Source organism: Vulcanisaeta moutnovskia 768-28 (genome assembly GCF_000190315.1).
GTDB classification, from domain to species: domain Archaea; phylum Thermoproteota; class Thermoprotei; order Thermoproteales; family Thermocladiaceae; genus Vulcanisaeta; species Vulcanisaeta moutnovskia.
In genome coordinates this window covers 115,343-228,684 of sequence record NC_015151.1, presented here as the reverse complement: position 1 = coordinate 228,684, position 113,342 = coordinate 115,343, and the positions used below count along the sequence as shown (strand labels likewise).

The following is a 113,342-nucleotide window of genomic DNA, read 5'->3' as shown; positions in this document are numbered from 1 at the left end:
GGCCCTAAATTATCCACTATCCACCTGACAAGCTTATGGGCATACTCCAGGTTATCACCTATCTCAGGAACTACGAGATCCGTAATCTCAACGAATATTCCCTTTCTCTTCATCTCAAGGATTGTCTGGAATATGGGCTCTGGATCGGGAACTAATGAGAACTTCCTCAGGAACTTAGGCTCAGCGTTACCCTTAAAATCCACAGTAGCCGCATCGAGGAATTTAGATATGTAATCAATGGCTTCATCAGTCATGTAACCATTCGTAACGAACGTATTAAATAATCCCTTCTTCTTTGCGAGGATTCCGACGTCATGCGCGAATTCTGCGAAGATTGATGGTTCATTATACGTATATGTAATGCCTTGGGTTCCGTAGGTCTCCGCTAACTCGATTATCTTCTCTGGAGTTACCTCAAATCCCTCAAGAATCCTTCTCTGGCTTATGTCAAAGTTTTGGCAGTATTGGCATGCCCAGCTACAGCCATACGTGGAGAAGGAAAGCACCATTGAACCTGGGTTAAAGTGATAAAGGGGTTTCTTCTCTATTGGGTCCACGGCTATTGCCGAGATCTTCCCATAAACCATCAGGTAAAGTTTACCACCTAAATTCCACCTAACACCACAAAACCCATATTGCCCATCAGAAAGCTTACACCTCCTTGCGCATGCCGTACACTCAACCCTGCCATCAGGTAATGCCTTATACAATGTTGCTTCCTTCATTATTCTCATAGGTAATCATTAATTAATGATTAAAAACCTTATGAGGTAGATAAAACCGTTTTGTTCGGTACGTAATTACGAAGGGGGTATGTTTTTTAAGAGGCTTAATGTATGGCTTCAGGAATATGCCGAAGAAGAGGAAGAATAGGGGACGCCATAAGGGCGATAAGGGTAAGGAACCAATGGTTTACTGCGATAATTGTGGTAAGCTAGTGCCTAGGTCTAAGGCGGTTAGGGTTACTGTACCGTACTCACCCGTGCCGGCTGACCTCGCAAGAGAGCTTGAGAAGCAGGGGGCGATTGTGCCTAGGTATTACGTAACTAAGACATATTGCATAAACTGTGCCATTTACCTAGGCATACTAAAGGTTAGGTCTGAGGATGAGAGGAAGAGGAAGATGGCGATGGCTAAGGCACCAATACGTAAAGAGACAGTAACGGCACCACCAGCTACTAAGCCAGCTCAAACGCAGTCTTCAACACCACCGGCTTCGCAGGGCAGTCAAGAAACGCCGACTAAATCCTAAAAATTAGTATAGAAGTAACTCTTATAAGTTGTTTCGAATTCTGAGTTAATACATAATGGGGTCTAATGAGGAGACTAAGAGAATGGAACTACTTGGTACGGAGACCGTAAGGAGCAATTTAGGCAGACTCGAATTGACATTTATTGAAAGTCCTAGGGATTTCATGAAGGACTTTAAGGTGGTATTTGATTTATCAATAATTAAGGAAATAACCCTTGGCAGAAGTCCTGAGAACATGGTCATAATACCCGATCCTACAGTTTCAAGAAAACACGCTGTAATAACAATGGTTGGTAATGAATTATTAATTAAGGATTTAAATAGTACAAATGGTACTTACGTTCTCGATAGTGGTTCCTTTAGGAGAATAAATGAGTATAGGTTTAGTAATGATATAGTTGTTAGGCTTGGTTACTATACCGTAATTAAACTATCTGTTATTGCTGAGGGGAAATCACAATAGTTAGGTGGCATTATTTAGAAACTTGCTAAGAATTGCCAAGATCTCCTCAGTACTTGTCGGCCTCAGTGATGGATTTAATTCAAGACCTCTCATTATTAATGACGCCAATTCTGGCGGTATGTCAGGCCTATAACTATTTATTAAGGGTACAGCGGCTTGTCCACTACTTAATCTATGAATGTGTGGATTCATGCCCGTTAGCATTTCGTAGAATATACATGAAAGTGAGTAAATATCAGTTCTAATATCGGCAATTCCTCTACTAACCTCGGGCGCTGCGTATGCTATTGAGAATTGTGATACGTAGGATTTACCGCCAACCATTATCTTAGCCGCGCCTAAATCGCCTATTTTCACGATACTTCTATTTCTATCCTTAAACAGTATATTCTCCGGTTTAAGGTCTAGGTGTATTATGTTCGCTTTATGAAGTTCTGATAATGCCAGGGTTATTAAGTACGCAAGCCTTACGAACTCATTAAGTTCCAAAGGTCCTTTCTCCCTCATTAGATCTCTTAGTGATCCTCCCTCCATGTACTCCATAACTACGTATGGTGGTTCATTCAAATAATCCTCAAGTGATTTATAGGGTATTTTCTCATCCGGCGGTATGTGAACCTCAAATACCCTAACAATATAAGGGCTCTCAATGAGTAAATACTCACTCATCTCCTTCTTAAACGATGAAAGTACTTTAGGATCGCTGGCCAGGGGATTGCCTCTCGAGTCCTTGTCCTTAAGTACCTTTATAGCATAGATCCTGCCCCATTCATCTCTACCCCTAAGTACGTAACTAAAACCACCCGTTGCTACTATGTCATCGATTAAATACTTACCACCTAACCATGCGCCTAACCATGATATTGGTGGTTTCAATTCCTTAACAAATCTTAACCTAGTCGGTCTTAAGTACATTATTATAAATATGAGTATTAAGGCTGCAACGCCTAACCAATAAGGCTTAATTACTGGGTAAACGCCATAAATCAATGTTAATAATATCAATGCCGCGGAAATATAGCCAGTGAATCTCCTCATCATTGGAACCGCAGATACTATTGATGGTACTAACACCATGTACGTATAGGTTTGATTTAGAATAAAGAGTATTACAGCCGCTGGTATTATTAGTAATATACCTAGGTACGTTATTACCCTATCAATAATATCCTCAGAAAAATCTATCCTATACATTAGGATTGAGTTTCTTATTGTGATTATGAAAGATGTCATGAAAATAAGCAGGGAATTAACCAATAGATAAAATGCAGGTGGTGCAGGATTCACATATCCCCTATAAAATAGATATAAAACATACAGTAGCGTTAAGGCTGCCGTAGCTCTAGAATCAGCAATCCTTAGTGATAGTACCATCGCAATAACTCCAATAAATACTGCTAACTCATCATAGAAATAGGTATTTGTTATTATGAACATTATTGATAATGCAAGGATAATCTCCGAAGTTAATGGAATTAGGAACCAATTATTCCGTAGTGGATACTTCCTAAACAATTCATAAAATAATATAAATAATGCGATAGTGATCAATATACGTATAGCATTAACGCCCACTAAAATTAATAAGCTTATGAATAGTACTATTCCTGGCAATGCCTTAATTATTTTATTAACATCGGTAATCAACACGTTAGTTACCCTTTAAAGCCCTAATTTAAAACGTTATTTTAGACAATAATGAAGAGAATTCACGTGTTAGTTAAAGGTATTGTTCAGGGAGTCGGGTTTAGGGCATTTGTAAGAAGAAACGCTAAAAGGCTGGGTATTAAGGGTTTTGTTAGGAATTTACCTGATGGATTCACTGTAGAGATCGTTGCTGAAGGCCCCGATGATTCCATTGAGCAATTAGTGAGTATAGTTAACAAAGGACCGCCTGGTGCTATTATTGAGGATGTTGAGGTTGAGTATGAGGAGCCTAAGAACGAATTCGATGATTTTGAAATTAGATACTAATGAGTGAGCTTAATTAAGCCACCACCACATGGTCTTGGTCCAGAAGCCAATAAATCCATTAATAACTGCTTTGCTGTGTCCGTTAGATCCAAATTCAATGCTTCCCTTAATCCAATAAACCTTAATTCTATAGCATCACTGGATGCCTTAGGTGTTCCGCCTATTGGTTCGACCAAGTAATCAAGAAGTAGAAAGTGGTACTTAATCCTACCTTCAGAATCACGTTCTAAATATTGATAAATACCAAAGAGTCCAATTACCTTACCAATAATGCCGGTTTCCTCCCTTAGTTCCCTTAAGGCAGCGTAATCAGGATCTTCGCCGGGCTCGACCATACCGCCAGGTATTGACCACTTACCTCTATTAGGTTCTGCACCTCTCCTTATCAGTAAAATCTTTCCGTCCTTAATAACTATAGAGCCAACACCAACCAGCGGATATCGTGGATATTCCCTGCTCATTCCCTATAACGATAATACCCTAGGCTAATTAAGTATTAGCATTACACTTAAAAGGCGGTAATCTGCACATATTTAGTGGAGTGCAATAATGACAGGGTGAGGAGCATAATAGATAGTTTATCCAATAAAGAGCCTATCGAGGCTTATCAGACACTACTTGAGGAGAATTGCTTTGGTAGGGGTATGATATATGACGTGGGTGGTAAATACATAGTCTATATGAAGGATGAGGAGAACGCATGTATCGAAGAAACGAATTCAATAGACCGAGCCAGGGAATTAGCAAAAGCATTTGTTGATTCGGTTTGCTCCTGATGAATTATGAATTTGAGAGTAGTATTATCTGCGCAATTACATGAGCTTGTTAATGCCATAAGCCTAACCATTCAAGTACCGAATGGATATACAGTCAAGGATCTAATAATGAAGCTTGGCGAGTTAAATCCAGAAATTCCGAGGATGCTGCTCAGGTGTGATGAACTTAATGAGAATTATATAGTGATTGTGAACGGCAGAGACATACACTGGCTAAGGGGATTATCTACTAATCTTAACGATGGCGATGAGGTATTAATTGCGCCTAAGGCATTCATATCATAAAACTTAATACCCTTATTAATTACTAGTATTACTGTATGGCTAAAAATAAGTTGATGAGTATCGAGGAGGCCCTGGACTTAATTAATAACGGTGATGAAATAGCTATTGGCGGCATGTCCTTTCATCGTAATCCTATGGCAATGGCTATAGCCATAGCTAGGTCAAATAAGAGGGACTTGGCGTTGGTAGATAGGGAGCCTGGTCTGGCCTTTGACTTATTAACGATATCGGGTAGGGTTAGGAGGATTAGGGCTGCGATGGTTACCTTCGAACACTTTGGCATTGCGCCTGGATTTAGGAGGATGGTGGAGAGCGGCGAGGTGGAGTTCATTGAGGATGTTTGTGAAGGCGTAATGGCAGGACTCCGCGCTGGATCGTATGGGTTTCCCTTCATGCCATCAGCAATTGCTTTAGATAGTGATTTAGTTCCATTAAATGTTAAGAGAGGTATTTGGAAAATAATTAAGGATCCATTTAATGACCAGGAGTTAATTGCCGTTAAGGCCATAAGGCCTGATGTAGCTTTAGTACATGCGCATAGGGCTGATGAGAAAGGCGATATTGAAATATACGGTCCTAAATACGAGGATTTACTTAAAATTCAAGCTGCTAAGAGAGTTATAGTTACGGCCGAGGAAATAGTAAGTGAGGATTATTTCAGAGAGCACCCAGAGCTATTAACAATACCAGGCTTCATGGTGACTGCGGTGGTACATTCACCAAAGGGCGCGTGGCCAACATCAATGTACGGTTATTATAGAGCTGATTATGATGTTATTAAGAAGTACTTTGATAGTGTTAAGGCGGGATTAAGCATTGAGAAGGTGCTTGGGGTGTTCGTACATGGCTGATATGGATAACATCATTAAGTGCATGGCAAAGCAATTAAGGGATGGCGATATTGCATATACGGGCTTAACATCCGTCCCTGCAGTATTAGCTATTGCATTAGCCAGGTATTGGGGATTGAGTATTTGGTTCATAAATGTAGCCGAGGTGTATGAACCTAGAGACATTACAGTGATGCCTTCATCAGGGGATCCATACTCGTTCATTAATGGTAGGGGCTTCATAACAAGCCTAGATGCATTTGACTTGGCTAGGCGTGGTCAACTTGACGTTATGTTCTTCTCCGCAGCGCAGGTTGATCGACATGGAAACATGAACCTATCAGTAATTGGTAATTATGAGAGGCCAAGGGTTAGGTTACCAGGTGGTGCAGCTGCAGCCTATCTATATAGGAGAGCCCGTAGAATAATAATGTGGCTTAGTGAGCATTCAAGGAGGACATTAGTGGATAGGGTTGACTTCATTACAGCGCCGGGACCTACAAGGCAAGGACCAAGTTTAACAATATGCACGCCAAAGGCTATGTTTGAGTTTGATCACGACGCGGGGGAATTGGTATTGACGGGCTTGTTCCCAAGGGTTAGCTTTGATGATGTAATTAATAATATGGCCTTTAAGCCAAGGGTTAGGGAGCCATTAAATATGCTCGAGACGGTGAACACCGAAGAGCTGCAATTCCTAAATAAACTAGATCCAAATGGTGTTAGGTATACGTGATTTTAATGTCCACTTAAATTAAAATCATAGCATTTTATTCTCTATTTTATAGGCACCAAGTATTATAGCTCCAGCCGATTTTGATGCTTCAACGAGCTTCTTACCCATTTCATCACTATTACCTGCTGGATATACCAGTAAGGCATAGCCTATTGCTTCACCAGGCCATCCATAGGCATAGGCTAGTAATAGGTTAAGTCCCGTAGCTGCCTCTATTGTAGTTAAGACCCTACCCAAAGTACCTGGTTCATTAGGAATTGCCACATGTATTATAAATACACCACCTTGTATTGTCATTGCTAAATCATAGAGCTTAGTAAACAACCTCTGCATGTCCTCAATCATCCTAAGGAAATTGGCTCCAGTGCTCACGCAAAAATTATTGGATGTATCATTATTTCAATTAATCATTCAAGATAAAGAGACTAAGCGAATATAAAAACCATTAAATGGCGAGGAATATGTGAGCCCTGAACTAATGATAAATTCGCGAAAAGCTTAAATTCCCAGGGTTGTTCCATATCGAGGGCCGGTAGTCTAGCCTGGAAGGATGCCCGCTCGGCGCGCGGGAGATCCCGGGTTCAAATCCCGGCCGGTCCACCACTTAATGGTTCCTTTTGCTTAATACGTTGAGTTAGTTTTTTGTTTACCTGTTGTTTTTTGTATTGATGTTTTTGTGGTTGTTGGGTGTTGGTTTTGGCTTGTTGGGTGTTTCCTGGTTTATTTTAGAGTATGCCTCCGCATTTAGGTTTAGTATTGATTATAGGTTATCGTATATTAAGGAAAGATTGAACTATCTAGTGCCTTTATATTTAATTGGTGCTACTGCGGTGATTTTAACATTAATTTCATGGGTTGAGCCTTGGTATAGGATTTACGTGTCTTATGTTACGGCACTTGGATTAACCGTTAGTGGCAGGGTGTTTCTCAATAGAGTGAGGAGGGGTTTTATTAGGGTTATTGATGTTTATGATCTTGACCTCGATTTACCCATGGTTTCTACTGCCGTTTCATTAATACCAGAGAGTTCCATATTTAATGTTCTTATTATTAATTTAATATCAAGTATAGCGTTATTCTTGGAGTCAATCATTATATATTCTAGGGCTAGTAGGAAATTATTTGATGTTGGTCGTATGAACGCCCTAATCTATTCATTACCCTTACTAACCATTGCCTTATACTCTTTATATGATTCCACTAGTATGATGATAATATTCATAATAGCATTTTTTATCCTGGTGCTATTTATTGGTGACTTAATTTACCTATCAATCAAGGGTTCTTAACGCATAAGCCTTATTTCTTAGAGTTACTACGTATTTACAGTGATGAGTACTAGACCAGTGTGATTTTAAATGATCGAGAGGACCCGGGCTGACGTTCTGCTGGGTATGGTTTTTATATGGTTTAGTATTAATTAATGAGGTGTATGGATAATAAGAAATTGAAAAATTACGTATTAATCCAGAACCTCGCTAATGGACTTGTATCACCTTTCATGAGTTTCTTGGCGGCCGTTATTGGCGTACCAAGTATTGGTATTAGTCTTGTGTCATCAGCTTCATCTTTCTTCAGTGGTGTTGTTCAAGTACCATTAAGGAGGACTAGTCGTATTGAACAATTGCTGAAATTATCGACATTATTACTTGCTATTTTGTGGTTTACAATGGCGTTTATTGCCTATGGGAATCCAACACTATACTTAATTACGTATATTGCCATAGCCATTGTCGGTGGTGCTAATTCCTTTGCATGGGCCTTAATCATGGAGAGAATGAGTAGAGGAAGTAGGGGTCAGGTATTAGCTACTTATGCATTTTATGGTTCCATAGGTGGTTTATTGGCAACGTTAATGACAGGCCTAATCGTTGGTAGTAACTACGCATTAATGCATTACGTATTCATCACTAGCGCATTTCTCATTCTTATGAATGTAATTAATATATGGAACATGGAACCAATGGATCCTGAATGCCAGGTCACTGATAGATTGCTGTCTACGATTAGGAATAACAGGAAGTTGATAAGGTTTCTAGGGAGATTCTTACTCATAACATTCCCATTGTCCTATGCCCTGGCCAATAATGTATACGTGATTTACGTGGCGAATACCATAGCGGGCTTCACGAATTCCGCATCAAATGTTGCATATATATCATTCGTCTATGATAATTCTGAGGATAGAAGAACAGCCGTCAGCCTATACAACCTATTTTATGGTATTGGGACACTAATTGGGTCATTAATGAGTGGTGCATTAGTAACGGTGGTATCTAATTATTTGGGTTTAAGAAATGGTGTTAGGTATATGCTTCTTAGTGATGCCACGGCCAGGGCTTTAATCGCCACATTATACATGAGTGTTTAGTGGTGGTTCGGAAGTTTTTTATTAAGGTAATTTATTTACCATACGTAATGTTCACAGTATTTATAGTTGGCACGGCTGGTTCAGGAAAAACAACACTTGTTAGTACATTTGCTGAATGGCTTGAGAATAATCAATATGACGTCGCTATTGTTAATCTCGATCCTGCTGTGGAGTACGTGCCCTACGTCCCTGATATAGACATCAGGGATGTGATCTCGGCTAGGGAGTTAATGAGGAAGTACAAGCTTGGCCCCAATGGTTCAATAATAGCTGCAATAGACATGCTGGCTGTCAGGGCCCAGGAGATAAAGAACCAAGTAATGGATATTGGTGCTAATTACGTGCTCATAGACACGCCAGGTCAGATGGAGCTCTTCGCCTTTAGGAGTGTTGGTTCCGTATTAATTAATAGGCTTAGTATGGATAGGTCTGCCGTAGTATTCGTAATCGATGCAACACAGGCCCAGACACCAAGTGGTTACGTATCATCAATGCTATTATCATTATCAACCCAGTTTAGGTTTAATATGTCTCAGGTAAACGTGCTCAATAAGATTGACTTGCTTGATAAATCCGTGGTTGATGAAATACTTGAATGGAGCGAGGAGACGGATTTACTCAGGGAAGCATTATTGTCAAACCAGGTTAATAAGTTGGAGACTGACCTAAGTGTTAGGTTAACGGATATCCTGACTGCCATTGGTACTATGTCAAAGCCAATACCAATAAGCGCGAAAACTGGTGAGGGCCTTGATGCTCTTTATAGGGTTCTTCATAATGTGTATGTTGGCGGTAGCGATTATGATTACCTAGAGTAGAGCTCGCCAGTGTTCCTTAGAATCACATAACCTGGTCTTAAATTAACCTTGTTTATCCTACGTATGAACTCCTTAACGGTTGGTTTATCAATACTTGTCTTAGATATTATAATATCGAACTCCTCAAGGGCTATGGGCTTGACGGAGAGACCCATCGCAAGTGCCTGCCCTGTTATTGCCACTCCGTAATCAGCAAGGCCTCTAGCTACCTTCTCAGTAACCTCCACATGGGTTTTCACCACATCATTGTAACCCTTTATTGTCCTCCTTAATTCCTCCACATCATATCCCGTGTGCCTAGCAATACCACTAAGTAAAAGCTCTGTTGCCAGCCTAGTGCCTGAACCTGGGTTCCTATTAACCATTCTGAGTCCCAGTATGTCTGTTAAATCACCAATGCTTAAGTATGGCCTATGCACAATACCCAATAATCTTAGGTAGCCCCTCATTAAAACAGCATTGTCCCAAGCACCCAGTGAGTCCATGTATGATACATTATACTCACCACTCATTGGATCAACCAAGTGAATACCAGCAATGTCAGCTAGACCATTCATTACCATGCTTAAACCATTCATTGAACCAACCCAATAAGCATCAATGCAGTAGCCCTCACTCCTCATCTCGCTGATTATATCCCTAACTATACAATCATCACTTCCAGCATATACGGTGTCGCATACAGATCCATCAGGATTCCATACATACCTCCTCGTCATTGTCCTATACGTATTCAATACCTCCCTTCCCTCGATAGTGAGTAACATGCCTCCCTTTATAGCCTCTCCTTGAATTAACGACCTTAATCTCCAATCCACTTTCTAACCTATTAATTAATTCCCAGGCCTTTGAATATGGTAAACCGAGATCCTTCACGACAGATAATAAGGAACCTTTTCTTTCAAGGATCTCAAGAAGCCTTGCCGTTATGCTATCCATTAATACCTTACCATCCCTCTCAAGGACTACTTCTATTCTATACCTAGGCTTACCCACTATTTAATCAGTACTAAATAGGTTCTTAAAGTATTTTATTTTAATGGTGGATTTAATGGAATGGTTTATTAATGAGTTAAAGCCATAACATATTCCCCACTATGGTCGTTAAGGCCATTATACTAGACCTTGATATGACTCTCGTTAATACACTACCTAAGTTCCTAGCTGTATTGAGGGAGTGCGCGGCAAAATATGGTAAGGAGATAAATGGGGATATTAGCTACTTGCTCAGTGTTTATTATAGGGATCCATCTCTAAGTGAGGTGCTTGGTGATTTATCGAGGAATTTCTGGTTTTGGCATGAGTGCTGGCTATTGTATTCACAGAGGAGGGATTATGGTGAGGTATTTCCAGGGGTTTTGGACTCCATGAAGGTATTACGTAGTATGAATAAGAGACTGGTCATAGCCACAGGAAGGGAATTAGAATGCTCACGCATGGTAGATGAGTTAAGGTATTATGGATTTACTGAATTTATTGAGGGTTGTGTGTCTCTTGGTGATTTAGGTCCTGGTCATGATAAGCTTGATCTGGTTAAGAGGACGCTCGACATGCTTGGATTACCATCGACTGTTGTTGTCTACGTAACTGATCATCCAAGGGATATAATCATGGTTAATGGATTAGGCACGATAAACATAGGGGTTTCTACCTGGGCTAGGGAGTTTCCGACGAAGTTCGTGATAGGTAGTGTGGCCGAGTTGCCAAGGCTAATTGCTATGCTTGACGGAACTTATGATTAATAATAATTCCAATTAATGATCCAAGTACTATTGGCGTTAGGTAAGCAAGTAGCATATACCAGGGTATTCCTAGGAAACCCGGTAGTACTGTTATGTAGTAGGGTCCGTATATGCTTGAATTAACATAATCATTACCTGGATAAAGTATTAGGATTTCGTAATTGCCAGGTTTGGGAAAAGGTATTGAGCTCTTCATGTAATTACCCGTAATCGGCTCTTCATAAATACTCACAGTCTTGTTCCCATTCTTAATAACTATGGTTAAGTTCCCATTAACATAGCTAATTGGGATGTTCGTCATAATATTTATACTAAAGGTTTCATAACCGCCTGCGGCAATTAAGTCGCTACTTCCATTCATGTAAAGACTTAATGGGGCCTTCATTATATCCAGGAAATAAGTGGTGCCGCATCCCTTGTAATTGATGTTTCCAGACCATGATACTGCTATTGAGTAATTACCAGGTAATTTAGGTATGAAGATATACTCACCAACACCGCTAGCGTTTATGTAGGTCGTGCCGCTTACTGATGTATTATTGCCTGTAATTAATACATTCAATTTTGCATTAACGATAACAGGTTCCATATGACTTATTATTATAACTTCATGCAGTACCTCTGGAGTTCCATTAATTGTTATTGATAGGGTACAGGGTGCTCTATGGGCAATTATCGTTAGATTAGTAGAGCTTGGTAAATAATTTGGCGGGTTTGTGTAATAGATTGTTATTAAGTACGTTCCAGCCTGTGGTGGTATCCACGTAACCTGAACGCTACCGTTTATGGGAGTATAACTGCCTATTGTTGATGATAATCCATTAATCACATAACTAATTGTTAATACGCCACCTGATATTGGTGGTGATAGTTTTACATAAATATTTACTGAGCTTCCATACGTTATATTAGTATTATTTACATAGGCCATTATGTATACTGTGCCCGGCAATACTATGAAGGTATAATTAATCATTGCCTCCTGGAAGTATGTGGTGTTTGTGAAGGTAATCGTTAACACGTGATATCCTACGCCATAATTCACTAACAACGAGTACTGGGCTGTACCGTAATTATTCGTTGTTATTGATACTACGTAATTATTATCAACATAAATACTTAATTGCTGATCTTGTAGAGGGCCTACGGGTGTTGTTGCATTTATTGTTATTGGTAGGTAATTGCCATAATTAATAGTGCTATATTGCGTGCTTAGGGCTAGGTATACAGGCGTTGGTACTATTGTAAATGTAAGTGTCTCATTAGTATTCCAGGCATAACCCCCGACATCAGTGTAGCTAATCTTTAGGGTTAATATTGCCGTGCCCAATGAATACGGGCCTGGCACCACCGTTATGCTTTCATTTAATGGGGGCTTTACCGTAATAATACTCTTGCTTACTGCGATGTTTGTTCCGGTTATTGTTATTAATGTGGAGTTTATGGGTATGGGTGTGCTGTTCATTATTTTAAGCAACACTACCTGAGGTACGCCGCTGTATAATTTCGTTACTGTTGTGTTTATTATTATTCCCGGTGTTACTGAGGATACTGTGAAGTAGTAATTCATGGTATAGCCCATTGTATATATCGATAGGGATGCGTTGTAGTTACCCTGGTTTAGGGCTGGTACTGTTATATTTAATGTATTGCTTCCTGGTTGTAATTCCCATAAACCCTGAGTTGCGTGGTTCCCTATACTCAATGTGTAGGAGACGTTGACAGGTGTTGATAAGTTGCTATTTATGTTAATCACCATGGTAGCGTTTATACCAGTGCCTGTGTATATATGCGTATAATTACTCACTGGTTCTGAATATGATCCGTAGTACCAAGTGATTCCCGTTACCGTGAATGATGCCGGCGGGTCTATACCAAGGGCCATTAATACTGCGTGGATTATTAAAATGGTTATCATAATCCTTAGGCTATTAATGGATTGCCCATTTAAAAACACTGCTTACGCGCATCTAGTTTTTTAAGTGCCTAGGGATCCTTGTTATTAACGGTAGTATGGCCAATAAATTCACTGTGATAACATTTGGTTGTTGGTTGAATAAGGCGGATAGTGACATAGTGATTACTAGGCTTAGGTCATTGGGCTGGGAGTACACTGAGGACATTAAATCGGCTGATACAATTATTATCAATACATGCGCCGTTAGGGAAGAGGCTGAGAGAAATGAGTTGAAGCTTCTAAGGAAGTTAAGTGAGGAGTATCTAAACAAGAGATTAATTGTAACTGGATGCCTAACTAGGGTTAGACCAGCAATGATAAAGGATGCGGCGCCCAATGCCGTGCTTGTCACATCCCATGGTGCTGAGTTCATAGATGAGGTCGTAAATGGGCGCAACGATATTTATGTATATGAGGATAGACCCATGAAGTACTTACCTAGTTATTACCCTGAATTTCATGGGCACAGATACGTCGTGCCAATACAAGTTGGTTGTCTCGGTAATTGCAGCTTTTGCGTTACTAAGGTTGGTAGGATGGGCTTTGGTAAAGTGAGGAGTTATGAAATGAGCGATATTACTAATGCCGTTGCTAATGCCGTTAGTAGGGGTGCACGGGAGATCTATCTAACGGGTCAAGAGATTAGTGCATATGGTCGTGATAGGGGTTATGACTTAGCTGATTTACTTGAGAATATATTAGGTAAGGTTGATGGTAGGTTTATGATTAGATTGGGAATGATGGAGCCCCTTGAACTTAGCCGAGTAATTGATAGGCTACTCGATATTGTAAAATCCGATTGGCGTGTGTATAGGTTCTTCCACATCCCTGTACAAAGTGGTAGTGACCGTATATTAACCCTCATGAAAAGAAAATACTCAGTTAGTCTCTTTAAGGACATTGTAACGAGGATTAGGAGGGTTTTCCCCGATGCCACAATAGTCACTGACATCATTGTTGGCTTTCCTGGGGAAACCGATGAAGATTTTTGGGCCAGTGTTAGACTAATCGAGGAGTTAAGCATAGATAAGGTTAATCTTGCTAGGTATAGTAGAAGGCCGTTTACTGAGGCCGCCTACATGGAGCAAGTACCTGAACAGATTAAGAAGGAGAGGAGTAAGGTAGCTACGGAGATCTTTAACAAAGTGGCCTTGGAAAGGAATAAACCATTCATTGGTAAGGAAATGTGGGGTATTACCAGTGAGATAGACTTTAGGGGTGAGAATTACATCGTTCGTTCATATAACTATAAGCCTATAGCCGTGAAGAAAGCAGATATTGGCGCATTCGTGAAGGTTAAGGTCATGGATGCAACATCGCATAGACTCCTTGGTCAATTACTTGAGTCAGAGAGTTTGGGGGTTAAGTATAGGGTTGATTTTAGGATTACGGAGGGTTTAGATATATTTTCCTAGTTTCTTTCTATCACTCAATCCTTAATACCTCCATAGGTCTGATTCTCGTTATTGATATTAATGATGGTATTGAGGCAACAATTGATGTTGCTATGGCTATTATTAGTGAGTATCCATATAATGCGGGCAGTAGTATTACGGGTATTATTATTGGTAGGTTTAGTTTAATTATTACATACCTGGCTAAGTAAGCGCCTGCTATTCCCAGCACTATACCCACTACTGAACCGATTATGCTCATGATTAATATCTCAAGAAGGAATATAGTGATTACTTGCCCATTGGATGCACCTAACGCCTTAAGTATGCCTATTTCCCTGGTTCTCTCCCTAACGTTCATGATGGCAGTATTCGCAACACTAAGCCCAGTAACTATTAGGCTCAGTGCTATTATTACTATGAAGAATAAATTAACCATTGATAATGCATTAGAGATTGAACTAAGTACTGAGCTCTGCTCATAAACATCAGCATTTGGAAAATACTCACTCAATGCCGTAGCTAATTGATTAAGATATGCAGGATTTTCCTGAGACAACTTTATAAATATTGCATTAACAAAGCCATCATCATCTAAGTCATTCTGCAATGTACCTATCGGTGTTACAATCATGTTTAACTGAAAGCCGAGAAAACCACCAAGTATGCTACTGAATGTTCCCGTAACCTTTAGGGGTATTATATTGGTGCCTCCCTGAATTCCCGTTAGTACTTGAACATAAATCGTATCGCCAATACTTATGTTATCCTTCTGGACCAGGGTATCCTGCACTATTGCTTCACCATTGCTCATAGGCAATGATCCACTCTCCATGTGAACCTCAAAGTATGAGAAGTACTGACTGGGTATACCAATCAGGGTGACGGCCTTGCCATTAACCTGTGCCGTACTTATTATTATTGCAGGAACAACGTATGATACATGAGGGAGTTTCGCAATTACCTGGGCCACCTCCTCAGGTATTGAGACACTTTGTGAGTAAACCATTAAATCGATGGGCAGTATGTTTTCAACCTCATTGGTTATTGCAACCTTAAATCCATAAGTCATTGTTTCTAATGTTATCATTAATGCTACACTATAGACTATAGCAAGCATAGTCAGTATGACCCTTGTTCTTCTACCTCCAAGGTTTCTTACCGACATTGTAAATAATGTCCTTAGACTCATGAGACTAATTAATGCGTCCTCACGTACTTAAAAACACTTCTAACAGAATAATCAGTCTTCACCTCCATCCTCATTACCTAACATCGGACTGTTGGTCCATCATCACTATGACAATTACAACAATATATATTAAATCCCTATCTTCATTCTAATTTTCATATTCTAGGATATTCAAAGCAATTTATTTATTCACATATACAATCTAATTCATATTTTAATTGATAATAATACTTAAATAGTAACATAAATCTTAAGTCTAACGTGCCAAAGAAAATTCTAGTGTTGGGAGGTGGTGTTGGTGGTGTCGTTGCTGCCAAGAGAATGGCCGAAAGGTTGAGAGGTAGGGTTGATGCAGAAATAACAATAATAAATGATACGGATTACTACTTATTACCACCACTTCTCGTTAACATAGCGCTTGGTGACATAGAACCTAAGCAAGCCCAATTACCCTTATCATTGCTTGAAAGGAGGGGTGTTAAGTACGTTAAGGCCAAGGTGACGAAGATAGATCCCGATAATAGAGTCGTGGAGACAGATCAAGGTAAGTTTGATTACGATTACTTATTAGCGAGTCTAGGCGTTGAGAATGACTTCCAGTCCTATAACTTAGGCGTTGGTTACCATAACTATACCCTTGATGGCGCATTAAAACTTAAGGAGGCATTAAGATCTTTCACTGGTGGTAAGGTCGTTTTAGTAGCCCCTGAACCCATATATAGGTGCGGTGTTTATCCCTTCGAATTCGCTTGTCAATTAGATACATTGTTTAGGAAGAGGGGTATTAGAGATAGAACAAGCATAACATTGCTCTATCCATTTAACAAACCCCTAGAGCCACTAGGTCCAGAGGCCGTTAAAATATCTGAAAATATTGCCACTAAAAAAGGAGTTGAATGCGTAAGTGGTATTAAACCGCCAATTACTATTGATGATAAGGAAAAGGTAGTTACGCTTTCTAACGGTGAAAAGTATAAGTATGACCTGTTAATTGTGACGCCACCAGCAAGATTGCCAAAGCCCTTTGAAGGTACACCATTAGTTGCTGATACTCCTACTGGAAAATGGACTGCAATAAATGTCTATACAGGTAGGAGCTTAAAGTATGACGATGTATACTTACCCGGTGAGCACTCAATGCCATATGTAGGTCTCCCAACAGCAGGTGTTCCTGTGCATTTTACGGCATTAGCTAGTGCGGCAGCTATTACCGGTGATTTACTTGGCCAACCAGTTGATCCTGCTCAAATAAATGCAATGACGTGCGCCTTGGATTATGGTGATGTTGGAATGATGTTTAACTGCGACATAAAGTTAGACTTAACTAGCAATAAGGCTGCATGGATGGGTAGTTGTTATAGTATATTGACGTCACCGTTAGGTAGGTTGATTAAGGATCTATTTTATAAAACCTGGTTAGCAACAACTATGTGAGGTGGTGATCATGGCACAAGTCCAACAAACACAGGTTGAGAAGAGCCCGGATGAGCAGATTGCTGAAGCCCTTAATGTACTTGTACAAAACATTGATGAGATTAGGGGCTTGCTTGATCAGATAATTGAGCTTAAACGCAGTGGTGTTATTGATGCATTAATGTTAATAGTTAATAGATTTGAGGAAGTTATACAGTATCTTTTCCAAGATCCTGCGGTATTTAGGTTATTATCAATACTCGTTGATGGTAGTTTACAGGCAATGAATAAATTAGATACTCAGGATGTTCTTAGGCTGAAGGGCTTGGTTCAGGATTTAGGTGGATGCATGGGTAAGAATCTTGATTTAGCTAATGCTAAGCCTGTAGGTGGTTTAATGGGACTTTGGAGAGCGTTGGGAGATAAGGATGTGCAGAGAGGCCTTGGAGTCGCAATGACCCTTTTGAAGGCGTTGGGTAAGTGTTCATCACAGCAATGATTACCATTATTTAAAAATTTAAAATAGACCTACTAAATAAAAATAGAGAAAAGATTTTTATTTAAAGACTTTTATGGCATACCTAATGAGAGTACAAGTCAATTTTTTGACTTTACTATATGAAATGACTAAGACCTTAAGGGCCGAGATTGAGTTGCCAGAGGGTGCGACATTGCTTGACTTAATAAGGAAGATTGATAATGCCATATACCCAGGTTTTTCTAGGGTTATTCTTGACTGCAACAATAGGATTAAGGATAAGTTCCTAGTACTAATTAATGGTAGGTCCCCAGACTTTCTTAATGGCATTACCACTAAATTATCTGATGGTGATGAGGTAACATTTCTACCACATTGCGGTGTTGCATAGTGACCACTTTTAGGAATTAAGTTTTTAAATTAATGATGAGCTTAGTGGTTTAATGAAAGTGCAAGTTAAGTTCTTAGCATCCCTCTACGATATAACCAAGGTACTTAAGACGGAGATTAACGTATCTGATAGTACTACAATTAAGGATTTAATACAGGTTATTGACAAATCAATTAGTCCCAATTTCTCGAAAGTAATACTTGATGATAATGGTAAACTTAAGGATCAGTACGTAATCCTAGTCAATGGTAGATCCATAGACTTCCTAAATGGACTAAGCACCAAGTTATCCAACGGTGATGAAGTCGTATTTCTCCCACCTGCTGGCGGCGGTTAGAAAAACAAAATAATTTTTAAGGAAATTTCCCTCTTATAAATCACTTTGAACTTGGTTTTCCTCATAATTCTCGATTAACCATGATGGTGTTGATAATATGGCTACGTAGCCACCGAATGTTTGCGTTAATGTTAGATTTTCCTCAACGGACTTGGGCATTACGAATAATTCAATGCCCTTTCTTCCTCTTAACATAAGTGTTAGGTTCATGATCTCGTCTTCACCGACATCCTCACTAACAACGATCATCTTAGCAATACCCTTCTTAATGGCATCCATCACAGAGTCCTTACCGTAGATTAAATACTCAGGCTTTTTAACGGCTAAGTACATGATCTCTTCCATCAGTTTCTTGGCCTTAACGTACTCGGTCTCCTTAAGTTTATCCTCAGCATTCCTAATAGCCTCAAGAACACCACTAATGTCGGCACAGCACGCCGATACTATGGCAATGACCTTATCCCTGATTCTATGGTCAAGTTCACCCTCCTCAAGAAACTCCTCCTTGGTTGGACCTGGCCCAGCGACAACAATGCCCTTTAGGTTGGGTATTTCAGTGAGTATCTTGTTGGTTCTCTCGGCGACTAGCTTGTAGAATGTCTCGGCTAGGTGCTCTGTCTGTCGTTTATATCTTAGGGCTGATTGACCACCTGCGGCGTGTTTATTTGGTACGAAGAATTGAACCTTATCCACAATCTCCCAGTAGTTACCCCTTAGTAGTGCGATCACGGCCTCGCCCCTTTCAATGACTATTATTCCATAAGTATCACTGCTCTTTACCATACCCTCCAGGATCTCTGTATGGAATGATGTATCGCATATATACTTAAAGGTTGATATTGGTATTGGAGGAATTAGGGCATGGAAAATCCACTCATAATTACCTGGATTTATCATGTGAAAACCTGCGAATATTGCAAGGCCATTCTCCGGGGCTTTTGAAATACCCTTTATTGAGTTTATTATTCTCTCGAGAGCATCCTGAACATGCGTCCTAGTGGTCTTATCCTTAATGTTGCTCGCTAAGGCCCACTCCTGTCTAAGCATTGATACGACATCCGGTATTGGCCTATTACTATTAATGTATAGACTAATGAGTGTAGTTGCGTATCCCCTATACTTCTTTAGCAGGTTTATTATGACCTTAAGTTCTCCGAAATCCTTTATTCCAGGACGTCCACGAAGTACCAAAGGACCTACTTCATTTAAAAGCCTTTTGCTTTATTTAGAGCATCTCGATAGCCACAGCCGTGGCGCCGCCTGTCCCATGGCACAGCGCAGCCACACCTCTTTTACCACCAACGTGCATTAATGCCGATATTAATGTCGTAACGATTCTAGCACCACTCGCACCAAGTGGATGCCCTAGGGCTATTGCGCCGCCGAATATATTCATCTTCTCGTATGGTATACCCAACTCCTTATTCACTAGTACGTTAACAACAGCAAAGGCTTCATTAACCTCAAAAACATCGACATCATTCACGCTCCAGCCAACCTTACTTAGCAACTTCCTAATTACGTAAATTGGCGCCTCCGGAAACCTCCAGGGTTCTAGCATATGCCATGCATAACCAACTATCTTTGCAACGGGCTTTAACCCCAGCTCCTTGGCCTTATCCATGGTAGTTAATAATAGTGATGCAGCTCCATCAGATAGTTGAGAAGAATTACCAGCCGTGTGTAGTCCATTTGGTCCGAAGGCAGGTTTTAATTTAGCTAGTTTCTCTAGGCTTGTGTCTGGTCTGATACCCTCATCTTTATCTAGGTAGATCTTCTCGCCATTTATTACAGTATCGACAGGCTCCAGCTCAAGGTAGTACTTATTCTCCGTAGCCCTTAAAGCTCTCATGTGACTTTCATAGGCGACCCTATCAAGTTCCTCCCTAGTTATTTCATGTTCCATGGCAACTTTATCGGCCTCCTGACCCATTAACATCATGTTTGTAGGATCCATTAATCCATCATAAATCATTAAATCAATGAATTTCAAATCCCTACCAATCAAATGCTTAACTCCCCACCTAGCCTCATGTGGTAACGCAAGTGGTTGCGTACTCATTGATTCAGCGCCACCGGCTATTACTACATTAACATCACCAACCTTAAGGGCCCTAATGGCCTCAATAATTGCCTGCATTCCTGATGAACAAACCCTATTAACGGTAAACGCACTAATACTACTGGGTAATCCAGCGAGCAGGGCCGCGAATCTGCTAAGGTTCTGTCCCATACCACCCTGGAGTGTTGAACCAAAGACAACCTCGTCAATAAGCTTACCATCAATACCCGTCCTCCTAATTAATGCCTTTATTGCCTCAGCAGCTAAATAGGGTGTCTTCACATTCTTAAATGCGCTACCGAATTTACCAATTGGTGTCCTTACAAAGCCCGTAATAACCACATCTTGACTCATATACGTTTTTCATCATATAAGCAATATTAAGCTTTGTCCATAATTAATGATTAATAATGGCTTTAGACATTAACTAATTTATATTCAACAGTTAAAAATATCGTAAGGATACAACTTAATTACTTAATATTAACCATAAATTCAATGGACATACTAGAGAAGCTTCATAATCTATATGGACATGAGATTGACGAGCAATTGATCAAGTACCTAAATAGGGAGGTGAGTGAGGATTTTAAGGATACGGTGATTTACCAAGTATCCACTGGTGGTAAGAGGTTGAGGCCGTTAATAACGTTAACTGCAACAAGGGCTTGCGGTAGTGATTATAAAGTTGCGCTACCCGCCGCAGCAATTGTGGAGTTAATACATAATTACTCCCTGATTTATGATGATATTATTGACGAGGCGTTATTAAGGAGAAATAAGCTAACCGTTAGGGCTAAGTACGGCGATAACGCGGCCATACTAATCGGCATATGGTATAGGGAAGCAATTGAGGAGGCAATACTTGAAACTAGGGACCCAGTATCCTTTGCTAGGGAGACTGCAAGAACAATACGCGCGATAGATGAGGGTGAGCGATTAGACATACTCCTAGAGTATTCGGGCCGTAAAGATCCATATTTTGTTGAAAATAGGCTAGGGCCTAGGTTATTGAGTAATTGGGAATCCCTGTATAATACTTATATAAAGATGATAAGCCTTAAGACGGCTGCCTTGATAAGGGCATCATCTGTTTTTGGAGCGATGTCGGCAAACACACCACATTGCGTTAAGGCGCTTTCTGACTATGGTACATACCTGGGGCTTGCTTTTCAAGTGCTTGACGATATATTGGACATATTTGGCGATGTTAAGAAGTTTGGTAAGGAAATTGGTAAGGACATTAAGGAGCATAAGTTGGGAAATGCTGTTATTGTTATGGCTTTAAAAGAACTGAATGATAAAGACAAGGAGGACTTATTGAGTATTCTTGGTAAGGCTGCAATTACTAATGATGACGTTAAGAAAGCTGTAGAAATAATATCAAAGACAAATGCTAGGGAAAACGCATCGAAAATGGCTATGGAGTTTGCTGAGAAATCTGAGAAGTCACTGAATGAGTTAAGTAATAATGAGTTTGTTGAGGATCTTAGGGAAATCCTAAGATTTACAGTAACAAGAGAGTTTTAGGATTTGGCGAATTATCCTCATTTTTTAACTACATTAAAAAGATAGCCCTACTTCATGCTTATAAATTAGATTTACGGAACTGGCCTTGGAGGATTTTAATGAGACTGTTCATAATGAAGTTGGGGGGTAGCGCAATAAGTGATAAGTCGAGGCCATTAAGCTATAGGGAGGATTGGGTGCGGAATTTAGGTAATTTGCTTGCTACAAGTATTAAGGCAGGTGATAAATTCGTACTTATTCATGGAGGCGGTAGTTTTGCGCATCCTATGGCTCTAGCCTACGGTTTAAGTAGATATAGGGATTATGATCAATTAACAGGTGTTTCTTTCACATCAGCGATACTCCATTATTTAAGCATGAAGTTGACGATTACCTTGGCATCAATGGGATTGCCTATTTATCCATTAAGGACGGGATCAGTCTACGTTATTAATGATGGTAAGCCTCAATTATTGATAGAACCAATTCACATAATGGAATTACTTGAGAGAGGGGTAATACCCATGTTGTATGGCGATGTTGTGCTAAGTGATGAAGGTTTCTCAATAATTAGTGGTGATGATATAATGCTTGATCTCGGCTTAAGGTTAAGGCCAACGGCATCCATATTCCTAACGGATGTGCCTGGAATACTTGATGCCAATGGTAATGTGATTAAGGAATTAACTAGGACATCAATAATTAGTGAGAGGTTTACACGGCATATTGATGTAACAGGGGGTCTCATAAAGAAGATTCAGTCAGCAGTGGAGTTGGCTAAGTATACAAGGACTTACTTATGCGCAATCTGGGATTTAGGGTCGATAAATAGGATCCTTAATAATGAGGAGCCCATTAACTGCACAAGGTTTTTACCTTACTAATTATTTGACGATCCAAATAAGGTTTCATTTAAGTACGTACTATTTATGAGTTGTTGCCCATAGATTACTCCCGATGTATTTACAGTATTGTGCGGCTTAACCAATATTAGTAGTGGGAAGTAAGCACTACTTGCATTAATACCAAGCTTAGTAAGTAGTTGTGGTAGTAATGTTCCATAGCCAATAATGAGTACCTGGGATCCAGATGTATAATTGCTCCAGAATGCTGTTGTTATGATGAACTTCGTAGTCTCTGGGTTAAAGTTACAGAGTTCATATACGTAATTATTGAATTGCTGGATCACAGACAGGGTTGCGGGGGCCTGTGTTGGGGGATTAGGGAATACTATAACTACCACGTTATAACCGTGATAATACGTGGCGTTATAAAGTATTGGCCAAACACCGCATGATTCATCCACCAGGTATGGATCGTTAACCGTTAGGTACATTAGTATGGGTTTCGTATTATTTACTAGTCCTAATGCCGTTGCATTTATGAGTGAATTATTGTATGGATTTATTAATGTTGAGAGCATGTAATCAGTAATTACCGTGGCATTAAGCTCAGCCTGTGCTTGCGAGGTCATTGTAAGCTTAGATACTATGCCAGGTAGGAATAAAACAATTATAAATGCGGCTTCTCCAAGTATTACTAACGCTAATGCAAAGTAGAAGAGTTTTCCTTTGCGTTTTTGCGATCTTCTCGTCTTCCTTGATTTAGACATGACTGATGTTAAAACCCTAGTAAATTTATTAGGTTAACTCTCCTAACCTAACTCTACAACAAACTTTATAATTAACGCATTACACGTACTTTAATAATGAAGGCCTTGGTGATTCATGGCTTTGGTTCAAGTCCTGAAAAAATAAATTGGCTTACCGGTCCATTAAAATCCCTAAATTTGGAGATAATAACGCCAACATATAGGGACTTCGAAGACGGGCTTCATAAAATTAATGAATTAATACAAAGCGCTAATGATAATTTCATAGTTGCTGGTCACTCGATGGGTGGCACAATAGCGCTACTTGCAGCATCGACATTAAATAAAGTTGCTTGTGCTATTTCGGTTTCTGGACCAACTGACAGGTTAGCCCAAATTAGGTGGTTACTTGCAGGTGAACCTGGTAGTATTAGGAGGAGGACTTATGAGGAGTTAATGAAAATCGATAGTAAGCAAGTTACTGAGGAATTTCTTATGAGGACCTCTCCCATCAACTACTTAAGGCCTAGTTTACCACCAATACTCTTGATACATGGTACGAATGATGAATTAGTAAATATTCAACAGGTAGAGAGTTATTATGAAAAAGCCAGGTCTCTTGGTAATGTTATTGAGTTAATACGAATTGAGGGAATGTCTCACACACCTAGAGGTAAGGATATCAGAGTTATAGCAAGGGCTATTGAGGATTTCATACATAAGTATTGCATAAATTTTTTAATTAAGTCGTTCTGAAGGCATGCAACGGCTTAATCTGCAACGTAGGTTTCTAAGTGTGATTCCTCATCAATGTACGGTATCTTAACCAATTTGTGTCCCTTATGAAGTGGTAATAATGACTTATGTATCATTGTCTTGCAATCTGAGCACCAATAAAATTCATCTTCATCCTTCTCCTCATTAAATTCCATGAAGAAGGGACATTGCCACTCGGTCATGACCATCCTCATGTAGTACGGGCTATCCTTATTCGTGCAAATACCTATATCATCATGTAACTCATGAAGTCTAAAGTACTTGCAATTAATGCATTTAATCTCCATAATTTCACCCACTATTTTACTTATAACTAGAATTAATAAATCTGTCGCAAAATGCATAGACGATATTCTCCTATTCATATCTATAGAGAATAATGCTTAAATTTTTCATCATAGTTCAAATGTAATATGAGACTGTTAATAATAAGTGGAAGGGAGGTTGATGAGGTCCTAGATAGTAAGGACGGCGTTAACGGATTAGTAAATGCCATAGCCACGGCTTTTAAGGACTATAGCTCTGGCATTGTCAAGATGCCTCAAAGAACGGTTATTTACCTTGATAATGACTGGTGGGGCGTCATGCCCTGCGGTACACGAAACCTTGGTTTTTCCGTTAAAATAGTCAATGTTATTGAGAGTAATAAATTACGTGGCTTACCAACGACCCAGGGAGTAGTCGTACTTATGAATGATGTTACGGGACAACCAATGGCGGTTATTAATGGCACGGCATTAACGGCATGGAGAACCGCAGCCGCGACCGCCGTATCGATCAAGTATATGGCACGAGGTATGGATAAAATGGCAATTATTGGCGCTGGATTACAGGCGAAGTATCATTTAATATTATTATCTAGGGCTTTTACCATCAAGAGAGTATTCATACATTCAAGGACGAGAGAAAGGGCCCTTGAATTAGCGAAAATAGCTCAGGATAGAGGTATTGATGCCATGGTAGTTAATTCAGGTTATGTTGCTGTTAAGCAAGCCGATATCGTAATAACAGCAACAACAAGTAGAGAACCTGTTATTCATGGTTCATGGCTCCATGAGGGAATGCACGTAGTGTCAATCGGCGCCCCTGAGATTAATACCAGGGAATTAGATGACGATGTTATTCGTAAAGTATCCGTGATAGCTGTCGACTCACGCACTGCAGTTATGAATGAGACTGGCGATATAATAATTCCAATTAAGAATGGTTTAATATCTGAAAAGAATTTAATCGAAATAGGTGAAATAGTAAGTGGCTTGAGACAGGGTAGATTAGGGAATGGTGATATTACGTTGTTTAAATCCGTTGGTATTGCGGTTGAGGATCTCGCGGCTGCATCATACATATATAGCATAGTGAAAAGTAGGAATATGGGTACCACTGTAGAGCTATAAAGCCTTATTATATATAAATAATGTAATAATTAATGCATTTCTATGGTGGAAAATGTTGGAGAAAAAGATTTATAAAGACACTATGTGACACTGATGTTGGTGATTAACGTGGTGTCTCTCATAACAATTAAGGAGAAAAGTACCGAAGAGATCCTTGAGGATGTGGATATAAAATACATTCTGAGGTGCATACTTAGGCTCTCACCAACTGAGGTGGAGATCTATTATTTACTGCAGAATAAGGCGAAGGAGCCGCTGACCGTGGCCGAAATAGCTAAGGAAATGAATAAATCAAGAAGCACTATTGAGAGGTCCTTAGTAAAGCTGGTTCAACTTGGCCTAATTGCTAGGAGACCCGTGCTTGCTAAGAATGGAGGTTATACCTATGTTTACTACACAAAGCCAATAGATTACGTTAAGCAGAAGTTATTGCAGTTAATTAATGCATATTATGAGAGGTCGAAGCAATTAATTGAGAATTTGACATCAGCCGCGTTAATAGAGTCATTAAATAGTATGGCGGTTGAGGAAAATGTTGAATAATGCGTAAAATCTATCTCCTTTCTAAGCCTAGATCCATTATTAAATCCCTTAATCCCTCCTCTAACTCGTACATTACGAAATTAATATCCAGTGATCTATCAACAATCATTATCAGCGATAATTTACCGATGGATTTCACGATCAATAGATCCTGACCTATGGATATAACGAGCTCGGATAGATTTGCTTCATTCAATGCCTTTTTTAGGTTAAGTTCAAGGTTCTTAATTGATGATACTATTAGGGCGCCTAACCATTTAGGATTAACATTAATATTGCCCTTCATTCCTGAGGCTATGGTAAATCCATCCATTGTAACTAAAGCAACAAATTTTATCAAATCACTTGACTCTAGAATCTCACTTAGTTTTTGTTGTACTCGTTCATTTAATGTTCTTCTCGATGGAATGCTATCCATTGATGATAACACATTTTCTATTCTAAATACACCTTTTAAATCTTTTATTCAGAATATAAAATGCAGTTATTTAGAAATAGATAATGAAAACAAGGACAATTATGCGTTTTCACTATTCTCCTGATTGTTCGTTTGAGTGCTTTGTTCATTTTGCGACTTTAGCCATTGTTCAACAATATCATATCCATAAATTGCCTTAAACATCTCACGTCCTAACCTCGTCATTTTTAATGGCGTCCATGGTGGGTCAAATACTACATCAATTTCTATATCCTTTGCATCAGGTATTGCCTGTTGAATAGCCGCACCGACTTGATAACCTAAGTTCTCTGACAATGGACAGCCTACGGCTGTCAGAGTCATTTTTACATGAACAACTTTATCATTATCCAACATTACCTCGTAAATAAGTCCCAGATCGTACACGTCTATCGGTATTTCAGGGTCGTAAACATTACGTAGTATCTCTATTAATTCCTTGGTCTTATCACTGGGCAAGTTTGTTTTGAATATTGGTTCTTCATCATTCTCATTATTCGTACTATTTGTTATTTCTTCATTAGACACTGCCATTATTAACCACCAACAGTGTCACGGAAACATGCTTATAAACCTATCTAGCTTATTGATAATAGTTATCCGTGTATAGCGATGACACGTAGATGGATTTATAAGCACCAGGTATTGATAAACGTGATGCTTAAGGTGCGTAAGGTAGACCCTTTAAATCCTGATAACTCCATAATCAAGGAGGCAAGTAATTACATAAGGAATGGGTACTTAGTGGCATTCCCCACGGAAACCGTTTATGGGCTTGGCGCAGATACATTTAATGGCGAGGCATGCCTAAAGATCTTTAGAGCTAAGGGTAGACCACCAGATAACCCACTTATAGTACATATATCGGATATAAATGAGCTCGATAAGGTCGCCATTGACATACCCGAAATCATATTTCCAGTAATTAGGAAAGCATGGCCAGGACCTCTCACCTTAATCTTACCCAAGTCGCCTGACATACCTAAGGAGGTCACTGGTGGTCGTAATACGGTGGCTGTGAGGTCGCCTGCACACCCCGTGGCACTTGCATTAATTAAGTCGTCTGGAACGCCCATAGCTGCACCAAGCGCTAATAAGTCAGGTAGACCAAGCCCTACATTGGCTGAACATATAATTGAGGATTACGCCAATGACGATATTGAGATGATTCTACTTGATGCAGGGCCTACGTTTTTCGGTGTTGAGTCAACAATAATTGATGTAACGAGGAATCCCCCCGTGCTTTTAAGGCCTGGTCCCTTTACTATTGAGGAATTAAAATCATTATTTAACGTCGACATAGTAGTGCCGGAATTCGCAAGAGGTTTAGGCGAAGCTGATACAGCTCTAGCTCCAGGTATGAGGTATAGGCATTATGCGCCACACACACGGTTGATCATCGTGGAATGCAATGATCATGATTCATTAATTAAGTTATTGCATGATACCTTAATTGATTATTTAAATAAGAAATTGAAAGTGGCATTACTAATTACGAAAGAAACTGCTAATCAATTAATGAAATATCCTGAAATTAATGAATTACCAATAATAATCCTAGGTTATAGAGAAAATACATACACAATAGCAGCATCGCTCTTTGACTCCTTAAGGAATCTTGATAAGATAAATGTGGATATAGGCATCGCAGAGGGCATTGAGGAGAGGGGTATTGGACTAGCCATAATGAATAGGTTAAGGAAGGCCTCTGGATTTTCCATAGTTAAATGTAAAGTATAAGCAATGAGTGACTAAATATTATTTTTCATAAATAAACAACGTCAATTCAATAATGCATATTGTTAATGATACATTGTGAGTGGATTAAAGTTAAAAACTCGTCATTAATATCAGGTAATGGGTGAACTAGGTGATCACGATAATAGGTAGTGGGCGTGTCGGCGCAACCACGGCCGCCTTCCTAATGTTCTTCGAGTTAGACAATGAAATCACGCTAATAGATGTAATAAAGAATCTGCCCCAAGGTGAAGCTGTTGACCTAAACCATGCCGCTGCCATACTCGGTAAGTCCGTTAGGTATAAGGGCAGTAATGACTATAAGGATATGGAGGGTAGTGACATAGTAATAGTTACTGCAGGACTTGCTAGAAAACCTGGAATGACTAGGGAAGAATTGGCGGCTAAGAATGCCGAGATCGTGGCATCAGTGGCTGATCAAATTAAGAAATATGCTCCAAACTCAATAGTAATAATAACCACAAACCCACTTGACGCAATGGTCTATGTTCTTTATAAGAAGTTAGGCTTTCCAAGGAATAGGGTCATTGGTTTCAGCGGCGTCTTAGACTCAAATAGAATGGCCTATTACGCATCTTTACTTATTGGCATAGCGCCTGAATCAATAATACCCGTCGTCCTTGGCCAACATGGTGAGAATATGTATCCAGTACCCGAGGCATCCTTCGTGTATGGTAAACCACTTACTGAGTTCATAACCAAGGATCAATACGACGACATTGTTAAGAAGACAATACAAGCTGGTGCAGAGATAACAAATCTGAGAGGCTTCAGTAGTAACTGGGGTCCAGCTGCCGGTCTATCATTAATGGTTGATTCAATTAAGAAAGATAGAAAGAGAATATTCGAAGCCTCTGTATACCTTGATGGCGAGTATGGTGTGAGAGACGTTTTTGCGGAGGTGCCTGTCGTACTTGGTAAGAATGGCGTTGAGAAAATAATTGAATTGAAACTTAATGACGAGCAAAGAAAGAAGTTCCTAGCCAGTATCGACGCGATAAAGAAGAACCTAACTCAAGTACCTCCGCAGTACCTATCGTGAAGTAACATGGCTTTATAAAAATCAGGTTAAACTTCTCATGTACCTTCGAATATTTTCTTGTAATTCATTAATAATCCTTGACATGAGCTCTTCATGATGTAACATGTACTTAGTAAGGGCTTTTACGGCAATTGTAAAATCGTTGATGTAATTACTTATGAACTCAGGGTCATTAACTAAGGTAATTCCATCTTGAATGTTTTTTATGAGTTCATTAAGTAAGGATGCAACATTACCATTCACACACTCCTTTAATCTTAACGTGTTATTTAATATTCTATCCTCCTTATCTAGGTGATCTCTTACTGCGTTTAATAACTGGTCGTAAACACCCTCAGTACTTCTGGACTTACTTATTAATAGGAATATCATGTAATGCTCAATAACTGCTACGGAGTAAAAAGTCATTACAGCATTCATCAAATCCTCAATGCATTCTGTATTACTCATTATGAAACGCCGTTAAATTGACACAAAATTTAAACATCACTTTTTAGCGCCTTTCTTAGCCTCGCCAATAACCTCGCCATACATACTTATTGAAAACTGCTTACCGCATTTTGGGCAGGTAACTGAAATGCCCATGTTATACCAAGACTCGCCCATCTCAATCTCAAAGGTATGACCGCAGTATGGACACTTAGCCCTGATCCTTAGCAATCTCTCAGGTACACCACCTGAATACTCCCAATCTTCAGGAAATTGCCACTCCTCTCCACCCTCGCTACTCATCAGGTTGGGCACTACTTAGTAAATTAAAAACATTACTATTTACGAGTTGCGGATTTTTATCCTTACAATAATCTTTCCTAATTTATTCATGCTTTTGCCAAATTCACTGGTTCTTAATATTTAAACACGGTTCTGATACTAATTAGTATTTTAAATTATGAGTTTAGGGTTTTATTGGTAATGAGGGTTTGTTCATTATTTTCAGGTGGTAAGGACTCAACATACGCCCTACACTGGGCTGTACTCAAGGGCTTTAGCGTCACTTGCCTACTTACATTAAGGCCTCGTCGTGCTGATTCCTGGATGTTTCATTACCCAAATATTGAATGGACGAGTTATCAAGCTAAGGCATTAGGCGTTTTCCAGGTTATTTATGAGACCAGTGGTGTTAAGGATCTTGAGCTTGAGGATTTAAGGAAAGCTTTTAATGAGGTTAAGAAGAAGTTTGGAATTAGTGGTATAGTGACTGGCGCTTTACTCTCTGATTATCAAAGGATGATGATAAACATCATTGCCCATGAATTAGGTTTAAGGGTTTATTCACCATTGTGGAGGAAGAACCAAGTTAACTATTTAAGGGATCTATACAGGCATGGTTTTAAGTTTGTATTAACATCAATAAGCACGATGGGTATAAATCCTAAATTGTTAGGCAAGGTATTAACACCTAGTGATATTGAGGAATTGATAAGCGCCGCATTAAAGTTTGGTTTCAACCCGGCATTGGAGGGTGGTGAGGGGGAGACATTTGTTGTTGATGCGCCATTATTTAGAGAGAGGATCGTCATTGATGATGGTGAGGTTAATAGGTTAGATCAGTACTCATGGGTTTATATAATTAAGTCTATACACCTAGAGCCAAAGGTTTTAGTTGAGTGATAGTGTGCGTTAAATGACTTGGCATGGGGTATTTACTTAAAAATTGTGACTTTGTATTAACGTGGATTAATGACGAATTAAGGATACTTAGGGATGTGGATATAGCCATTGATAATGGGTTAATAATAAGTGTTGGTAAAGCCATTGAGGGTCATCTCGAGGAAATTAATTGTTCAAATCATGTGGTGATACCTGGGCTTGTTAATGCACATACTCACACACCAATGTCCTTATTGAGGGGTTTTTATGATGACGCGGAATTAATGACATGGCTTAATAAGATGTGGATCGTGGAGAATGAATTAACTAGAGATATCGTGTCCCTCAGCAGTGAGTTATCTATAATCGAAATGATTATGAGTGGCACAACAGCATTCATAGACATGTATCATTATCCAGACGTGGTTGCGGACATCGCCTCAAGGTATGGATTAAGGGCAGCTTTAGGTCCTACATTCATTGACATACTTAAGAGTCCTACGCTTGTTGAGAATGAGTTGAGGAATTTCATGAGTAGGTATGGGAATTCATCATTGGTGAGACCGATAATTAACGTACATAGTATCTACACCGTGGGTAAGGACACATTATTGAGAATTAGGGATTTGAGTCATGAACTTGATCTACCAATACAGATACACGTGTCTGAAACTAGGGATGAGGTTTATGAAGCAAAGAGAAAGTACGGTGTATTTCCCGTGGAATACCTCAATTCACTAGGTCTCATCTCCAGTAAATCTCAACTTATTCATTTGGGTTGGGTTACTAGTTGGGAGTTGAGTATCATAGCCAAGGCCAATGCCCGTGTGACTCATGCACCAACATCAAACATGAAATTAGCTACTGCGGGTCATTTCCCAATGAGAGAGTTAATGGAAATGGGTGTTATAGTCACGTTAGGCACTGATGGACCTGCCAGCAATAATTCTCTTGATATGTTTAGAGAAATGAAGATGGCAGTACTGCTTCAGAGGCATTCTTATTGGGATGTCAGTATTAAGGCCATGCATGCATTTAGGGCGGCTACTGTGAATGGCTACAGGTTGTTAGGTCCTAGAGGTGGTTGTTTAGGTAATGGTTGCGTGGCAGATTTGGTATTACTTGATCTAGGTAGCCCAAGGCTTCAGCCAATTAGAGATGATAATATCCTATCGAATATTGTTTATTCAGCGGATGGTTCAGACGTGGATATTGTGATTGTTAACGGTAGAATAATATACGATAAATCCAGGGATTACCAAGTATTGAGAGAACGAGCAAGAAGAATTGGGGAAAGACTTAATGATTTTACCAGGAAGTTTCTATGATTAGTAATCTAGGAAGCAAGTAAGTTCATGGTATTCATGGAAATGGGTCATTTGGATAATGAGCAACAGTTACCTTGTTCATGCCTTCTCTACCCCATGCCCTGCCCATGACTTCGGTATTAAATGCCGATGCTACGTTACCAGAACTATCTATCGCTATTAACCCTATATTATCTGAACCAAATAACTTGGTAACATAATCAACAACCTGCCTAACAGCATCACCAATACTAACACCACTTTTAATAAGTGTTGATACTCTAAATGAAGCCATTGCCCTAATAATGAATTCACCAATACCTGTAACGGATACGGCACATACGCCATTCTCAGCCCAATAACCAGCACCGGGAAGCGGCGAGTCACCCACCCTGCCAGGCCACTTAAGTATTGTTCCTCCTGTAGAGGTTGCTGCGGCCAGGTTACCATCCCTATCAAGCGCGACTGCACCTACCGTACCCAATAAGCCCAATTTCCTGGCGAGTTCCACGTTTTTCTCATAACGTGAACGTAAATTCTTAATTAAGGAGTTATACCTATTTATCTTAAATTCATTAATTAATTCCGTTGATGGAACCCAAAGATTAAATTGCTTAGCCAGTTCTTCGGCGCCATCCCCCATAATTAATACGTGATCCGTTCTTTCCATAACAAGCCTGGCGAGTCTTATTGTATTTATTACGTGCTTAACAGAAGCCACAGCCCCAACACTTAGATCCTTACCCCACATAACGCCTGCGTCTTGTTCAACCTCGCCGTATAAGTTCAATACGGACCCCTTGCCGGCGTCGTAGGAACCGTCAAACTCCATAACAGTAACAGCCTCAACAACCATGTCCAGGGCATTACCCCTCTTAACTGCCTCTAAACCGGCACTTACGGCATTTACTAAGCCATTTAAGTATCTTCGTCTATGTTCCTCATTAACAAAATAACCAGCACTACCTGCGCCTCCATGTACTGCTATCGTAGCCTTAAAATTCATCGAGATTGTGCAGTAATAAGTGTTTATATTATTTACCGTTAATTGACGTATATTAATGAGTAATACATGAATAATTTATTAATTTAGGTACATAAACTGATTTTTATTGTGATCGATAAATTAATTATGTATGTCGAGTAAATTAACGAAGACTGAGGAGTTTGCCGCCAAGCTTTATTTTAATGAGGGGCTGAAGCCTAAGGAAATAGCGCAGAAGCTCGGTATATCTGTGAACACCGTGTATAAGGCGATCTCTAAGTATAGGGCATTTGCCAAGAGCTTAGATCAAGCATCTGCGCAATTGAATGATGACAAACAAATTAATACCCAAGTGGACAATAATGCATATGCATTGAATAATTACAGTAGTGTTTTCAATGTAAGTCTTTCAATCATTACTGGTTCGCCCATTCAGCCACTTAAAAATGATTATTCGTATGAAAGCGCCTATCAGGGTGAATTAATAAAGGAGTTGAAGTCTCTTAGAGAATTGATAGGTAAATTAATTGAGAAGGTTGAGGAATTAGAGAAGAGAGGCGTAAATAATTGCTCCTCTAATTCTGTAAGGGATCAGGGCTCCATCACTAATAATGCCAATAATGGGCAATTAAATACCGATTCACTGCCTGAATTTATACGTGATAATCCGTGGATCGACGTTATTAAGTCAATACATAATACTTCATAGTTTCTACCAGTTTCTACTGGTTTCACATTTGTTTTTCTCTTTCAATTATTAAGAAACAAACGGTTTATAAGTTATTTCGCAGTTTTCACTATGTGAAACAGAATGTATTAAAGAACACGGTTTACTCATTAATGGATATAAGCACAGTGTTGGTTCTCTACTTGGTCTTTCCAATAATGCCACTCTACGTATTCCTGGTACTATTAGCTATGGTAACCGCATCATCGATACTTAAAAGATATGGACTGGCGACTGCCATAATAATAACATACGTAATAATAACATTCATAACCACCCTAGGGCATGCATCATTATTAATAATGCCATTCCTCCTACTCACTTACCTAATAACTGAGGCTGGTATTATTAACGATATAGCCATAATATCATGGGCCTTACTTTTTACACCACTTTACTGGTTATCAATACCACTGTCAATAATACCATCAACTAAGGGATATAGCATTAGGTCGGTGGTTGTTTTTTCATTACTATCGTTATTATACGCGATTGCCGCAGCATATCAAGGTATTATGTGGATTCCAATAACAGTAATGCATACGGCGAATCTAAGTATCACGTATGGAATAAGGTCCCTTCTCTTCGGTAATTCAGGTAACCCGTTTATGATGTATAATGAACTAAATAATTTATCACTTTATTTAGCCTTCATAATAATTATTGCAACACCATCATTAGTAAGTAGGTATTTATCAAGGCTAGTCATGTTACAACCATTAAATAACAATGTAGCTCAGGTAATCATGAATATATCACCACAATTAATAACCACATCCCTACTTTATGCGCCCTTAGTCAGCAATGCATGGAATTACGAAGTGACCCCCCTATTTATTGTTGGGTCATTAATTATTGGGTCTCTTATGTATATACTTGATATTTTACAATCCAACGCTAAAATAAGGACTCCATTACTACACGTAAGAAGGAAAATATCGTCTGTGATACCAATAACGGATCCATTAATGATTACTGAGTATAGTTATTGGGCTAAGAAATTGCCTAAGGATGATGTGGATTTCGTAAATACAGTAATAAACACATTATCTAAAACTGGAATTACTGCATTAAGCGCATCCCTGTCTCAAGACAAAATGGAGATTATTAGTAAGGTATTATTCGGATTAACCAGGACTAAGGGCTTCATAATTAAGGGCGATGTTGATGAACTACCTGATGACGTTAACTGGTTCATTAGGACACATGAAAAATCATTACTCATAATAATCCCAAATGAAATAAATAAGAATTTAATATCTAAGCTAATTGATTATAATAAACGTACTAAGTTACATACATTAATAATAAATAATAATTATAGTGCCCTTAATAGATTGAGAAAATATGGTATTGAGATCGTGAACTACACTACGGCTCAAGGGAATGAAACAGAGCATGTACAAACAAAGTATATTAATGAGGAGCAGAATAAACAAGACAAGGCCGTTGAGAGTAACATAAGCATCACTTCTATTAATAATAATGTAAGTAAGGAAGTGGCTCCTCAGGTAAATACCAATGTTACAATAAGTACTGTAAATACTAATAACGTGACTAAGGCAATTAGTGAGGATAATGTAAAGGAGAGCATTGAATCTGCAATTAGCTCGCCGAAGGAGAGTACTACTAGTGAGGAAAGGCCCTTAGAACTACCTAAACCGCAAGTGACTGAATCGAAATCTGAGACCACGAGAGAAAGGCCTAAGGCAAAGAGTAAGAATGTAAGTAGTAATATGGTGATTACGTTGGATCCCGTGGATTTAATAGATATGAATACTAGGTCTAAGTTAATTGATTATATTGACTCGTCTGTTAGATTAAGGGATATGATGGATAATCTTGGGCTTAAGTACATAGTATCAATATTAGTGATAGGTCCATCTAGATCGGGGAAGACAGCGTTAATAAATCACGTGGCTAAGCACCTTAATATACCAATCATTGATTATAAGGATCCCAGTATCTCCATTGTTGATAACGCAATAATTCATGTGCCTAATCTTGAGAAAGTAATTAATGAGGATATGAATCATATACTTAAGTTACTAAATATAGCCAAGTCTAAGCATTTAGTTATTGTGTTTGAGAGTATTAATCCATGGTCCATAGATATTGACTTCATTAGGAAGAACATTGACGTAGTAATACCTATACTACCTGTTTATGAGGATTACGCTGATGAGATTGTTCAAAGTAAGCTTAAGGTCGGTGGTAAAGATCAGGAAATAATTAAGGGTATCATCAAGTCATGCCCAGCCGTAGAAGCCATTGACAAGATAAGGCTTTACTTATCCTCTAGGGATGGTACGAGTATAATATGTGAAGACACGTTTAAGAAGTACCAAGACTTCGCGCAGTCATTAGCATTTAAATAATGTATTATTTATCACTATGTAATGAAAATTAGGATAGCGACAAGAGGAAGTAGGTTATCATTGATTCAGTCAGATATTGTTATGAGGATGTTGAGGAGAGTTGAACCCAATATTCAATTTGAGGTAATAATAATAAGAACCACCGGAGATTTGGTTCAGGATAAGCCATTATATGCAATCGGTACCAAAGGGATTTTTGAGAAGGAGGTTAACCTGGCATTACTAAAGGATGAGGCAGATATAGCTGTGCATAGCCTTAAGGATTTACCAAGCGAGATTAGTCCAGGCCTTGTAATAGCTGGGTTTTCACCTAGGGATCCACCATTTGATGTCTTAGTCGTTAGGAATGATTACCCAAGTGACTTAATGGCACTACCCAGCGGTGCTAAGGTAGGTACGTCAAGCGTTAGGCGTAGGGCATTCCTCCTCAGTGTTAGGAAGGATATTTCAATAAATGTAATTAGGGGTAATGTTGATACACGTATTAATAAATTGATTCGAGGTGATTACGATGCCGTGGTAATCGCCGAGGCTGGACTAGTAAGACTAATCAATGACATGAAGTCTCTCCATATAAGGTATGCACGCATACCCCTTGATTTATTACCACCAGCACCAGGGCAGGGAATAATAGCTGTTGTCACGCGTGAAAAGGACACTAATTTAATTGATCTCCTTAGGAAGGCAAGTGATCCTAAGGCAATGGTTGAGGCATTGGCCGAGAGGGCATTTCTAAGGACTGTTGGCGGTGGTTGTCACGTACCAGTTGGTGGTATCGCTATATATGATGGAAATTACATGGAATTCATTGCGGGTATTGCCGATATAAATGGTAATAGAAAGGTCATTGTAAAAATAAGAGACTCATCCATAGACCCTGAAAGACTTGGAATTAATGCTGCGCATGAATTACTGAGGCAATGGAACGAAAGAACCTAAAAACCAGATCTAACGCTTTATTATGAATATTTATATTTAAGGCCATTACTTGCTTAATTATGGCGAGGCTTTATTTCGATGGAAATGCCGAATTAATAAGAGATAGGACAATAGCAATGATAGGGTTTGGAAATCAAGGAAGCGCACAAGCGCTTAATCTCAGGGATGGTGGCTTTAAAGTTGTAATTGGTAATATAGAGGATGAGTACGCAGGTAGGGCTAGGGATCAGGGCTTCACGGTATACTCAATCCCTGAAGTGGTTAAACATGGCGATATCATAGTTATGGCAATACCTGATGAAGTGCAGCCAGAGGTTTGGGTAAGGGATATAGCACCTAACTTATTGCCAGGCAAGATCGTGATCTTCCTCAGTGGTTATAATGTGTATTACGGCTTCATAAAACCACCTAAGGATGTTGACGTGGTGATGGTCGCCCCACGAATGATTGGTGAGGGTGTCAGGGATAACTTCGTGAATGGTAAGGGCTTTCCCGTACTAATCGGTGTTGCGAATGACCATAGCGGTAAAGCATGGGATTACACATTAGCTTACTCAAAGGCTATTGGAGCCATCGGGAGACCAGGCGGTGTTGCTGTTGAGTCTAGTTGTGAGGAGGAGACTGTAACGGACCTATTCAGTGAGCATACGTGGGCTGGAGCATTCCTCTTTCTACTTGCTGAGGGTTATAATGTACTTATTGAGAATGGAGTATCACCCGAAGCAGCAATGCTAGAACTCTGGGCCTCTGGTGAGTTAATTGCCATAACCAAGGCGATTGCCGAGAAGGGATTATTCGCGCAGCTTAAGGGTCATTCTACGACGAGTCAATACGGTCATTTAACCTGGGGTCCTCGATACGTAACTGATGATGTTAAGAGGTTAATGAGGGATGCAATTAGGCAGATTAAGGATGGTACATTCGCCAGGGAATGGGCACTTGAGAAGATGCTTGGTTATCCAGTATTTAATAGGCTTTGGGATGAGGTCATGAAAAGTAGGGTTTGGCAGGATGAGGATAAACTATACAGGGTCTTGGAAAGGCGTAAGTAAGTCCTTTGTTTACAAGTTGTGTTGTTAAAACATTAATTACGCAATTATAGGTAGTTTAAGGACCATGGCTATTAAGGAGGTGGTCACAGGTATGGCTAGGTTATCCTCCATGCCATATGCCTCAGATAATGCGGCCACTACTGTTATTGTTAGGGAACCAATTAATTGGTTTGTGAGTAGAAATAAGACTGTAACTAACGATGCCATGCCGACAAGAGTTCCTTCCATTGTGGCGTTACTGAAGGGTAGCTTAACTCTTCCAAGGAGTACACCACCAAGTGCGCTCATCGTATCGTAAACTATTACCGATATTATTCCGTAAATAACATAGTTATTCGTCAATAGCAGGCTAATCAATACACCAATAGCCCCCATTAAGATTCCTAAGTACCCGCCTCTCCTCTCATAGTCCCTCTCAACACTCTCAAGTAATTCCTTAACTGTTTTCTCAAGCCTCATTAATCCATCATTCAGGGTATCTATCGGTATTGCTGAGCCTATTGGTGACTTAATGACCTGCTGCAATATTGATCTCCTGGCACTTGTTAGGGCATCTAGCAGGATTACGGTAATTATTGGTCTTTTAACCTGGATAACATATATTACGGAAACACCAAGGGCTATTAACGCGAAGTATAGGGTCATTGATATGCCGTAGACTCCTAAATTCACTATGAATGGTATTATTAGGAATACGGATAGCACAACATGGATTAACTTTCTAAGCGCCATTGCCTTTAGTTGTTCTATCCTGCTCAAGGTCAACACCTACAATATAAACTGTCAAGAGACTCTCCTTCTTTAACCTATCTATGAGTCTTCTATCGAGGTCAATAGCCGCCTTGTTCGCTTTAATCATTAGCGTTGCATCATCAATGTAATTACTCCTTCTAATAATTAGCTTGCTGCTATTGCTTAGGGTTAACTTTGATGAGCCTGTACCAATCACATAATCAAAATAATCATCAACAATGAATATCACTATTACAATTGATTCATCCTTCCTTATTATCTCCTTTAATTCAGGACTTATATTGGATAAACCCTTATCAGCTCTAATACCAATTATGCAATCGCCCCTAGGCGTTAAGTGATCATCCCTCGTAACCTCAATCGTTGTCCTATGCCTAGCCCTAACATTGACATGCCCCCAAGCCCTTATCCTATCAATAACTACCCTGACCACGTAAATTTTAAATCAATAAAGCTTAATTATCTTAATTTTAACGGTAATAATAATGGATGTTGAGGAGAAATTATCATTAATAACCAGGTATCCAACGGAGGAGGTACTCACGGTTGATGAGTTAAGGCAGTACTTGGAGACGGGGGCTAGGCTAAAGCATTACATAGGCTTTGAGATAAGTGGTTATATACACATCGGTACAGGTATTGTAAGCCTATCAAAGGTTGTTGATCTACAAAAGGCTGGTGTTGAGGTGTCAATATTGCTTGCAGACATACACTCATGGCTTAATAATAAGCTTGGTGGCGACCTTGAATTAATTAGGAGGGTTGCGAATAGATATTATGTTGAGACATTTAGAAAGGTGATAGAAGTGCTTGGTGGTGATCCTGACAATGTGAGGTTCTACATGGCGAGTGATCTTTATCATAATAATGATGATTATTGGTACTTAATACTCGACCTAGCTAGAATGACTAACATGGCTGACATTAGGCACAGTCTAACAATACTTGGTAGGAAAATGGGTGAATCAGTACCAATGTCATGGCTCGTATACCCACTGCTTCAAGTGGCTGATGTCTTTGTCATTGGCTCGCACATCGCGCATGGCGGTATCGACCAGAGGAAGGCTTACGTACTTGCAAGGGAGGTTGCCCTAAAGGTTAGGTTTTACCCATTAATGCTCAATAATGAGAAGGTAAAGCCAATAGCCTTATTCCACAGCCTAATACCGGCGTTAAACATTACGGGTAAGGAGTCCAGGGAAGAGTTGAGCGAGATGAAGATGAGTAAGTCATTACCGGATACTGCCATATTCCTTCATGATAGTGTAGAGGCAGTTCGCCAGAAAATACTCAAGGCCTATTGCCCGCCTAGGGAGGTTCAAATGAATCCTGTGATTGAGTTGGCGCACTTATTCTCATTTAGAGAACGTAGAGATAAACCATTCATAATAAAGAGACCGCAACAATACGGTGGTGGACAACTAGAGTTTTGGTCCTTTAATGAATTAACTAAGGCATATACTGAGGGTAAGATACATCCGCTGGATTTGAAGAATGCTGTTGCTGATGAAGTTATTGAGCGCCTAGAGCCAATAATTAGGTGGTTCCAGGAGGGTCAGGGGGCTCACTTAATAGAAGAAATGGGCAATATAATGAAGATAACTAGGTAAAGCTATTCCATATTTTCCTTAATTAATTCGCTAATTGTACCAGGTTCTATTAGCGATAGTTCGTTCATAACAGTAAAAATCGCCCTAATGAATGACCAAGGTCTTTTTGAAGCAGCCCTTAATATTGCGTCAATATGATTATCGTAATCATAAACATCAACATTCACATTATTCATTAAGCGCATAGCATCATCTAGGCTATTGTTTATCATCATATGAAGGATACGTGATGCTGAACCTAATGCCTTTATTTTTCCCCTAATGTATTTTCTGAATAATGTATCGTATATTACCAATGCATCATTTATAGATAAGCCCTCCTTGATCACATTATGTATGCTTTCGGCCAGAATCTTTGCACTAAGCATTCCCATTATAATCCCACCACCTGTCATTGGTTTAACGAAACCCGCGGCATCACCTATTACCGCAGTATTGCCCGCAACTACATGATCAGGTGATCCACCAATTATTACTTTGCCTCCGAACGGCTTTAAATATTCAGCCTTTATTATTTTTAGCAATTCAGTAAATTTTGTCCACGTGTTGATATCATCAGCTAACCCAACCCTGAATTCATGAAAATCCCTCGGTACTATCCAGGCAAAATAATGCTCACTTAGTTTTCTATCAAATATAACCACTATCTCATCATCACCCCTAGGCATTAACTCGCTCGAAATAAATGATTTAGTATCCGTCTGTACGCCGTAAACATAGGTAGGCTTCCAAGGAATAATCTCCTTTGTTAATGCCATATTAGCGCCCTCGGCAATCACAGCTAAATTAAACGTCTCCTCTCTCGACCTGGTTCTAATAAAGTCATTACTCAACTCGGTAACTCTCTCGCCCAATATTAACGTTGCACTACCTAATCCATCGGCAAGGTAATGCTCAAGACCTGGTCTATCAAGCATTGCTATTGCTCTTCTTTTGAAATCAAAGGTTATGCTATTGCCACTTAGGTCTATTAACCTTATATAACGGTACGTATTCACGATCGGCGATGCAACGTTAAGTGCCTTCAATGAATCAAGATTAACAAGTCCAGTGCAGTGAGGTGGCACACCAAGCACTTTATCTTCCTCAACTATCCTTACATTCATTACCTTACTTAATTCACGGGCTAAGTAAAGCCCACTTGGTCCTGCTCCAATCACTATAATATCGCTTTTGCTCATTCTAAGTGTTCTATGGAGGAATTAACAATTTAATATATGTTTTAGTCTCTTCATATTAAATGGTGCTAAGCTTTACTAAGGTTATTGCTGATCCAGCACTTGGTTGGATTAGACTTACGAATGAGGAAGCGAGGTTTATTGATTCCTGTAAGTACGTGCAAAGGTTACGACATATACGTCAACTCGGCTTAACATACATGGTTTATCCCTCAGCTCGTCATAGTAGGTTTGAGCATTCCTTGGGTATGCTTCAAATAGTGACCTTAATGCTTGAGAGAATACTTAGATTAAATGACATTAAAGATCTATTGCTGAGTCTTGGGAGATCCATAGGTCTTGATACAGAAGATGAATTAATAATGCACATGAGAGTAGCGGCATTATTGCATGACCTAGGTCATTTGCCGTTTTCTCATGTATTTGAGGGAGTTTTCGGTCAGAGTATTGATCCATTAATAAGAAATTGCAGTAAGGACGTTAATGAGGAAATAATAGGTAGGGTCTTTAAGGGGTCTTTTAAGGAGCATGAGTTAATAACGTACTTCATACTTACAAATAATGATGAATTCAAAGGCGTGCTTAAAGAGACGTTGCCAGGTATTGATCTACGCATAATAAAGGCGCTGTTACATAGTGATATAATAGGTAAGATTATAGAATTGTCACCACAGCACGCAGACATTATTGACTATGAAGATAGGAAGTTCCTTGATTCACTTGGTGAGGAATTGAATTTCTTCAACCTTTTGAGGAACTTAATATCAGGAGATCTTGATGCTGATAGGGTGGAGTACGTACTTAGGGATTCCTACCTAACAGGGGCGAGTATTGGCTCTACGATCAGTATTGGTGATATTGAGAGGATTCTTGATAATATGAAGATTGTTAAAAACGATAAGAACTATGTGTTGGCATTTGATGAGAAGGCTAGGGCTAATTTAGAGGGTTTCGTAATTGCGCGTTTCAATATCTACAAGCTGGTTTATCTTCATCATAAAGTTGTTTTATTCAATACATTAGCAAAGAATCTATTAAGTGAGTTGTTAAGGCATTATGATGAGCTTAATGAGGACATTAAGGATTATCTGTGTCGTTTATACCGTTTCTCAATTGGGTATCTGAAGGGTTATGATATTATGTACATAATAGATGATTATTTACTATCTGTATTATTGAGAAATAGGCAGTATTTATTGGATAGGATCCATGGTATTTCTAAGTACTTAGATCCACTTATAACAAGGAGCACTGCGTATAAGGCATTATGGAAGAGGGATTTCGAGTTCCTAGATCTTATTAACAAACAAGGTATTGACCTAGCACTAATAAATGATTCATTCCCATACCTACTAAGTAAGGGTGAGATTAGGAGTGAAGTGTTGCGAACATTTTATGGAAGGTTAAGAGGAGAGCTTCGTGGCTCGTCAATTACCTGCTTAAGTAAATTAGCCGATGATGATCTAGAGTCATCAATAATAATAGGATTTAGGGTATTTGAGCCTGAGACAAGGCTCAATATAATTCATGGAAATACCCTAGCTAATATTAATGATTTATCTCCATTGGTAGTATCAGTGACAGATGCATGGAAGAGGTCACCGCATGTGTTTGTTTTTGTAGATATTGCAAAGTTAAGTAGTGCTTGTTGGGGTATTGACGTAAATAGTATGATGGATTACCTTAAGAGCTTGGTCATAAAGGCTATGTATAACGTGTTAAGAGACTTCGGTAGTGCTATTAGTAAGTATCTCAAGGATCTTTAAATAATGAATTCCTTCGTCACTTAATGCTACTTTACCTTCATTGATCTTTATGATATCAAACAAATAAATTACATCATTAGGATCAATGGAGTATCCCACACTATTTAAGTACTGAGTTATTTTAGAAATAAAGTTCGGGAATTCCTCAATGTTTATACCTCCTAATTTATGGAGCTCTTTCATAAGTATCAGCTTAAGAACTAATATTGGCATACCTTGCGAGTTCATCATCAAAATAACGATTAGCTTACTTATTAAGCTAATGATTAAAACATTACTTCTGTGTATGTTAAAACTTTTGATTTTCAATATATCAAAATAGATTTATGGGATATTTACTTATTGGTCTTGCGCCCGTTTCCGTAATTAATATTGTATCTTCAATCCTAATACCGCCGACGCCCTTAATGTAAACGCCCGGTTCCACTGTTATAACCTCGTTAGATCTTAGTTCCTCATCACTTAAGGGACTTATTGCAGGCTTCTCATGGACTTCAATACCAACACCATGCCCTGTACTATGTATGTAGTATGTGTCAAAACCGTACTCAGAAAGTACGTTTCTTGCAACTAGGTCAATATCCATAGCTTTTATGCCTGGTTTAACGGAGTTAGATGCCTTCCTAAAGGCTTCAAGTACTGCTAATGCAGCGTCCTTCAGTCTACCGCTTACTGATCCAATAGCAACAGTCCTTGTCATATCAGTACAATAGAGATTATATCTAGCACCAATATCTATCGTCACCAAATCGCCTCTTTTTATTACCCTATCTGTAAATACATGATGAGGGTATGCGCCATTCGATCCAGAGGCAACAATGGGCTTAAACGCAACATCCTCAGCCCCCCTACTAATCATTCCTTGATACAGCATTGCAGCTACATCCCTCTCCCTCTTACCCTCAAGTCCGCTTTTTAGGGCATCGTCAAGGGCTTCTTCAGTTATTCTCGTAGCCTCCTCAATCATTTTGACTTCATAATCATCCTTAACCTCTCTAATCCTTAGTATGGAGTCATTAATGTTTATTACCCTCACACCCACGGAATTAAGCTCCTTAGCTATGGAGGAGTCTGTATTATCAATGCCAATAATATTACTAGGCTTAAGACCGACCTCCCTAAGTAAGTAATCACCCAGGTTTTTAGATACAAATAATCTTTCTTCAGGTGTTCGTTGTGGTACCTCAACCGTGGAGTATCCAATGAGTGTTGTATCACCGTTAACCAAGTCCCGTATCCTATGGAAATCCAGCCTTGGAACTATTAATGTGGTATCCATTGATCTATTAATAATAAACATTAAACCACTATCAATACCTGTAAAATACTCAAGGTTTGGTTCATTGACTATAACAATTACGTCCAGGCTTAATTCGTCAAAAAGATTTGATACTTTCTTAATGCGATTCTTAATTATACTCACGCTGTGATTAAAAAGTTATACATTTTTAAATTACTTCTCTCTATTCAATATTAATGATTAGCTGGAGTATAGAGTCTGAGGATGCATTAATGGCTACGTATGTACGTAGATACTCAGTGCTTGGTAAGACAATAGAAATCAGGGTAGTATTTGATAAGGCAATTAATAAGTATAAACTGAGATTTATCTCGGTAAAGCCAGCAAACGAAATTGAAGTATCCCTACTCACAATATTAACACCTCATTTTAAGTTCTCAATAGATTACGTTCAGGATAATAAGGTTGCAATGCTATATCCAAGTCCAGAGGTTGAGTTATATGATGATCTACAAACAGTGAGTACTTACGTTGATTCACTAATCACATTAATAATTGAATTATTAAGTTATTCAAGCAATCCCCTGTTAAGGTCTGAGATAAATTATGAACTAGTGTCAAAGGGTTGGATACTTGATCTAAGCGATACCTTAATTAGTATGTTTAAGGTCTATGATACGAAGGTCGGTATAATCAGGGTATCGGTCGAACTCGAGCATCGGCAACTTGAACTAGGTAGGATAAGGGTTGATGTATTGGCCAGGGCAATAACCGCGTTGAAGTGCGTAGTTGATACCCTAGTTAATAAGGGATTCAATGCGCAAATAGTTTATGAGGATTTAGGTATAGCACATTTAGTTGGTGAGTTTCCCAGCCTTGGAATACTGACATTGGTAGCTTCGAAGATTGATGATATGATTAATGAAACCGAAAAAACATGTTCATAACTCTCCCTTAATCGATGTTATTATTTTCTATTTTATTTATATGGCTTATTAGGAACCAGAGTAATTTATAAATAAGTATGATATTTCTTATGCTTTGTATGACATTAATGAGCATATACAATTATTACCTTATTATTTCCATAGCTCTCATTCAATTTGCAGTACTATCATCACTCATCTATCAAGTATTCAAGGAATCAAAAAAGCCAATAGATAAGGAATCGGACAATTCTAGGATTAATAAATCATCCTCTACGATAAGTCAGTTAGAATTTGATACAGTAAATAGGAATAAGCAGGGCACTGTGGGTATCACCGAGTTAATTAATAATATAAATGAAGATGAAGTAAAGGTTTTATCCTTTCTATTAAATAAGGGCGGTGATGCCTATCAAGCCGAAATAGCCAGGGAATTGGAATTACCCAAGAGCACTGTTTCTAGAATAATCAGAAGACTACATGATAAGGGGTTAATAACGGTTAGAAGAGTTGGTAGGTTCAGTTATGTACAGGTAACGGATATTGATTATGTAAGCGACATAATCAGTAAACTAGGTTCTAATAAGTCGCATTGATAATTCGCTAGCAATTTTCCTAACGATCTCACTACTTATGAGACCATACGGTCCCTCACCCATTGTTTTGGCAACGGCAACTGCATTTGAGAAAATGAATGACCACTCAAGATCCTCACCTCTACTGAGCATGTAAGTCAATGTGCACGTTAATACATCACCCGCCCCGGTAGGATCCTTAACATTAACAATGCCGTTTGTTAAGATACGGAATTTATGATTATTACGCAATAGTACTGATCCATGAGCGCCCATTGTCAGTACTATAACCTTGCTTGGATACTTATTAACTATGTTGTCAAATACGTTCATTGGCGCATCATCAATACTGACCTTAACTAGGTCAGCACTTTCAATTATTCTTACTATATCATCAACATTAATCATCGAATTCACATAATTATTTTTGTCAAATACCCTGGAGAATCCCTGCAAGTCAACACCAACAAAGCCAACCTGGCTTCTTATGTACTGAAGAAGATCTAGACTTATCTCTCTAGCTATTGGATTTACCACAACTACATCAGGTAAGTCATGAAGGTCATCTATAGAAAAGTCCCTACATTTCGACAATAACCTTAATCTCCTTGTATCATCATAATAAGTTATTTCATACGATGTACTATTACAACTATCCAAGACACAAATCCTCTCTATGGGTATATTCCTTATTTTATAATCAATTATGTATTCATTGAAATCCCTACCAACTAATGTAATTGGTATTAAATCAATGCCTATCTGCTTTAGGTAGAATGAGCAGTATGTTGGTGCGCCACCTGGTGATTTTTTGCTTATTGATCCTCTTCTTATTATGTCAATGGCAGCATGGCCGAGGACTCCGAACATTACGTGCTCCTATTAACTGGAGTTAATAAATTATTAGGAATGAAGACATCGAGTATCATCTTAACAGAATGACCAATCCTACCCAATCTAACATCATTTATTACCCTAGAGGACTTTATTAACGTCATTATAACGTTTGTGAATTTATTAATTCCTTCTATTGTGGACACTAATGATACCCTAACCTCATTACCGCTGCTCTCCTTTACTATTATTAATCCATCATTACTATAGATCCTAACCTTACCTCTAATGTATTCTTTATAACCAGGGAACTTAATGCTGCTATTCGTTATTAGTCTTAGGTAAGCCGTGTATATCATAAAGCTGGACTTTATGTAGTTCATCAGTATAGCATCGGTAACACTTAATAGTTCGTTCATGGCATTACCTAAGAAACTAATGCCTCTCAGGAATTCCTCATTAATGCGATATCTAACGTATGACGCCTTACCATCCTTAATACTTAACTCATAAAGCGCTAACTCATCTCTTAATAGGGTGTAGACCTCAATGCCTGATAAATCACTCCAAGTAATGGGTTCTATAGGCTTACTATTTACGTAGGAGCCTTGATAAGGTATAATCATTATATAATTACCAGCTTCATTACATGATGTGATGAAATCAAGGTACTTATCCCTATGTGCAATACATAAAGTATCATTACTTAATCTCAGTGGTAATATGGGGTGCTTCCTCGTGATTAAAAACTTAGGCAACACGATTATTTACCGCCAACGGTATTTAATAGCCTAAAACTCAATTTTAACGATATTACTTAACTCTCTTAAGGAAGACTAATGGTCCGTACTTCTCAAGAATACCTGCTATTAAGCCTAATACGCCCTCGCTTTTGCTTGAGAAACCCACCACTCTTACGTCCTTATCACTTAGTCTAACGTAATGATCAAGGTCGAACCTGATAATGACCTCCTTAGGTCCAAAAACCACCTTAAACTTCACCTTATTCTCTGCAAGTCTTCTCACAGCATCCGCTGTTACTGATACTTGCTTAGGCGTTGGTTTACCTCTCGGACTTCTTTTCCGTAACTCACTGAATTCCTTCTTCGCTTCCTCATCCTTTATCTTAACAATCCCCTTAACATCATCAATAACTATAGAGTTGCCTTGATAATCAATGACCTCAAAGTTTTCAGCACTATTAACAATACTTACTAATTCATCCAGTGATACCTGCCTTGCCATATTTTACCTTGATAAGGTATAGGGAATTTAAATGCATTACGTATTAATGTAAGATAAAAACCTCCTATACTTACCATCATGCGTAATCAAATGCCTTATTGCATCACCTAAGTTGAAAAATAAGGCTCCGCATTCTTTGCCATCCCTTCCCCTGTACTTACACCTTATATGTGGTGCATTACCTTCATACACAATTTCCAGCAAGGGTCTTAACTCGGCCGGTATTTCAGGTAATTTCGCGTTATTACTCATTAATTTACCTGGATTACTAAGGAATATTTTAGTGCTTCGCTTATCGCTTGATCTTATTAATTGTTAAACATTTATTAATTAGTTATTTATTGATAAAACGACCTGAATGATACCGCAAAAGGATATCAAGAGTATGTTATCATCAGTACCATATTACAGTCTAAATCCTTACGTAAATAAATGCCCAAGTTGTGGATTTATAATGATTGTTGATGGTGAATGGGCCAGGGAGGATAATAGGCATAGGGTTAAATTAATTGAAAGGTCGCTCACATGCCCCAATTGCAAGGTCAAGATAAGGCAATATATATACCTCCAATAATTAGGGTGTTTAAGCCATGTATTCAGATGAAATACAGAGGTTAATTGAGAGGTCGTCGGTCTTCATGTTCGTCTCGGCAATCGCATCATTACTTTCAGTCATAATGGTCGTCATAGCGGCTGATTTTTTATCTAATGAGTTACCACCATCAATAGCAGTGAAGTATTTCCAAGTGCTTACGTTTCCTGGCTTAAATGCAGCGTCAGGTCTTATAGCATTATCCTCAGTAATGGCTGTAATTGGTGGTTTCATGGTATATATGGCTAGGTCTAGCTTGAATAGGAGAGAGTTTCTAGGATTGCCATCCATAATCACGACAAGTCTAGCTCTGCTCTTAATAGCATTAGTATCGGCGATTGGCATATACATTATTTATCAATACTATGTCGGGTTTACTGGCATGATTGGTCCTTTATTCCCTGGCACATTATCATTAATAATATCAATAATACTCCTAGCGATCTCAATCGTACTTACATTTTTATCTCTTATGATGATTAATGAATTAAGGAGAAGGTATTCACCACGTAGAGTAAGGAAGCGTCAACCTCCACCGCCTCCTTCACATCAAGTTTAGCTATGTAAAATGTAGTTTAGTAAAATTCTTCGTACATATTTTATGTTAAAAGATTTATAAATTAATTTAAATTGGGCACGGTGTATGCCTAATTCGGTCGTTATAATAGGCGATTCGCCAATACCAGATAGACCAAGCAGGGACTTAGTTATTTATGCAAGGGATTCAGGTCTAAATGCCACTTATGTACCTATTTCAAGAATATCAGTTAAGGTTGATAAGGACGGTCCTCTTACGGTCATTAGGGATAGACCATTTAAAGTTGATGGTGTTTTCCTAAGAAGCCTTGGCGTACTTATTGATGTGGAAACCTTCCTTAGAAGGATTATAACGATGAAGCTAATTGAGGAGAGTGGCACTGTGGTTATTAATCCACTTGATGGATTAATAAGAACCAGAAATAAACTTGAAACAACAGTCATACTAAAGAGTAAGGGTTTACCCGTACCTGATACAATAGGTACTGAGGACATATTATATGCATACGAAATGGCTAAAAGTATGAAGGACGTTGTAATAAAGCCGTTACAAGGATCAAGAGGCTATGGGGCTGTAAAGATTAGTGATGCGGATATAGCATTTCAGATTATGAAGACCCTGCTTACGTTTAAGAAACCGATATATCTACAAAAATATGTAGAAAAGCCTAACCGTGATATTAGGGTTATGGTAATTGATGGGGAGGTCTTTGGTTGCATGATTAGGGTTGCCCCAATTGGTCAATGGAAAACAAATGTTGCCCAGGGAGCTATTGGCAAGCCATGCATTAATACTGATAAAACGATTATGGAACTAGCAATAAAGTCTGTGGAGGTTCTTGACCTGATTTATGGCGGTGTCGATATCGGCGAGGGTAAGGATGGTTATGTAATCTTTGAGGTTAATGGTTCACCTGATTGGGCAGAACTAACAGCAGTTACTGGTAAAAATCCGGCAAAGGCCCTTGTGCTCTCTATGTTAAGGAGATTAAAGGCTTAATGCGTTATTCTGCATAAGGTTTATTTCTTCACTAATTAAACAATTTTCGTAGAGCCTTATGACCAGGTGGTTAATTAAATGTGATAGATGTGGCACGGAATCAATATTTAATGCTGGTTATGATCTAACGAATCTAGGGGGCAAACTATACATGTACTGCGAGAAGTGTAGAAGAAATACTGAGCATACGGTTCTTGGTTATTACGATGATGACACAAATGAATTCATACCTTTCGAGAAAGCATTATCATTTAAGTATAAATCACTGTGAATAAAGACCTTAATAGCACTCTTTCTCAAGGTCCATCCTTAATGAAAGCAATTCAGACCTGGTCTTCCTTAACTGGTTAAGTAATTCATCGAGACCTGTTAACTCATTCTTCTCATCATCACCTAAATCACCAACGACCTGTTTAATCATTAACTCGCTCTTCCTCTTCTCTGCATCACTTATTTTCCTATCTATTTCAGATAATGTATCATTTATTGCACTAATCTTATCATTACACTGCCTAATCCACTTAACCCTCTCCTTCTCAAGCCTATCTCTAATATCCCTATACAAGTCCTCCTTAATACCACCCTGAAGAAGTAGGTCGCTGAGTTTATTCAATTTATCCATGATATCCCTAAGCCTCTCCTTAATACTATTCACTTCATTCCTAAAAGTATTAACTAAACCCGTATATTCATCATTCAGCTTCTGAAAGACCACCTTATCCGTAGTAAACACAGCATTAACGTCATTAATATCAAATTCCCTAGTGCTTCCATCATTCATTTTAACGGTGATAGAGATGGGCTTTAAATCACCCTTATTCAATTTTATACTCACAACAGTGCCAATTACCTTACCATCACCAGTAACTACAGGCCTACCAACATACTTCCTAAATTTTTTCTCTACAGTCTTTGTCGAACTAAAGAATTTAAATACCATCGCTAGGATGAGTAGGTCTCAATATAAATAGGTATTATTCGGTAAAGCCCACGTATTCGAATAAGTATTACAGTGATTTTGAAACAGTAAAGATACTAAGTAAGTAGTGATAAACACATACCTTGCAAACATAAACGCATCATTTACTTTTAATATATACTCTTGTTTTTGTTTTTCGTTTCTTTTTCGTTTTATTCTTATGATTCTTTCTAAAGCGATATATTTATAAACCCGCGTTACAGACTAGACAACGTATGGTATCTCTAGAGGATCTGGCGAGGAAGGAGTATGAGGTTGAGGGTAGGAGGTTGAAGCCTAGTAAGGTTTGGAAGGTGCAGCCTAAGGGTAGGAAGGGCTTCGTAATGGCACTGTTCAAGACGCCCGATGGCAAGACAGTAAGAAAAGTCATAGCCAAGGTAGACGAACAAGGAAACATAATAACCTAGCGGAATAACTTCTCATAAATTAAAATAAAACTTCTTTTTATTTTTCAATTTCTTTCATTTCCTATAATAATTAAGAACACGCTTTATCGCTCTTGCAGTATCAACAGCATCCTCTGCTGTATACAACGGTCCAATAAGGATCGTCACCACACGCTCAGCCGCCCACTCAGCATTAGGTAATGGATTATAGGTTACCTTCCTACCGTAGAATGGGCAAGTCCAAGGGCAGCCCTTTCCATGACCCATCATATTAATTATTACTGGTTCCTTATGAAGAGGTATTGGATATGCTACGGTGGTTGCTTCAATACCCTCAGCCCTTAATGCCTCAACAATCCTATCCCTATTAGCCCTGAGTCTTTCAAGGCTTAACAGCACCTGGAATAAGTGCCATGCATGTCTAATGTATGGTCTTGGGTGTGGAAATTGAATAATGTCATTCTCAATGTCCTGCAGTTCCTCCATAAGAACCTTCGCAAAGTTCTCCTTACGCTTAATAATCTCCTCAATCCTCCTTAATTGCGAATAACCAAGTGCGGCTTGGAACTCAGTCATCCTATAGTTATAACCCAGCAACTCATAGTAATACTTTCCCGTTTCACCATGACTTCTTATTAACCGGGCTTTACTGGCAATTTCATCATCACTTGTAACCACCGCACCACCTTCACCTGTCGTTATGGTCTTCGTAGGATAAAAACTCAATGTACCAACATGGCCTATTGAGCCAACCATTTTACCCCTATAGATCGCGCCTAGGGCTTGAGCCGTGTCTTCAATAACGTATAATCCCCTTTCTCGTGCTATCTTCATAATTTCATCCATTTCAGCAGGATATCCAGCGAGATGAACAACAACAATTGCCTTAGTCCTGTCAGTAATGGCCCTCTCTATGGATGCTGGGTCTATGTTTAGTGTTTCTCTATCAATATCAGCAAATGTTGGTATTGCATTTGAATGTAGGATTGTTGTTGCTGATGCAGCAAATGTAAATGGTGTTGTGATTACCTCGTCACCCGGACCAATACCTATTGCTTTAAGAGCAACGTGAAGTGCCGCTGTACCATTAGAAACCGTTGCAGCATACTTAGTACCAAGGTACTTAGTCAATTCCTGCTCAAGCAATGTGTTCCATTTACCACCTATAGCGGATAATTGACCTGACCTAAGTACATCAATAACAAGATTAATATCCTCATCCGTTATCCAGGGTTTAAAACGAAGAGGTGTGAGCCTGGTTGGTTTTCCACCTTCAATTGCAGGTAAATCACTCATTTAATGAAAAGCAAGACCTAAGCTAATATAAACATTTACTGCCCATGGATCCTAACCTTAATCTTATATAATCTTGATAATGCTTCCTCAAGTGCCTTTGTTTCCTCAGGAAAGCTATCAAGCCCAATACTTTCATCAGAATTCATCGCATCACTAACCCACCTGCACTCCTTCGATATTAATACCTCACCTGTACTTGGATTATACAGTAATGGATACATCTTACAGACAAGAGGTTTCATCAGGTGTATCGTACATGCCTTATTCTCCCTATCATAGAACGGGCAATAACCCCTTATTAACCACCTATATACCTTTACACCATTAATTAATAACTCACGATACTTAATATCGAAGCCCCTAGCCCCAGCCAAGGCCTTTATTCTAACTAATTCATCCTCAAATAATATGGGTCCTCTCTCCTCATTATCAAAATAACAACAATCATCACACCTAAGACATTGGAAAACCCGCATCTCACTCACTTGGATTAAGAATATTATTAATAAAAAGCTCTCTCAAATTCTCAATATCCTCAGGCTTCGGTTTCTTAATAATACCATAATCCGTTACTAAATAATCAATTAAATCAAGAGGTACCTTATCAAATAATGGAGTACGTGTACTCAAACCAGCAATATTAACGTCTATCGAGTACACATCACCAACGCCACCAGCAGCGGCTTTATATGACTCAGAAATAACTACCGTATTCACATCAAACCTATGCGCAATGATAAATAGGGTTTCCGTACCAATCTTATTAAGGAAGTAACCGTCACTGTATAGTCCATCTGCTCCTGAAATAACGTAATTAGCATTCCTCATAAAAAATGCAATTGCTGAGTCAGGTATTGGTATTACATTACCTACGTGGCTTGAGTAATCCTTAACGGCCTGGGAAACCTCATCACCAGGTTTAGACTCCATTACATACAGGATCTCGAAGCACTTACCCCACCTAGAGAGGGCTGTCCTAACTGCAGAGCTATAACTAATGGTTATGGCCCTTGACCCACACATGACGGGGAACTTGTCCAGCTGCTTTTTCAAGCGTTCAAGGGTGGAGTCATACCAAGTCCTTAATTTACTAATGACATTACCTAGGTCTAAACCAGTGTTCAGTGCATGCTCAATAATATCAGCAAGATTTAGTATAGAAGCCATGCCAGGTCTAACGATCCTCAACTCATTAAGCAATACCCTAATGTCATTAGTACTAAGCCCATTCTCTAATGCGGTCCTAACGATATCAATACCCTCAAGGAAGTACCAAGACGCCCCATGGATCTTATCCTCCCTTAACTCTCTCAATAGCTCATTGATGCTCATACCCCCAGCTCTAATTAGCATAGACCTGGAATTAAAAACTGTGTCCCTATGCCATTAAATGCATTATTGATTAAGAATATAAAATAATTACTAAACAAACACTTATTAATCCAATACTTACTAGATATCGATGCTATATATAGAAACTCCCGAATGCATACTTTGTGCCCTGGAATCTAGGATACAGGAGGCAAAGAAATACGGAGTTAATGATTTAAATACGTACACGCACATAACGGTACACACATCAAGCCTGATACCAAGGGGTAGAACTCCACTCTTTATAGAGTCCTTCGAGTTAATAACGAGAATTCTGAATAATGATGATCCACATGCTGATGAAAAGAAGGAGCTTGAGGATACGGCATCGCTAATACTCCCTAGGATAATTAATGATGTTGGTAATGATATAGTAAGGTACCTTGAGGTTGCTGCCGCTGCAAATTCTGTTGATGTACCGATGAGGGATTACCAATTTGATATTGATGATTTTGTAAATAAAATTCTCGAGGAAGCCGTATGGATAAATACCTCTAAGGATGTGTTAAGGGAGTTATTAAGTGGCTTAAGGGATGTTGGTTATGTTGTTGATAATTCTGGGGAGTTTCAGGTAGATGCACTATTGATTAGAAGGTTATTGGATATGGGTGTTAGGGTTACGGTTTATGCCAGGGGACTGCCCTACGAGGTTGATGTAACCGCGGATTACGTGAGTAAGGTATTAGGGGATAGGGTGAGGGTTGTATCCACGGGTAATAGATACCCAGTATTTTACAATAGGGGTTTATGGCATGACTTAGGTGCTCATGATTTAATTATTTCTAAGGGTGTTGGTAATTTCGAGGCTTACCTAGAGAGTGAACTGAAACTGAGGGTCTTATTCCTGCTTAGGGCTAAGTGCGGACCGATGATTAGATTGCTTAAGGTTCCTAAGAATAGCCCTGTCGTTTATCTACGGGATGATAAATAGGTCCTTCATGACTAATATGTAACTATAGATCTATTATCATATACTATATATTTATAGATTATTCTTTTATAATGATAATATTGAAAAAGATCTTCATATTAATTATCATAATATTTTCATAATTACTATATATTTTAAATCGATTTATAGTAAAATTACGGTTGAATTAAGCATTAGGAAAGGCTTATATAAAGGGTCTCCTTCAGGCTTTCGTGAAGTTCGCACTTAAGTGTTCTCCAGGACAGAAGATTGAGAGGCGTAGTGAGAGGATTGCCATAATTGGCGCTGGTCCAGCGGGTCTTGGCGCTGCTGGTTACTTAATATGTAAGGGTTTTCAGGTTGATGTTTATGATAAGTTGCCAGAGCCTGGTGGATTAATGATATTTGGAATACCCGAGTACAGGGTTCCCAAGAAGAATGTGAGGGCTGGTGTTAAGGAGTTGATTGAGTTAGGCGTTAACTTCATATTGAGGACTAAGATTGTTGCTGATGAGGAGGAGCATGCTGATGGAGATGAGTTCGCAGAGAATAAGGTTCACTTTGAGCAGCTTATTAATAATTATAATGCCGTATTGATAGCTACTGGGACATGGAGATCAAGAAACCTTGGAGTACCTGGTGAGAACCTAAAGGGTGTTTACCTAGCCCTTGATTACCTTTACAGAATATACACGAGTGAATTGGGTTACTTACCTAAGTCCGTGATTTACCCAACTGGTGATAAAGTAGCTGTTATTGGTGCTGGCTTAACGGCTGTTGACGCTGCAATAGAGGCTCAGAGACAGGGTGCTAAGGAGGTTTATGTGCTCTATAGAAGGACAATAAATGAAGCACCAGCCGGCAAGGCGGAGATCCAGGGGTTGATAAAGAGGGGGATAAATTTCGTGGAACTCGTTGGCATAATGGAGGTACTGGGTAAGGAACACGTTGAAGCTGTTAAGCTAATCAAAATGAGGCTTGGTAAACCCGATAGGAGTGGTAGACCAGCACCAGAACCAGTACCAGGTAGTGAGTACACCATGGACGTGGACACAGTAATAGCCGCCGTTGGTGAAGTACCAACACCACCATTTAAGGATGGTTGCTGCGGCATCAAGGTAACACCACATAATACAATAGATATTGACCAGAAGCATAGAACAACGAGGAAGGGTGTATTCGCAGCCGGTGACGTAGCCACAGGACCAAGCCTAATAGGTAAGGCACTGAAGAACGGCATTGATGCAGCAATGGCAATTGAGGAATACTTGCTAAAAGGCGGGTGGAGAGAAAAATAAAACTAGTTAATAGTGATATTTAAATTATTGATTAAGTACGCAATAATCGTGAAGCTCCTTTCCTTTCTGTGGAATGGCACTGTCAGGGTTGGCGTATACACAGACAAGGGTATTTTGGATCTCCCAAGTGCCTACGTGAGTATTTATGAAGCAGCCGAAGCGCCGAGCTTTCTCTATGACATGAAGGCATTAATAAGTGGGGGTGAACCTGCCCTAAACATTATCAAGGACTTATTGGATAAGTCGTTAAGGAGTGGAGATACGGACCTATTCAGAGATCCTAATACAATTACCTGGTTACCGCCGGTGATTAACCCTGAGAAGATTCTGTGCGTTGCTGTTAATTACAGGGCTCATGGTGAAGAAAGCAGCGCTAAACCCCTCGATAGACCGTACTTCTTTCCAAAATTCCCCAACGCACTCGTTGGTCATAATCAACCAATACTCAAGCCGAGAGTCTCGAAACAAGTTGATTGGGAGGCCGAGCTAGCCCTGATCATTAGCAGGAGAGGTAAGTACATAGACATTAATAAGGCATTTGACTATGTCTTCGGCTACCTAATCCTTAATGATGTGTCAATGCGTGACTGGCAATTCCCAAGTAAGGAACCCTACGGGATGGACTGGATATACGGTAAGAGCATGGACTCATCAACACCGGTGGGTCCATATATCGTGACTAAGGACGAGATACCAGACCCACACAACCTCAGGCTTACGCTTAGAGTTAACGGCAATGTGGAGCAGGACGATAATACGAGGAACCTAATATTCAAGATACCCGAGTTGATCCATTGGGCATCCCAGGGAGTAACGCTAAAGCCTGGCGATTACATAAGCACGGGAACACCATCAGGCGTGGGCTTCCCGAAGGGGAAATTCCTAAAGAATGGTGATATTGTTGAGGCGGAAATCGAGAAAGTAGGCACCCTAAGAAACACAGTCATTGAGGAGTGAATTGCCTAGAAGGATTTATTAAATAACGACGTTAAATGATTAATAATGAGTAATGAACGTAGTTTATTGCGTAATGTATTGATTATAATAGGTATTATAATATTGGGGGTAAGCGCGTACCTGCTTTATGGCGCAATTATCATGGTTAATTATATGGCCTATTACCACTGCATGGGTATGATGTGTGGAATGATGATGTACTACCCGTTATTCCTACCTGTGGCATTATTAACGGTGGGTGTGATGATGATAATAACGCCAATCATACTAATAAAACCCGATGGGTTTTCCCAGGGATTAAGTTATGAGATAGGGCAGAGAGATGCTGTGGAAAGTGGTTCCATGACCGGCAATTCTGATGATTACTATGGTAGAGTTCTAAAATTACTGCCTAAGGCTGAGCGTGAGGTCCTTGAGTACGTGATTAGGTCAGGCGGTGAGATCTTTCAATACCAAATAATGAGAGATTTAGGGCTATCAAAGGTTCAGGCATGGAGGATCGTTCATAGGCTTGAGGAGAAGGGCCTGCTCGAGGTTGTTAAGGTTAAGGGTAGAAATATAGTAAGATTGAAAGATTTTAATAAAACCAACTAGGTAAAGTCTTATTGATTAGCTACTGCACGAACCATGCTCATGCCCTGGTGCTGATGATAATCACCCGAGATCCTCATTAAGCTTCTAACAACCCAAACTATCACAAGTACTATGAGTATCAGGAACAAGAGAGCTATTATGGCGCCAATTATCCAGCCAAACCATCCAAAGCTGAACCACGGACCAAAACCCCAACCCCACATGCATGGACAGGGCATTACCACCACCCCATCATACCACCCATCCAACTAGGTCCGTAATACGAACCTGGATATTGAGTAACTGGGTATGTAGGTGCCGGTGCAGTAGTGCTCACGCTATTACCCATTATAATTATTTCACCATACATGCCCTCCTCAGCATGGCCTGGATATGTGCATAGGTACCAGTACGTGCCTGGTTCAGTGATGGTGAATGCATATTCATAACCATAGGCATAACCAGCATTGTAATTGGCCGGCGGCAACCACTCCATATAAAGCATCATCTGCGGACCCATACCACCACTCATGCCTATATAGTGCATCACGTAGTATGGGTATGGCGGTGGTACCCTGGTTACTACGAAATTGTGGTACATATCATCATCAAGATTTATAAAAGTGACATGAACAACAGCACCAGCAGGTATAACTAGTGTTGGGTTTATTAGTCCGTAAATAACGAAGACATCACCATGCACGTAGGGTGGAGATGTTGCATTAAACATTTTCTCCGCATCATCACCCATCATAGCCACAACCAATAGATTAACATCCTTACTGGTAAATACTATGGTATTGTTACCAGGGTAAACGTGAGCATAACTCGGTACTTCCATAATCTCCTTAATGACCTTACTTATTGAGTATGTACTATAGGCATAACCAACATAGTAATTACCCACACCAGGGCCGATAGGTGAGGTGCTGGGATAATTACCATAATAGTAATTATAGTAGTAATAATAATAAGGCATCACCGCATAGACCAAACCCAAACTAACCACTAAGCCAATCACAACACCAACCACAACCCAAATCCAGGTCTTACCCATACCAATCACGAAGCACCAACCAGTTTCCTGCATAAAAACTCTCCGTGCAACCAACCGTGAAACCACCACGTGATACCATTGCAATCAATCATGTAATCCACCAATTAATGATGAATACCCTAATGAGCCATTGTTACTAAAATGCCTTGGTGCCGGGGCCGGGATTTGAACCCGGGCCCCCTTGCGGGGACAGGATCTCAAGTTTCGCACCGCGGAATCCACGGACCTGCGCCTTGGACCTGGCTCGGCCACCCCGGCGGGTCAGTAAGCCATTAACTGCGATTTAAAGCTTTTCTTCATGGATCACGGCTTCACTATAGCTTTTTCAGACTCCAGTTCCTTCTTGAATATTGATAATGCGTAGTTTATGTCGTTAAGTGGTATTCCTAACAACTCAACCGCTTTCCTGTTGTTTAGGCTACTGTCTCTGGGTCTTCTAGCCCTGTAATTTACGTCAATGAGCCTTATTGGCTTTATCAATTCCTCACTAAACCCAAAGTACCTAGCTATGGCTCTTGCGAATTCGTACCTGCTCAGTCTTGGCCCAACCACGTGTATCACACCATTGAATTTAATATCAAGCAGCTTTGCGAAGGCCTCACCAATTATCGTATTCAATGTGGGTGATGACCATTGATCAGTTATTGCCGTGACCACCTCACCTCTCATTAACTTCTCAACTACGGTCTTGCCGAAGTTCGGCCTTCCAGGCCCAGTGCCGTAGATCCAGGCAACCCTGACTATGGAGCCGCCTAGGGCTCTCGTGATTTCCTCCGCGAGGAGCTTCGTTAATCCGTAGTAATTAACGGGCCTTGGCGCATCATCCTCCGAGTACATGCCCCTCTCACCATCGAATACGTAGTCCGTGGATAGGTAATAAATGGCGGCGCCAACCCTATAGGCAGCCGTGAGCAATTCCCTACTTGCCGCCACATTAACTCTGTAGCAAAGTTCCAATTGTTCCTCGCACTGATCAACATTGCCTATTGCAGCCATGTGGATAACCACGTCAGGTTTATAATCATTAATTACCCTCACAGAATCTCTCGTTAGGTCCGCCTTAACCATGGTGATGCCAGGTACATTAATTGAATGCTCATTATAAGTACCAACAACCTCATACTTATTGACTAGGCTAATGGCAGTCTTATAACCCGGTGACGAACTAACACCAGTAATTAACGCAATCATCAAGAATAGTCCAGGTTAATGATTTATAAAGAATTCCAGGAAAGACATGTGGACATCGCATCATGGTTAAATTAGAGTGAGTTGAGTAAGGTTAATTAAGGCATGAATTATTAAAGAGGCGGAGGGAGGATTCGAGCAAGGCCGTTAGGCTCGCCAGGGACTGGCTGGCGATGCCGGACATCAAGGAGTTAATCGAGCTTGGCGCTTTTTTGCCAGGCAGCGAGAAGCTTAAGCGAATAATTGAGTTAGCTAACATAGAGGTTAGGGAAAAGGGCAGTAGGTCAATCAATATCCCTGGGACGAACATAAGCATGACCGTACATATTAGGTATGATGGCAGGGTTGAGCTTAGGGCGTATAGAAAGGATAAGGATGAGACTTTGAGACTAATCGAGGTGCTTAATAAAGTCGGTCTCCGCCCATCAATATGCGTTTGTGGCAAAAGACACGTAGTCTCGATAACCCACACCAACGTGAGGGACAGCCCACTCAAGCCAGTGATATGCCAAAAACTGAGCGGGTAGCTTAACGAAACGAAGGATGAGAGAAAGAAAAAGAGGATAGCAAAGGCAATACAGAACCTAAAGTGTCCAGAATACCCATGCGATGCATAACCTACCCAAACCCACGGGCCTTAATCACCTTTTTAACCAGCTTTTCAACATTCAATCGCTCCTCCGGAGCGGCCACATCTTATTATTTTTATTACTGCTATACTATCATCACTATAAAGTGATATTAATGAGGGAATTCTCTAGGGTGATTGTAGTCCTCACGGTATTACCTATATTCATGGCGCTCGTGGCAGTATTAACGGCATCAAGGTGGTACGTGTTATCAATACTATTCCCATTAATAATAATAGTAATTGCCTTAGCCCTAAGCGGTAAACCCACCATAAATATAACACTGAGTTTAGATAATGATGTTATGTATGTTGGTGATGAATTGAACATAAAACTCAAGAAGCGTTCTTAGGCTGTGAGGAAGGAATTAAAGCTGTCCGTGATGGTCATTTGATCGTGGTCCTGGAAACGCTAGATACGTATAGGTTAGGGTTACGTAAGTTGGGCATCAAGCTAAATAATGATGCGGTAACCGCAATAGTTGGTTTAATAGTGACGATAGGGTTCATGGCATTCATAAGGTTCATTAGGTCAATAAACCTATCACTCCATAGGGACGTGGCTGGTATGGCACTCTTCCTAATAACCGCCCTATTCTTCCTATGGCTATTAATATCCTCAATCAGAGAACAGAGGTAGGATTATATATTCTTCAGGGTAACAAAGCAATAGGTTCAAGTTAAAAAGAAAACTGCTGGTAGGTTAAGAAAGACGATATAGGGATCCTCCTGGTCACAGTTCACGACCACTTAATATTACCATCTTGTCTTAATATAATGTCGTCGTTACTCATTCGCTAATTTTGATACCCCAGGAATTGCTGAAAATAAATTTATTAGCAGTACTCCAAATTATTTGGGGTTCCCCAAATGTTGTTTAGCATTGAGCCTAAAAGTAGAAGGGAGGATCTCTATGATTTTAATCATGAATTAGAGGTGCTCGTAAAATTCCTGAGAGGATCAAGATTAACGCTAGTCACGGGCCTTAGGAGGACCGGTAAGACCTCGTTGATGAGGGTTGCGCTTAATGAGGCTGATATTGACTACATATACCTTGATGTTAGGTTTAGTGTGTATACGAGCTATCGTGACGTGCTTGACCTATTCGTGAAGGCCCTTAACGATCTTCTACGTAGGGAATCCTCAATTATTGATAAGATAATCAATGCCCTTAAGGGCATTGAGGGTTTGAAGATATCCCTTAATCCGCCTGAAATAGCCGTCAAATTTAGAGGTAAGCCGCGAGTTAGTATTACCGATCTGCTCACTAGGCTAAATGATGTTGGTGAGCTCGTGGTAATCGCGGTTGACGAGGCGCAGGAGTTGAGGAAGGTTAATTGGCTTAGGTTCGATAGGCTGTTTGCCTACGTCTTCGACAACCTAACGAATATAAGGCTCGTCCTATCAGGTTCGCAGGTCGGTCTTCTTTATAGCTTTCTCGGGCTTCACGACCCTAAGGCACCACTTTTTGGTAGGGCCTACATGGAGGTTAAGACGAGAAAATTAAGTCCGGATGAGTCGATGGACTTCCTCGAACGCGGTTTCAACCAATTAGGCATCAACTGTCCTAAGGATGCCTTAGAGAGGGCTGTGGAAACGTTTGATGGGATTATCGGCTGGTTAACGTATTTCGGCTACACATACGCAATGAGAGGCTCTGCAGACTTTGACGAGATAATGAAGGACGCTGTTCAACTGGCGCTAAGTGAGTTACGGAACTTAGTAACCTTACTCAGGAGTAGTAGGTACTCGGTAATACTAAGGGCACTGGCTAGGGAGTCGATGCCATGGAGATTGATTAAGCGTAGGCTTGAGGATTATGAGGGTAAAGAAATAAATGCTGCAACGATCTCCGAATTGCTAAACAACCTAGTGAACCTAGGCATTATTGAGAAGGTGGATGATTACTACAGGATTTCCGACCCAGTATACAGACTCGCTGCCGAGTACCTGTAAGGATTTAATACAGAGATTATGATTGGTACCCGGCCGTAAATGGACCTAATTAAGCGCCTGGAATTTAAGGAAAAACTAAGGAATAAACTAGAGAACGAATTAAGCCCTGAATCAATCGAGAGGGCTAGGAAGGATCCACATGCGAGGAGATACCCGAGGCCGTGCGGTATGACGATACACACGGGGATTGGATGCGCATACTCATGTACCTATTGTTATATCTACAATATGGGATTTCCACATAAAGCACAGCCATACCCACTAAGTGGCAAAGAGCTGCTCTATGCATTGACGCTTAATCCGTACGTGGTTCTTGGACCTGGCGGTACAATGTTTGCCATGGGTTCGGTAACCGAGCCTTTCCTACCCGAGACTAGGGATAGGGCTCTCGAGTATATCGAGGTTCTCGGTTCACTCGGTAATCCGCTGCAGGTTAGTAGCAAGTCCGTACTTAATGATGAGTATATAACCAAGATTAAGGAGTACGCACCGCACATCAGCTTCCTCGAGACCGTGGTGTGCATAAGGGATTGCAGGAAGATAGAGCCACTGGCTCCAGACCCAATGAACAGGCTTGAATTCATGGGTAGGCTCGTCAAGGCTGGTATTAACGTGGGCCTATTTATGAGGCCTATAATACCTGGGATTACTGATAGGGACGCTAAGGAGATCCTTGAGTTAGCGAGGGAGGTTGGTGTTAAGACTGTGGTACTAGGTACTTTAAGGATCACTAAAAATATATACACTAGGCTTAGGAGCATCGGCATTAATCTCGATGATAGGCTGCCAACGAGTAGGTTGGGTAGGGAGCAGGTTCCGATAAGGGCTAGGGATCTTAAGGATTGGATAGCCGGGAAAGCCCGTGAAATGGGGTTTAGGGTTTACGAGGCGGCTTGTGGGGCTAATATCGAGGCTGCTGGCCTTGGTTGTTGGGCCTGTAGGTGGGGTCCGTGTGGTGATTTAAGTAAGTTACCTAATGTTGATGCTAGAGATGTTAATGAGTTCCTGAAGTACCTTGGTTATTCAGGTAGTGTTGAGCAATTGGGTGATAGGAGGATTGTTGTTAGGCTCGATAGTGGTGATGGACGTAGGGTTGAGGCATTACTTAGGGAGCTGCTTAGGCGTGAGGTAATTATCAAGGGTCGCTCAAGGCCTCATTGTGCGTCTACTAGTGCGTGCGGCGATTATGACTAATTGAGGTGAAGGTTTACTATGTGCAAATCTATTAATGATCATTTAGTACTATTTGATGCCATGAGTTTATCTAATGCCGTGTCTAGCGTGATTGAATTGTTTAGGATGAATGTTGGGTCGGCATAATTATTCAGTCGGCCAAATACTGATTGTTATATTTGCGCCGTATATTAGGCAGGTCTTATGTTGTTGATCTCGTTTACCTCGTTTCTTGGCATTAATTCTATGTGCATTGTTGCCACGTCATTGGTTGTGCAGACGTACACGTGGATTACGCCTATCCTGGTCCCGTTTGGTGCGAGGACTTCGAAGTCATAATAGTAATAAACCCTGCCCGAGACCATGTGAGTTCCATTGGCATTTCAAGAGGCCTCAATGTCGTAGTCGTAGAGGACGAGTTTGCCCATCTGCGTAATTTACGATTGAGGATTATGAATTTGGTGGAGTGAGCGCCAACCTTGGTGCAGTGGTGCGTGTTTTTGTTGTAACATGTTCAATATTGAAGACTTAAATAGTTACTGGCCGTTGAATTGGTGTGTCTTCGTTTAAGTATTCCGATATCTATAAAGTGGTTTATCCGAGGAGGCATGAGGGTATTTATAAGAACCGTGGTGATAATCCCTGGGTCTCGATAAGGATTAGGCAGGGTGTTGGTCGTGACCCAAGTAAGTGGTTTTCAAACCAATTAAGGGTTGTTGCTGAGGTTAGCAAGGCGTATAGTGATGGTAGGGCGATGCTTGGAACGAGGGGTGATATTGAGATTTTCAAGGTCGACTTTAGGCTCTTTGATGAGGTTGTGACTAGGCTTAAGGAGGCTGGTCTCGATCCCAGGGATTCCTGCGGTAACTCTGTTAGGAATCCAATACCATGCACGTCGCAGTTCTGCCCATATGCTCATGTTAATGCTGAGGTTTTGTCGACATTCATAGGTGATTACTTTAGGTATAAAAGTGAGTATGAGCAACCATCGCTTCCGCACAGGATTAAGATATCAATATCAGCATGCGAGAGGGCGTGCGCGGTGCCCGTGGCTCAGGATATTGGTATTGTGGCTAAGTCCAATGGTAAGTTCGACATTTACCTGGGTGGTGGTATTGGTGAGCATGCATTCAGTGCCAAGTTGGCTTTTACTGACGTCGATGCTGAGGATTTACTTCCAATCTGCATGGGCGTCGCCGAGGTCTTTAGGAGGTCTGGCGAGAGGAGGGGGTTTAAGTGGGTTGTTAAGTTGCGTGGTCTTGATAAGGCTAAGGAGGAGGTATTGGCAATAGCCAGGGAGGTAAAGCCTAAACTACCCAAGCCACCTGATCCAACGCCCAGGTTCATTAAATCAAGGATTGTAAAGATTCCATACCCAACCGGCTGGGTTGCCGCCGATGAATTAATTAGGTTGGCCAATGTGGCTGATAGGTATGGGTTTGGCTATGTATTGCTATTCAATAATCAAAGCATATACATACCAATCCGTGAGGAGGTTGATAGGATTGAGGAATTGAGCAATTACGAGGTCAGGGATCCAGGGCCCATGTACCCTGATGGACCAACAACAGTTGCATGCCTAGGTAATGAATTATGCCCACCAGGCCTAATAGACACCACCGGGCTCGGCCACAAAATACATATTCACTTAAGTAAGTTGAATGAGCCAATTAGGGTTGGAATTAGCGGTTGTACCCACGACTGCGGTATGTCGTGGATCGCGGATATAGGCCTTGAACCATTCGGTTCAAAGACGAGGATATTAATAACGATGGGTGGTTCACCGACCGCGTTGGGCTTCGTCATCGGCACTGTCGATCCAGGCGATGCAGAGCTCGCAGTACAAGTACTTCTTGACATGTATAGGAGGTCTGGTGTTCGTGGGGTTAGGAATTTCGTGGTCAAGGTCGGTGTTGATGCCATAAGGAGTGAGTTAACTAGGCTTGTGTCCTCGTTCAGGTCGCCGGATAAGGACATAAACATAGTCTTTGGGCCCGACTGACTTGAGAGGGAATAATCTTTAAAGCGCGATATTACCTAGTTACCCTGGCCTTATGATTATTGAGGACTTACCAGCCATATCAACGGCCATTATCTGGGCCTGGGCGTCAATCATGTATGGTGACTTCATGAAGAGAATGCATCCGTTGGTCGTAAACTTCCTCAGGATGTTCTACGCCTCAGTAATACTCCTAATCCCAGCAATAGTTTTAGGGCTTAATTACGGAGTCATATGGGGCTCCCTGAGTGGTTTATTATCCTTAGTCATTGGTGACTCACTATACCTATTCTCAATCAATTACTCAGGGGTCTCAATCGCAGCCCCCGTGTCCTACACCTACATACCACTGACGGTGTTATTCGCAGTGTTCCTGGGGGAATCACTGACTATCACGAAGCTACTTGCGAGCATACTACTGATACCCGGCGTTTACCTGCTATCCCGTAGCGGTAGCTCAAGGAGGGAGATTAAGGGTCTGTTCTTTGGTCTTGGTGCAGCCCTTGCATGGGCTGCTGGTCAATCAATGATTAAGGTAGCCGATGTTGCAGGGCTTAACCCAGTCTCCATAGCTTTTACGAGGGTCGCCGCCGCGGGTGTTGTACTGTTTGTGATTAGTTATTTCATGGGAAACAACATTGCAGGAGCCATTAAAGGGACGGTACGTAGTTACCTGCCCATTATTGCCGTACTCGACCTGGGTCTCGGTGTTGCCCTATTCGCCTTCTCAATGGATTTAATAGGTCTTGGGCTTACCGTGATATTGACGGGCACCATGCCATTAATAGCCCAGTTGATGTCAAGTGCCATGGGTAGGGAGAAATTTAGCGTTGTTAAGTTCTTGGGCGCATTAATAATAGTGGTGGCAATAATTTTAGTGGTTCTTTAACAATGAATTCTTCATTATAATTAATGAGTATTATTTATAATTCTTCAATACTTATTGTTATATTTGGAAACTTAGTCATTAATTCTTTATCCTCGGTTACCAGTTTTGCATTGAGTTTTAACGTTAGATACACGTAGGTTGCATCATAATACGTTATATTCATTCTCCTAGCTAAATTAATGGCATCACTGTTTAGGCCTATTGATATGACGTTCATCAGGCTGATGACGCTATTAAATGCCTTAAGTAAAGATTCTATATTTATGGATGTTAATTTACTAATTTTCCATAAGTAATTACCAATCTCATGGTATGCTAGGTCAACAGTATATTGATTCCTTAAGGCATTAACTGCCTTATCTGGTTTAAGCTCTACCAACCTTATAATGGCGCTTGCATCAAACACTAGGCTCATCTTGAGTCACGGTCTGTGCGTATGCTTCTTACGACGAAGTCATCACCATAAATCTCACTAATTTTCCTAAGCTCCTTAGAAGCCTCCTTAAGTAATTTAATTAGTTCCTCATTTTCCCTACGCATTACTTCCTCCTCGAGAGCTTTACGTAAAACCTCGGAAACGTTAATACCATACCTCCTAGCCTTCTCAAGAACCTCTCTCCTGACCTTAGTTGATACTGTAACCCAATTACTCACGTTACTACATTATAAATTCCTACCTATAAACATTACTCCATTATTGGTAATACATTTTTCCCAACCACCAGTTTGTTATTAATGAATGAGTCAATCATATGCATCAACCCTACTTACCTAACCTATGATAGACCCTGAAAGGAACACTAAAGAATATGAGAGAGTTGCCTAATTATCTCTTGAAATTAAATGCAATGGCCAATAACCTATACATCTCAAGCACGTTCTGCCCCGTCAAGCTAACATCCCTGTACATACTTATTGAAATGGTTTAGCCTAATAACGATCTTCTTAGCCACGACCCTAAAAAATCTCATTATAAGTCAAGCGGCACATGACGGTTTACTTCGATTTTAAAAGCCAAAAGTACCCGTTAAATATTATGTTAAATTACATTCCTTGCTTTAAATACTAACAGTTTCACTTAGTTACTCCAAATTTTGACAGAGTCAATTTAATTAATGTACCCTATGATATTAATCCATACCCTATGGATGGACTCACGAATAAGGACATTGCCGTACTCATGCACCTGAAGAGGGCCAATGTGGATTACGGTAAGTCAATAGCCATAAACACGGGCATCCCGCTCGAGGAGGTTCTGCAGATACTGGATAGGCTTGAGGCTATGGGCCTTATTGAGAGGGTCAGGGGAGGTAAGACACTGAAGAGGAGTGTTGCCCGTTTTAAGCTCAGTAATGAGGTTCGTAAGCACCACGTTTATTACAGGCTCTCAAGGCGTGGAGAATTACTCGTTAGGAGCATTAAGAGAAGCAATAACGCGTGATGGTTCGACTTCAGCACTAGATGATTGCCTGACCTCTTAACTAGCCCTTAATTACTTATTAATCATTGGGTAACTCTACGTAAAACCTACGAGTTTAAGATGGAAGTTAGAGATTAGAAAATAATAGAAGTACTTCAACAAGGATATTCATGGACCTTGATGATCTTAATGCCTTGCAATGATAGAGGAGTTGAGCCCAAGCCTTAATAATAGGTCAACAAAGCCGATTCGTGATCTCGTATAAATTTAATTTTGATGAAGATAAAGGAGAGACTGACGTAACGCTCCTAGCAATAGTTATTACATTACCAATAGTGTTTTCATGTTAGAGGGTCTTCCCTGTTCAATGCTTCATTTATAGATCAAGCGCTTAAATGGTTATGAAATTATAATGATTACGCAATTAAAGTACAGAAAAATCATTAATGTTGTCCTTAACAAGGCATTGCCTGGGTTGGATGGTGTTGAGGCTGGGGGTTAAGGGTTTCGCACACAATGGGATGTGTTCACGGTCCCAATGAGCCCAATAGCCCAATACTTAACGGCCACGATGAAGCCGGCAATCCTATTCGAACCAAAAGGCTCACTCACAAGCTTCAAGAAGGCAATCGAGGCTATGACCAATGCGTTAACAAGGCAGGTAAAAGCCCTACTGACGGGTTCGATAGGCACGGCCTAGGCATCTTCAACCCTGCTCGATTCACTTTTTATGAATAGGCGAAGTAAAAAAATCTGGTGAATTATGTAAAACCGATGGTTATGGGCTTAAAGGTGAGGTGGTTAATTTTGGTTGTTTCGGTTATTGCTGCGGTGGTGGTTGTTTCCTTGTTTATTATTAAGTTTGCCTTTATTAAGCGTGGTCATGAGGTGGTTGTTGGTGTGGGTGGTAATTCCTCGAGGCATTTACCTCCGCTTCCCGTTCCGCAATTCATTTATTATGGGAGTTTAGCATGTAATGGTGGTGTTGTTATCCCAGGTAACTCCCTCATAGTGCTTGTTTATCATGTTCATGGAACCACGCTTATCAATTACGTGAGCATATCCATTGATGTGCCGCTCACGGTAATTAACTACTCACTGCCAGGCCCATCACAGCCGGGTATGGTTATGGGCATGGGCGTTTACCTAAACGGCACATTAATAGCCACAAGCATAGCCTCACCAACAACGGCAATAGCCACAATCGTAAACACCACATACCCACTTGGCAATAAGACGGTATCCTTCTGGCAGTATGCAAGGGCGGCGAATTGGTCAGTAATACACACAGGCTTTGTCGCCGAGTTCCCGCCAATCAATGCGACGCCGGATGACGTGATAGCCGTTGCCATATATTCCTCAATACCCTACATCCTACCATCATGCAACGTGAGTAGCGAGGCTGAGGAGGTCCAGTTAATGGTTAGTAATGACTGGATTGGATTCATACCCCACTACCCAAACGCAACACCAACCACGATGCAGCTTTACATAGAGGGTACGTACATAACTGAGGAGCCCATAATCTACATAGCCACTGCCCAGGGGCTACCCAGGGTCATAGGCATGAACAACCTAACAATATTCATGAAAAACACAGCACCAGACTACGTAATAGCACGCTACTGGTGACCAGCATGGTGAAGAAATCGAAGGTGACGATTATAATCTCATTAACGTTTTTAATCGTATTAACGGTAATGCTGGTATTACCAAGAATCCCCATCCCAAGCACTATTGAGAGATCCATTAATCAAAGAATAACGACAACCATGGGTAATAACCTAACTCTGACCAGCATAGACGTGCCGATCTACGTAGTCGGACTGGCAACGCTTGTTCAGAAACTCATCAACGCCGGCATAAACCAATCACTAATCAAGCCAGTAACAATCAATGAATTACCGAGTCTACCAAGCAATAGCTTAGTAATCATTGATTGGTCTGTTCTTGGTCCGAGTCTCGTTGTTAATAAGAGCGGTGGTGTTTTTGTCAATACCAACTCGACGGTGTTTGGTTTGATTGTGTTGTTGATTGAGCGTGGTGATTTCCTGATAATCCACGGAAACGCCAGTGATGTCTTGCTTATTGAGCGTGCCCTAGCCCTGGCATGGTCTAGGGCATACAACACCAGCATAATAGCCACACCAATACCGAAATACCTAAACGGCTTGAATTACGTTATCGCATTCGGCAACAGCAGAGTCCTAATCATAGGACCGCACACAATAACCTCAGCCCTAGAAACAGCGAGCAACCTATGGATACCGATAATAACGAAACAGCCAATAAATCCAGAGGATCCATGCGAAACACTAGCGTCAGAGTATAGTGTTCCTCCAAACACGCCCACGCAGATAACCAGCACGGCCTACGCAATAGTGTACGGGCAACAAAGCTATAGCGATTCCTTCGGCACTACAAACGTTGACTTCTGCCTGACCTGGTCCACAACCATCGATGAGAATGTGAATGGTGCAGCCGTCAGTTGGGCTGAGCTCTACAACTACATAACATATGCGCCGGGCTCCGGTGTCGAGATTAATTACCTCAAGTCCTTCCAGGACGCCTACACGTCATACGAGACGTATAAGTACTACATAAGCCAGGGCGAGAACTGGATCCCAATAATAAACGCCCAGCCAGGCTACTGGACGGATAGTTATGGTCAAGAGCCTGGGTCTCAACCGTGCACCACGAGCTACAGCATAGGAATAACCGTAGGCATTGCAACGGGCGGACTCTCAATGACGATCACGTGCCTAGGGGACCAAATAATCCTAGACCCAAGTGGGACCGCGGCTACCAGCACCCAGATAGGTGCGGCAATAAACAATACCTGGATCATGGAGCCTACCTCACAAACGGCGGCCACGGTAAAAAACACCCTAGCCACAGATAGCTGGGGCGCGGCATACATGGGCCCTGCCAATGAGCCTGCACCAACTTACTACTACATACCCGCTGGCGTCTCCGCCCTCGTTGAGGAGCCCAACAGCGGATGCCCGGCTTATCCTATTCCTGTTCCTGGTAATGAGTATGAGCATGTGATTTACGACATAGCCTGGGAGGTTATTAACAACGTTGGTCCGCTGCGTTCAAGCTCGGGTGCTGTGGTAATGACGCCGCCAGGCTATAACCCGAACCAACCCGGCTGGAGCTCCACAAACAATGGCTTCTACATATATCAATACTGTACGCCAACGTGGTAGTGCCAAAACCGTTTGATGGCACTTCGCGCTTAATCAAAAATTAAACCTCTCCACCTTTTTCTTCCTAATTTTCATTACTATGATGAAGCCTCGATGAGTGTGTAGTAAGCCAGGGTGCGTATAAGCTCGCACCATCAATGATAAAGCCATGGTCTCCGCAGTATGGCAGACCCCCAAGTCTATTAGGAGTAGGTTTAACTTGAACGACTGACTCATTGCTATGGCTAAGTTAGCCGCCAAGGCGCTCTTCCCAGTCCCTTGAACCGCTAAGTAATGCCGAGGCAACAAGATGGTGAGCTAATCATCGATAAGCCATACACAATCACGCCATCAAGCCTGCAGCACCGACCAAGCACAAAACCAATGGCAGTATACAGACTCACTAATAGCCAGGGGGCATGAGGTTTACCTAAAATTAACCAACGGCCCAAATTCCCCTTCGTCATTGGTTTTAAGTTAGCCCTTAATAGGTCGGAGCTTATTAGGGCGGCGGTGAAGGCGACCCAGGTCTTGAGCCATATATTAAGCTTAGCAATTTCCTGCCTCCCTCAATAATCGCCGTTATGTCCTGCCTAACCATGTCGAGGTCTAAATAACGGCTGAGAATGCCCTCCCTATCTAATCCGTTGTATTGAAATTTCATGAATATCAAGCGCCAACTCTGTCAGTAGTACCACATCATTGCCATACTTAGACCTTAGCAGTGCGGCAGCTGAATCACTGAGTAATGTGGCTTTGTGCTTCTCGACCCTGCTAATGAACTCATTGATTAGCCTATTAACCTCATCAACAACCCTTAGATCATCAACAGACTCACCACACCTAAGCCTCGCCGAGCCCCTAACCTTAACACCCCAGCAAATCCCTAGAGCCATGAAGCATCCATTGAATTAATACACAACAAGACTAATAAATCACTGCCAGAGAAGTACTGAACGGACTTAAGCAAGCAATTGAAAGGAGAACCGGCAAGCCACGGTCAGGGTAAGCAACCTAAACTTATCCAGGTAATAAATCCAAAGCGGCATTACGCTGTTAGGATAGTTAAATAATGTTAAAAATAAAAATTATTTATTTAGGGATATGGACTACATAGTGAATAGGGTTAACCACCGCCAAGCGGTCTCCATATAAACCACAGCCATTAAGCATGAGAAGACCACTCCATAGCATCACCACCCACGTAATCCACAGCTGCCGTAGATTACGCACAGCTGACAGCTATTATGCGTGGACTGGCACTCCCGTAATCGATATTAAGCCGTATGATTATTACGATATCGTTAAAAAACCAAAAGTTCCGAGGGAGTTTGAGGATGAATGGGTGAGAAACTATGCTGAGAAGGGGTATGGTGATAAGGTTCCGTGGCTTGGCCCCTGTTTTTAAGGCCTTAAGGGTTATTAATCTCATGATGTATTACCTTATTGATAAATCACGTATGGATTAATGCCAGGATTGACAGTGTTGATTTGAGTAGGGTTGTTGAGGTTAGGGCCTTGGTTGATACTGAGACAGGAGTTAAGTAACGTGTGTAAGGTTTCTCAGGATTGATTTTTAATTGAATTTTAATACAGAATCCTTCCTAACTAACCATTGGCGTTTCCTCGGGTGCGACTTCGTCAGGCATGAATCTATTAGTTAATACGTGACCCTTTCTTAAATGTTCAAGCGCCTCATTTAGGTCAAAGATTGGGTGTTTACAGTCTATGCAGTAAACCCAGCCAAATGTTGATAGTGTCTCCTTTAGCCGATGCTCGGCATCCTTTGAGAAATGACTATACTTAGCCCCATCATCCTTCGTGACTATGTGATCCTTAAAGTAACCAAACCACGTGTGAATAGCGTGGGGTATGAACTCCTCGCTCTCGCCCATTAATTATTTACAAAGTAAAGAAGTGTTTAAGCTTTTATTAAGAAATTTTTCAATATTTACAGAATTTCTCCATAAGATATTTAGTATTATTACCTAATTTAAAAGAATATTATTCATTAAATAGCGGATATTTTTATTAATTATTTTTAAATTATCTATGTCAATTTAAAATAATTAATAATTAACAAATCTATTCTAACTGATAATTAAAGGATTCTTTTTATACTAGGTATTGACGAGCTCTTGATAAGTATGGCGTGCATAGTGGGTGATACAATATGAATGAGTTAAAGTACGTTATCGGGGGTCCTCAGGGAGGTGGACTGGAGACCACATCTGAGATACTTTCGTGGGCCTTTGCGAGGTCTGGTTATGGCATTATTTCTGACAGGGAGTACTTCTCGAATATTAAGGGTAGGCATAGTTATGTTCATGCTACGGTATCAGCCATTGAATTACCTAAACACCTTAGTTATCCCGTTGATATTGTAGCTGCCATGGATGCGGAGACCGTGTTCACGCATCTTAGTGATCTTAGGGATGGCGGTTACTTGATCTATAATAGTGATGATGACTCCATAAACTACACCAACATACCAAGTATGGAAAGGGATTTGAGGGATAGATTGAGTGTTCAATTTAAGGAGCTTGGTCTTGATGGTACCGTGAAATCCATTGTTAAGTACCTACAGAATAGTAGGAAGGTTCGTATCGTCGCCCTCAGTTTTAAGGAGCTCCTCATGGAGATACAGAAACGCGAGGGCATAGTACCATCACAAGCCTCTAGGTACATAAGTACGATACTTGTTGGTGCCGTTGCCGCAATAACGGATATCAGTGAGGAGAGCCTTGACTACAGTCTCAGGAGAAGATTCACTAGGGAGGATGTCTATAGGCATAATAGGGCGATGGCACGGATAGTAATAGACCTAGTCAAGGGTCAATTCGGTTCTGAGTTAAGGCTTGAACAACCAAGAATGGGCATTAAGGAGATCCTAATTGCCAGTGGTAATGATGCAATAGCCATGGCTAAGATAGTGACTGGGGTCAGGTTTCAGGCATATTACCCAATCACGCCTGCAGCCGATGAGAGCTTCACACTTGAGGAATACGAAACATTAGGTGGTGAGGGTTCCGTAGTAGTATTTCAGACGGAGGATGAGTTAGCCGCAATAAACGCCGCAATAGGCGCTGCCCTGACTGGTACAAGGAGTTCAGTAGCTACGAGTGGCCCTGGTTTCGATTTAATGGTTGAAGGACTTGGTTGGGCCGGGCAAAATGAGGTTCCTGTGGTAGTCACTTACTATCAAAGGGGTGGACCATCAACTGGTCAACCTACGAGGGGTGGCCAAAGTGATCTATTATCATCAGTATTTGCATCACATGGTGAGTATCCAAGGATTGTACTTGCATCTGGTGATCATGAGGAGGCCTTTTATGATGCAATAGATGCATTTAATTATGCCGAGACTTACCAAGTACCTGTTATACACCTGGTCGATAAGTTCCTAGCCAACACAATAGCAACAATACCAATGCCCAACCTGGACAATGTGAGAATAACAAGGGGCGTATTGGCACCAAGAGGGCTCAAGGAATATAAGAGGTTTGACTTATCTAACGCGGTATCACCAAGGGCATTCCTAGGTGATTATGTAATGTGGTATGCGGGTGATGAGCATGATGAGTATGGACACATTGATGAAGATCCAATTAATAGGATTAGGATGTTTGATAAAAGAATGAAGAAGCTCGACATTATAGAGAGGGATATATCTGAGGAAAGGAGGTATGCGTACTTCGGGCCTGAAAAACCTGACCTACTATTGATTGGTTGGGGCTTTGTTAAGGGCGTGGCTACTAAGGCTGTTTATGAATTAAATGAGGAGGGAATAAAGGCTGGTTACTACCATATTAGGACGTTCATACCATTCCCAAGGAATTCACTTATTAAGTTCGCCAATGAAATCGGTACAAATAATCTAATTGCTGTGGAGCATAATTACATGGCGCAAGCATCAAAGCTAGTCACTATGAATACGGGAATAATAATCAACAAGTCAATTGTTAAGTACACGGGGAGACCCATGTATGTCCATGAATTAATTAATGCAGTGAGGAACGTATTAAAGGGTAGTACAAGGGAGGTGGTGAGTTATGGAGCGTAAGATAAAGCTAACAATGAATGATTACAAGACCAACGTTTGGGTTGATTGGTGCCCTGGATGCGGCAACTTCGGAATACTCTCAGCCATGTATCAAGCCTTTACCGACCTACAGCTTGAACCTGAGAAGACCGTGGTTGTCTCCGGAATAGGTTGTTCAGGGAAGACGCCGCATTTCATAAATGTGACGGGTGTCCATACACTACATGGCAGGGCATTACCCTATGCCGAGGGCATTAAACTGGCTAATCCTGACTTGACTGTGGTGGTTAATGTGGGTGATGGTGATTTACTGGGTATTGGTGCAGCACACTTTGTGGCGCTGGGTAGGAGGAATGCGGATTTAGTTGTTATAATGCATGATAATACGGTTTATGGCCTAACAAAGGGGCAAGCGAGTCCAACATTGACGAGGAATTTACAACCAAAGGCACTACCCAAGCCTAATATTCAGGATGCTGTTAATCCAATAGGCCTTGCCATCGCCTCTGGTTATACGTTCATAGCCAGGAGTTATGCAGCTAGGGTTCAACACCTTAAGGAGATTATCAAGAAGGCAATACTCCATAAGGGTTCTGCGTTCATTGATGTTTTACAACCCTGTGTGACTTATGACAACATACACACGTACGATTACTATAACAAGAGGGTTTATGACCTGCAGGAGGAGGGTTGGGACCCAGTGGTGAAGACTCCAGAGGAGTTACCGCAGAAGGCTGCCCAGGCCTTGGTTAAGTCATATGAGGGTGATGGTAGGATACCCATCGGCATATTCCTAATAAACCCTAATGTACCAACATTCGAGGAGAGATATTCACAGAGGTTGCCCAATTACCTAAAGATACCGCCTTCCAGAGAGTCCATTGAGGCTGATGGCAAGCCCGTAATAACTACCGAGAAGTTTAAGGAGTTGTTTAGGAAGTACGTAATAGAGCTTAAATAATGGAGGTGTCAATTTTAATGTGAATTTAAAATAGTGTCCGCAATCTTTATAACTCTGGACAATGTTATTGACCCAATGTCATTATATTATGATTTAATTCCAACAGGAATTCCAGGGCTTGATGAAGCACTTGGCGGTGGATTGATTAGAGGTAGGACGTACTTAATAAGTGGTGAGACGGGTACTGGCAAGACTCTATTGTCACTGTCCTTCCTAATCGATGGCATTTATAAGTATGGTGAACCTGGTATTTATGTCTCCGTTGATGAGACTTACGATCAGTTAATGAACGGCGTTAAGAGGTTCGGTTGGGATCTTGAGGCACTTAGGGAACAGGGTTACCTAGAGGTCTTGATACCCGAGATGGACATCATTGAGAAGATTAGGGAGAAGGACCCAATAACGATTGCTAAGTCCCTTGTCTACACAATAGCTGATTATGCAAAATCCCTTGATGCCCAGAGACTTGTTATTGACCCAATAGCTCCATTGGTTACCCTTGAGAAGGATGTCCAGGTACTTAGGGAGTACATTAGGGCCTTGGTTATGGGTATTGAGAGAGAGGTTGGCGTTACGACGATAATAACCACGGAAATACCCACGGGAGCTAGGGTTATTTCTAGGTATGGAGTTGAGGAATTCCTGGCGGCTGGTGTGTTTGTAATGGGATTGGCTCAAACAACAGAGGGTGATTTCAAGAGGTACCTATTCATTAGGAAGATGAGGTGGCAGGCAGTGCAACCAACAATACTCGAAGTTGATATACAACCAAAGGTGGGTGTTATCGTCAAGGGCCCACTCAAGGATGTTCATATACCATTTTACGCATTAATGATTTAATAGGGGTTTTAGTCGGTATTTGATTTTTATCTATTACGCTTACCTTCGAGAAACTCCACGAGCCATTGATAAGCAACGTCTGGTGGCGCATGAACTGGCGGGTTCTTGAAGGCCCAGGCTGATAGGCTAATTAATGGCCCACCTACTTCTCTATCCATTGCTACCTTCACGGTCCTAACAATATCAATCATGACACCTGCATTGTTGAATGGGTCGTAAACTTCCAGATCAACTCTTATCCTGATTGGTACATTGGCAAACCCACGGGCTTCAATGAACATATGCGCTATTTTCCTACTACCAAGGAACTTTATGTAGGCCACTGGCGATATATACGCATCGAAGTCTTCACCCTCAGCCATTCTCTTTACAGCCTCCGTCTTAGTCTTCTCCTTCTGGCCTTTCCTATACATTAAATTCAGGAAGTCTGGTGTACCACCAACGTTCAATTGATACGTACCCTCAATCCTAACACCTCTCAATGCAAGTAGTCTAATTATGGTCTTATGAAGCACCGTAGCACCTACCTGATTCTGAACATCATCACCAGCAAGTGGTAGTTTAGCCTTTTCGAATTTTTCCTGCCAATCTCTAGACGTTGCTATTACGGAGGGCATTGCATTCACAAATGCGGTTCTACTCCTTAGGGCCGCCTCCGCATAGGCCTCACTGGCTCTTTGGGCACCAGTGGGTAAGTAGTTAATGAGAACATGGGCATTGGTACTTTCTAACTCTCTAATAATATCTTCAATGGAACCCTCCGTAATCGGTATGAAGGAATTCCTTAATTGCTCAGCAATGCCATCAAGTAATGGACCAGCTCTAACAATCACACCTAACTTACCAACCTCAATGACCTTAAGTGCATTATTTGGCTCCGCGAATATGGCCTCACCGAGGTCCTTACCGACTTTACGTGAGTCGACGTCAAAGGCCGCAACAACCTTTATGTCTCTTGGTTCATATGGCCCAATGCGTGAAAACGCAAGCCCCACGGGTTCTACCTCCACCTCGCAATACTTAAGTCCTTGAACGAAGGCTGAGGCCGTATTGCCCACACCGGCTATTGCGACGTTGATATTAGATTTCATTGCTCACGTAATATTAACAGCTATTAATAAAGGTTTCTCCCGATCAATTACTTACTCTTTAATACTGCACCCAATATCAAGAGAATTATACCAACAATGATAAGGCCTATACTAATAATTGTGGATAGGGCAAGGGGCATCAGTGTATTGATGTTAATGGCACCATACGTGTAATAAACCATGGCATTCTCACTATAATTATTCACTAATGATAATGTACTAGGGCTTGCCTCCGGCACATAAATAACCACGTACTGACCCTCAACACTCTCAACCTCCAGTTGTCCGGGCCCTGAGGTAATTACCTGTAATGGCTTTCCTAAAGTATCATTATAAACAACCGTTACTGCAGCGCCAGTCTCATTAGTATTCACTACTATTGATGAACCAGGTGAAATCATGGTTTCATTATGAATCCCAGTAACCAGGGACGCAATACCACTTGTTATGCCCGAACTTAGGTAAATGCCTATGAAGAATATCACTACCCCAAGTATGATGATTACGGCACCCGTTATTAATAATCCCTTCCTCATTAACTTCACAACTTAGATGAATTATTTAAGTAATTCTCACTCTAATGGTTCTTGGCGTTAGTAATGTTCGTAGCTGTTGAGGGGATAGACGGCGTTGGAAAATCAACAGTGATCTCCATGCTAAGGAAAAAACTGGAAAGCAATGGGTATAGGGTATATACTACGGCTGAGCCCAGTCAATCACCCATTGGCAGGTTAATAAGGGATTGGCTCCTTAAGCCAAGTTCAAATGCGGCTCATCCATCAATCTTCGCCCTACTCTTCACGGCTGATAGGGTTCAGCATTACTATGGTGAGGTGAAGCCAAAGCTTGATAGTGGTTATTTAGTCATTACTGAGCGCTACATGGAATCCACACTAGCCTACCAAGGTGCAATGGGGCTACCGCAGGAGTGGTTGATGGAGCTTCACAGGTTCGTACCTAGGCCCGACTTAACAATAATCCTCGACGCGCCCATTGAGACCGTAATAGGTAGGTTGAGTAATAGGCGTGAGCTTGAGGTTTTTGAGGTTAATAAGGAATTCCTCAGTAAGGTTAGGGAATTCCTCCTAAGGCGAGCGTCTACAAATAATTACCCAGTCATTAACGCTGATAGAGACCTGGAGTCCATTGTTAATGATATTTATGAATTAATAATTGATGCATTGAGGAGGGTTATTTAAATAGGCGTAAATGCAGTAAAGCCTTGTTATGACTGTTAGGATGATTGACATCACAAGTAAGGAACCTGTTTATAGGGAGGCCATTGCCACGGGTTTTCTAAGGGTTGATGAGGATACCATGAGCGATTTGATGAAGGTTGGGATTAGCGGCCTTGGTAACGCAGCAGCTATAGCTAAGGTAACGGCTATTAATGCTACGAAGACCGCTTGGAAGTACATACCCCTTCTTCACCCAGTTCCTATTACCTATATAGAGACCAGGGTGCATTATGAGAAGAACGGCATTAGAATGGCTGTACTAGCCAGGACTAGGGCACAAACAGGCGTTGAGATGGATGCATTGTTTGGCTTATTCACGGGCTTACTCGCCGCGTGGAATACCATTAAGGGATGCAGCAGGACCTGCACACCTGAGTGGGTCACGAATTTCATGGGTAAGCAAGTACAGACTTGTGGTTCTAGTCGTGTTGATGGTATGTTCGACATTAGAGTTGTTAGTAAGGTAAAGTCTGAAGAGGGTGTAAATCTATCACTAAGCGACTTCGAAGATAATACAGGTGGCGAACCAGTAGTTACCATGTTCGATGTAACTACTGAACCGACCTATTACGGTGAAGCATCGGCCAAGGGCTTCATAAGACTTAGAGATAGCACTGTGGAGCTTATCAGGCAGGGTAGGGTGGAGAAGGGTGATGTAATAACTGTTGCCAAGGCAGCGTCAATAATGGCCACTAAAAAGGCCTGGGAGATACTACCCCTCGTGCACCTTAATTACATAACTTATGTTAATGCTGATGTTAAGGTTGTTGAGGATGGTGCTGAGGTTTCCGTCGATACACGTAATGTATCAAACACAGGCTCTGCCATGGAGGCCGTATTCGCCGTTGGCGTGGGCTTATTGACTATCTGGGATATGATTAAGAAATATGAGAAGGATGAAAATGGTCAATACCCATACACAATGATTAAGGAGATTAAGGTACTAAAGGCACTAAAGACACCTGCTGTTTAGGCATAAACCTCCGTTATTATCTTCTCAACCTCCTCCACGTCCTTAACAGTATCAACGGACTTCCAATAAACATCCCTATAAATAACTCCCCTAATCCTCTTTTCGCCCGCTAATTTTGGGAATGCCGTTACCTCAATATCGCCCTTATCAGGCAAGTACTTAAATATGTCCTTAGTGAAGGCATAAACACCAGCATTGATTAAATAATCAAGTAGTGGCTTCTCTCTAAACTCTGTTATGAATCCCTCATGATCAACGTGGACAATGCCGTAGGGGCTTCTCATTGGTACTAGGGCTATTGTTGAAATAATATTACCATTTAACTGCTCTATTAAGGGCCTGATTGAGAGATTCGTTATTATGTCACCATTAAGCACTATAAATGTCTCATCTTCAAGGAACTTCATTGCATTCTTAATGGCGCCACCCGTGCCTAATGGTTCCTCCTCAACACTATAAAAGAGTCTGACACTATACTTTGATCCATCACCCATTACCTCAAAGACCTTAGTTCTCAGGTAGCCAACGGCAAGGACTACATCCTTAATTCCCTGTCTACTAAGCCACTCAATCTGCCATTGAAGTATTGGCTTACCACCAATCTCAATTAAGGGTTTAGGTCTATCCAACGTTAGAGGTTGAAGCCTTTTACCAAAGCCTCCGGCCAAGATTAATGCCCTAACCATCAATTGAATTGCCAGGTAACCCTATTAATGCATTAAGTGCCATAAACCCGGAATTAAAGTTAAATTTATTAACTTAAACTCTAGGTTTATGGAGCGTATGATCGAGAAAGCCTTGGAATTGTTTAGGCAAGGTAAAATAATATTCATACATGATTCGGACAATAGGGAGAATGAGGTCGATGCAGTAATAAGGGCTGATTATATTACGCCATCAGTAATTACCTGGATGAGAAAGAATGCAGGTGGTTTAATATGCTTTGTAACTGAAGACTCGGTAGGTAAGCAATTAGGCCTTGATTTCATGAGTGATGTTCTTCGCAAAATAGGCTTTGATGGTTTAGTAAAAAGGCCTGGTTATGGTGATGACCCAGCCTTCTCAATATATGTGAACCATGTGGAGACGGTGACGGGTATTAGGGATAGGGACAGGGCATTAACAATTGCGAGACTTGCTGATGTCATTAAAATGATTGAAGAAGGTAGAGTTGCTGATGCTCGTAAGGTATTTTATGGGGAGTTTTATGCGCCGGGGCATGTACCAATACTACTCGGTAGAGTTGGACGTAGATTTGGACATACGGAATTATCTTTAATGTTATCAAAAATGGCTAATACACTACCGGCATTAGTGATTGTTGAGATGCTTAGTGATGATGGTGGTGCATTAAGTAAGGACACGGCTCTTAAGATAGCAAATGCGTTCAATACAGTGCTCGTAAGTGGTGATGAAATAATTAATGAGGCTAAGAAACGTGGGATTATCAACGAGACCTAAGGAAATTATTATTAAGGTTAATGTGAAGTGAGTGATTTATTATGCAATTGAATATATAAGAATAATCGTATTTCTTCACGTATTATTAATACGCCTCTAGCTTGATATTGTTTAATTTCGACTTGTCATAATTATCATAATATTTGATATTAGTAAAGAAACTATGTTAGATTTAGCGTATTGAGGCCGATATATTCGTCCGTTGCATTTCCAAGCGATGTTTTTAAATACTCCCGAATCAGTGAACTCATTGACCAATATGGTATCTCTAGAGGATCTGGCGAGGAAGGAGTATGAGGTTGAGGGTAGGAGGTTGAAGCCTAGTAAGGTTTGGAAGGTGCAGCCTAAGGGTAGGAAGGGCTTCGTAATGGCACTGTTCAAGACGCCCGATGGCAAGACAGTAAGAAAAGTCATAGCCAAGGTAGACGAACAAGGAAACATAATAACCTAAGCATACAGTTTTGCATGCTACGGCTCTTAAAAATTTAAAATTAACGTCTTTTCTTTTATTTCTGCCATATTAATATTATGGATTGCTGGTTAGTTTTCGTCAGGGATTGCTCAAGGCCATGCAATTGTTTAAGTGAGCATCCATTAGCATTAAGTTCAAACCCTGGTATTGCAGAGAATGATAACGTAATAATTATTGATGAGGAGATAGTAATACCATGCTGTATAGCTACGGTTAATAAAATCAAGACTTCTCAAATTAATAATACATCAAGGGTATATATTTATTTAAAGAATTGCAGTGCTCTTAATGAATATAATATGAACAAGGTTATGAGGGTTATAAGGTCTATGAATCCTGTAATCACCGTAATAAACATAGATCAAAGTTTATGTGCGATGTATTAATTAAATTGAATATAGAAATGATGATAAAAGTTAAAAATAAAGAAATTGAAGACGTATTCTTATGACGGAATCTAAGGAACAGAAGCAAGCGATTAAGAGGAGCAATGTTAGATGGCTTCTCGTGGCTTTGATGTTTATTGCAATAACGTTTAATTATGCCGATAGAGAGATATGGGTTTTAACCGAGCCTGCTTTCTCGGTATCCTTCGGTTGGTCAAAGTCAGGCGCTCCGTTATCTCATTATGCATTGATGAATATAAGCTTGATACTATTTATATGGTCCTTGGCATACGCAATCTTCAATTTCCCTGGTGGTTGGATTACAGATAAGTTAGGCATAAGGAAGGCCATGGCAACTTTCTTCGGCCTATGGTCAGCATTTACCGCCCTCACAGCATCAACCTTCAACTTCATTTCAATGGCGGTGGTGAGAGGCTTAATGGGTGCATCGGAGGGGCCTGTATGGCCAATAAATTCCAAGGTTAGTAAAAACTGGGCCAGTATAAGAGACCCATCAAAGGCCTTTACATGGGCTGGGTCAGGGCAGGCATTAGGGCCTATAATCGGCTTAGCGGGTGGTGCAGCGTTATATGCATTATGGGGTTGGAGAGGCGTGTTTCTATTCTTCGGTATACTAGGTATATTATTAGCAATTGCTTGGTATGCACTTTCTAGGGATAAGCCTGAGGAGCATCCTTGGGTCAATAAAGCTGAGCTTGATTACATTAGGGAGGGTAAGGCCATGGCTACAGAACCAACGCTTAGATCCAGTGATACATGGAAAATAGCACTCCGTATAGTATTTACGACGCAGGCAGGCATTGGTGTCCTATTAACATTTATATCATTTGGATATATACTTTATACATTCCTATATTGGTTACCCCCGTTAATGTATGGTGAATTCGCTCACTCAGTGACCGCATCAGGTTATTACTCAGCGGCGATAGATATGGCGCTCTTTATTGGTTTCATAGCATCTGGTCCATTTAATGATTGGTTGGTTTCTCGTTATGGTAAAGTAATGGGTAGGAGGCTCGGTTCGATAGTGCCCATGTCGTTAATGATAGCAGCGGTTGCATTATCATACTTTACGGGGACTGCCCATGAATTATTGCCAACGGCGTTATTGCTTGCGACGGCAGCGGGATTAATGAACTTAACCGTGGGCTCTTATGCCGTTAATGGCTTTGATATAGCACCACCCGGTGTCACGGCTACGGTGTATGGTATATATAACGGAATACTGAATTTAATGGGCGCATTCAACTCAATAATAATAGGATACCTCTTCATTAAATACGGACCATTCGTAGGCTTCACAAGCGCCGTATTCTTTATGGTACTATTCCTAGCAGGCTACCTAGTATTCATTAGAGAAAGCACATGGAAAAGAGCGGTAGATTACGGCTATAAACTAGTACAAACAGCAATAAATAGGGCATGACTTTCAATAAAATTATAAAATTAAAGTGTGAGATTTTCTAAAATTCAACCTTGAATCCCTCAGTTATTAGCCATATGCAGGACATGGTTATGCGAGATTTTGTTATGGTTTATTTCTACTAATTCAATTATTCATAATTAACTAAACTAAATAAAATAAGAAGAAAGGCAAAATTAGTTTTTAAGGTTGCATAAGGCATGTTGATTATGAACGATCAAATGAGACCAGGAATTTAACTTGCTAGCAACAATAAACCATTTAAGCTCTCTCGACGATTTGGCTCATTTCACACATTAATTCGAGCACTTCAATGAATTGATTATCTTGAACGGACTCAACTATGTGTCTAGCCATGCACTCCATGTCACGATACCTGGTATTCCATTCATCACACATGCCTATACAGGGAGGTTCTTCTAAGACAAGGTCTACTATATACAGACCATCATTCTTAAGTATTCTATGCACCTCTGAAATATGCTGAAGGTAATCGTTAGGTCCCGGGACGCCCTTTTACTACCAAGGACGAGATCCTTTATCGATAAGGCGTTAGACTCTGGTTTTAAGCAGGTTATATTCCTTAAACCATTTACACTAAAAACCATGAACAAACCACAGGGCAGAGTCTTCGCAGTTTTAATAAAATAGAGGATTTATTCCAGGTTTTCGGTCCAGTGTTGTTAATGTAAACGGCTCGGCCACGGTATATTTAGGGATAGAACATAAATTTGGCGGCCCCGGTGGGATTCGAACCCACGACCTACGGCTCCGAAGGCCGCCGCTCTTCCTGGCTGAGCTACGGGGCCTGTTTTATTCCTTCACTCGTGTATTTAGGTTTTTAGTTCGTGTTTTGGGCCTTTTGTTTTTTGGTTTCTTGGTGTTTTGGTGTTTATGTTTCTTTACTTACTTCTCGCTTAGCTTCGGCTGTGCTTGCTCTGTGGCCTGTGCGCAGTCACAGGTCTAGCGTGGTATTGCCCTATTAAGGTGGAGTTAACGAAGGAGTTAAAAGGGGGACGTTCACCTTAACGGTGTGAGCTGTCCAGGGGTTTGGGCGTTTGGGTTGTGTGGGGTATTGTGTGGGGCTATTCAACTTCACTGATCGTGGGTCTACCTACCCAATTTGCAAGGTAGTCTCCTGATGCTCTTCACGTAATCTACGGACGGCATCTCCGTAGGGTCACCAATTGTCGTATCCACAACCAGCCAACCAACAATCATGCGAATGAGAGCCTCAATTACACAATCGATTATTTGCCAGTAAGAGGGCAAGCCGAAACTTTCGCCGAACTCTCTACTTATTCTCCCCATCATACTTAGAAAGTTTTTTAAAGAACTCATGCATTAATTCGTTTAATTGGCTATGGCTCAAGCAGATAAGCCGAGGATTTGTTGGGGTGTTAAACGCGGTAGGAGGCTCGTTTGCAAGGAGCTGGTGACGGATGAGGAGACAATTAAGGAGGTTCTGGAGTTGGTTGAAGAGCTGAAGAGAAGGGTTGAGAAACATAGGGGCAAGCTCGAGACGGCAGCCTTCATAGACGAGCTCATTGATTTACTCGAGCAGTGGCTTGAGGAGCATAAGGAGGACAAGGGTAAGAAGGTGAAGGAAGCCAGGAAGATCGTTAGGAAGATGGTTGAGCTCCTCGAGGAGCTCAGGGAGAAGTGGGTTAAGGTGTACTGGAGACAATTGCTCGAGTTGGTGGAGCTGCTCGAGAGGAATGCAATAGACATAGTAGTGACTGGCAAAGGCAATGAAAAATCGCTCGTGGTTCACATATACAGTACGGACGTGACTGTCAAGGTGACTAGGGTTGCTAAAAACGGGGGTATCACAATGCACCTAGTACTATCTGAGCTCGAGGGTGACGACGTTAGGGTAGCCAATATGTTCAGCGATGAGGAGTTACTAAAGGCCATCCAACACGGCTGGGAAATGACTGATGGAAGCGTTATAAATGACCACCCAGCCATGGGCACGAACCAGCCTTGGCAAGCGATCCTATGGACACTGTGCTACCCAGGCAAAATCCACGTGCTCATATACGGCATAAACATTAATGAGAATGATGTCTCAGTTAAGTGGTACTTAGTCGCTAAGGACCATGAGGCGAGGTCGAAAGAGGAGGCTGCTAAGGAAGTCAAGAACTTTGACGAGGAGAGGATCAAGATCTTTCTGGCTTCGGCAATTTGGGGTGATGGTGAGGTTAATGTTGGTGAGAGGTACGTGAGGTTGATAATGGGCTTAGCTAAGTACGATTTGTGGCTTGGAATTATCGAGAGGTTGATAAACGAGCTAGGCTTCACGATAAAAGTGAGGGATTACAAGGCCGAGGTTGGGATTAATTCGAGTAAAGCCGTCAAGCTAGCCAGGGATTGGTTGGCGATGCCAGACATTAGGGAGTTGATTGAGCTTGGTGCCTCTCTGTCCGGTGGTGAGAAGCTTAGGAGGATAATCGAGCTTGCCAACATGGAGATTAAGGAGTTGGGCAGCAGATCGATTTTAATACTAGGGACGAACATAAGCATGAGCATTGATGTGAATGGTGATTGTAGGGTTGAGCTTAGGACACATAGAAAGGACAATAACGAGGCTTTGAAATTGATCGAGGAGCTCAGGAAGGCTGGCTATAAACCATCTATGTACGTTAGTCGTGGAAACTACATAATCTCAATAACCCACGCAAACGTGAGGGACAGCCCACTAAAGCCGATAGTCTGCAGAAAGCTGGGTGAGTGGCTTAACGAAACGAAGGATGAGAGGAAGGAAAGGATAGCAAAAGCAATGCAAAACCTAAAGTGCTTCGATGATACCTAACCCCACCCAAACCCACGGGCCAACAAAACCTCTTTTCCTCTTTCTCTTTCCTTACTCAAATTACAAAGAAAAACACGAAGGATTGCGAGTCCGCGGGATTCGAACTCGGAACCTACGAGTTAACAGCCCGCCGCTCTACCTGGCTGAGCTACCGAGGTCGGATTATTGTCTTGCTCGTTATTTTAAGCTTTTGTGGTGTCTTTGGGTTTAAATAATGATGGAATTAATGTTCATTAATTTTGCTTTTTAATGCATTGTACATTATGGTGATGTCTTTGCTTAGCGGCTTTATTGTTCTCATTAATGTCTCTACTTCAGTTAATATTTTCCTTGCCTCCAGATACTCGCCCTTTTGTAGGAGTAGGTTTGCCAGGATTAATTTCAGGCGTAGCAGTTCTTCATTCCCTTGGTCCTTATTTTCTATCTCATTGATTTTATCCTTAAGCCTGTTTATGGCTGTGTCTTCGTTGGCACCTATTGCATACGTTTCAAAGTGATGACTGTGGTGAGCAGTACCTATATGAAATGATCTGTATATTACATATGCTATTATCAGTATTGTCACTGTGGGTATTACTGCATAGTATATGTAATTTAGGAGGTTCAGTTGAAAGAACGCTATCACGTCATAAATACCCAGTGCTATCAATGTTACTTTTAATAATGGCTCTAATTTTGACTTATTCACAGATGTGGTATTCACCATGGCAGGTGTTATCCTGCGAGCATCCTTATAAACCCTGCCTCATTTATGGAATAACCTCTGTTGAGTCTAGTATTGGGTCATAAGCAATGTCCTCAGTTTTAATAACGCCATTATTAATCAGTTCCTTAATTCTCGGGGCTATGGAGAGCACGGCCTTTATGGTCTCCCTTGTTACGTAATCCACGGCTAAGACCCCATCCCTACCCCAATACTTCTCGCCCTCCATTATTGCGTATAAGCACCGACCGCCGCAGTAGGGTTTATACTCGCATTTCATGCACATTTCTGGTAATTGAATATTCATTAGTTTAAAGCCAGTATTAATATGGCCAAGCACTGACCAATCTTCCCTAACGGCTATTGGGCATGCAAGTACTCTACCGTCTGTTGATACGGCGACTGCCCTATAACCAGCGCCGCAGGGTGGCCCCTCATATGGCTTAAATAGATATGCATTTAGTATGCCTAGTATTGGCACGATGCCAAATACCTTACCTTCCTCAGCCCTCCTTAAGAATAAATCCACTAACTTCCTAATGCCTGGCAGGTAATTACCATCTGCCCAGGTCTTAATATTCCACTTATCTGTCCATACAACGTTTAATTGCCAATGAACATAGTTAAAGCCAATATTAAGTAGGTGTGTTACGTCTTCATATATATCTGTTAATTCTGTAACGGTCATCCTGGCAATAATCCTCTTAACGCCTATACTCCTTAGGTAATTGAATGCATTAAAAACAGCCCTATAAACACCCCTACCTCTATTGGTGTCAGTCACCTTTTCCCTGCCATCAATTGATAACAGGACGACATCCATCCTCCTCCAATAATCCCTAGGCAATAAACTAACGAGGGTGCCATTAGTTTGAATACCAAACCTCCTCGCCTTAACATTATTCATAGTCCATATGATGAAGCCTGGATTAAGCAGTGGTTCACCGCCGTAGAATATTACGGTGGCATCCTCATCCCTTTCTATTAATTGCTTTAGCTTATTATTTTCGTAGGTTATTCTCCAGGGTACTACGTGTGGTTCGAATGATCCTCCGCAGTACGAACACCTTAAATTGCATGCACCTGTTGTGAAGAGGAGCCACAGCATCACCCAACACCAGGTTGCTAACCTTAATCGCCATACTCAGAATGTTTTTAAAACTGGTGTCTGTCATTGCTAATTGATGGTAATACTCACATTATTACACCAAGTGGTATTGCAGATCGGGCTTGGAAGTAATCAGAGTAATGTATGGATTGCTCTAATCTCAAATATTGTATGGATTGCATTACTAGTGCTATTCTTCTTCCAGGACTATGCAATGATATGGAGGTACTCATATACAGTGGGTAGTTTCCTAACGGGACTTAGTAAATTAATTACCAACAACGTTAATTTAGTGATTGGTCATGTTGATCAACTATTGAAATCAAATGGATCGTACCAAACCGTTAATAAGAGTTTGGTTGAGAAAACAATACAGGAGCTCATGGAATTTGTGGTTATAGAGCCCGTGAATACGGAGCCTACTGGATTAATGAGGACGCTTAAGTTATTGGTAACGGCATATAATGAGAAGCTTGAGAGTTCGATAAGGGCATTATTACCAAATGTTGATAGGCCCTTGGTTCAGAATGTTGTTGATGCTGTTGATGGTTTAAGGGAGTTAAACTACATATACAAAGTAATAATGCATTACTATAAATTGAGTAATAAGTACAAGAATCCCTATCTAATGATGCAGGTCTATATGTTATTGCCAATACTTAAGGAGTACGTTAATGCATTAAATGGTGCAATATCTACGTTCCTTAAGGGGCAACCGGTTGGTGATGCTGCGGGTCCCTTAACGGCCTATAGATTCGTAAGGAGCTGCTCTGATGTTAACGAGCTTACGCATAATATTAAGGATACGTACATAGGACTTTGTAATTTTGAGGGTAGGAAAGTATATGTCATTAAGGCTAGAGGTCCTGGGGGTACGGTTGGTAGTCTTGATGATGGGATAACATACCTAATAGAGAGGGTTGGTGTTAAGCCGAAGATAATAATTACCGTGGATGCGGCTTTAAAACTTGAGGGGGAAAAGACGGGTTCTATTTCTGAGGGTATAGGTGTTGCCATGGGTGGTATCGGCGTTGAGAGGTTTAATATTGAGAGAACAGCCAGTAAGTACGACATACCACTTTATGCAATACTAATTAAGATGAGCCTACCCGAGGCTTTATCGGCAATGCCTAAGGACGTTGAGAGTGCTGTTAATGATGCCGTAGAGAGGATTAAGAGGGTTATTAGGGAGAGCATTAGGGAAGGTGAGGAGGTAATACTAATAGGTGTTGGCAATACTGGCGGTGTTGCCCAGTAAGTTAGTAATTTATTTAAATACTCAGAACCTAACATTACAGTGAGCTTTGAGTATTACTACATAACCTTAATGAGTCTAGTAATTTTCGTAGTGGCATTATTAATTGGATTAATAATGAACAATAGGTACTATAGGGTAATTAAAGAATCACTTACGCAGGCTAGGGAGGCTGAATCAAAGGGACCACTAGCAATTAGCGGTGAGGTTGAGGTTCTAATGTGTCCTCGTTGCGGTTATTCAAAAACAATATCATATAGGTTAGGTGACTATGTTGGTAAGGTTGTCGATGATAAGTGCCCCAATGATGACGAGAGACTTATTGTTCATGCAATATATTCCTCAAGACCCGCTGAGCAATCATCATAAAGATAAGCTTTATAACTGGTTCTTTATTACCAAACCCGTGACCTATTTTAATAAGTAATAAGGTAATGAGTATAAAAGATGTTTTTAGCCTAAACGAGGGTATTGAGGTCACAATAAGGGGCTGGGTTTACAGGAAGAGGGAGTTAAAGGATAAAGTATTCCTTGTGGTGAGGGATGGTAGTGGGATAATACAGACAGTTATTAGTAAGTCAGATCCGAACCTATTGGATATTGTGTCTAAGTTGAATATGGAGTCGTCATTAGTATTAACGGGTGTTGTTAAGAAGGAGCAGAGAGCTCCTGGTGGCGCTGAAATACATGTTAAGAGCATTAATTGGTACTATGTTGGTTATTCATTCCCTATAAATGAGGATGCCGCTAAGGCCGATAGTGAGTACTTGCTTGATGTTAGGCATTTATGGGTTAGGAGTAGGAGAATGTGGGCTGTTCTCAGGGTTAGGCATACGGTATTTGGTGCAATACATGAATTCTTCAGGTCCAGGGATTATTATGAAGTTCAAGGACCCATGTTTGTGTCGGCGGCTGTTGAGGGTGGAGCCACACTATTCCCAGTGAAGTACTTTGATAGGGAGGATGTTTATCTAACGCAATCGTCACAGTTCTATCTGGAGATCCTAATATATGCCCTTGAGAGGGTATATACAATCGCACCGAGTTTTAGGGCTGAGTCATCAAGGACAAGGAGACATTTAACTGAGTTTTGGCATGCTGAGGCTGAGGAGGCTTGGTTGCAATTTAATGATTTACTTAATCTACTTGAGGATTTAATAACGTATGTTGTTGATAAGGTTCTTAAGGAGAGGCAGGATGAATTGAAACTATTAAATAGAGACACTAAGGTTCTTGAGAATGTGAAACCACCGTTCTATAGGGTTAGTTATGACGAGGCAATTGAGATTCTCCGGTCTAAGGGATTGAAGATTAAGTGGGGTGATGACATTGGAGCTGATGAGGAGAAGGTATTAACAATGCAGTTTGATAAGCCAATACTTCTTCATCATTTTCCCGAACAGGTAAAGGCATTTTATCACAGAAATGACCCTCAAAGACCTGAAACCACCTTAAGTGTAGATGTACTTGCACCTGAGGGCTATGGAGAGATTGTTGGTGGTGGTGAGCGTATTTATGATTACGAGGAGTTACTTGGTAAGATTAAGAAGTTTGGATTAAGACCTGAGGACTATGACTGGTACCTAGACCTAAGGAGGTATGGTTCTGTGCCGCATGCTGGTTTTGGTCTTGGTATTGACAGGCTCGTGATGTGGGTTTGCGGGCTTGATCACATTAGAGATGCAGTGCCGTTTCCTAGAGATATAAGGCGTGTTAAGCCATGACCTTAATAAGGAGGAGTTAAAATGGTTCGTTTATTAGTAACCGGTTCTCCTGGTGTTGGTAAGACAACAATAGCCATAGAATTATCAAAGATATATAATGCACCATTAATTGATGTAGACGAGGTCATAAAGCCCTTACTTAGGTGGGATGATCGATTGCAGACGAATTACATAATTGATGAGACAAAGGCGCGTGACCTAATTATGAGGAAATTAAGTAATTTAGAGTTATTCATTATTGATACAATTGCTGTGAATTTAATCGATAGGTCATTGATTGATTGGTGCATTGTACTTAGGCTCAATCCCATTCAATTAATGCAGAGGTTATTAATGAGGGGTTGGCCTCGTTGTAAAGTGATTGAGAATGTACTTGCTGAGATCGTTGGTTCATCATTAAGTATGGCCATTGATACGTTTGGTAAAGATAGGATTATTGAGGTTGATACGTCAAATAAAGGTGTTGGCGAGGTCGTTAAGTACATAGTTGATCATTTATCAAGTGGTGTTCCTAATGTGGGGGTTGTTGATTGGTTTGATACGCTTAGTACGGATTTACTGATAAGTCTGAGTGAGGAAATGGATAAATGCCTAACCTAATGGTCCGTGTACTTAATGCTCCTCATTAGTCTCTTGATCTCAAACATGAATAGCCTATTCCAACCAATATTCTCAAGTCTCTTAACAATACTCCTAAGTGTACCAGCTCTAAGGCTTACGAGCAGTGCCTTACTAACGCGTTTACCCTGCATGAAGAACCTAATGAGTACGAGCCTCTCATTCTCATACTCAAAGACATGGTCCTTAATGGTCTTGTACTTACCAAGCGTATCTCCAAACTCCTCCTCAGCCATATCAAGGTATGCGGCTAGGTCTGGGTCGATCTCCATATACTCAAGTCTATGTAGACCAGAATTCTCAAGGTCGAGGATAGTAACGTCGAGGTCCTTATTAACCTCGAATATGGCAATGCCATAAATGCGCATTTCAATCCCCATACCAATGGCATTATTACGCTTTAAAAACATTTTGTCCAATAATTATTGAAAAAACAGAGCTAGAGCGGTACATGTATATAACTTAACCATATATAGTAAATTATGGTGTTTACGATAGTTATGGGGATACCGTACTTCATGAACTCAAAAAATCCGAATCCCTCACCACCCCTCTTCTCACTTGCTTCGCTTATTATTACATTACTTGCAGCACCAATCAATGTTAGGTTCCCAGCTATTGTGCTTGACGCTGCCAATCCAATCCAAATAATGGAGTTACTTGATGTAACCCCTAGCTCTCTCATTAGTGGTATGTAGAGCGCCACCATAGGTACATTACTAATGACTTGGCTAAGGAGTAGGCCCGATATGAAGACGCCTAATAATGTTGTTGGTTGTGGTAAGTAATGAGCCAGTGCATTGAGAACTCCGGATTCGAGTGCGCCTTCACTTACTATAAAGAGGCCTATGAAGAATAGTATTGTTGTCCAATCAACATTATGCGCGACGTTCCTTCTATCATTACCACTCAATAGATAAATTATGGCAGCGCCCGTGAATGTTAAGGTTACTGGAGTTAGGTATGGGCTTATGTTAAATATATCTGTTATGAAATAAAGTGGTATTAGTATTAATAATATTGTAATAGCGATATACGCTAGTCTCCTATTAACCAGTAATTCCTCAGGTCTTCTGGTCTCCTCTATTACAACCTCGTCATTGTCATCACGAAACAACAGTAATAATAATGGGTACATTATTAATGCGTTAATTGCCGTGGGTGGTAATAGGTAAACTGTGAATATAATGAAGGGTTTAGGCATTCCTGATTCTAGCGCTATGAGTAGGTTTTGTGGATTACCGACAGGAAGTGCAACACTACCTATGGTCACGCCAAAGGCCAACGCATATAGTAGTGGCTTTATATTTATCCTTGCCTGTTTCCTCATGGACACTATTACTGGTGTAAATGCGCCGGCAATGCCGTCATTTGAGAGTGCAAGTGATAATAAGGCAGATAGCCCAAATATTCTAAGTATTAATTTACCTATGTTACGACTACCAATTAATAATCTGTATGCTAAGTAGCTGAAGAATCCACTGACCTCGAGTGCGGATGATATTGTGAATAGTGAAATTAGAAATAGAATAACATTAAGATTTATTGAGGATAAGGCCTGGGTAGGTGTTAATATACCAAGCACAACAGTAAGCGCAGCACCGAGTAACATAGCGGCCCAAGGCTGCACATTAATTCTCCCTATTCCTCTCAGGGCTATTAGGCCATACGTAATCGCTAGTATAACAGCATCCTCTATGAACCGCGTGGGCATCATAACTCATTTAGCGAGTCAATTCGCAGTAATATAGGAATAAAAAGCTTTGTTTTCAGTATTAATTAAAGGGATTTTTGATTAGATAAGGTTAATTAGGAAGTTGAATAACGAATTATTGATGATGAGGCTCGAGAGGTTTGATCTAATGATAATAACGCAAACCTTACTGAACCTACTTAAAAAGGGTTGATTTTATGGTAAGTTGGTGGCATTAAGTGGAGGCGGAGGATTTCATTGATGATTTAAGGGCCGTAATTACATTCTTTACCATAGTACCCATCGGTGGTTCTCATGATATTTCAAGGGCATTGAAGAATGCATGGCTGGCAATAATAATCGTACCGCCAATAACGGGATTATTACCCGGCCTTCTTGGTTATTACCTGAGTCTCTTCGTACATAATAATTTACTTACTGCGTCGATCACATACTTATTATTACTCGTACTCACTGGGCTTAATCACATTGATGGTTTTGCCGACGTGATTGATGCGTTAATGGTTAGGGTATCCATTGAGGATAGGATCAGGATACTTAAGGATCCGCATAGGGGTTCAGCATCGATAGCCATGGTTGTATTATTAATAATAATGGCAATCTCAGCATTAACAAACCTGGCAGGTATTCTATGGCAATCATTGCTCATTGCTGAAATAATGTCTAAATCAACATGTTGCCTTTGCGGCATAATTGGTAAGGAGCCTAGTTATAAGGGATTAGGTTGGCAATTAACAAGGTATAGTAGGGAGAAAGCTCATTTAATAATAATGGCAATAATCATAGGTCTCATAATTACCTACTTATTACTAGGCCCCATTGGTATAGTGATATCCCTAGGATCTATGGCATTAAGTACATTATTATTCATAGCATTACAAAGAAGTTTTGGAGGTGCTGTTGGTGACCTTTATGGCTTTACCCTTGAGATTTCAAGGGTAATTACCCTGGTATTAATGGCATCAATAATAATTGTTAACCTTCACTAATGGCTTAATATTATAAGCAGTAATACAGTACTGCTTTAATATGCCAATGCTTATATCGTATCCTCAGTATGAGTAATGATCCAGATGCCATAATAAGTATAACACCCGACCTAGCTCTCGACATGGGATATACATATGCAGGTGGACTTGGTGTTCTTGAGGGTGATAAATTCTACGGCGCAGCAGCGCTAGGGCTTAATTATTACGTAATTACCCTCCTGTATAAGAATGGTTATGTTGACTATGACTTCGATGAGGAGGATAATCCAGTACCGAAGCCTCAGCCTCAACCCAAGTCCTTCCTTGAATCCCTAAGGCTTACTGACACATTCACAATCAAGTTAAGGAATGAGGATGTGGAGGTTAATGCATGGGAGTATAATTTAGGTTCAGCTCATGCCGTGTTCCTAGAGCCTAGAGGCCCTGAATGGGTCTTGAAATTAACCGATAGGATATACATAGAGAGCAGTGTTGAGGATAAGTTCCTGAAGTACATATTCCTTGCAAGAGGCGCTGTGGAGTTCATTAGGAGGAATATTGGCCTTGAGAATGTTAGGTACATAGATCTTCAAGAGGCTTATGCGGCCATGGTTCCAATAATACTAAAAATACCAGGTAGATATAGACTAATAATTCACACGCCAGGTCCTTGGGGCCACCCATCATTCCCAAATAGACTGTTCGAGGAAGAGACGGGTTATAGGTTTATTGAAGATCCCGTGGTCTTGACAAGCATTGGTGCCGCCATGGCATGGGAAGTCATTATGGTCTCCTCAAAGCATTACGATATAATGAGGAAGGTGATACCCCAATATATTAGTAAGGCTAGGTTCATAACAAATGGTGTTGACCTAAATAGGTGGATGGATCCGGAGATAAGGATGCTTTACGAGAAGGGTTCGTTAACGAGGGATAACCTAGGACTCATTAAGTCTAGGCTAAGAAATGAGTTACAGGGATTAATAAGGTCCTATAAGTCCATTGAGTTAAATAATAATACGCTTGTGACTGCGTGGGTTAGGAGAATGACGCTGTACAAGAGACCTCACTTTGTGGCTAGGTTAATTGAGGAGGGGGAGTTTAATGATGTTATTTTCATACTGGGTGGTAAGTCGCATCCCATGGATAAGGATGGACTAATATACATGAAGAAATTTAGGGAGTTGCATAAGAAGTATAAGAATGTTGTTTATATGCATGATTATGATGTTAATAAGGCCAAGATAGTATTAAAGGGCATTGATGTATTATTATTTACACCATTTCCTGGTTGGGAGGCTAGTGGTACGAGCTTTATGAAGGCTGCAATAAATGGTGTACCAAGTATAGCCTCACGGGATGGTGCAGCCATTGAGTTAATTGCAGACGGCGTTAATGGTTGGTTATTCGGTAATGACATTAGGGATTTAATAGATTTTGCAAATGATCCAAGGGGTAAGGAGATTGATGAAAGGGAATACACCGAGTTTAAGGCTAAGTTCTCTCAAGTCTATGATTTATATAATTCGGATAAGGAGCGTTTCTACCTAATTAGCCTAAGTGCAATACTTAGTTTCGTACCTAGAGTAGACATTAAAAGAGTTCTGCGTGAGTATTACCCTGACCTTGTGAGTGCATAAGGGTTAAAGCTTTTAATTCCCCTATAGCCTTGGTCGTCAATGCCAACATGTAAACTTTGCGGTAGGTCATTTGACACGATTGCCGAATTGTATGTGCATTTACGCAGTGAATGCGGTAAAATTCCAAGGTCTAGGAGATGCCCTGTATGCGGTAGTAAGTATAAATCGATTAGGTTTATGAGGCATCACTTAATTAATGAGGCGTTTATTGAAGGTAGGCATATGAATTATTTAATTAGCATTTAATAGTTAACGTTATTTAATTAATCGCGATACCTTAACTGTGGAGGTAACAAGGATAGTTAAGGTACAGGCGAATTGTAGGGAGTGCTTGGATCTGGCATTGAGAGCATTATCCACACTTAATGGGATATTGCTAATGAAGATCTTCAATAATGACTTGGCAATAACATACGAAACAAATAACATTAGTTTCAGTGATATTGCCCAGGCAGTGCTTTCTCTTGGTATTGGATTAGTACTTAGGAAGGTGGTCATGGTAATGAATACCAGGAGGAATATAGACATTAGTGAAGTGGAGTCGATAATAAGTAGGGTTGTTGACGGCGTTGTTAGTTTATCATATGATCAAGCAACATCTAGGTTATTAATTATAATGCATCCAGATACTGATATTAATACAGTTATCAGTAAATTAGCAAGCATGGACATTGTAATTAATGAGGTAACCATTGATGAATTATCCCAAGTATTGATGGCACGCTCATGATCAGGGCGGCGTTGGTCTTACCAAATCGACGGGTAGATTCAATTGCCTAGTTACATTAGCTAAATGTTTCAGGTATATTGTCAATGCGCCATCCTTCCTAGCCATGTCTACTATTGCCTGCATTATGTCAATAACAGTATCATAGATCTCCCTATTCACTGGGTATGGTGATCCATCCTTACCACCTAACGCGAATGCATATCTTCTTGGGTCAATATTTGCTGGGTCATTCCAATCAATTGGATTTCTATAGATGAGCTCAGCTATTAAGGCTAGGGCTAGCATGGTGCTTGGGCCCAAACCTCTGGTGAGTAATAGATCCTTAAAGTCATTAGCATCCCTAGCTTGCTTGATAGTATCCTCGTTTATCGACGCAGTATATGGCTTAAAGGCACCACTTAAGTATGGATTATAATACCTAGGTGGTTCTTTGCCTAAGTATGTTAATATTGTGGTGTTACCCTTCATCATTGCCTTTACCATCGCCCAATCCCTAACTACTTTAATTGCTTCCTGATGTACAAGATCAAGTATAGTCTTCCTAGCATCGTTACTCGTTCTACTAACCATGTTGAGTGCATGATTACCCTTAATGCCAACAATACCTGTATGTGGTTCATTCAGTAAATCATTCTCCATCCAAATATGGTATCTTCTAGCATATTTTATTTTCTCATTTAATCCCTGCTGAATAACGGCCCACGTACCATCAGAGCCTATGATCATTGCATGGTGATAGAGCCTATAACCATCCTGTAGCGCCGTATTATCGATCTTAGCTGAAAGCCTTGACATTAATTTAAGGGTTTCAATATCAATATCCCATGTTCTACCTAACTCCTCAATTTCTATGGGCGCATTAAGTGCATAAACACCCTTACCACCAATAACCTTAATACCAGTATCCTTCTTGGACAATGCTTCCTTAAGTGCTGCCGTAGTTATCGTCGTGCTTCCCGAGGAATCCCAATCCATACCAATTATATTATTAAACGCTTGGAAAAACACCGGGTTAGAGAATAATCTAATGGTATTCTTAATACCACGTTCATCAATTAATAACTCGACAATAAGTCCACTAAGCCTAACCATCCTACTATAAAGCCATGGTGGTACATGACCTGCATGAAGCGGTAAATCCGCTACGCCCGAAATACCCACAAAATTACTAACTTAATGAGCAATATATAGTTCTTTCGTTTTCAATGAAACATAAGGTAACGATCATTCCCTCACCAGGACTATAAGGTTATGCTTTTATGTACTTAGGGTTTTGTGATTTATTAATGGATTTCGATCTTAGTAGGGAGGAGGCCCTGTTTAGGGATTCCGTTAGGGAGTTTGGTGAGCGTTACATAAAACCTCACTGGGTAGACCTTGATGAGGGTAAGTACTCACTCCTTGAATTAATACCTAGGCTCGCGGAGCACGGCTTAATAGGTTTAACCCTTAGTTCTAAGTACGGGGGTTCAGAGGGTTCCTTCCTAATGGCGGCAATAGCTGCTGAGGAACTGGCTAATGCGGATCCAAGTCTCGCAGTGCCTGTGTACTTCTTACTCGAGACCGCTTGGCCATTTATTGTTCAGCGATATGCAAAGGATAGTACTAAGGAGGAGGTCCTACCGAGACTAACCAAGGGTGAGGCCTGGATTGGCATTGCATCGACCGAGCCTCAGGGTGGTAGTGATGTGGGTAATGAGAGGACTGAGGCGAAGCTAGTTAATGGTAAGTGGTTGCTCACGGGCGAGAAGAACATGGTTACTGGTGTGTCAATAGCCCTTAGGTTGCCCTATGGTGGTGGCTTTGTAACTATAACCAGGACAGGCCCTATTGAGGCTAAGCATAGGGCTATAACAACAATGCTGTTCATGGTTAAGAGGAATGGTGTTGTTAACACAGGCTTTGAGACTAGGGATTATGAGGAGTGGGGTAGGAGGGGAATACCCACTGGTTACTTAAGGCTTAATGGTGCTCCTGTGGATCCAGACTTCGTGCTTGGCGAGGTGAATAATGGGTTTAAGATAGCAATGGAGGGTTTTGATGTTGCGAGAACTCTCATTGGTGCAGCGGCTCTAGGAACTGCACGCTGGATGCTTGAGCAGGGCAGGGAGTGGATTAGGAGTAGGGTTGTCTTTGGTAAACCAATTTCCTCCTACCAATCAATAAGTTTTAAGTATGCTGAATTGAGCACGAGGCTTGAGGCGGCAAGGCTCATGGTTTACAAGGCGGCTTGGCTTGCTGATAAGTTTTATAGGGGTGATTCCTCAGTTTCAATACTTGACATTGCTAATGCTGGAGCTATGGCTAAGATGCTTGCCGTGGAGTTGGCGGTAGACGTAGGTCTAGAGGTCATGAAATGGTTTGGCGGCATGAGCTATTACAAGGAAACACCAGTAACTAGGGCATTCCTAGGTGCCCTAAGTTACTACGTTGGTGCTGAGGGTGCACAGAACATACTGAGACTAATAGTGGCAAGAAACCTAATAGGAAGAGAGGTAGAGTAATCTAAAGCCAGGTGTGAGAATAGTTTTTAAGGATAACGTGCGGTCTTTCATCAATATGGGTCAACAACCAGGAACACAAAGTACAATTCCCTATACCGCATACATACTGTCATTAATAGGTAGTATATTAATGGTAATTTACTCAATAATGGTACTGGCGTTCGCAGCCTTTATTGGTACATTACTACCCCGTTACTATGTGTTTCATAGGTTTGGATATTACCCAATGATGACAATGATGCCACTAACACCTGTGCTTTTCATTGTTACAGGTATTATCGGCCTTATAGTAAGCATACTGGCTCTATACTTCTCTTTAAGGTTGGGCAGATTAAGTGATGTGAATGCTGTGCGTAGTACAGGTGTAATCCTTCTTGTACTGGCAATAATAGGTTTGTTTGTTGCAAATGGCTTCTTCATTGGTTTTATACTGCTTCTGATTGGTTCAGTATTGGCTATGACGTGGAAGCCATAAATAGGTCCCTTAAGGTAATTAGAATTAAAATGGTTAGTAAGGCCGTGATGAGGTTTATTGAGGAGTTATTAAATCCATACTCAATTTATTACTCGGATGGTGTATTAAACAGTGAGGGAATGACGTTATTGAAGGTAATAGCTAGGGAAGTCCTTAGGGAATACCCTAACCTGAAGTCGAGGTTTGCCAAGGCTAGGCGTAGGAGGGATTATGAGTATGTTTCGGGTCTCCTTAATGACGTAATTTCCTATCTTTCACAGTCCTCTCGATAAAATCTACGGATCTTCTGTAGATTCTTTCTATGTTGAAATTACGGCCCTTAATAATGATTATACTAATTAGTACTATGAGCAATACTAAGGTCCTTATGCGTTTATAAAGTCTCGTAATACCCCTTAGGCCTGCCATACCTGGTTCTCATTATTACGCTACACTTATATTTATCTCTGTATTAACTTGGTCGTGTCTGAATTAACAACGGCGCTTAGCATTGCTAAGAAGTGCTCATCATACATGGATCTGGCAAGTGGATCAGTTGCCGAATACGACTTCATACAGTGGCTTCTGAATCAAATAGATAATCCACTATTCTCCTATGAATTACAACCTGTCAGTGTCCTTGTCTGGAGGGATAGGTTTTCGAGAATTGTACATGGTAGTAATGAGTTTAGGGCATTGAGTATGCCGCTAACCCTAGGTGGTTCCGATAGGGGTAAGTTAACGATGGATATTAATGATTCGGAGGGCAAGGTATTACTTATGGACTATCCCGAGGATATGGATGATGCGAAGTATATATACATAAAAGCCATGGAGAAGGGAGCACTCGCGGTGATCTTTAGGGATAGGTACCCTGGTGTGGTTAGGAGGATTGTGGTGACGGCAACACCCGATTACTCCTGGGACAGGGCGCCACCACCAGTGATACCCGCACTCACTGTTTCTAGGGAGGTTGGTGATGAGTTAAGCAAGCATGTTGGTGAGGAGGTGGAGTTCGTGAGTGACGTAGAGACTAAACTAAGCACTGGTTATAACCTCATAATTAACCTTGAAGGCAATAGGGAGGAATCGGTAATTCTGGCGGTACACCACGATCATTGGTTGACGGGCTACGCAGATAATTGCCTAGGCATTGGTTTAGGGACAACCATGTTACTTAATGCGATTAAGGAGAGGTCGAGCATTAAGAGGGGCTTATCCTTCATTTCCTTCACTGCTGAGGAGGCTGGTAATCCAGGGTTTGCAAGTCTTTATTGGGCCTATGGATCAACTAGGTATGTTGAGTATCTCGAAAGGAGGGGCTTACTTAATAATGTATATGCTGTGCTTAATCTGGATGTAGTTGGTAGGCAGTACGTAATACATACTAGTGAGGATTTATCAATGCAATTAAGTCAATTGATTAGTACTCAATGGGAGTTGCCCAAGCCTTATTTTGACTCACTGAATTTTGAGATGAATGGTACACCATCGATGACATTATCAAGTCTTGATTATTACTGGGATGTTTATCATACAGACAGGGATACTGAGGACAAGGCTAGTCAACGGGATATTGACTCGGCCTTTAAGACTGCGGGTCAATTACTTAATTATTTATTAACTAATGATTTAACGCCATCCCCATACATATCCGTATTAAATAGGGATATAATAAGTGTGGGCTTGGGTATTGAGCTTAAGGAGGATTGGGATACATACAGGCTTGTTAAGTACTTACTTTCTAAGTACCTGGTTGAGTATAGGCGTGATGGTTCAGTGAAGACTATATACACGAACTCAATATTATCCTACGTGAGGAGGTTCATAAACATTAATGACATAAGCCAGGTACCGCTCAGGGTTGAGGAAATGGGTACCGGAAAGGTCATAATGGACACAAGCACCATAAGAAACGTGAGACAACTAAGCCAATACATATCCCAAGTGATAGAGTCATTGGCTGAGGACATGAATATAAACCTAGTCACCTAGCTCCTTAGTACCTGTCCTATCCCTAATAAGTGTACTTGATACTTTATTCCCAAGTCCATCCTTAATTATTGGAACAGCAATAATGTATAGAGGTCGTAACCCCCTCTCTCTCCTAAGGTTATTTATCTCAATAGCCCTGGACAAGGTCTCTAGGCTTACCACTATTGCATCAATCGTTGGATCAACAATTGTTGGGCCGTATGGATCATTAATAACGTCAATTATCACATCACGGTCATTACTGCCCAACTCCTTAATTAGACTCCTTAGGTTAAGGAACCTGATCTTTAATGGTTTCACCTTGTACGTCTTATAGGCCTGGGCAAATTCATCGCTCGTAACGCCAACAAGCACCTTGCGCCCATAATTAAGTGCCGTGAATAGCAATGCCGTATGTCCCGTATGGAGTGTATCGAATGTTCCACCGACGGCAACCTTCCTGAACCTGAGTCTCTGCATATATTAAATAATGAATGCATTAGTACTTAATAAATCTTGAAGCTCTCTCTTTAATGCCATGCCTTACTACTTGTTTAGTCACTAGCTATATATTTAGTGGTTATTGATATATATGGGGTAGAAAAATAATACTTGAGACTTAGATTTTTATACCCAGTTATACCCTATATGCGTGTCATCTATCTATAGGAGGGTTATTAGGATTGGCGAGAAGAGTATTGGAATTACATTACCTAAGCGGTGGCTTGATGTATTAAGTGTTGGTGTTGGTGATGTCGTTGAGATAAGCCTTATTGGTAAGGTTATTGTGGTTAAGCCCGTTACACAGGTTGGCGGTGAGACTAATGAGGTTAGTATATCACTTGGTGGTTCAATTGATGAGACCACTAGGGTAATTATTGCGAGTTATATCGAGGGTTATGATAATGTAGAGGTTATTGGACAGAAGGACGTGATTAGGAGGGCCTTCTCGAGTGTTGAGAAGAAGTTGCCTGGTTCATTAATGCTTGAGGGTGATGGTAGCGTATTGATTAAGGTGGCGACTAGCGAAACGAATGTCGATCTCAACGAGGTAATTAGCAGTATGGCCAATATTCTAAATTCCATGTTTGGTAAATTCATTGATTACCTTGAGTCGAATAAGGATGATTTGTTAAGGGAGGTTCTTGAACTCGATGATCAGATGGATAAGTTGTACTTCCTCGCATTAAGGACGATAAAGAAGCTATCCTTTAGGGATCCGAAGAGAGCCATCGACGATACCATAGTCGTGAAGAACCTAGAACATGCAGCGGATGCGTTGGATAGATTATCGAATGCCTTTATGAGGATACAAGCAACTCAGTGCAGGCGTGAAATCAGTGAGAAGCTTAGGGATGTTTGGACTTACATAATGAGGGCTGTGTATTCATACCTGGAAAACAACATCAATAATGCCATAAAGGTACTACTCGATAGGGAACGCATGCTCAATAATATGCTGGAACTTGCAAACACTGGATGTACTGGACTAAGTGGTTTATTAACGGCTTCGATACATGAGGGTCAATTAATAGTTGCATTAGCAGCGGACATAGCAGAGGCAGCCTTCAGTAGGCATGTTAGGAGTATTGCGAAGCCCACTAGATTAATCACTGGTGAGGAATTAAATAGTGAGGAGTGAGTTTAATTTAGGCTTTATGATGAGCACGTCGGTAGCTGATTAATGAGGATGGTCAGAGATGCTGATATCCATGGCCTTAGGGATCTCGAATTACTCATACAGAGTATACCGGGTTATAAATCACCGAAGTTAAACCTTGAGCAGTATATAACTGATGCGAACATTGTTGCCGTAGCTATCTGGGATGCGTATATGAGGAATTACCTAATCAACGCTAGGGTCCTTGATTTGGGCTGTGGTACGGGTAGGTTTGCAATAGCCGCGGCATTAATGGGCGTTAGGCAGGTAATATGCATAGACATAGATCCAGAAGCCCTAGCCATAGCTAGGGAGTCGGCCAGCAAGTACGGCTTAAGTAATGTTGACTTCATCACCAATGACATCAGGAACATGGCAATTATGGGCAGATTCGACGTAGTATTCCAAAATCCACCCTTCGGGATACAGTCGGAGAGAGGTCTCGATATGAAGTTCCTAGCCACGGCAATAAACCACAGCGGCATAGTATACACAATTCACAAACTAAGTACCCTGGACTACATAAGCGATAAGGTTAACTCACTGGGATGCGTGATGAGCGTGCTAGATAAAGTAACAATAACAATACCGCTCATGTACAAGCATCACAAAAGAAGAAAATACAAAACCGAGGCATTCCTCGCACGAATAGAATGCTCCAGGAAATAACTAAAAAGTTAAAAATCCCGTAGTGAAGATTAGTCCTGCGGGGGTGCCCGAGCCAGGTCAAAGGGGACGGGCTCAGATGTGCTTTTTGCGCGTGGGAGTCCCGTTGGCGAAGGCCTGCGTGGGTTCGAATCCCACCCCCCGCACCAGGGGTTGAATTATTCGGCCTTTAATGTTGATGTTTTGTAGGTATTTCTTTAAAGTTCTTGGTTTAAGTATTGCGGATTTAGTGGCATTGACGGGATTATTCCTCTGGTGTTATTTCTTTTCGGGCTGAGCCTTAAAATCCCGTCGCTAATTAACCATTACATAACCTAATTACATGCTTATTTCTAGCCATTGTCTCCCTCTCGATCATAATTGTTGTATAATTAATCCCACTACCATTATAATCCTTCATCGCTTGCGTAATCATTGTATTATTAATACGGTTTGTTTCATTAAGTGGAGGATTACTGTGAGTATTTATTGTGTATAATTGATGAGCGATAATTATTATGGCTATTATTGAGAATAGTACAGTCACTGGTACTATCGTTATTCTTAATCCCATAATACTTACTTTGCCATGTACTAATTTAAATATTCATTGCACTATGGTGTTTTATTGATTCATGTTGAATCATGAGTAAGACTTATTTGCTGAAGTTATTAGTTCTTATTGATTCCCGTGCCGATGAGTCCCGCGGGAGCGCGGGCCTGTGAGCCGGCATCCGTCGGGCATGGAGCCCAACACATTTCATCTTCTTCCGCATTCTTCATTGATTGCATTCATTATGATTCTCATTGCTTCCTCAAATATATCTCTCTTAACCGACCCTAACCCAATCCTAATACCATCATCTTTGCCGAAGTACTGCCCAGGTACTGTCAGGATATCCCTACTTAGTAACTTATTTGCGAATGTGCTTCCTGTAATTTCCTGGCATTTGGTCCTTATATAGAGTATGGGCATGTATTCCACGTAACTAATACTGACGTAGTCACTAATCTCATTAATCACCTTTCTCATAGTATCTACATTTGGTATTATTATGCCTAGGTTCCTTTCCCTAACCCAACTCCTATTCCGTAGGAGTATTGATACGTATTTTAGATTTAAGTCGATAACGAGCGGACTTACTAGATCAATTATTCCATTAATCTCCTTCACTATCTCATTATCACCGACGACCCAACCAACCTTAATCTCATTCATTGTGTAGAACTTTGATGTGCTGAAGGTGAAGATTATATTCTCCATGGGCAGGTCCTTAAGATTATTCTCAACGAATTCTAGAAATATTGAATCGATTACAGCATAGGCATTTCTCCTTCTTAACTCATCACTTAACTCCCAAAGTAATTTCTTATTCAGAAATGTACCGAGAGGATTGTTCGGATTCGAGAAGAAGAGCGCTGAACCTCTCTCAATATTATTAAATAATTCAGTTAATGATTTATTAATGTTCAATTCAGTTTGCCTTAAACGAAGGAACTTCGGTAGTACTCTTATTGGTTCATACTCAGGTATTACAGTAATTACTCTCTCAATTAACCCTAATTCCCTCAATGCGGTTAAAGCGGCGAAGTTACCCTCCTGTGTACCATGGGTAATTGCTAAATTCCTCCTATCAACACCATAAATACTCATTAAATCCTCAATGAAATTACTCGCTTCACCAAGTTTTATTATCTCGTCCAGTTGTATTGGCTTAACACCACTACTTGATACATCGTACTTAGCCCTATGTGTCCGTAACCACGTGAAATGCCCAATCTCCACGGTTTACAAAATTATTCCAATATTAATAAATAGTATCTATTCAGTAAATCCTAAATACCATGAATCACTAATTAAGTCATGACGCAGGAGAAGAGGTTTATATTGGTTATTGATCAAGGGACCACTGGTACGAGGGCTGCCTTGACTTCTCACAATGGCTCAATAATAGGCTATGCATACCACGAGCATTCCCAGGTTTACCCAAAACCTGCCTGGGTTGAGCATAATCCGATGGAGATTTGGGAGAAGACTAGGTTAGTGATTAAGGAGGTCCTTGAGTTCACGAAGGTTGACCCGAGGGAAATAGCAGCTATTGGAGTAACTAATCAGCGTGAGACCACGGTTATTTGGGATCCAAGGAATGGTCAGCCGGTCTACAACGCCATTGTCTGGCAGGACAGAAGGACATCATCTATGATTGACTATTTAAAGCAGAATTACCTGGGCGTGATTCAGGAGAGGACAGGTCTCGTTCCAGATGCTTATTTCTCCGGGTCAAAGATTTGGTGGCTCCTTGATAATGTACCTGGACTTAGGGACAGGGCCAGGAAAGGCGAGGTGGTCTTTGGTACCATCGATACTTGGTTAATTTGGAACCTAACTAGGAGTAATAAGGACGTGCTAACACCCGAGAGAGGCGGTGCACATGTTACTGACTATAGTAATGCGTCCAGGACCATGATATTTAACATCCATAAGCTTGACTGGGATGATGAATTGCTTGAGATTGAGGGTAAGATTCCTCGAGACATACTACCCTTGCCAAGACCATCAAGCGATAGTAGGATATACGGTTACACGGGCCCTGAGGTTTCTCAACTACTTGGTGGCGTGAATATTCCGGTTTGTGGCGATGCTGGTGATCAACAAGCAGCTCTCTTTGGCCAAGTTGGTTTTGAGGTTGGTGAGGTTAAGTCGACTTACGGTACTGGGAACTTCATACTAATGAATATTGGGGATACACCAGTAAGATCTAGGGCAAATCTATTAACCACTGTTTATTACTCCATTGAAGAAGGCAAGGCAGAGTACGCACTTGAGGGTAGTATATTCATCACTGGAGCTGCCGTACAGTGGTTGAGGGATGGTCTTAAGATAATAGAGGTTTCTGACGAGATAGAGCCATTGGCAGTCTCAGCCCCCGATACCGGTGGCGTTTACTTTGTACCAGCATTCACGGGACTTGGTGCGCCGTATTGGGACCAACATGCCCGTGGGCTTATAATAGGCATTACACGTGGTACAGAGAGGAAGCACATTGCCAGGGCTGTCCTTGAGGCAATAGCGTACCTAAACAGGGATGTTCTTGAGGCCATGGTGAGCGATACGGGAATTAAAATACCCAGGATTAAGGTTGATGGTGGTGCCGCTAGGAATAACTTCCTAATGCAGTTCCAAGCTGACATAACGGGTATTGAAGTCTGGAGACCAGTGATCTTCGAAACAACATCGCTGGGCGCAGCTTACCTTGCGGGTTTAGCGATTGGTCTTTGGAAAAACCTGGATGAAATTGCCAAGAACTGGAAATTGGACAGGGTATTTAAGCCGAGGATGGACATAGAAACGAGAGAGCGGTTATACAGGGGCTGGAGGGCGGCCGTACAAAGAGCCCTGGGCTGGGCTAAGGAAGTTCCATGGGCTTATGGATTATAGATAGAAAATATAAAATATAAGGTAATTATATAGCTATATCATTTTTATTTATAGTAAAGATATCCTAAGGAGAAGTTATAATAAATTAAATGAATAAAGGTTAACATTTAAAAATAATGTTTATTAATTTTTTCCGTATGAATAGTCAGGGGTTACCTAAAAGAAGTACATATACGGTTTTATCGGCAATGGGTTATTTTTTAGATGGTTATGATCTTAGCGTGATCAGCGTCTTCACTTATGCCCTTCTTCAGTTTAAGTTCTGGCATTACACGAGCCTGGAACTGGGTTTTGTGAGTGGTGCGGCGTTGTTGGGTGCTATGGTTGGTGCAATAATTTTCGGTCATTATTCTGATAGACTCGGTCGTAGGTACTTATATGTCTGGGATTTGTTGTTTTTCGTAATATTTGCCATACTTAGTGCGATTGCTAATGATATAATTCAATTAATTATTTTTAGATTCTTTGTTGGTTGGGGCGTTGGTGCTGATTATTCACTGAGTCCTGTGTACGCTACTGAGATGTATCCAACGGGTAGGAGGGGTATGGGCTATGGCTGGGTTTGGTCCTTCTGGAGTATTGGAGCTCTGGTTTCTTTCTTAATCGGGTATTATCTCTATATTTGGAACCCCATTATTGGGTGGCGCTGGGCTCTTGGCCTTGGCGCCATACCAGCACTAATTACTGTAGTGCTAAGGGCTAGCATGCCTGAGTCTTCGAGATGGAGAGTCGCTGTACAGGGTACTGAGGATGCTGTTACAGAGGCAAAGAGACTTTCTGTAGTTACCGGCTTAACTGAGGAGGAATTGAGTAAATTAATAGAAATTGAGAGGAAATTAATGGACCAGGTAAGACCAGGTGATTGGCGCTGGCTATTCAGGGGTGATTTTGCTAAGAGAACGGCCATTGTGTGGACGCAATGGATACTATATGATATTGGTTCCTACGGATTTGGGCTATACTCACCCGCAATACTTGCAATGCTAGGATTTAAGGGGGCACTAGCTATACTTCTTTCGTCATTGTTATACGTACCCGGCTTCTTAGGCGCCCTGGGTGCAGCGTTTCTAAATGACGTTTGGGGTAGAAGGAGGTTACAGTTGATAGGGTTCGGTGGCTCAGCCCTTGGCATGTTATTCGTTGCCTTAGCTGCCATTTGGCAGAGCGCGTTTGCATTATTAGCATTAGTTATTGGTGTCACAGGGCTTATACTGTGGTATGGTATTGGTAATCTAGGCCCAGGAAATACGATGGGGCTTTATGCAATTGAGCTATTCCCAACAAAATTAAGGTCAACATCTATGGGTTCTGCCACGGCAATAACTAGGTTCGTATCATTCCTAAGTGCCTTTGAATTTCCATACATTGCATTAGCCATTGGTAAGTTAACATTCTTTGAATTCCTATTTGCTATTACATTTATTGCGTTTATTTTCACGATATTTTTTACGCCAGAAACTAAGGGTATTCCTCTTGAATTAATAGCAATAGCTAGGACTAGGGCGCCGAGTTTACATCCGAGGCTTGAAATTCCAAGTATCGAGAGACACTAGTAATGTTTAATTGCTATAATTACTTAGGTTAAAACGAAAGACTATGGTTTTAGTCTTTGGACATAGGGGCGCCATGGGTTATGCACCTGAGAATACATTGTCCTCGTTTAGGATGGCCATTGACATGGGCGTTGATGGTGTTGAGCTCGATATTCACATGACTAGGGATGGAGAGGTTGTTGTCATTCATGACTTCACGGTTGATAGGACGACAAATGGAAGTGGTTATGTTAAGGACTTAACCTTGGCTGAGATTAAGAAGCTCGACGCCAGTGCCAGGTTTGGTGGTAAGTGGCGTGGTGTTACTATTCCAACACTTGAGGAGGTATTTAGGGAGTTTGGTAGGAGGGTTAAGTATAAGGTTGAGATTAAGCGTGGTAGCGATTATTACCCTGGCATTGAGAGGAAGGTCGTTGAGTTAATTAGGAAGTATGGTGTGGATGCCCAGGTTATTTCCTTTGACTTTGATGCCTTAAACAATGTTAGGTCTATTGATAAGGACATAGAGATTGGTATAATATTTATTGGTAGGATTACTTGGTTCATTGACATTGCTAGGAAATTAAATGCACAATGGCTACATGCATCTCATGACTTAATTGATGAGAAGGGTATTGAGTTAGCGCATAGGCTTGGTCTAAAGGTTGGCGCCTGGACTGTGAATGATGAGGAGGAGGCAAGGCGTCTCGTTAATATGGGTGTCGATGATATTACGAGTAATTACCCGGACAGGATTTTGCGCGTTGTTAGAGTTGGTAAGGTGATTTAACAATGGAGTTTGACGTAGCCGTAATCGGTGGTGGAGTTAATGGTGTATTCACGGCATTGGACTTAGCCCTTAGGGGACTTAAGGTGGTGTTGCTTGAGAGGGGGATCATTGGTGGTGGGACGTCGGGTAGGATGCATGGTTTACTACATAGTGGTGCTAGGTACGTGGTTACTGATCCTAAGGCTGCGGTTGAGTGTGCGGAGGAGAATAGGGTCATTGCCAGGATAGCGCCTCACGTGGTTGATGATGCTGGTGGTTACTTCGTGGCAATTACTAAGGATGACCTGGATTTCCAGGACGAATTCATCAGTGGTTTGAGGAGGGCTAATATTGATTATAAGATTGTTGACGTTAAGGAAGCGATTAGGGAGGAGCCTAACCTGAACCCTGAGGTTAAGGCGGTGATTGAGGTTCCTGATAAGGTAGTCTATGCGAGGGAATTACTAATGAGTGCGGCTATATCGGCGTACATTGAAGGTACATTGATAATTCAGGGTGCTGAGGTCGTGGGCTTCGATATTAACGGTAATGAGATAACGAATGTGAGGGTTAAGGATAATGTTAAGGGTGATGTTAAGCATGTTGATGCAAGGGTTTTTGTTAATGCGGCTGGTCCCTGGGCTGGGCGTGTTGCTGGTATGGCTGGTATAAACGTTGATATAATGCCCACGATGGGCGTTATGGTGGTTTATAGGCATAGATTGACGAGGAGGGTCATTAATAGGATGAGACCTCCATCAGATGGTGACATACTAGTGCCGTATGGTTCGGTATCGATTATGGGAACCACGGCAGTAATCATAGAGGATCCAGACAACCTAACAATAGCTAAGGATGACATTGATTTTCTAACGTCAGAGGGTTCTCAAATGGTTCCTGCATTAACGAGGGAACCCATTGTTAGGGCCTATGCATCTGTTAGGCCGTTAATAAGTATACCTGGGGCTACTGGGAGGGAGGCCACCAGGGACTTCATGGTTGTGAGGCATGATAAGCCAGGGAACCTTGTCTCGGTCATCGGTGGTAAGTTCACAACGGGTAGGTTGGTTGGTGAGAAACTTGCTGACGAGGTTTCCAGGGTACTGGGTATTAATAAGGCATCAAGAACTAGGGATTACACATTGTTTGGATCCAACTTAAGCATTGATATTAAGGATTTGGATCAGGAGGTGGTTTCAATTATCAAGTCATTTAGGGGAAGCGTTGATGAGGAGAGGGGCTTAATAGTGTCATTATCGTTAATACTCCAACACATTGCCCATAGGAGTAGGTTATTGATTGGGTGGTCCTGATGTCGAGCGAGTTACATTATAGTGGTTCATTTACAGTAAGTAAGTCACCAAATGAAGTCCTAAACTTCATAACTGATTTGCCTAGGGCAATAACCTGTATACCTAACATCATTAATTATGAGGTGCTTAGTAAGGATAGGGTTAAGGCCAGGTTTAGGGTTGACCTGGGTAATGAGGTCCCCATTGCCGAGTTGAGGAGGATAACCACGGACGCAACCATTGAATTAATTAATCAGTCAGGTAACGAGGTTAGGTATAGGGTTGATGGTAGGGCCGCGGGTAGCGCAATAAGTATATTGTTGACTATAAGGATTAGTGGGTCAGGTAATGATTCTCGAATCGATTGGGACGCCACTGCAAGCCTGGGCAGGTTACTTCAGATGATGAGCAGGTTTGTAAACATCGACTCATTGGTTAAGAGGATTTCTGAGGATACTATTCATGGATTTATAGAATGCCTATTGAGGTAAGTAGTTTATGTATTTCGTAAACTTAAAAGCAGGTAATATAGGCTATATTCATGACTCAGAGGATTGAGGATAGGATTTCACTGAGCACGGGCATTAATGCGTATTATAGGTGTTGGTTAGCGGATAAACCGCTGGGTCTCGTGATTGGGGTTCACGGCTTCGCAGAGCACAGCAGTAGGTATAATGACTTCGGTAATTACCTATCAAGCAATGGGTACTCACTGTGCATGCAGGACCTGAGGGGTCATGGATTAACGGCAAGTCCCAAGGACCTTGGTTACGTGGATAGCTTCGACCTATTTCTAAATGACCTGGAGGAATTCATAGAGTTAATGCTCAAGAGGACGGGCTT

133 protein-coding genes, 4 tRNA genes and 1 pseudogene (2 of these 138 running past the window's edge) are annotated in these 113,342 nt (G+C 40.9%); 85 read left to right on the top strand and 53 right to left on the bottom strand.

The window, feature by feature from the left end:
- A protein-coding gene (amrS, locus tag VMUT_RS01255; RefSeq protein WP_048056794.1) for an AmmeMemoRadiSam system radical SAM enzyme crosses the window boundary here: on the bottom strand, positions 1-725 show its 5' portion. It extends 418 nt beyond the left edge of the window; only the first 725 of its 1,143 coding nucleotides appear in the window; the start codon lies at positions 723-725; the stop codon falls past the left edge of the window.
- A 125-nt stretch (positions 726-850) separates the two neighbouring features.
- Between amrS and VMUT_RS01250 the strand changes: the two are divergent.
- Positions 851-1,132 (top strand): annotated as a pseudogene (locus tag VMUT_RS01250) (30S ribosomal protein S26e); the annotation flags it as partial.
- Positions 1,133-1,307: 175 nt separating this feature from the next.
- Positions 1,308-1,715, top strand: a complete 408-nt coding sequence (locus VMUT_RS01245; protein WP_013603614.1) for an FHA domain-containing protein — start codon at positions 1,308-1,310, stop codon at positions 1,713-1,715.
- Here the strand turns inward: VMUT_RS01245 and VMUT_RS01240 are convergent, their stop codons facing one another.
- Positions 1,716-3,365: a serine/threonine protein kinase gene (locus tag VMUT_RS01240; RefSeq protein ID WP_013603613.1), complete on the bottom strand. Its 1,650-nt coding sequence runs from the start codon at positions 3,363-3,365 to the stop codon at positions 1,716-1,718.
- 48 nt (positions 3,366-3,413) lie between these two features.
- Between VMUT_RS01240 and VMUT_RS01235 the strand changes: the two genes are divergently transcribed.
- A complete protein-coding gene (locus tag VMUT_RS01235; RefSeq protein WP_013603612.1) occupies positions 3,414-3,689 on the top strand; it encodes an acylphosphatase in 276 nt (91 codons plus the stop codon).
- On the opposite strand, the gene VMUT_RS01230 is transcribed toward VMUT_RS01235, so the two are convergent.
- Positions 3,686-4,150: an NUDIX hydrolase gene (locus VMUT_RS01230; protein ID WP_013603611.1), complete on the bottom strand. Its 465-nt coding sequence runs from the start codon at positions 4,148-4,150 to the stop codon at positions 3,686-3,688. The genes VMUT_RS01235 and VMUT_RS01230 overlap by 4 nt on opposite strands.
- 75 nt (positions 4,151-4,225) lie before the next feature.
- Between VMUT_RS01230 and VMUT_RS01225 the strand changes: the two genes are divergently transcribed.
- The 4 genes from VMUT_RS01225 to VMUT_RS01210 are packed head-to-tail and all read left to right on the top strand — an operon-like array spanning position 4,226 to position 6,316.
- Entirely contained in the window at positions 4,226-4,465 is a 240-nt protein-coding gene (locus VMUT_RS01225) for a hypothetical protein (RefSeq protein WP_013603610.1), read from the top strand.
- Positions 4,466-4,471: 6 nt separating this feature from the next.
- The gene (locus VMUT_RS01220; RefSeq protein ID WP_013603609.1) at positions 4,472-4,750 is read left to right on the top strand and encodes a MoaD/ThiS family protein; all 279 of its coding nucleotides are present in this window, start codon (positions 4,472-4,474) and stop codon (positions 4,748-4,750) included.
- A 35-nt stretch (positions 4,751-4,785) separates the two neighbouring features.
- Positions 4,786-5,601, top strand: a complete 816-nt coding sequence (locus VMUT_RS01215) for a CoA transferase subunit A (protein ID WP_013603608.1) — start codon at positions 4,786-4,788, stop codon at positions 5,599-5,601.
- Positions 5,594-6,316: a CoA-transferase gene (locus VMUT_RS01210; RefSeq protein WP_148224618.1), complete on the top strand. Its 723-nt coding sequence runs from the start codon at positions 5,594-5,596 to the stop codon at positions 6,314-6,316. Before VMUT_RS01215 ends, VMUT_RS01210 begins: the two co-directional genes overlap by 8 nt.
- A 24-nt stretch (positions 6,317-6,340) precedes the next feature.
- Here the strand turns inward: VMUT_RS01210 and VMUT_RS01205 are convergent, their stop codons facing one another.
- Positions 6,341-6,688 (bottom strand): hypothetical protein, encoded by a 348-nt coding sequence (locus VMUT_RS01205; protein ID WP_013603606.1) that lies wholly within the window; start codon positions 6,686-6,688, stop codon positions 6,341-6,343.
- Positions 6,689-6,842: 154 nt separating this feature from the next.
- On the opposite strand from VMUT_RS01205, the gene VMUT_RS01200 reads away from it, so the two are divergent.
- The 4 genes from VMUT_RS01200 to VMUT_RS01185 all read left to right on the top strand — a co-directional run bounded on the left by VMUT_RS01200 (position 6,843) and on the right by VMUT_RS01185 (position 9,505).
- Positions 6,843-6,919: transfer RNA gene (locus tag VMUT_RS01200), tRNA-Ala, on the top strand.
- A 50-nt stretch (positions 6,920-6,969) separates the two neighbouring features.
- A complete protein-coding gene (locus tag VMUT_RS01195) occupies positions 6,970-7,605 on the top strand; it encodes a hypothetical protein (protein ID WP_237699680.1) in 636 nt (211 codons plus the stop codon).
- Between the two features lie 143 nt (positions 7,606-7,748).
- Positions 7,749-8,687: an MFS transporter gene (locus tag VMUT_RS01190; protein ID WP_013603604.1), complete on the top strand. Its 939-nt coding sequence runs from the start codon at positions 7,749-7,751 to the stop codon at positions 8,685-8,687.
- 2 nt (positions 8,688-8,689) lie between these two features.
- Positions 8,690-9,505 (top strand): PRK13768 family protein, encoded by an 816-nt coding sequence (locus tag VMUT_RS01185; protein WP_237699679.1) that lies wholly within the window; start codon positions 8,690-8,692, stop codon positions 9,503-9,505.
- Here the strand turns inward: VMUT_RS01185 and VMUT_RS01180 are convergent.
- Together VMUT_RS01180 and VMUT_RS01175 are read right to left on the bottom strand one after the other, a co-directional pair.
- On the bottom strand, positions 9,493-10,272 hold the full coding sequence (locus tag VMUT_RS01180; RefSeq protein ID WP_048056791.1) for a substrate-binding domain-containing protein: 780 nt from the start codon (positions 10,270-10,272) through the stop codon (positions 9,493-9,495). The two genes, VMUT_RS01185 and VMUT_RS01180, sit on opposite strands and share 13 nt — an antisense overlap.
- Complete coding sequence (locus tag VMUT_RS01175) at positions 10,229-10,501, bottom strand: winged helix-turn-helix domain-containing protein (RefSeq protein ID WP_048056790.1); 273 nt, start codon at positions 10,499-10,501, stop codon at positions 10,229-10,231. The genes VMUT_RS01180 and VMUT_RS01175 overlap by 44 nt, the downstream gene beginning before the upstream one ends.
- Positions 10,502-10,602: 101 nt before the next feature.
- Here VMUT_RS01175 and VMUT_RS01170 point away from each other — a divergent pair, with 101 nt between their 5' ends.
- Positions 10,603-11,247, top strand: coding sequence for an HAD family hydrolase (locus tag VMUT_RS01170; protein ID WP_048056789.1), 645 nt, complete (start codon positions 10,603-10,605; stop codon positions 11,245-11,247).
- Here VMUT_RS01170 and VMUT_RS01165 read toward each other — a convergent pair.
- A complete protein-coding gene (locus VMUT_RS01165; RefSeq protein ID WP_237699678.1) occupies positions 11,222-13,165 on the bottom strand; it encodes an Ig-like domain repeat protein in 1,944 nt (647 codons plus the stop codon). The two genes, VMUT_RS01170 and VMUT_RS01165, sit on opposite strands and share 26 nt — an antisense overlap.
- A gap of 95 nt (positions 13,166-13,260) precedes the next feature.
- Between VMUT_RS01165 and VMUT_RS01160 the strand changes: the two genes are divergently transcribed.
- Positions 13,261-14,619, top strand: a complete 1,359-nt coding sequence (locus VMUT_RS01160; RefSeq protein ID WP_013603601.1) for a tRNA (N(6)-L-threonylcarbamoyladenosine(37)-C(2))-methylthiotransferase — start codon at positions 13,261-13,263, stop codon at positions 14,617-14,619.
- A 10-nt stretch (positions 14,620-14,629) separates the two neighbouring features.
- Here the strand turns inward: VMUT_RS01160 and VMUT_RS01155 are convergent, their stop codons facing one another.
- A complete protein-coding gene (locus VMUT_RS01155) occupies positions 14,630-15,790 on the bottom strand; it encodes an ABC transporter permease (RefSeq protein WP_148224617.1) in 1,161 nt (386 codons plus the stop codon).
- 261 nt (positions 15,791-16,051) lie between these two features.
- Here VMUT_RS01155 and VMUT_RS01150 point away from each other — a divergent pair, with 261 nt between their 5' ends.
- The 4 genes from VMUT_RS01150 (at position 16,052) to VMUT_RS01135 (ending at position 18,409) form a co-directional block, all read left to right on the top strand.
- Positions 16,052-17,224 carry an NAD(P)/FAD-dependent oxidoreductase gene (locus VMUT_RS01150; protein ID WP_048056788.1) on the top strand — a complete coding sequence of 391 codons (1,173 nt, stop codon included), beginning with the start codon at positions 16,052-16,054 and terminating at the stop codon, positions 17,222-17,224.
- Between the two features lie 10 nt (positions 17,225-17,234).
- Complete coding sequence (locus VMUT_RS01145) at positions 17,235-17,702, top strand: helical membrane plugin domain-containing protein (RefSeq protein WP_048057106.1); 468 nt, start codon at positions 17,235-17,237, stop codon at positions 17,700-17,702.
- Positions 17,703-17,787: 85 nt separating this feature from the next.
- Positions 17,788-18,072 (top strand): MoaD/ThiS family protein, encoded by a 285-nt coding sequence (locus tag VMUT_RS01140; RefSeq protein WP_048057105.1) that lies wholly within the window; start codon positions 17,788-17,790, stop codon positions 18,070-18,072.
- A 52-nt stretch (positions 18,073-18,124) separates the two neighbouring features.
- Positions 18,125-18,409: a MoaD/ThiS family protein gene (locus VMUT_RS01135; protein ID WP_048056787.1), complete on the top strand. Its 285-nt coding sequence runs from the start codon at positions 18,125-18,127 to the stop codon at positions 18,407-18,409.
- 33 nt (positions 18,410-18,442) lie between these two features.
- On the opposite strand, the gene prf1 is transcribed toward VMUT_RS01135, so the two are convergent.
- Together prf1 and VMUT_RS01125 are read right to left on the bottom strand one after the other, a co-directional pair.
- Positions 18,443-19,600: a peptide chain release factor aRF-1 gene (prf1, locus tag VMUT_RS01130; protein ID WP_013603595.1), complete on the bottom strand. Its 1,158-nt coding sequence runs from the start codon at positions 19,598-19,600 to the stop codon at positions 18,443-18,445.
- A 34-nt stretch (positions 19,601-19,634) separates the two neighbouring features.
- Positions 19,635-20,825, bottom strand: a complete 1,191-nt coding sequence (locus tag VMUT_RS01125; protein WP_013603594.1) for a thiolase family protein — start codon at positions 20,823-20,825, stop codon at positions 19,635-19,637.
- A 144-nt stretch (positions 20,826-20,969) separates the two neighbouring features.
- Here VMUT_RS01125 and VMUT_RS01120 point away from each other — a divergent pair, with 144 nt between their 5' ends.
- Both VMUT_RS01120 and VMUT_RS01115 read left to right on the top strand, forming a co-directional pair.
- The gene (locus VMUT_RS01120) at positions 20,970-22,001 is read left to right on the top strand and encodes a polyprenyl synthetase family protein (RefSeq protein WP_013603593.1); all 1,032 of its coding nucleotides are present in this window, start codon (positions 20,970-20,972) and stop codon (positions 21,999-22,001) included.
- Positions 22,002-22,099: 98 nt separating this feature from the next.
- On the top strand, positions 22,100-22,864 hold the full coding sequence (locus VMUT_RS01115; protein ID WP_013603592.1) for an isopentenyl phosphate kinase: 765 nt from the start codon (positions 22,100-22,102) through the stop codon (positions 22,862-22,864).
- Here the strand turns inward: VMUT_RS01115 and VMUT_RS01110 are convergent.
- Entirely contained in the window at positions 22,861-23,592 is a 732-nt protein-coding gene (locus tag VMUT_RS01110) for a hypothetical protein (RefSeq protein ID WP_013603591.1), read from the bottom strand. The two genes, VMUT_RS01115 and VMUT_RS01110, sit on opposite strands and share 4 nt — an antisense overlap.
- A gap of 96 nt (positions 23,593-23,688) precedes the next feature.
- Between VMUT_RS01110 and VMUT_RS01105 the strand changes: the two genes are divergently transcribed.
- A complete protein-coding gene (locus VMUT_RS01105; protein ID WP_013603590.1) occupies positions 23,689-24,327 on the top strand; it encodes an alpha/beta hydrolase family protein in 639 nt (212 codons plus the stop codon).
- A 14-nt stretch (positions 24,328-24,341) separates the two neighbouring features.
- On the opposite strand, the gene VMUT_RS01100 is transcribed toward VMUT_RS01105, so the two are convergent.
- Entirely contained in the window at positions 24,342-24,635 is a 294-nt protein-coding gene (locus VMUT_RS01100; protein ID WP_237699677.1) for a hypothetical protein, read from the bottom strand.
- Positions 24,636-24,761: 126 nt separating this feature from the next.
- Here VMUT_RS01100 and VMUT_RS01095 point away from each other — a divergent pair, with 126 nt between their 5' ends.
- On the top strand, positions 24,762-25,742 hold the full coding sequence (locus VMUT_RS01095; protein WP_013603588.1) for an ornithine cyclodeaminase family protein: 981 nt from the start codon (positions 24,762-24,764) through the stop codon (positions 25,740-25,742).
- A gap of 93 nt (positions 25,743-25,835) precedes the next feature.
- Entirely contained in the window at positions 25,836-26,285 is a 450-nt protein-coding gene (locus VMUT_RS01090) for an ArsR family transcriptional regulator (RefSeq protein ID WP_013603587.1), read from the top strand.
- Between the two features lie 10 nt (positions 26,286-26,295).
- Here the strand turns inward: VMUT_RS01090 and VMUT_RS01085 are convergent, their stop codons facing one another.
- Together VMUT_RS01085 and VMUT_RS01080 are read right to left on the bottom strand one after the other, a co-directional pair.
- Entirely contained in the window at positions 26,296-26,703 is a 408-nt protein-coding gene (locus VMUT_RS01085) for a roadblock/LC7 domain-containing protein (RefSeq protein ID WP_148224615.1), read from the bottom strand.
- A gap of 99 nt (positions 26,704-26,802) precedes the next feature.
- Positions 26,803-27,276, bottom strand: coding sequence for a metal-sulfur cluster assembly factor (locus VMUT_RS01080; RefSeq protein WP_013603585.1), 474 nt, complete (start codon positions 27,274-27,276; stop codon positions 26,803-26,805).
- Between the two features lie 123 nt (positions 27,277-27,399).
- Between VMUT_RS01080 and VMUT_RS01075 the strand changes: the two genes are divergently transcribed.
- Both VMUT_RS01075 and VMUT_RS01070 read left to right on the top strand, forming a co-directional pair.
- Positions 27,400-28,482: an L-threonylcarbamoyladenylate synthase gene (locus VMUT_RS01075; RefSeq protein ID WP_048057104.1), complete on the top strand. Its 1,083-nt coding sequence runs from the start codon at positions 27,400-27,402 to the stop codon at positions 28,480-28,482.
- Positions 28,483-28,612: 130 nt separating this feature from the next.
- A complete protein-coding gene (locus VMUT_RS01070) occupies positions 28,613-29,542 on the top strand; it encodes a malate dehydrogenase (RefSeq protein WP_013603583.1) in 930 nt (309 codons plus the stop codon).
- 21 nt (positions 29,543-29,563) lie between these two features.
- Here the strand turns inward: VMUT_RS01070 and VMUT_RS01065 are convergent, their stop codons facing one another.
- On the bottom strand, positions 29,564-29,992 hold the full coding sequence (locus VMUT_RS01065) for a hypothetical protein (protein WP_013603582.1): 429 nt from the start codon (positions 29,990-29,992) through the stop codon (positions 29,564-29,566).
- Between the two features lie 36 nt (positions 29,993-30,028).
- Positions 30,029-30,274 (bottom strand): CpXC domain-containing protein, encoded by a 246-nt coding sequence (locus VMUT_RS01060; RefSeq protein WP_048056785.1) that lies wholly within the window; start codon positions 30,272-30,274, stop codon positions 30,029-30,031.
- Between the two features lie 180 nt (positions 30,275-30,454).
- Here VMUT_RS01060 and VMUT_RS01055 point away from each other — a divergent pair, with 180 nt between their 5' ends.
- Both VMUT_RS01055 and VMUT_RS01050 read left to right on the top strand, forming a co-directional pair.
- Positions 30,455-31,153, top strand: a complete 699-nt coding sequence (locus tag VMUT_RS01055; RefSeq protein WP_013603580.1) for a diphthine--ammonia ligase — start codon at positions 30,455-30,457, stop codon at positions 31,151-31,153.
- 23 nt (positions 31,154-31,176) lie between these two features.
- The gene (locus VMUT_RS01050) at positions 31,177-32,460 is read left to right on the top strand and encodes an amidohydrolase (protein WP_013603579.1); all 1,284 of its coding nucleotides are present in this window, start codon (positions 31,177-31,179) and stop codon (positions 32,458-32,460) included.
- 34 nt (positions 32,461-32,494) lie between these two features.
- On the opposite strand, the gene VMUT_RS01045 is transcribed toward VMUT_RS01050, so the two are convergent.
- On the bottom strand, positions 32,495-33,445 hold the full coding sequence (locus VMUT_RS01045) for an isoaspartyl peptidase/L-asparaginase (RefSeq protein ID WP_013603578.1): 951 nt from the start codon (positions 33,443-33,445) through the stop codon (positions 32,495-32,497).
- A 130-nt stretch (positions 33,446-33,575) separates the two neighbouring features.
- Here VMUT_RS01045 and VMUT_RS01040 point away from each other — a divergent pair, with 130 nt between their 5' ends.
- The 4 genes from VMUT_RS01040 (at position 33,576) to ilvC (ending at position 38,520) form a co-directional block, all read left to right on the top strand.
- Positions 33,576-34,133: an RNA polymerase sigma factor gene (locus tag VMUT_RS01040; protein ID WP_013603577.1), complete on the top strand. Its 558-nt coding sequence runs from the start codon at positions 33,576-33,578 to the stop codon at positions 34,131-34,133.
- 92 nt (positions 34,134-34,225) lie between these two features.
- A complete protein-coding gene (locus tag VMUT_RS01035; protein WP_013603576.1) occupies positions 34,226-36,529 on the top strand; it encodes a DEAD/DEAH box helicase family protein in 2,304 nt (767 codons plus the stop codon).
- A gap of 21 nt (positions 36,530-36,550) precedes the next feature.
- On the top strand, positions 36,551-37,468 hold the full coding sequence (hemC, locus tag VMUT_RS01030) for a hydroxymethylbilane synthase (protein ID WP_013603575.1): 918 nt from the start codon (positions 36,551-36,553) through the stop codon (positions 37,466-37,468).
- A 59-nt stretch (positions 37,469-37,527) separates the two neighbouring features.
- Positions 37,528-38,520, top strand: coding sequence for a ketol-acid reductoisomerase (gene ilvC, locus VMUT_RS01025; protein WP_013603574.1), 993 nt, complete (start codon positions 37,528-37,530; stop codon positions 38,518-38,520).
- Between the two features lie 36 nt (positions 38,521-38,556).
- On the opposite strand, the gene VMUT_RS01020 is transcribed toward ilvC, so the two are convergent.
- Positions 38,557-39,288, bottom strand: a complete 732-nt coding sequence (locus VMUT_RS01020) for a diacylglycerol/polyprenol kinase family protein (protein ID WP_148224614.1) — start codon at positions 39,286-39,288, stop codon at positions 38,557-38,559.
- A complete protein-coding gene (locus VMUT_RS01015; protein ID WP_013603572.1) occupies positions 39,242-39,706 on the bottom strand; it encodes a DUF371 domain-containing protein in 465 nt (154 codons plus the stop codon). Before VMUT_RS01015 ends, VMUT_RS01020 begins: the two co-directional genes overlap by 47 nt.
- A gap of 52 nt (positions 39,707-39,758) precedes the next feature.
- On the opposite strand from VMUT_RS01015, the gene VMUT_RS01010 reads away from it, so the two are divergent.
- Complete coding sequence (locus VMUT_RS01010; protein ID WP_013603571.1) at positions 39,759-40,883, top strand: tyrosine--tRNA ligase; 1,125 nt, start codon at positions 39,759-39,761, stop codon at positions 40,881-40,883.
- A 2-nt stretch (positions 40,884-40,885) separates the two neighbouring features.
- On the opposite strand, the gene VMUT_RS01005 is transcribed toward VMUT_RS01010, so the two are convergent.
- The gene (locus tag VMUT_RS01005) at positions 40,886-42,064 is read right to left on the bottom strand and encodes an NAD(P)/FAD-dependent oxidoreductase (RefSeq protein ID WP_013603570.1); all 1,179 of its coding nucleotides are present in this window, start codon (positions 42,062-42,064) and stop codon (positions 40,886-40,888) included.
- A 59-nt stretch (positions 42,065-42,123) separates the two neighbouring features.
- On the opposite strand from VMUT_RS01005, the gene VMUT_RS01000 reads away from it, so the two are divergent.
- Positions 42,124-43,827, top strand: a complete 1,704-nt coding sequence (locus VMUT_RS01000) for an HD domain-containing protein (protein ID WP_013603569.1) — start codon at positions 42,124-42,126, stop codon at positions 43,825-43,827.
- On the opposite strand, the gene VMUT_RS00995 is transcribed toward VMUT_RS01000, so the two are convergent.
- Both VMUT_RS00995 and VMUT_RS00990 read right to left on the bottom strand, forming a co-directional pair.
- Positions 43,780-44,058 (bottom strand): hypothetical protein, encoded by a 279-nt coding sequence (locus VMUT_RS00995; RefSeq protein WP_048056784.1) that lies wholly within the window; start codon positions 44,056-44,058, stop codon positions 43,780-43,782. The two genes, VMUT_RS01000 and VMUT_RS00995, sit on opposite strands and share 48 nt — an antisense overlap.
- A gap of 82 nt (positions 44,059-44,140) precedes the next feature.
- Entirely contained in the window at positions 44,141-45,250 is a 1,110-nt protein-coding gene (locus VMUT_RS00990; RefSeq protein WP_013603568.1) for a M24 family metallopeptidase, read from the bottom strand.
- 53 nt (positions 45,251-45,303) lie between these two features.
- Between VMUT_RS00990 and VMUT_RS00985 the strand changes: the two genes are divergently transcribed.
- A complete protein-coding gene (locus VMUT_RS00985) occupies positions 45,304-46,014 on the top strand; it encodes a hypothetical protein (protein ID WP_013603567.1) in 711 nt (236 codons plus the stop codon).
- Between the two features lie 77 nt (positions 46,015-46,091).
- On the top strand, positions 46,092-46,589 hold the full coding sequence (locus VMUT_RS12170) for a helix-turn-helix transcriptional regulator (protein WP_083805456.1): 498 nt from the start codon (positions 46,092-46,094) through the stop codon (positions 46,587-46,589).
- Here the strand turns inward: VMUT_RS12170 and VMUT_RS00975 are convergent.
- Genes VMUT_RS00975 through VMUT_RS00960 form a run of 4 tightly spaced genes read right to left on the bottom strand, consistent with a single transcriptional unit; the run spans position 46,566 to position 48,899 of the window.
- Positions 46,566-47,438, bottom strand: a complete 873-nt coding sequence (locus VMUT_RS00975) for a PfkB family carbohydrate kinase (protein WP_013603566.1) — start codon at positions 47,436-47,438, stop codon at positions 46,566-46,568. The genes VMUT_RS12170 and VMUT_RS00975 overlap by 24 nt on opposite strands.
- Complete coding sequence (locus VMUT_RS00970) at positions 47,438-48,163, bottom strand: hypothetical protein (protein WP_013603565.1); 726 nt, start codon at positions 48,161-48,163, stop codon at positions 47,438-47,440. Before VMUT_RS00970 ends, VMUT_RS00975 begins: the two co-directional genes overlap by 1 nt.
- 52 nt (positions 48,164-48,215) lie before the next feature.
- Complete coding sequence (locus VMUT_RS00965) at positions 48,216-48,647, bottom strand: hypothetical protein (protein WP_013603564.1); 432 nt, start codon at positions 48,645-48,647, stop codon at positions 48,216-48,218.
- Positions 48,648-48,683: 36 nt separating this feature from the next.
- Positions 48,684-48,899, bottom strand: coding sequence for a hypothetical protein (locus tag VMUT_RS00960; RefSeq protein ID WP_013603563.1), 216 nt, complete (start codon positions 48,897-48,899; stop codon positions 48,684-48,686).
- Between the two features lie 106 nt (positions 48,900-49,005).
- Here VMUT_RS00960 and VMUT_RS00955 point away from each other — a divergent pair, with 106 nt between their 5' ends.
- From VMUT_RS00955 to VMUT_RS00940, 4 genes are all read left to right on the top strand, one after another.
- Positions 49,006-49,221, top strand: a complete 216-nt coding sequence (locus VMUT_RS00955) for a hypothetical protein (protein WP_148224612.1) — start codon at positions 49,006-49,008, stop codon at positions 49,219-49,221.
- A gap of 16 nt (positions 49,222-49,237) precedes the next feature.
- A complete protein-coding gene (locus tag VMUT_RS00950) occupies positions 49,238-49,798 on the top strand; it encodes a hypothetical protein (protein WP_013603561.1) in 561 nt (186 codons plus the stop codon).
- Positions 49,799-49,882: 84 nt separating this feature from the next.
- A complete protein-coding gene (locus VMUT_RS00945; protein WP_013603560.1) occupies positions 49,883-50,776 on the top strand; it encodes an ATP-grasp domain-containing protein in 894 nt (297 codons plus the stop codon).
- A gap of 58 nt (positions 50,777-50,834) precedes the next feature.
- Positions 50,835-51,047: a hypothetical protein gene (locus tag VMUT_RS00940; protein ID WP_013603559.1), complete on the top strand. Its 213-nt coding sequence runs from the start codon at positions 50,835-50,837 to the stop codon at positions 51,045-51,047.
- A 9-nt stretch (positions 51,048-51,056) separates the two neighbouring features.
- Here VMUT_RS00940 and VMUT_RS00935 read toward each other — a convergent pair whose 3' ends face one another.
- On the bottom strand, positions 51,057-51,716 hold the full coding sequence (locus VMUT_RS00935) for a PRC-barrel domain-containing protein (protein ID WP_013603558.1): 660 nt from the start codon (positions 51,714-51,716) through the stop codon (positions 51,057-51,059).
- Positions 51,717-51,970: 254 nt separating this feature from the next.
- Between VMUT_RS00935 and VMUT_RS00930 the strand changes: the two genes are divergently transcribed.
- A complete protein-coding gene (locus VMUT_RS00930) occupies positions 51,971-52,162 on the top strand; it encodes a chromatin protein Cren7 (RefSeq protein ID WP_013603523.1) in 192 nt (63 codons plus the stop codon).
- A 54-nt stretch (positions 52,163-52,216) separates the two neighbouring features.
- On the opposite strand, the gene VMUT_RS00925 is transcribed toward VMUT_RS00930, so the two are convergent.
- The 3 genes from VMUT_RS00925 to VMUT_RS00915 are packed head-to-tail and all read right to left on the bottom strand — an operon-like array spanning position 52,217 to position 54,769.
- A complete protein-coding gene (locus tag VMUT_RS00925; protein WP_013603557.1) occupies positions 52,217-53,437 on the bottom strand; it encodes a DegT/DnrJ/EryC1/StrS family aminotransferase in 1,221 nt (406 codons plus the stop codon).
- A gap of 35 nt (positions 53,438-53,472) precedes the next feature.
- Positions 53,473-53,913 carry a YkgJ family cysteine cluster protein gene (locus VMUT_RS00920; RefSeq protein WP_013603556.1) on the bottom strand — a complete coding sequence of 147 codons (441 nt, stop codon included), beginning with the start codon at positions 53,911-53,913 and terminating at the stop codon, positions 53,473-53,475.
- Position 53,914: 1 nt separating this feature from the next.
- Positions 53,915-54,769, bottom strand: coding sequence for an eIF2B alpha/beta/delta subunit family protein (locus VMUT_RS00915; protein ID WP_148224610.1), 855 nt, complete (start codon positions 54,767-54,769; stop codon positions 53,915-53,917).
- 130 nt (positions 54,770-54,899) lie between these two features.
- Between VMUT_RS00915 and VMUT_RS00910 the strand changes: the two genes are divergently transcribed.
- The 4 genes from VMUT_RS00910 (at position 54,900) to VMUT_RS00895 (ending at position 58,567) form a co-directional block, all read left to right on the top strand.
- Positions 54,900-55,739: an ARMT1-like domain-containing protein gene (locus VMUT_RS00910; RefSeq protein WP_013603554.1), complete on the top strand. Its 840-nt coding sequence runs from the start codon at positions 54,900-54,902 to the stop codon at positions 55,737-55,739.
- A 212-nt stretch (positions 55,740-55,951) separates the two neighbouring features.
- Entirely contained in the window at positions 55,952-57,016 is a 1,065-nt protein-coding gene (locus tag VMUT_RS00905) for an FAD-dependent oxidoreductase (protein ID WP_013603553.1), read from the top strand.
- Between the two features lie 48 nt (positions 57,017-57,064).
- On the top strand, positions 57,065-57,973 hold the full coding sequence (locus VMUT_RS00900; protein ID WP_048057102.1) for a fumarylacetoacetate hydrolase family protein: 909 nt from the start codon (positions 57,065-57,067) through the stop codon (positions 57,971-57,973).
- A 45-nt stretch (positions 57,974-58,018) separates the two neighbouring features.
- Positions 58,019-58,567: a helix-turn-helix transcriptional regulator gene (locus VMUT_RS00895; protein WP_013603551.1), complete on the top strand. Its 549-nt coding sequence runs from the start codon at positions 58,019-58,021 to the stop codon at positions 58,565-58,567.
- A gap of 8 nt (positions 58,568-58,575) precedes the next feature.
- Here VMUT_RS00895 and VMUT_RS00890 read toward each other — a convergent pair whose 3' ends face one another.
- The 4 genes from VMUT_RS00890 to VMUT_RS00875 all read right to left on the bottom strand — a co-directional run bounded on the left by VMUT_RS00890 (position 58,576) and on the right by VMUT_RS00875 (position 60,794).
- Entirely contained in the window at positions 58,576-58,785 is a 210-nt protein-coding gene (locus tag VMUT_RS00890; protein WP_048057101.1) for a hypothetical protein, read from the bottom strand.
- Positions 58,785-59,636 (bottom strand): plastocyanin/azurin family copper-binding protein, encoded by an 852-nt coding sequence (locus VMUT_RS00885; RefSeq protein ID WP_013603549.1) that lies wholly within the window; start codon positions 59,634-59,636, stop codon positions 58,785-58,787. Before VMUT_RS00885 ends, VMUT_RS00890 begins: the two co-directional genes overlap by 1 nt.
- Positions 59,637-59,750: 114 nt before the next feature.
- Positions 59,751-59,861 (bottom strand) — tRNA-Ser (locus VMUT_RS00880).
- Between the two features lie 45 nt (positions 59,862-59,906).
- The gene (locus VMUT_RS00875; protein ID WP_013603548.1) at positions 59,907-60,794 is read right to left on the bottom strand and encodes an SDR family oxidoreductase; all 888 of its coding nucleotides are present in this window, start codon (positions 60,792-60,794) and stop codon (positions 59,907-59,909) included.
- Between the two features lie 170 nt (positions 60,795-60,964).
- On the opposite strand from VMUT_RS00875, the gene VMUT_RS00870 reads away from it, so the two are divergent.
- The 5 genes from VMUT_RS00870 to VMUT_RS00850 all read left to right on the top strand — a co-directional run bounded on the left by VMUT_RS00870 (position 60,965) and on the right by VMUT_RS00850 (position 64,569).
- Positions 60,965-61,318: a hypothetical protein gene (locus VMUT_RS00870; RefSeq protein ID WP_013603547.1), complete on the top strand. Its 354-nt coding sequence runs from the start codon at positions 60,965-60,967 to the stop codon at positions 61,316-61,318.
- Between the two features lie 217 nt (positions 61,319-61,535).
- Positions 61,536-61,772: a hypothetical protein gene (locus VMUT_RS00865; RefSeq protein ID WP_148224609.1), complete on the top strand. Its 237-nt coding sequence runs from the start codon at positions 61,536-61,538 to the stop codon at positions 61,770-61,772.
- A gap of 44 nt (positions 61,773-61,816) precedes the next feature.
- Positions 61,817-62,059, top strand: a complete 243-nt coding sequence (locus VMUT_RS00860; RefSeq protein WP_013603545.1) for a hypothetical protein — start codon at positions 61,817-61,819, stop codon at positions 62,057-62,059.
- 230 nt (positions 62,060-62,289) lie between these two features.
- On the top strand, positions 62,290-63,375 hold the full coding sequence (locus VMUT_RS00855; protein ID WP_013603544.1) for an AAA family ATPase: 1,086 nt from the start codon (positions 62,290-62,292) through the stop codon (positions 63,373-63,375).
- Between the two features lie 39 nt (positions 63,376-63,414).
- The gene (locus VMUT_RS00850) at positions 63,415-64,569 is read left to right on the top strand and encodes a radical SAM protein (protein WP_013603543.1); all 1,155 of its coding nucleotides are present in this window, start codon (positions 63,415-63,417) and stop codon (positions 64,567-64,569) included.
- Positions 64,570-64,739: 170 nt separating this feature from the next.
- Here VMUT_RS00850 and VMUT_RS12755 read toward each other — a convergent pair whose 3' ends face one another.
- Entirely contained in the window at positions 64,740-64,913 is a 174-nt protein-coding gene (locus tag VMUT_RS12755; protein WP_158304778.1) for a hypothetical protein, read from the bottom strand.
- Positions 64,914-65,302: 389 nt separating this feature from the next.
- Between VMUT_RS12755 and VMUT_RS00845 the strand changes: the two genes are divergently transcribed.
- Positions 65,303-66,550, top strand: coding sequence for a nitrite/sulfite reductase (locus tag VMUT_RS00845; protein ID WP_373419229.1), 1,248 nt, complete (start codon positions 65,303-65,305; stop codon positions 66,548-66,550).
- A gap of 52 nt (positions 66,551-66,602) precedes the next feature.
- Positions 66,603-67,436 carry an EamA family transporter gene (locus VMUT_RS00840; RefSeq protein ID WP_013603541.1) on the top strand — a complete coding sequence of 278 codons (834 nt, stop codon included), beginning with the start codon at positions 66,603-66,605 and terminating at the stop codon, positions 67,434-67,436.
- 34 nt (positions 67,437-67,470) lie between these two features.
- Here VMUT_RS00840 and VMUT_RS00835 read toward each other — a convergent pair whose 3' ends face one another.
- Positions 67,471-67,851, bottom strand: coding sequence for a type II toxin-antitoxin system VapC family toxin (locus VMUT_RS00835; protein ID WP_013603540.1), 381 nt, complete (start codon positions 67,849-67,851; stop codon positions 67,471-67,473).
- Positions 67,848-68,090 carry an AF_0619 family ribbon-helix-helix protein gene (locus VMUT_RS00830; protein WP_013603539.1) on the bottom strand — a complete coding sequence of 81 codons (243 nt, stop codon included), beginning with the start codon at positions 68,088-68,090 and terminating at the stop codon, positions 67,848-67,850. Before VMUT_RS00830 ends, VMUT_RS00835 begins: the two co-directional genes overlap by 4 nt.
- A gap of 490 nt (positions 68,091-68,580) precedes the next feature.
- Between VMUT_RS00830 and VMUT_RS00825 the strand changes: the two genes are divergently transcribed.
- The 5 genes from VMUT_RS00825 (at position 68,581) to VMUT_RS13180 (ending at position 72,470) form a co-directional block, all read left to right on the top strand.
- Complete coding sequence (locus VMUT_RS00825; protein WP_013603538.1) at positions 68,581-68,877, top strand: DUF2250 domain-containing protein; 297 nt, start codon at positions 68,581-68,583, stop codon at positions 68,875-68,877.
- A 502-nt stretch (positions 68,878-69,379) separates the two neighbouring features.
- Positions 69,380-69,556 carry a hypothetical protein gene (locus tag VMUT_RS12905; protein ID WP_013603537.1) on the top strand — a complete coding sequence of 59 codons (177 nt, stop codon included), beginning with the start codon at positions 69,380-69,382 and terminating at the stop codon, positions 69,554-69,556.
- 107 nt (positions 69,557-69,663) lie between these two features.
- Entirely contained in the window at positions 69,664-70,488 is an 825-nt protein-coding gene (locus tag VMUT_RS00820) for a hypothetical protein (protein WP_148224608.1), read from the top strand.
- Between the two features lie 5 nt (positions 70,489-70,493).
- Positions 70,494-72,068: a hypothetical protein gene (locus tag VMUT_RS00815; RefSeq protein ID WP_013603535.1), complete on the top strand. Its 1,575-nt coding sequence runs from the start codon at positions 70,494-70,496 to the stop codon at positions 72,066-72,068.
- A 273-nt stretch (positions 72,069-72,341) separates the two neighbouring features.
- Entirely contained in the window at positions 72,342-72,470 is a 129-nt protein-coding gene (locus VMUT_RS13180) for a hypothetical protein (RefSeq protein WP_258167468.1), read from the top strand.
- A gap of 79 nt (positions 72,471-72,549) precedes the next feature.
- On the opposite strand, the gene VMUT_RS12750 is transcribed toward VMUT_RS13180, so the two are convergent.
- The 3 genes from VMUT_RS12750 to VMUT_RS00805 all read right to left on the bottom strand — a co-directional run bounded on the left by VMUT_RS12750 (position 72,550) and on the right by VMUT_RS00805 (position 73,942).
- Positions 72,550-72,711, bottom strand: coding sequence for a hypothetical protein (locus tag VMUT_RS12750; RefSeq protein WP_158304777.1), 162 nt, complete (start codon positions 72,709-72,711; stop codon positions 72,550-72,552).
- Complete coding sequence (locus VMUT_RS00810) at positions 72,683-72,943, bottom strand: hypothetical protein (RefSeq protein ID WP_013603534.1); 261 nt, start codon at positions 72,941-72,943, stop codon at positions 72,683-72,685. Before VMUT_RS00810 ends, VMUT_RS12750 begins: the two co-directional genes overlap by 29 nt.
- Positions 72,944-73,651: 708 nt before the next feature.
- Positions 73,652-73,942, bottom strand: coding sequence for an aldo-keto reductase family protein (locus VMUT_RS00805; RefSeq protein ID WP_013603533.1), 291 nt, complete (start codon positions 73,940-73,942; stop codon positions 73,652-73,654).
- Between the two features lie 278 nt (positions 73,943-74,220).
- On the opposite strand from VMUT_RS00805, the gene VMUT_RS00800 reads away from it, so the two are divergent.
- The 3 genes from VMUT_RS00800 (at position 74,221) to VMUT_RS00790 (ending at position 77,890) form a co-directional block, all read left to right on the top strand.
- Positions 74,221-76,110 (top strand): 2-oxoacid:ferredoxin oxidoreductase subunit alpha, encoded by a 1,890-nt coding sequence (locus VMUT_RS00800; protein WP_013603532.1) that lies wholly within the window; start codon positions 74,221-74,223, stop codon positions 76,108-76,110.
- Complete coding sequence (locus VMUT_RS00795) at positions 76,100-77,050, top strand: 2-oxoacid:ferredoxin oxidoreductase subunit beta (RefSeq protein ID WP_013603531.1); 951 nt, start codon at positions 76,100-76,102, stop codon at positions 77,048-77,050. Before VMUT_RS00800 ends, VMUT_RS00795 begins: the two co-directional genes overlap by 11 nt.
- 75 nt (positions 77,051-77,125) lie before the next feature.
- Positions 77,126-77,890 (top strand): ATPase domain-containing protein, encoded by a 765-nt coding sequence (locus tag VMUT_RS00790; protein WP_013603530.1) that lies wholly within the window; start codon positions 77,126-77,128, stop codon positions 77,888-77,890.
- A gap of 26 nt (positions 77,891-77,916) precedes the next feature.
- Here the strand turns inward: VMUT_RS00790 and VMUT_RS00785 are convergent, their stop codons facing one another.
- Both VMUT_RS00785 and VMUT_RS00780 read right to left on the bottom strand, forming a co-directional pair.
- Positions 77,917-78,981, bottom strand: a complete 1,065-nt coding sequence (locus VMUT_RS00785; protein WP_048056781.1) for an inositol-3-phosphate synthase — start codon at positions 78,979-78,981, stop codon at positions 77,917-77,919.
- 47 nt (positions 78,982-79,028) lie between these two features.
- The gene (locus VMUT_RS00780; RefSeq protein ID WP_048056780.1) at positions 79,029-79,517 is read right to left on the bottom strand and encodes a hypothetical protein; all 489 of its coding nucleotides are present in this window, start codon (positions 79,515-79,517) and stop codon (positions 79,029-79,031) included.
- Positions 79,518-79,580: 63 nt separating this feature from the next.
- Here VMUT_RS00780 and tmk point away from each other — a divergent pair, with 63 nt between their 5' ends.
- Together tmk and VMUT_RS00770 are read left to right on the top strand one after the other, a co-directional pair.
- Positions 79,581-80,180, top strand: coding sequence for a dTMP kinase (gene tmk, locus VMUT_RS00775; protein ID WP_013603527.1), 600 nt, complete (start codon positions 79,581-79,583; stop codon positions 80,178-80,180).
- 28 nt (positions 80,181-80,208) lie between these two features.
- Positions 80,209-81,192, top strand: coding sequence for a cyclic pyranopterin monophosphate synthase MoaC (locus tag VMUT_RS00770; RefSeq protein WP_013603526.1), 984 nt, complete (start codon positions 80,209-80,211; stop codon positions 81,190-81,192).
- On the opposite strand, the gene VMUT_RS00765 is transcribed toward VMUT_RS00770, so the two are convergent.
- Positions 81,189-81,878 (bottom strand): nucleotidyltransferase family protein, encoded by a 690-nt coding sequence (locus tag VMUT_RS00765; protein WP_013603525.1) that lies wholly within the window; start codon positions 81,876-81,878, stop codon positions 81,189-81,191. The two genes, VMUT_RS00770 and VMUT_RS00765, sit on opposite strands and share 4 nt — an antisense overlap.
- 97 nt (positions 81,879-81,975) lie before the next feature.
- Here VMUT_RS00765 and VMUT_RS00760 point away from each other — a divergent pair, with 97 nt between their 5' ends.
- From VMUT_RS00760 to VMUT_RS00745, 3 genes are all read left to right on the top strand, one after another.
- Positions 81,976-82,653, top strand: a complete 678-nt coding sequence (locus tag VMUT_RS00760) for a 3,4-dihydroxy-2-butanone-4-phosphate synthase (protein WP_013603524.1) — start codon at positions 81,976-81,978, stop codon at positions 82,651-82,653.
- 259 nt (positions 82,654-82,912) lie between these two features.
- Positions 82,913-83,104, top strand: coding sequence for a chromatin protein Cren7 (locus tag VMUT_RS00755; RefSeq protein WP_013603523.1), 192 nt, complete (start codon positions 82,913-82,915; stop codon positions 83,102-83,104).
- 468 nt (positions 83,105-83,572) lie between these two features.
- Positions 83,573-84,958 carry an MFS transporter gene (locus tag VMUT_RS00745; RefSeq protein WP_013603521.1) on the top strand — a complete coding sequence of 462 codons (1,386 nt, stop codon included), beginning with the start codon at positions 83,573-83,575 and terminating at the stop codon, positions 84,956-84,958.
- 729 nt (positions 84,959-85,687) lie between these two features.
- Here the strand turns inward: VMUT_RS00745 and VMUT_RS00740 are convergent.
- Both VMUT_RS00740 and VMUT_RS00735 read right to left on the bottom strand, forming a co-directional pair.
- Positions 85,688-85,764 (bottom strand) — tRNA-Arg (locus VMUT_RS00740).
- A gap of 301 nt (positions 85,765-86,065) precedes the next feature.
- On the bottom strand, positions 86,066-86,269 hold the full coding sequence (locus VMUT_RS00735) for a hypothetical protein (RefSeq protein ID WP_048056779.1): 204 nt from the start codon (positions 86,267-86,269) through the stop codon (positions 86,066-86,068).
- A 49-nt stretch (positions 86,270-86,318) separates the two neighbouring features.
- Between VMUT_RS00735 and VMUT_RS00730 the strand changes: the two genes are divergently transcribed.
- Complete coding sequence (locus VMUT_RS00730) at positions 86,319-87,770, top strand: hypothetical protein (protein ID WP_013603520.1); 1,452 nt, start codon at positions 86,319-86,321, stop codon at positions 87,768-87,770.
- Positions 87,771-87,993: 223 nt separating this feature from the next.
- Here the strand turns inward: VMUT_RS00730 and VMUT_RS00725 are convergent, their stop codons facing one another.
- Positions 87,994-88,476 (bottom strand): hypothetical protein, encoded by a 483-nt coding sequence (locus tag VMUT_RS00725; protein ID WP_048056778.1) that lies wholly within the window; start codon positions 88,474-88,476, stop codon positions 87,994-87,996.
- Positions 88,477-88,519: 43 nt separating this feature from the next.
- Complete coding sequence (locus VMUT_RS00720; RefSeq protein WP_013603519.1) at positions 88,520-89,581, bottom strand: TIGR04084 family radical SAM/SPASM domain-containing protein; 1,062 nt, start codon at positions 89,579-89,581, stop codon at positions 88,520-88,522.
- Between the two features lie 76 nt (positions 89,582-89,657).
- On the opposite strand from VMUT_RS00720, the gene VMUT_RS00715 reads away from it, so the two are divergent.
- The 4 genes from VMUT_RS00715 (at position 89,658) to VMUT_RS00700 (ending at position 93,160) form a co-directional block, all read left to right on the top strand.
- Positions 89,658-90,839, top strand: coding sequence for a DUF1512 domain-containing protein (locus VMUT_RS00715; RefSeq protein ID WP_048056777.1), 1,182 nt, complete (start codon positions 89,658-89,660; stop codon positions 90,837-90,839).
- A 39-nt stretch (positions 90,840-90,878) separates the two neighbouring features.
- Positions 90,879-91,205, top strand: a complete 327-nt coding sequence (locus VMUT_RS00710) for a hypothetical protein (protein ID WP_013603517.1) — start codon at positions 90,879-90,881, stop codon at positions 91,203-91,205.
- Positions 91,206-91,270: 65 nt separating this feature from the next.
- Entirely contained in the window at positions 91,271-92,560 is a 1,290-nt protein-coding gene (gene asnS, locus VMUT_RS00705; protein ID WP_013603516.1) for an asparagine--tRNA ligase, read from the top strand.
- A 21-nt stretch (positions 92,561-92,581) separates the two neighbouring features.
- Positions 92,582-93,160: an adenylate kinase family protein gene (locus VMUT_RS00700; RefSeq protein ID WP_013603515.1), complete on the top strand. Its 579-nt coding sequence runs from the start codon at positions 92,582-92,584 to the stop codon at positions 93,158-93,160.
- Here VMUT_RS00700 and VMUT_RS00695 read toward each other — a convergent pair.
- Both VMUT_RS00695 and VMUT_RS00690 read right to left on the bottom strand, forming a co-directional pair.
- Positions 93,157-93,558 carry a hypothetical protein gene (locus VMUT_RS00695; protein ID WP_237699676.1) on the bottom strand — a complete coding sequence of 134 codons (402 nt, stop codon included), beginning with the start codon at positions 93,556-93,558 and terminating at the stop codon, positions 93,157-93,159. The genes VMUT_RS00700 and VMUT_RS00695 overlap by 4 nt on opposite strands.
- Before the next feature lie 59 nt (positions 93,559-93,617).
- Positions 93,618-94,895 (bottom strand): ArsB/NhaD family transporter, encoded by a 1,278-nt coding sequence (locus tag VMUT_RS00690; protein ID WP_013603513.1) that lies wholly within the window; start codon positions 94,893-94,895, stop codon positions 93,618-93,620.
- 215 nt (positions 94,896-95,110) lie between these two features.
- Here VMUT_RS00690 and cobS point away from each other — a divergent pair, with 215 nt between their 5' ends.
- The 4 genes from cobS (at position 95,111) to VMUT_RS00670 (ending at position 98,230) form a co-directional block, all read left to right on the top strand.
- On the top strand, positions 95,111-95,881 hold the full coding sequence (cobS, locus tag VMUT_RS00685) for an adenosylcobinamide-GDP ribazoletransferase (RefSeq protein ID WP_013603512.1): 771 nt from the start codon (positions 95,111-95,113) through the stop codon (positions 95,879-95,881).
- Positions 95,882-95,949: 68 nt separating this feature from the next.
- On the top strand, positions 95,950-97,500 hold the full coding sequence (locus tag VMUT_RS00680; RefSeq protein ID WP_013603511.1) for a glycogen/starch/alpha-glucan phosphorylase: 1,551 nt from the start codon (positions 95,950-95,952) through the stop codon (positions 97,498-97,500).
- 39 nt (positions 97,501-97,539) lie between these two features.
- Positions 97,540-97,746, top strand: a complete 207-nt coding sequence (locus tag VMUT_RS00675; protein ID WP_048056776.1) for a C2H2-type zinc finger protein — start codon at positions 97,540-97,542, stop codon at positions 97,744-97,746.
- A 37-nt stretch (positions 97,747-97,783) separates the two neighbouring features.
- Positions 97,784-98,230: a hypothetical protein gene (locus VMUT_RS00670; protein WP_013603509.1), complete on the top strand. Its 447-nt coding sequence runs from the start codon at positions 97,784-97,786 to the stop codon at positions 98,228-98,230.
- Here VMUT_RS00670 and VMUT_RS00665 read toward each other — a convergent pair whose 3' ends face one another.
- A complete protein-coding gene (locus VMUT_RS00665; protein ID WP_013603508.1) occupies positions 98,231-99,391 on the bottom strand; it encodes a DUF763 domain-containing protein in 1,161 nt (386 codons plus the stop codon).
- A 125-nt stretch (positions 99,392-99,516) separates the two neighbouring features.
- Here VMUT_RS00665 and VMUT_RS00660 point away from each other — a divergent pair, with 125 nt between their 5' ends.
- From VMUT_RS00660 to VMUT_RS00645, 4 genes are all read left to right on the top strand, one after another.
- Entirely contained in the window at positions 99,517-100,734 is a 1,218-nt protein-coding gene (locus VMUT_RS00660; RefSeq protein ID WP_048056775.1) for an acyl-CoA dehydrogenase family protein, read from the top strand.
- Between the two features lie 55 nt (positions 100,735-100,789).
- On the top strand, positions 100,790-101,209 hold the full coding sequence (locus VMUT_RS12165) for a hypothetical protein (protein ID WP_013603506.1): 420 nt from the start codon (positions 100,790-100,792) through the stop codon (positions 101,207-101,209).
- 29 nt (positions 101,210-101,238) lie between these two features.
- Positions 101,239-101,481 (top strand): hypothetical protein, encoded by a 243-nt coding sequence (locus VMUT_RS00650; RefSeq protein WP_048057098.1) that lies wholly within the window; start codon positions 101,239-101,241, stop codon positions 101,479-101,481.
- 190 nt (positions 101,482-101,671) lie between these two features.
- Positions 101,672-103,183 (top strand): M28 family peptidase, encoded by a 1,512-nt coding sequence (locus VMUT_RS00645; RefSeq protein ID WP_013603504.1) that lies wholly within the window; start codon positions 101,672-101,674, stop codon positions 103,181-103,183.
- Here the strand turns inward: VMUT_RS00645 and VMUT_RS00640 are convergent.
- Positions 103,172-103,642, bottom strand: a complete 471-nt coding sequence (locus VMUT_RS00640; protein ID WP_013603503.1) for a pantetheine-phosphate adenylyltransferase — start codon at positions 103,640-103,642, stop codon at positions 103,172-103,174. The genes VMUT_RS00645 and VMUT_RS00640 overlap by 12 nt on opposite strands.
- A gap of 172 nt (positions 103,643-103,814) precedes the next feature.
- Here VMUT_RS00640 and VMUT_RS00635 point away from each other — a divergent pair, with 172 nt between their 5' ends.
- From VMUT_RS00635 to VMUT_RS00625, 3 genes are all read left to right on the top strand, one after another.
- Entirely contained in the window at positions 103,815-104,804 is a 990-nt protein-coding gene (locus VMUT_RS00635; protein ID WP_013603502.1) for a phosphate signaling complex PhoU family protein, read from the top strand.
- Between the two features lie 42 nt (positions 104,805-104,846).
- Positions 104,847-105,491, top strand: a complete 645-nt coding sequence (locus VMUT_RS00630) for an METTL5 family protein (protein WP_013603501.1) — start codon at positions 104,847-104,849, stop codon at positions 105,489-105,491.
- 37 nt (positions 105,492-105,528) lie between these two features.
- A tRNA-Leu gene (locus tag VMUT_RS00625) sits at positions 105,529-105,637 on the top strand.
- A 149-nt stretch (positions 105,638-105,786) separates the two neighbouring features.
- Here VMUT_RS00625 and VMUT_RS00620 read toward each other — a convergent pair.
- Entirely contained in the window at positions 105,787-106,041 is a 255-nt protein-coding gene (locus VMUT_RS00620) for a hypothetical protein (protein WP_013603500.1), read from the bottom strand.
- A gap of 186 nt (positions 106,042-106,227) precedes the next feature.
- The gene (locus VMUT_RS00615) at positions 106,228-107,253 is read right to left on the bottom strand and encodes an aminotransferase class I/II-fold pyridoxal phosphate-dependent enzyme (RefSeq protein WP_013603499.1); all 1,026 of its coding nucleotides are present in this window, start codon (positions 107,251-107,253) and stop codon (positions 106,228-106,230) included.
- Positions 107,254-107,331: 78 nt separating this feature from the next.
- Here VMUT_RS00615 and glpK point away from each other — a divergent pair, with 78 nt between their 5' ends.
- From glpK to VMUT_RS00585, 6 genes are all read left to right on the top strand, one after another.
- Positions 107,332-108,906, top strand: coding sequence for a glycerol kinase GlpK (glpK, locus tag VMUT_RS00610; protein WP_013603498.1), 1,575 nt, complete (start codon positions 107,332-107,334; stop codon positions 108,904-108,906).
- A gap of 137 nt (positions 108,907-109,043) precedes the next feature.
- The gene (locus VMUT_RS00605; RefSeq protein ID WP_048056774.1) at positions 109,044-110,459 is read left to right on the top strand and encodes an MFS transporter; all 1,416 of its coding nucleotides are present in this window, start codon (positions 109,044-109,046) and stop codon (positions 110,457-110,459) included.
- Between the two features lie 43 nt (positions 110,460-110,502).
- Positions 110,503-111,228 carry a glycerophosphodiester phosphodiesterase gene (locus VMUT_RS00600; protein ID WP_013603496.1) on the top strand — a complete coding sequence of 242 codons (726 nt, stop codon included), beginning with the start codon at positions 110,503-110,505 and terminating at the stop codon, positions 111,226-111,228.
- A 2-nt stretch (positions 111,229-111,230) separates the two neighbouring features.
- A complete protein-coding gene (locus VMUT_RS00595) occupies positions 111,231-112,520 on the top strand; it encodes an FAD-dependent oxidoreductase (protein ID WP_013603495.1) in 1,290 nt (429 codons plus the stop codon).
- Positions 112,520-112,990 (top strand): SRPBCC domain-containing protein, encoded by a 471-nt coding sequence (locus VMUT_RS00590; RefSeq protein ID WP_013603494.1) that lies wholly within the window; start codon positions 112,520-112,522, stop codon positions 112,988-112,990. The genes VMUT_RS00595 and VMUT_RS00590 overlap by 1 nt, the downstream gene beginning before the upstream one ends.
- Before the next feature lie 50 nt (positions 112,991-113,040).
- Positions 113,041-113,342 carry the 5' end (the start) of an alpha/beta hydrolase gene (locus VMUT_RS00585; protein ID WP_048056773.1) on the top strand. 532 nt of this gene lie beyond the right edge of the window, so the window shows 302 of its 834 coding nt (coding positions 1-302); it begins with the start codon at positions 113,041-113,043; the stop codon falls past the right edge of the window.

Bases quoted from the DNA above. Each gene is read 5' to 3' on its own strand.
- VMUT_RS01245 (WP_013603614.1), top strand. From the start codon at position 1,308: ATGGGGTCTAATGAGGAGACTAAGAGAATGGAACTACTTGGTACGGAG.
- VMUT_RS01235 (WP_013603612.1), top strand. From the start codon at position 3,414: ATGAAGAGAATTCACGTGTTAGTTAAAGGTATTGTTCAGGGAGTCGGG.
- VMUT_RS01230 (WP_013603611.1), bottom strand. From the start codon at position 4,150: ATGAGCAGGGAATATCCACGATATCCGCTGGTTGGTGTTGGCTCTATA.
- VMUT_RS01220 (WP_013603609.1), top strand. From the start codon at position 4,472: ATGAATTTGAGAGTAGTATTATCTGCGCAATTACATGAGCTTGTTAAT.
- VMUT_RS01215 (WP_013603608.1), top strand. From the start codon at position 4,786: ATGGCTAAAAATAAGTTGATGAGTATCGAGGAGGCCCTGGACTTAATT.
- VMUT_RS01210 (WP_148224618.1), top strand. From the start codon at position 5,594: ATGGCTGATATGGATAACATCATTAAGTGCATGGCAAAGCAATTAAGG.
- VMUT_RS01190 (WP_013603604.1), top strand. From the start codon at position 7,749: ATGGATAATAAGAAATTGAAAAATTACGTATTAATCCAGAACCTCGCT.
- VMUT_RS01180 (WP_048056791.1), bottom strand. From the start codon at position 10,272: ATGTTACTCACTATCGAGGGAAGGGAGGTATTGAATACGTATAGGACA.
- VMUT_RS01170 (WP_048056789.1), top strand. From the start codon at position 10,603: ATGGTCGTTAAGGCCATTATACTAGACCTTGATATGACTCTCGTTAAT.
- VMUT_RS01165 (WP_237699678.1), bottom strand. From the start codon at position 13,165: ATGATAACCATTTTAATAATCCACGCAGTATTAATGGCCCTTGGTATA.
- VMUT_RS01160 (WP_013603601.1), top strand. From the start codon at position 13,261: ATGGCCAATAAATTCACTGTGATAACATTTGGTTGTTGGTTGAATAAG.
- VMUT_RS01155 (WP_148224617.1), bottom strand. From the start codon at position 15,790: ATGAGTCTAAGGACATTATTTACAATGTCGGTAAGAAACCTTGGAGGT.
- VMUT_RS01145 (WP_048057106.1), top strand. From the start codon at position 17,235: ATGGCACAAGTCCAACAAACACAGGTTGAGAAGAGCCCGGATGAGCAG.
- VMUT_RS01140 (WP_048057105.1), top strand. From the start codon at position 17,788: ATGAGAGTACAAGTCAATTTTTTGACTTTACTATATGAAATGACTAAG.
- VMUT_RS01135 (WP_048056787.1), top strand. From the start codon at position 18,125: ATGAAAGTGCAAGTTAAGTTCTTAGCATCCCTCTACGATATAACCAAG.
- VMUT_RS01125 (WP_013603594.1), bottom strand. From the start codon at position 20,825: ATGAGTCAAGATGTGGTTATTACGGGCTTTGTAAGGACACCAATTGGT.
- VMUT_RS01120 (WP_013603593.1), top strand. From the start codon at position 20,970: ATGGACATACTAGAGAAGCTTCATAATCTATATGGACATGAGATTGAC.
- VMUT_RS01115 (WP_013603592.1), top strand. From the start codon at position 22,100: ATGAGACTGTTCATAATGAAGTTGGGGGGTAGCGCAATAAGTGATAAG.
- VMUT_RS01110 (WP_013603591.1), bottom strand. From the start codon at position 23,592: ATGTCTAAATCAAGGAAGACGAGAAGATCGCAAAAACGCAAAGGAAAA.
- VMUT_RS01105 (WP_013603590.1), top strand. From the start codon at position 23,689: ATGAAGGCCTTGGTGATTCATGGCTTTGGTTCAAGTCCTGAAAAAATA.
- VMUT_RS01100 (WP_237699677.1), bottom strand. From the start codon at position 24,635: ATGGAGATTAAATGCATTAATTGCAAGTACTTTAGACTTCATGAGTTA.
- VMUT_RS01095 (WP_013603588.1), top strand. From the start codon at position 24,762: ATGAGACTGTTAATAATAAGTGGAAGGGAGGTTGATGAGGTCCTAGAT.
- VMUT_RS01090 (WP_013603587.1), top strand. From the start codon at position 25,836: ATGTTGGTGATTAACGTGGTGTCTCTCATAACAATTAAGGAGAAAAGT.
- VMUT_RS01085 (WP_148224615.1), bottom strand. From the start codon at position 26,703: ATGGATAGCATTCCATCGAGAAGAACATTAAATGAACGAGTACAACAA.
- VMUT_RS01080 (WP_013603585.1), bottom strand. From the start codon at position 27,276: ATGGCAGTGTCTAATGAAGAAATAACAAATAGTACGAATAATGAGAAT.
- VMUT_RS01075 (WP_048057104.1), top strand. From the start codon at position 27,400: ATGCTTAAGGTGCGTAAGGTAGACCCTTTAAATCCTGATAACTCCATA.
- VMUT_RS01065 (WP_013603582.1), bottom strand. From the start codon at position 29,992: ATGAGTAATACAGAATGCATTGAGGATTTGATGAATGCTGTAATGACT.
- VMUT_RS01060 (WP_048056785.1), bottom strand. From the start codon at position 30,274: ATGAGTAGCGAGGGTGGAGAGGAGTGGCAATTTCCTGAAGATTGGGAG.
- VMUT_RS01055 (WP_013603580.1), top strand. From the start codon at position 30,455: ATGAGGGTTTGTTCATTATTTTCAGGTGGTAAGGACTCAACATACGCC.
- VMUT_RS01050 (WP_013603579.1), top strand. From the start codon at position 31,177: ATGGGGTATTTACTTAAAAATTGTGACTTTGTATTAACGTGGATTAAT.
- VMUT_RS01045 (WP_013603578.1), bottom strand. From the start codon at position 33,445: ATGAATTTTAAGGCTACGATAGCAGTACATGGAGGCGCAGGTAGTGCT.
- VMUT_RS01040 (WP_013603577.1), top strand. From the start codon at position 33,576: ATGTCGAGTAAATTAACGAAGACTGAGGAGTTTGCCGCCAAGCTTTAT.
- hemC (WP_013603575.1), top strand. From the start codon at position 36,551: ATGAAAATTAGGATAGCGACAAGAGGAAGTAGGTTATCATTGATTCAG.
- ilvC (WP_013603574.1), top strand. From the start codon at position 37,528: ATGGCGAGGCTTTATTTCGATGGAAATGCCGAATTAATAAGAGATAGG.
- VMUT_RS01010 (WP_013603571.1), top strand. From the start codon at position 39,759: ATGGATGTTGAGGAGAAATTATCATTAATAACCAGGTATCCAACGGAG.
- VMUT_RS01005 (WP_013603570.1), bottom strand. From the start codon at position 42,064: ATGAGCAAAAGCGATATTATAGTGATTGGAGCAGGACCAAGTGGGCTT.
- VMUT_RS01000 (WP_013603569.1), top strand. From the start codon at position 42,124: ATGGTGCTAAGCTTTACTAAGGTTATTGCTGATCCAGCACTTGGTTGG.
- VMUT_RS00995 (WP_048056784.1), bottom strand. From the start codon at position 44,058: ATGATGAACTCGCAAGGTATGCCAATATTAGTTCTTAAGCTGATACTT.
- VMUT_RS00985 (WP_013603567.1), top strand. From the start codon at position 45,304: ATGATTAGCTGGAGTATAGAGTCTGAGGATGCATTAATGGCTACGTAT.
- VMUT_RS12170 (WP_083805456.1), top strand. From the start codon at position 46,092: ATGATATTTCTTATGCTTTGTATGACATTAATGAGCATATACAATTAT.
- VMUT_RS00975 (WP_013603566.1), bottom strand. From the start codon at position 47,438: ATGTTCGGAGTCCTCGGCCATGCTGCCATTGACATAATAAGAAGAGGA.
- VMUT_RS00965 (WP_013603564.1), bottom strand. From the start codon at position 48,647: ATGGCAAGGCAGGTATCACTGGATGAATTAGTAAGTATTGTTAATAGT.
- VMUT_RS00960 (WP_013603563.1), bottom strand. From the start codon at position 48,899: ATGAGTAATAACGCGAAATTACCTGAAATACCGGCCGAGTTAAGACCC.
- VMUT_RS00955 (WP_148224612.1), top strand. From the start codon at position 49,006: ATGATACCGCAAAAGGATATCAAGAGTATGTTATCATCAGTACCATAT.
- VMUT_RS00950 (WP_013603561.1), top strand. From the start codon at position 49,238: ATGTATTCAGATGAAATACAGAGGTTAATTGAGAGGTCGTCGGTCTTC.
- VMUT_RS00945 (WP_013603560.1), top strand. From the start codon at position 49,883: ATGCCTAATTCGGTCGTTATAATAGGCGATTCGCCAATACCAGATAGA.
- VMUT_RS00940 (WP_013603559.1), top strand. From the start codon at position 50,835: ATGACCAGGTGGTTAATTAAATGTGATAGATGTGGCACGGAATCAATA.
- VMUT_RS00935 (WP_013603558.1), bottom strand. From the start codon at position 51,716: ATGGTATTTAAATTCTTTAGTTCGACAAAGACTGTAGAGAAAAAATTT.
- VMUT_RS00930 (WP_013603523.1), top strand. From the start codon at position 51,971: ATGGTATCTCTAGAGGATCTGGCGAGGAAGGAGTATGAGGTTGAGGGT.
- VMUT_RS00925 (WP_013603557.1), bottom strand. From the start codon at position 53,437: ATGAGTGATTTACCTGCAATTGAAGGTGGAAAACCAACCAGGCTCACA.
- VMUT_RS00920 (WP_013603556.1), bottom strand. From the start codon at position 53,913: ATGCGGGTTTTCCAATGTCTTAGGTGTGATGATTGTTGTTATTTTGAT.
- VMUT_RS00915 (WP_148224610.1), bottom strand. From the start codon at position 54,769: ATGAGCATCAATGAGCTATTGAGAGAGTTAAGGGAGGATAAGATCCAT.
- VMUT_RS00910 (WP_013603554.1), top strand. From the start codon at position 54,900: ATGCTATATATAGAAACTCCCGAATGCATACTTTGTGCCCTGGAATCT.
- VMUT_RS00895 (WP_013603551.1), top strand. From the start codon at position 58,019: ATGAGTAATGAACGTAGTTTATTGCGTAATGTATTGATTATAATAGGT.
- VMUT_RS00890 (WP_048057101.1), bottom strand. From the start codon at position 58,785: ATGCCCTGTCCATGCATGTGGGGTTGGGGTTTTGGTCCGTGGTTCAGC.
- VMUT_RS00885 (WP_013603549.1), bottom strand. From the start codon at position 59,636: ATGCAGGAAACTGGTTGGTGCTTCGTGATTGGTATGGGTAAGACCTGG.
- VMUT_RS00875 (WP_013603548.1), bottom strand. From the start codon at position 60,794: ATGATTGCGTTAATTACTGGTGTTAGTTCGTCACCGGGTTATAAGACT.
- VMUT_RS00870 (WP_013603547.1), top strand. From the start codon at position 60,965: ATGCCGGACATCAAGGAGTTAATCGAGCTTGGCGCTTTTTTGCCAGGC.
- VMUT_RS00865 (WP_148224609.1), top strand. From the start codon at position 61,536: ATGAGGGAATTCTCTAGGGTGATTGTAGTCCTCACGGTATTACCTATA.
- VMUT_RS00855 (WP_013603544.1), top strand. From the start codon at position 62,290: ATGTTGTTTAGCATTGAGCCTAAAAGTAGAAGGGAGGATCTCTATGAT.
- VMUT_RS00850 (WP_013603543.1), top strand. From the start codon at position 63,415: ATGGACCTAATTAAGCGCCTGGAATTTAAGGAAAAACTAAGGAATAAA.
- VMUT_RS12755 (WP_158304778.1), bottom strand. From the start codon at position 64,913: ATGGTCTCGGGCAGGGTTTATTACTATTATGACTTCGAAGTCCTCGCA.
- VMUT_RS00845 (WP_373419229.1), top strand. From the start codon at position 65,303: ATGCTTGGAACGAGGGGTGATATTGAGATTTTCAAGGTCGACTTTAGG.
- VMUT_RS00840 (WP_013603541.1), top strand. From the start codon at position 66,603: ATGATTATTGAGGACTTACCAGCCATATCAACGGCCATTATCTGGGCC.
- VMUT_RS00835 (WP_013603540.1), bottom strand. From the start codon at position 67,851: ATGAGCCTAGTGTTTGATGCAAGCGCCATTATAAGGTTGGTAGAGCTT.
- VMUT_RS00825 (WP_013603538.1), top strand. From the start codon at position 68,581: ATGGATGGACTCACGAATAAGGACATTGCCGTACTCATGCACCTGAAG.
- VMUT_RS00815 (WP_013603535.1), top strand. From the start codon at position 70,494: ATGGTGAAGAAATCGAAGGTGACGATTATAATCTCATTAACGTTTTTA.
- VMUT_RS13180 (WP_258167468.1), top strand. From the start codon at position 72,342: ATGCCGAGGCAACAAGATGGTGAGCTAATCATCGATAAGCCATACACA.
- VMUT_RS12750 (WP_158304777.1), bottom strand. From the start codon at position 72,711: ATGAAATTTCAATACAACGGATTAGATAGGGAGGGCATTCTCAGCCGT.
- VMUT_RS00810 (WP_013603534.1), bottom strand. From the start codon at position 72,943: ATGGCTCTAGGGATTTGCTGGGGTGTTAAGGTTAGGGGCTCGGCGAGG.
- VMUT_RS00805 (WP_013603533.1), bottom strand. From the start codon at position 73,942: ATGGGCGAGAGCGAGGAGTTCATACCCCACGCTATTCACACGTGGTTT.
- VMUT_RS00800 (WP_013603532.1), top strand. From the start codon at position 74,221: ATGAATGAGTTAAAGTACGTTATCGGGGGTCCTCAGGGAGGTGGACTG.
- VMUT_RS00795 (WP_013603531.1), top strand. From the start codon at position 76,100: ATGGAGCGTAAGATAAAGCTAACAATGAATGATTACAAGACCAACGTT.
- VMUT_RS00790 (WP_013603530.1), top strand. From the start codon at position 77,126: ATGTCATTATATTATGATTTAATTCCAACAGGAATTCCAGGGCTTGAT.
- VMUT_RS00785 (WP_048056781.1), bottom strand. From the start codon at position 78,981: ATGAAATCTAATATCAACGTCGCAATAGCCGGTGTGGGCAATACGGCC.
- VMUT_RS00780 (WP_048056780.1), bottom strand. From the start codon at position 79,517: ATGAGGAAGGGATTATTAATAACGGGTGCCGTAATCATCATACTTGGG.
- tmk (WP_013603527.1), top strand. From the start codon at position 79,581: ATGTTCGTAGCTGTTGAGGGGATAGACGGCGTTGGAAAATCAACAGTG.
- VMUT_RS00770 (WP_013603526.1), top strand. From the start codon at position 80,209: ATGACTGTTAGGATGATTGACATCACAAGTAAGGAACCTGTTTATAGG.
- VMUT_RS00765 (WP_013603525.1), bottom strand. From the start codon at position 81,878: ATGGTTAGGGCATTAATCTTGGCCGGAGGCTTTGGTAAAAGGCTTCAA.
- VMUT_RS00760 (WP_013603524.1), top strand. From the start codon at position 81,976: ATGATCGAGAAAGCCTTGGAATTGTTTAGGCAAGGTAAAATAATATTC.
- VMUT_RS00755 (WP_013603523.1), top strand. From the start codon at position 82,913: ATGGTATCTCTAGAGGATCTGGCGAGGAAGGAGTATGAGGTTGAGGGT.
- VMUT_RS00745 (WP_013603521.1), top strand. From the start codon at position 83,573: ATGACGGAATCTAAGGAACAGAAGCAAGCGATTAAGAGGAGCAATGTT.
- VMUT_RS00735 (WP_048056779.1), bottom strand. From the start codon at position 86,269: ATGATGGGGAGAATAAGTAGAGAGTTCGGCGAAAGTTTCGGCTTGCCC.
- VMUT_RS00730 (WP_013603520.1), top strand. From the start codon at position 86,319: ATGGCTCAAGCAGATAAGCCGAGGATTTGTTGGGGTGTTAAACGCGGT.
- VMUT_RS00725 (WP_048056778.1), bottom strand. From the start codon at position 88,476: ATGGTGAATACCACATCTGTGAATAAGTCAAAATTAGAGCCATTATTA.
- VMUT_RS00720 (WP_013603519.1), bottom strand. From the start codon at position 89,581: ATGCTGTGGCTCCTCTTCACAACAGGTGCATGCAATTTAAGGTGTTCG.
- VMUT_RS00715 (WP_048056777.1), top strand. From the start codon at position 89,658: ATGGTAATACTCACATTATTACACCAAGTGGTATTGCAGATCGGGCTT.
- asnS (WP_013603516.1), top strand. From the start codon at position 91,271: ATGAGTATAAAAGATGTTTTTAGCCTAAACGAGGGTATTGAGGTCACA.
- VMUT_RS00700 (WP_013603515.1), top strand. From the start codon at position 92,582: ATGGTTCGTTTATTAGTAACCGGTTCTCCTGGTGTTGGTAAGACAACA.
- VMUT_RS00695 (WP_237699676.1), bottom strand. From the start codon at position 93,558: ATGGGGATTGAAATGCGCATTTATGGCATTGCCATATTCGAGGTTAAT.
- VMUT_RS00690 (WP_013603513.1), bottom strand. From the start codon at position 94,895: ATGATGCCCACGCGGTTCATAGAGGATGCTGTTATACTAGCGATTACG.
- VMUT_RS00680 (WP_013603511.1), top strand. From the start codon at position 95,950: ATGAGTAATGATCCAGATGCCATAATAAGTATAACACCCGACCTAGCT.
- VMUT_RS00675 (WP_048056776.1), top strand. From the start codon at position 97,540: ATGCCAACATGTAAACTTTGCGGTAGGTCATTTGACACGATTGCCGAA.
- VMUT_RS00660 (WP_048056775.1), top strand. From the start codon at position 99,517: ATGGATTTCGATCTTAGTAGGGAGGAGGCCCTGTTTAGGGATTCCGTT.
- VMUT_RS12165 (WP_013603506.1), top strand. From the start codon at position 100,790: ATGGGTCAACAACCAGGAACACAAAGTACAATTCCCTATACCGCATAC.
- VMUT_RS00650 (WP_048057098.1), top strand. From the start codon at position 101,239: ATGGTTAGTAAGGCCGTGATGAGGTTTATTGAGGAGTTATTAAATCCA.
- VMUT_RS00640 (WP_013603503.1), bottom strand. From the start codon at position 103,642: ATGCAGAGACTCAGGTTCAGGAAGGTTGCCGTCGGTGGAACATTCGAT.
- VMUT_RS00630 (WP_013603501.1), top strand. From the start codon at position 104,847: ATGAGGATGGTCAGAGATGCTGATATCCATGGCCTTAGGGATCTCGAA.
- VMUT_RS00620 (WP_013603500.1), bottom strand. From the start codon at position 106,041: ATGGGATTAAGAATAACGATAGTACCAGTGACTGTACTATTCTCAATA.
- glpK (WP_013603498.1), top strand. From the start codon at position 107,332: ATGACGCAGGAGAAGAGGTTTATATTGGTTATTGATCAAGGGACCACT.
- VMUT_RS00605 (WP_048056774.1), top strand. From the start codon at position 109,044: ATGAATAGTCAGGGGTTACCTAAAAGAAGTACATATACGGTTTTATCG.
- VMUT_RS00600 (WP_013603496.1), top strand. From the start codon at position 110,503: ATGGTTTTAGTCTTTGGACATAGGGGCGCCATGGGTTATGCACCTGAG.
- VMUT_RS00595 (WP_013603495.1), top strand. From the start codon at position 111,231: ATGGAGTTTGACGTAGCCGTAATCGGTGGTGGAGTTAATGGTGTATTC.
- VMUT_RS00590 (WP_013603494.1), top strand. From the start codon at position 112,520: ATGTCGAGCGAGTTACATTATAGTGGTTCATTTACAGTAAGTAAGTCA.